The sequence below is a fragment of the Gemmatimonadota bacterium genome (assembly GCA_016720805.1).
Taxonomy (GTDB): domain Bacteria; phylum Gemmatimonadota; class Gemmatimonadetes; order Gemmatimonadales; family GWC2-71-9; genus Palsa-1233.
On sequence record JADKJZ010000011.1, the window covers coordinates 1 to 92,635 of the forward strand.

The window sequence follows — 92,635 nt, forward strand, 5'->3', positions numbered from 1 at the left end:
GAGCGTGGGGCTGCAGCAGCTGCGCCAGGAGATCCTCGGCCCCGAGGCGTTCGACGAGGCGTTCCGCGAGTACGTCCGCCGCTGGGCCTACAAGCACCCGACCGCCGCCGACTTCTATCGCACGATGGAAGACGCCTCGGGTCGCCGCCTCGACTGGTTCTGGCGTGGCTGGTTCATCGAGAACGCGCGCTACGACCAGGCGATCGAGTCGGTGGTCACCCGGCCGAACGGCACCACGCAGATCACCTTCGGCAACCGCGCCCGCGGCGTGCTGCCGATCCGCGCGCGCTTCACCTTCAGCGACAACTCCACGCAGGACCTGGTCTACCCGGCCGAGGTGTGGAGCCTGAACAGCATGCGCTACCTGCGCAGCTTCACCTTCACCGGCAAGACGATTTCGAAGGTCGAGATCGATCCGGAAGGACGCCTGGTGGATTTTGACCGCACCAACAACGTGTGGACGGCGGCGAAGCCGTAACAGCGAACGGCGATTTGCGGTGAGGGGTGAGGAGTGAGGGGGGAACGACCCCCTGACCCCTCACCCCTCACCTTTTCCCGTTCACCCTTCGTTCGGCGGCCCCTGCACCGGCGGTGGTCCGATCGGCCGACCCTGTGCCGCGCGCGGGGTCATCTGCCCCCCGGCCCGGCCCCGGCCGCCCATCTGGCCGGCCATCGGGGCTCCGCCGACCGGAGCGGCGCCGATCGCGCCGCCGCGGCGGCCACCGGCACCCGGACCGCGACCCTGCCCGCGGCCCTGACCCTTCCCAGCCTTCCGCGCATGCATCGCCTGGAACTGTTCCGGCGTCAGGACCGCGCGCAGCGCGTCCTGGTGCTTCCGCTTGGCCGTGATCCGCTGGTCGTCCATCGCCCGCCGCGCGGCGCGCTGGTTGTCTTCGATGGCCCGCAGCTTGGTGCGCTGCTCGGCGGTCAGATCGGGGAGTTGGGCACGCGCCATCCCGCCACGGGGGGCGGCCGGCGGAGCAGGGGTCTGTGCCGCCATCGGGGTGGCGATCATGATGGCCGCGAGGGCCAAGTAGGGACGCATCGTCATAGGGTGCTCCGTGTCAGGCGGCTCTGCCGCGTTGGTGCATGGAGGACGCCCGGAGACTGGTGGCGTTAACGGGATCGCCACGCTCGGTTTGCAGTATCTTTCAGCATGCTACTCCCCCTGCTTGCCGCCCTGATGGTCACCGCACGGCCCGACTCCACCCGCTTCGCGCTGGCGCTCCGGGCGACCGTCGACGCCCCGGCGGTCAGCAGTCTGCGGTGGGGCACCCTGGGCGACGTCCGTGAGGGGCTCCGCGGCGCCTATGATCGCCACGGCTGGCGGCCGCTCTGGAGCAGTGGCGGGAACCTGACACCTGCGGCCAAGGCGGTCCTGCGCGAGCTGCGCGAGTCGCGTGATCGCGGGCTCGACCCCGACGACTACGACGCCACCTGGCTCGAGGCCGAAGCCGGCAACCTCGGAGGCCGCAGCGACTCGCTGCGCGCCGTCTGGGATCTGGCCCTCTCCGCCGCCACCGCGCGCTACGCCCTGGCGCTCGACCGCGGCCGCGTCGACCCGCGCGCGCTGCACGCCACCCTGCTGCTGGCCCGCGATCCGTTCGACATCCCCGGGACACTGGTCTCGCTCGCCGCCTCGCCGAATCCGGTCCCGGCACTCCGTGCGCTCGAGCCGCCGTTCTATCACTACCGCCGCCTGGTCTCGGTGCTGCAGACCTATCGGCTGCTCGCCGCCGACTCGTCGCTCGCGGCACTGCCGGATATTCCTCGCGGCCTGCGGCCCGGTGCCGCCTACCCCGGTGCCCCGAAGCTCCGCCGCCTGCTCACGCTGCTCGGCGATCTCACCGACAGCAGCGCCGTGAACCGCGCAGTCGACGGCGACACCCTCTACGACGACGCGCTCGCCAAGGCGATCAAGCACTTCCAGCGGCGGCAGGGCTTCGGTCCCGATGGCATCATCGGGGACTCGACCCGCCTGCGTCTGACGCGGACCTTCGCCTCGCAGGTGCGCCAGATCGAGCTCACGCTGGAGCGGTGGCGCTGGTTGCCGCGCGTCTTCTCTGCGCCGCCGATCATCGTGAACATCCCCGGCTTCCGCCTCTACGCGCTCCGCGGTCCGACCGATGCCGAGTCGGAAATGCTGACGATGGATGTGGTGGTGGGGAACGCGGTGAAGCACGACACGCCGTTGCTCGCGGTCGACCTCGTCGCGGTGCAGTTCCAGCCGCCGTGGAACGTGCCGACGTCGATTCAGCGCGAGGAGATCCGCCCCAAGGCGATCGCCGACTCCGGCTACCTCGCGAAGGAACAGTACGAACTGCTCGTCGGCGGCAAGGTCGTGGTGCCGACCGACTCGCTCATCCGGAAGATCGGCTACGGCGTCGCGGTCCGGCAGAAGCCCGGCACGCTGAATTCGCTTGGGCGCGTCAAGTTCGTGATGCCGAACAGCTCCGACATCTACCTGCACGACACGCCGGCTCGTGCGCTCTTCGCGCGGGTGCGTCGCGACTTCTCGCACGGCTGCATCCGCGTGTCGCTGCCGGCAACCCTTGCCGCTTTCCTGCTGCGCGACCAACCGAAGTGGCCGAGCGCCACGGTCGACTCCGCGATGGCAGGCGACTCCACCAAGCAGGTTCGCCTGACGAGTCGCATCCCCGTCTTCCTGGTGTACCAGACGGTGGAGGTGCGCGAGTCAGGCGAAGCGTTCTTCTATCGTGACATCTATGGCCACGACCGCGCGCTCGATCGTGCGCTGCGGAAGGGCTATCCCTACGTGAAGGAACCGACCGGGCTCAGCCTGTCGACCGCCCCCCGTATCCCGCCGTCAGGTCCACCACGTCCGTGAAACCCATCCGCTCCAGCACCGACGCGCCGATCGCCGAGCGCGCGCCGGCCTGACAGTGGATGGCAAGCGGCGTCGTGCGGTCCAGCGCGTCGAGCGTCGTCGTCACCGTGCCGAGCGGATGCAGCTCGGCGCCGTCAAGATGGCCGGCGTTCCACTCATTCGGCTCGCGCAGGTCGATCACCAGGCGCCCGGCCGCCTGCATCGTCTCGGCGGCGTTGATGTCGCCCTTGGTGATCGTCGCGCGTGACCCCACCAGCGCATCGAGGTCGAAGGCGCCGACGACACGGTCGAGGCCGATCGACGCGAGCGCTCGCTGCGCGTCGGACGCGGTAGCCGTGTCGGGGGCGATCAACGCGATGTCCTGATCGTACCGCAACAGCCAGCCCGACCAGGTGGTGAACGACTTGCCGAGCGGGATGTTCAGCGTGCCGGCGGCATGCTGCGCGGCGTATGCGGCCGCCGGGCGGAGGTCGACCACGACGCCATCGGCGATCCGTTGCGCGAGCGCACTGGCAGCGAGTGCCGCAGGCGCGCCACGCACGCCGAGCAGCGGCGCGCCCTCGCGGTTGATCCGCTTCATGGTGCCGAAGTAGGTCGGCGGCGACGGCTGCCCCTCGAGCACCGAGGCGACGAACGCCGCTTCGTCGTGAATGCCGAACGCCCAATTGGTCCGCCGTTCGTAGCCCAGCGTGCTCGTGGGCATCGCGCCGAGCGCCTTGCCGCAGGCAGAGCCGGCGCCATGGCCCGGCCAGATCTGCAGGTGATCGGGGAGTGACGCGGTGCGCTGCAGCGACCGGAAGAGGTCGCGCCCACCGGCCTCCATCGTCCCCACCACATGCGCGGCGCGCTCGAGCAGGTCGGGGCGGCCGACGTCTCCGACGAAGAGGAAGTCGCCCGACACCATCGCCACCGGGTCCTCGCTGCGCGCGGTGTCGGTCACGATGAAGACCAGGTGCTCCGGCGTGTGGCCGGGCGTGTGCCAGACATCGAGGCGCACGCCGCCCATCACGATCCGGTCGTTGTCGTGCAGCAGCGTCGCCCCGGCTTCGGCGGCGTACCCGTACTGCCAATCCTTCCCCCCTTCGGCGGAGAGGAGGAGGTGGGCGCCGCTCTGCGACGCGAGCTCGCGGGCGCCCGAGACGAAGTCGGCGTGAATGTGCGTCTCCGTGACGCGGGTGATGCGCACCCCTTCCTGCGCCGCGGCTTCGAGGTATTGGGCCACATCGCGCGCGGGATCGATCACGATCGCCTCGCCGGTGCGCTGGCAGCCGATCAGGTACGACGCCTGGGCGAGACGGTCATCATAGAAACGACGGACGAGCATCGAACGACTCCTGGCAAGACGACGTCAATGGCGCAGTTCACTCACCATGAGGAACGTGGCGAGCAGCAGCAGAAGTATGGCGAAGGCACGGGTCAGGGTGCGAGCGGCGATGTGCGGGGCGAGCCGGGTTCCGGCCACCATGCCGACCAGGCCGGCGGCTGTCACCGCTGCGGTGAGCGGCAGGTCGAGGCTCACCTGGCCGATCCACCCCGCGCCGGCCGAGGCGGTGTTGAGGGCGATCACCGCCAGGGACGTCGCCGTCGCCGCGGCCATCGGCAGCCCCAGGACGCCGCTCAGCGCAGGAACGATGAGGAAGCCACCACCCACCCCCACCAGCCCCGTCAGGACCCCCACCGCCGCCGCTGCGGCCACGATGCGGGGCAGCGAGGCGCTGGCGGTGCTGGTGGTCGGCTGGGCGCCGCCTCCCATCCGGTTGGCGCGCCGCCACATCGCCGTCGCCGCAGCGAGCATCGTCGCCGCGAAGAGGATCATGCGGGGAGTGTCGGCGATCCCGGTGCCGAGCCGGGCCGCGAGGAACGAGGAGGTCATCGCGACCGCCGCGAAGCCCGCCACGGTCCGGAGCTGCAGCTGCCCGGCGCGCCAGCGGCTGAACGCCCCCACCGCCGCGGTGATCCCCACCACCGGGAGCGACATCGGGACCGCCACGCCGGGGGCGATCCCCAGCAGGTGGACCAGAACGGGTACGGCGAGGATCGATCCGCCGCCGCCGAGGAGTCCCAGCGCCAGGCCGACCGCGACGAATCCGAGCAAGCCGATGAACTGCAGGAGTAACCTCGGGGCGGGGTAGGTGGGTCCCTCAGAGGCGGGTACGCTACCCCGCGCCCCGGGGGGAGGCAAGACCGCCACCAGGTTGACGATCGGGCAGGACGGGTCGTCCTTTCAGGGATGGCCAATCCCCCCCCTGATGGCAGCCGGACGCTCCTCGAGGAGCTGCAGCAATCGCGGCCGTTTCGTTCGCCCGGACAGGAGGCGATTCTCGGCATTGCCCGGACGGCCTCCCTGATCAACCGCTTCACCACCGCGCTCCTCGCGCCGGAGGGGATCTCCGGCTCACAGTACAACGTGCTCCGCATCCTCCGCGGCGCCGGCGAGGCGGGGCTGCCGACGCTCGCGATCCGCGACCGGATGGTCGACCCCGCGGCCGCAATCACCCGGCTGGTCGAGAAGCTCTACGACGCCGGCCTGGTGGCTCGGGACCGCGGCGACGGCGATCGGCGCCAGGTCGTCTGCCGGATCAACGACGCCGGCCTCGCGCTGCTGGCCCGTCTGGACCCTGCGGTGGCCGAGGCGGAGGAAACCATCGCCGGGGCCTGCTCGGAGGCGGAATTGCGCCAGCTGAACGCCCTGCTGACGACGATCCGGAGGAGCCTCGGCTGATCGGCTTGGGGGGCTTTTTCTGGTCTGCCCAATATGTGTTATTGACAACATATCGCTAGTCAACTATAGTTCCGGTCGTCGCTCCTGACTGTCGATTCATTCGTTCCCGTGAGGGCTGCCATGTTCCGCTCGCTGATGCGCACCACCAACGACATCGTCCCGTTCATTGCCCGGATCACCCTGGCGCTCTTCATCCTGCCGCACGGCCTGCAGAAGTCGGCCGGTCTCTTCGGCGGCTACGGCATCGCCGGGACGGTGGGCTTCATGGAGTCGGTCGGCGTCCCGACGGCGCTCGCCTACGTCGCCATTGCGGTGGAATCAATTGGCGGGATCGCGTTGCTGTTCGGCGTCTTCGGTCGGCTGGCCGCCGCCGCCCTCGGCGTGCAGATGATCACGGCCGCCCTGATGATGCACCGTGCCTCGTTCTTCGTCGGGCAGCAGGGCGGCGGCTTCGAGCTGCATCTGCTGGCCGTCGGCCTCGCGCTGATCGTGCTGCTGAAGGGGAGCGGGCGGTGGAGCGTGGATGGCGCTACGGGGGGAGGAGGAAAAAAGAAGAAGGGAAAGAAGAAAGGGGGGGGGGGGGGGGGGGGGCGCGGCGGGCCCCGCCCCGCGGGGGCGGGGCGGCCCCCTTCGCCAGCGCCTCGTTCAACACCTTCGCCAATCTGACGCTCGCCCGCAGTACGCGATCCTCGAGGATCACGCGCACCTTGGCGAGGTAGCTCGGATCGACGTCCAGGGAGGTCGGCAGGAAGGGGTAGGCCACATCGCGCGCCACGTCGTGGGATTCCATGGCCCAGTCCACGATCGAGCCGCGGGTGAGGGTCGCGAGATCGCCGCGCTGGTCGAGGGTGCGGCCGATCTCGACGACAAACCGCTCCTCCGGGACCCCGGTCGCCACCAACAGGCCGGTGTCCCAGATCGAGTGCAGCGTCCACGGCTTGCCGGCCCAGGTCAGCTTCACGTCGTTGCCGCCGCGGTCGCCGCGATCGCCGACATGCAGCGGCTGATGCATGTCGCCCATCAGGTGCACCACCCACTTCAGTGCCTCGGCCCGTTCGCTGCGCGGCTTGGAGCGATCGCGCAGGATGGCGATCTCCTTCTCCAGCATGGCGATCACGCAGGCGCCGTCCGGGCAGACCGTCTTCGGCCGATAGACCGAGTCCCAGATCGGGATGTTGACGTAGTGCCATGGGCCGGTTTCGGGCCGCGAGGGGCGAATGCTGTCGGCCCAGGAGGCGACCGAGGCGAGCGTTTCACCCGGAATCAGGTCCCGCACGGCAAGGCGCGCGGCCGGCGTCAGCCGCGCCGCGGCCACCCGAGCGATGATCCGGTGCCCGAGCTGGCCCCAGAAGGCGTCGTCGTGGTCGGCGCGGGCCGGGGTGGCCGCACCCAACAGCAGCATGATGGCAAGGACGCAACGACGCATCGAACGCACTCCGGCGAGGGGTCAGGCGGCGCCTCGACGGCGACGCTGACAGATTCTAGTCGATTCGCGGGGTCGGCGTGTGCAGGGTCTCCCGACCGTGACGTCCACCCCTTCCCCTGATCCGGAGTCACCGCCCGTGCGTCTTTCGATGCTGCCGTTCCTCGTGCTGCTGGCCACCACGCCCCTGGCCGCGCAGGACAACATCACGCCGAACGGCTCCCGCATCACGACGCCCGGGGTCACACGCGCCTCGGCGACGGTGGACTCCGTCTTCGTCGAGAAGCGCAGTACCCAGGGGCGCGTCGATGTCGGCGACTTCACCGCCTACCTGCTCGCCCGCCTCGGCGTCCCGCCATTCTCCGATTCCCTCGCCTTCCTGGTCACCTCCGACAGCAGCCGCATCCGCATTCGCGGCCGCCTGATGGATTTCCCTCCCGAAGCGCGCGCCGAGCTCGGACCGATCTTCTCCTTCGTCGATTCGACGTCGTCGTTCATGGCGGAGCTCTCGATGCCGCAGCGTGACAACGGCGTGATGCGCTTCCGCCTCGAGCGGCTGCTGGTGCGCGACATCGCGCTGCCGGAATTCCTCTTCCTGCCGGCGCTCGCCGAGTACGCGCGCCGCTATCCGGTGCTCACCGCCGGCGGGCGTGAATTCCTGGTGGCGATGCCGGCGGAGGCGAGGGTGGGGATCGGGGCGAATGTGCTGGAGCTGGTGATGCCGAAGAAGAAGTCTTGAGTCGTTGGTCGTTAGGGGTGGATGGCGTCATCCCGAACGAAGTGAGGGACCTGCGTGCCGGCTGATACGCAGATCCCTCGCTCTGCTCGGGATGACACCCTAACGCCTAACGACTAACGACTAACGACTATCTTCCCCCCATGCACGACCCCTGGGCCGCCCTCCGGCTGCCGGACTTCCGCCGCTTCCTGACGGCCCATTTCACCACGACGCTCGGGATTCAGATCCAGGGCGTCGTTGTCGCGTGGCAGATGTACCTCGACACCCACGATCCGCTGGCGCTCGGATTGATCGGGCTGGCCGAGGCGCTCCCCAACATTGCGACGGCACTCTTTGCGGGGCACGTCGCCGACCGGATGGATCGGCGCAAGCTGGCGTTGCTCGCGACGAGCACGCTGTTGGCGTGTTCGCTGTCGCTGGCGATGCTGGCCGGGCTCAGCGGGGCGGCGGCGGAGCATCGAGTCCTCGGTGCGTACCTGGTGATCGCGGTGAGTGGTGTTGCGCGCGCCTTCCTGCAGCCGGCGCGGACGGCGCTCGCCGCGGCGATGGTGACGCGCGAGGTGCAGGCCAACGCCGTGACGTGGCGCAGCACCACGTGGCAGCTCGGTGCCGTGGTGGGTCCGGCGCTCGGCGGGATCCTCAATGTCTGGCTCGGTGCGCAGGGGAGCTATCTGGTCGACGCGTCGCTGATCGTGGTCGCGCTGGTGGCGCTGTTCGCGATCCGGTTCCGCGGGGCACCGCCCGTTGCCGAGGTGGCCGAACCGATCCGCGAGTCACTCGCCGCGGGAATCCGCTTCCTGCGCGGGCAGCAGGTGCTCCTCGGTGCGATGACGCTCGATCTCTTCTCGGTGCTCTTCGGTGGGGCGGTGGCGCTGCTGCCGATCTTCGCGGCCGACATCCTGCACGTCGGCGCCTGGGGGCTTGGCGTGTTGCGCGCGGCGCCGGCGGTCGGCGCGGTCGCGATGTCGCTGGTGCTGGCCTGGCGGCCACCGATGCCGCGCGCGGGGCGGGCGCTGCTCTTCGCCGTGGCGTGGTTCGGCCTCTTCACGATCGGCTTCGGACTGGCGCGCACCCTCTGGTTGTCGACCCTCTTCCTGGTGCTCACCGGCGCCGCCGACATGGTCTCGGTCGTGGTTCGGTCCACGCTGCTGCAGTTGCTCGTTCCCAATCACCTGATGGGACGGGTCACCAGCGTGAATCAGATCTTTGTCGGCTCGAGCAACGAGATCGGCTCCTTCGAGTCCGGCCTCGCGGCGCGGCTGATCGGCGCCGTCCCCGCCGTCCTGCTCGGCGGCGGCGTCACCTTGGCGGTCGTGGGCGGGACGTGGCGGTGGGCGCCGAAGCTGAGAGCGGTGGGGAGGCTGGACGAGGTGGGGAGGTGATGGATGATGGATGATGGATGGTGGAGGATCCATCATCTATCATCCATCATCTATCATCCATCATCCCTTGACTCGCTTCCAGTCCATCCACACCAAGATGCTATGCAGCGTGATCGTCACCGCCGAGACCGCGCACCAGGGGCAGAAGGTCTTGAGGACGATGAACTCGCCGTACTTGAGGCGCAGCGTGAAGAGGAAGGCGGGGTAGACCATCAGCGCCAGCAGCTTCGTGGTCCGGGGGTCGCGGATCCACTTCGGCTGCACCCCGATCATCGCCGTGATGAAGACCATGGTGTAGCCGACCGCCCCGATCAGGGCGACGTCAACCCCGAAGAGGTAGCCGTAGGGCGAGAATTGGGCGATCTCGCAGCCGTGATTGGCGGTGCAGGCCAGTTGGCCGGCGAGGCCGATCTTCCAGAGATGGAGGTACGTGGCGACCACCCCGGAGACGAGGGCGGTCAGGGCAATCCAGTGGCGCGGCGTCAGGCCGTCATCGTCGGGGGCGGACATGGCCGGAGTCTAGCGACGGGGCCGCCCGGACGGAACGGTGGGGATGGTATCTTTGCCCCCCTATGGCTGACCTGACCCCCGAGGCGTTGGCGGCATTGATCGCCCGCCGACGCACCTTCGCGATCATTTCGCACCCCGACGCCGGCAAGACGACGCTGACGGAGAAGCTCCTCCTGTACGGCGGTGCGATCCACCTCGCGGGGTCGGTCAAGGCGCGCCGCGCCGCACGTCATGCCACGTCGGACTGGATGGCGCTCGAACAGCAGCGCGGCATCTCGGTGACCTCGAGCGTGATGCAGTTCGAATACCTTGGCTATCAGGTCAACCTGCTCGACACCCCCGGTCACGCCGACTTCTCCGAGGACACTTACCGCACGCTGGTCGCGGCCGACTCGGCGGTGATGCTGCTCGACAATCGTCGCGGCGTCGAGGAACGGACCCGGCAGCTCTTTGAAGTCTGCAAGATGCGCCGGATGCCGATCTTCTCCTTCGTCAACAAGTGCGACCGCCCCGGAGGCGATCCGCTCCAGCTCATCGGCGACGTCGAGACGGACCTCGGGATCGACATCCATCCCGTGACCTGGCCGGTGAACACGGCGAGCGGCTTCGTCGGCGTGGCCGATCGCCGCCGGCGCGAGGTGCTGCTCTTCGATCGCGGCGGCGACCACGGCGCGGCGATGGTCGAGACGCGCCGCATTCCGCTCGGCGACGGCACGCTGGCCGACGCGATCGGCAGCGAGGCCGTGGCCACCCTGCAGAACGAACTCGACCTGCTCGAGGCCGCGGGCCATCCGTGGGACGAGGAGGCGATCCGCAACGGCACGCTCTCGCCGATGTTCTTCGGCTCGGCGCTCACCAACTTCGGCGTCGAACCGTTCCTGCACGACTTCCTGGCCGTGGCGCCGGGGCCGTTGCCGCGCCCGATCGACGGGGGCGGTGAGGTCCAGCCGACCGACCCGGAGTTCACCGGCTTCGTCTTCAAGATCCAGGCGAACATGGATCCGAAGCATCGCGATCGGATCGCCTTCGTGCGCGTCTGCTCCGGCCGCTTCGAGGCGGGGATGACCGTCACGCTCGCGCGCACCAAGAAGACGCTCCGGCTGGCGCAGCCGCAGCAGTTTCTCGCCCGCGAACGCACCGAGATCGAGGAGGCCTTCCCGGGCGACGTGATCGGCATCCTCGATCGCGGCAACCTGCGCGTCTCCGATTCGCTCTCGCTCAAGGGCGACATCGCCTTCAGCGGCATTCCGCGCTTCGCCCCGCAGCACTTCGCCCGCGTGGTGATCGCCGATCCGCTCCGCCGCAAGCATCTCGACACCGGGCTCCGGCAGCTCGGCGAGGAAGGAGCGGTCCAGGTGTTCTACCAGGAATCCATTGCCGGACCGGTGCCGATCGTCGGCGCCGTCGGCATGCTGCAGTTCGACGTGCTGATCTTCCGCCTGCTCAACGAATACGGCGCGCCGTGCCGGCTCGAGCCGCTCCCCTTCCGCCATGCCCGCTGGGTCCGCGGCCCCGAGGAGACGATCGAGCAGATGGTCGAGGGACGCGCCCGCATGCGGCTCTTCGATGCCAAGGGACAGTCGATCATCCTCTTCGAGGACGAATGGGCGCTGCGGCACACGATGAACAAGGGGGAGGGGTTGGAGTTCCTGGAGGCGGCGCCGTAGGAGTCATTAGTCATTGGTCGTTAGTCGTTAGACTCTCAATTACCGTCATCCCGAGCAGCGCGAGGGATCTGCGTGGCAGCCAGCACGCAGGTCCCTCACTTCGTTCGGGATGACAGTGTTCACACCCTAACGACCAACGACTAACGACTAACGACTAACGACTCAACTGCTACAACTCACCACCACCTCCCCCATCCCCTCCGCCGGCCCCACCGCGTATCGCTCCATCCCGGGATGCTCGTCGTACGGCGACCGGAGCAAGGTCATCACCCGTTGGAGCGGCGCCGTGTCGCGCGCCTCCGCGGCCTCGATCACTTCCTGCGCGATCCAGTTCCGCAACACGTACTTCGGATTGACGGCGGCCATCGCGGTGCGGCGATGGGCAGCGGGCACGGTCTCGTCGGCGACGCGGGCCAGCCACCGCTCCAGCCACGGATCGAGCAGCGCCGGCGCGGCGACTGCGTCGGCGAGTGCGACGAGCGTCTCAGGACGGCTCGCGTCGACCGCCGAGAGGAGGCGGAAGGTGCTGGTATAGTCCGCACCGGCGCGGTGCATGAGCGTGAAGAGATCGCTGGCGAGCTCGCCGTCGCCGTCGAGTCGGCGTGCCAGGCCGATCTTGGCGCGGACCAGCGTGTCCATCGTGGCCTCGAAGGTGGCCCGATACGATTCGAGCGCGGCGAGCGCCGGCTCCTGCGCCACCAGCGGAAAGAGCGCCTCGCCGAGGCGCGCGCAATTCCAGAGACCGATGCGCGGCTGCTGGTCGAAGGCGTACCGCCCGCTCGGGTCGGAGTGGTTGCAGATGAAGCCGGGGTCGTAGCGCTCCAGCCAGCCGTAGGGACCGTAGTCGAGCGTCAGGCCGAGGATCGACATGTTGTCGGTGTTCATCACGCCGTGCGCGAAGCCCACCGCGGTCCACTGCGCCATCAGCCGCGCCGTCCGGTCCACGATCTCGCGGTACCACGCGGCGTAGCGCTGCTGGACAGGCAAGGCGAGGCACTCGGGGAAATGGTGCTCGATCACATGGTCGGCGAGGAGCCGCACCTCGTCGGTCTGCTTCCGCGATGCGAAGAGCTGGAAGGAGCCGAAGCGCACGTGCGAAGGTGCCACGCGTACGAGGACGGCCGCGGTCTCCGCGCGTTCGCGGTACACCGGGGCATCGCTGCCGGCGATCGCGAGGGCGCGGGTGGTCGGCACGCCGAGGCCATGCATCGCCTCGCCCGCGAGGTACTCGCGGATCGTGGAGCGGAGCACCGCGCGGCCGTCACCCATCCGCGAGAAGCGCGTCATCCCGGCGCCCTTCAACTGCACGTCCCAGTGTTGATGGTTGCCGCTGGCGACCTCGCCGAGGAGGATGGCGCGGCCGTCGCCGAGTTGCGGCACCCAGACGCCGAACTGATGGCCGGCATAGATCGCCGCGACCGGGTCGGTGCCCGGCAGGGTCAGGTTGCCCGCGACCCAGGCGAGGAAGTCGGGATCGTCGGCGGCGGCGGGGTCCAGATCGAGCAGGGCGGCGACGTCGGGATTGAAGGCGACCAGCCAGGGGTCGGGGAGCGGCGTCGGCCCCACCCGCTCGCCGAAGGCGTCGGGGAGGGAGGCGAAGCGATTGTCCCAGGTCAGCGCGTGCAGGGGGCGAAGCATGGGTGAAAACTAGGCGCGTTGGGGAGTCGGCGTTCCACTCATGCAACGTTGCGACTTGAAACTACCGGACCGCTGACTACGTTCCTTCTCTATCGCTCCGGATCTCCCGGGGCCGCTCAGGCAGGAGGTTGTGCATGACACCGAAAGACTGGATCAAGATCGTGGCCGGGATGCTCGGGATCTTCCTCGTCGGGATGATCGTCGTCTCGGGCGTCAACGCCGGCAAGCGCAAGGTCGGCGAGATCGCGAACACCTCCTCGACGCTGACCATTCCGATGCTCGGCGCGCCGTTCCGGATCAACGACCTGAAGCTCGGATCGCTGCAGCGGTTGCAGGTCCAGCGCAGCGCGCCGGACCGGATCGAGGGCTTCGAGCTGACGATCACGCTGAATGACAGCGTCGACGTCGAGCGGTTCGCCAACTGCGAGCTGACGGTCACCGATGCCAAGCAGATCGACAACAAGATGCACTTCGCCTGCCTCACCGAGGCGGACAGCGGCTTTGCCGATCTGGTCCAGTTCGGCACCATCACCTTCAAGCCGTCGGGCCAGCGCCATCGCCTGATGCTCCCGAGCTCCGTCGCGGAGGACCTGCGGAACGGCACCGATGGTCAGGCGAACGACACGGTCTCCCGTCGGGACAGCGCCGGCAACGTCAACATCAAGATCAACGGCGAGCAGGTCGTTGATATCCAGGGCAGCGACTCCGGCGGGCGGATCCAGATTCGGGACCCGAAGACCGGCAAGCTGATCGTCGACATCCAGGGCGGCGAGAACGGCGGGACGGTCAAGATCGACGGCAAGACCACCGCCAAGGCGACGTCCACCGGGCACTGATTCTCCCACAGCCCGCCGATGGTGTTATGCTCCCGGCCGGAATCCCGGCCGGGAGCGCTTTGTGTGCCCGGCGCGGCCGTTTGCCTTCTTCGTGTGATAGGGTGTCATGACGCTGCTTTCCGCCTCCAGTCTCGCCGTCATCTTCGGCGCGGACACGCTCTTCCAGGACATCACCTTCACCGTGATGGAAGGGGACCGCTGGGGCATCATCGGCCGGAACGGGAGCGGCAAGACCACCCTGATGGACATCGTCACCGGCAAGCGCGCGCCGGACCGCGGCAGCATGGCGCGGATCAGCGGGCTCCGGGTCGCGGTGATGGACCAGTACCGCGACCTGGGCGGCGAGAAGACGGTGTGGGATGCCGCGGCACTTGGCTTCAAGGAGCTCTTCGCGCTGGAGCGCGATCTCGCCGTGCAGGCCGACGCCCTCGGCACCGCCGGCGACGCGCTGACGCAGGCCCAGCTCGACAAGTATTCCCACGACCTCGAGCGCTTCGAGCGCGAGGGAGGCTACGCCGCGGCCGCTCGCGTCGATGCCGTGCTCGCCGGCCTCGGCTTCGACCCCGAGGTGTCCCGCACGCGTGACGTCGCCTCGCTCTCGGGGGGTGAGCGCGGTCGCCTGGCGCTCGCGGGACAGCTCGCCGCCCCGGCCGACCTGCTGATCCTCGACGAACCGACCAACCACCTCGACATCGCCACGGCGCGCTGGCTCGAGGAGTACCTGAAGAGCATCGACGAGGCGGTCCTGCTGATCTCCCACGACCGTGCCTTCCTCGATGCGGTGGTCGATCACGTGCTGCATCTCGAGGCGAAGAGCGCGTCGGTGTACGAGTGCGGCTACTCGGAATTCATCGAGCAGCGTGCCGAGCGCCGCAGCGCGGCGATGCGCGCCTTCCGGAAGCAGGACTCGAAGATCGCCGCCGAGGAGGACTTCATCCGGCGCAACATCGCCGGCGGCAACTCGTCGCAGGCCAAGGGGCGGCGCAAGCGGCTGGAGCGGGTGCCGCGGCTGACGCCGCCGCCGGGCGAGGAAGGGGCGATGTCGGTCTCGTTCACCGCTGGTGATCGTGGCGGCGATCAGGTGCTGGCCGCGGAGAAGCTCGAGGTGGCCGTGGAAGGCCGCACGCTGCTGCGGCCGTGGTCGGGCATTCTCCGGCGTGGCGACCGCGTCGGACTGGTGGGTCCGAACGGCGCCGGGAAGTCGACGCTGCTCAAGACGCTGCTTGGTGAACGGCCGGCCGAGGGCGGCGCCGTGCGCATCATGCCGGCGACGCGCGTGGCGTACTATCGCCAGGACCTCGGTGACGTCGACCCGCAGAAGTCGCTCTACGACCTGATCGCCGATCGGCGGGCGATGTGGACGCGCGGCCAGATCCAGGGGCACCTGGGCCGCTTCGATTTCTCGGGCGACAGCGTGTTGCGTCGGGCCGGGTCGCTCTCGGGTGGCGAGCGGGCGCGCGTGGCCCTCGCGTTGATGATGCTGGCCGATGCCAACCTGCTGGTCTTCGACGAGCCGACCAACCACCTCGACGTCGAATCGATCGAGGCGCTCGAAGACGCCATTTCGGGCTATGACGGCTCGGTACTGCTGGTCTCCCACGACCGCGCGCTGCTGCAGCAGCTGGCGACGCGCATCTGGGCGTTCGAGGACGGGATGCTGTATGACTATCCCGGTCGCTTCGACGAGTGGGAGGCCGATGCCGGCTCGCGCCGCACGGCGCGGCTCGCCGCCGAGGCCGAGACGAAGCGTCGGGCGGCCGCCCGACACAGTGCCCCGCCGCCGAAGGATGCCTCGGCGGAGGAGGCCAAGCGGCGGCGCGCGCGGGAGCGGGCGGTCGAGGAGGCCGAGGCGCTGGTGGCGAAGCACGAGGGGGAGCTGGCTGCCCTCGAGGCCTCCCTGGGCGACCCGGCGCTGTACGGCGGCACCGACCGGGGGGGGATCAGCACCCTGACGGCGGCGAGGGACGCCGAGCGTCGGAAGCTGGACGAGGCGATGTCGGCGTGGGAAGCGGCGATTGCGGCACTCGATCGCCCCTGAAAGAGGCCACTCCATCGTTTGATCGGGGTTTCCCAATTCCGACTGTTTTACTTGGTGGCAGGCTGAATCCCGACCCGTTACACTGCAATCGTTCCTTGGAGTTATCCAGGTGCGAGGCAGGGATCAATCACGAGGTCGGGAGGCGCGGGTATGAGTGCAGCTGTGTCGGGTGCAGGATCGGGAGCGGTGCTGGACGAATTCACGTACGATGATGCCATCGTCCGCAAATTTCTCGTTGCCTGCTTCGTCTGGGGCCTGATCGGAATGATCGTGGGGCTGCTGATCGCCCTGCAGCTCGCCGATCCCGCTTTCAATCTCGGACTGCCGATCACGTCGTTCGGCCGGCTCCGCCCTCTCCACACCAACGCGGTGATCTTCGCCTTCGCCGGCAACGCGTTCTTCTGCGGCTGCTACTACTCGTCGCAACGATTGCTGAAGACGCGGATGTTCTCCGACGCCCTCAGCAATTTTCATTTCTGGGGCTGGCAGGCGATCATCGTCGCGGCCGCGATCACGCTGCCGCTCGGGATGACCCAGGCCAAGGAGTACGCCGAACTCGAATGGCCGATCGACATCGCGATCGCCGTGGTGTGGGTGGCCTTCGCGGTGAACTTCGTCGGGACGATGGTCAAGCGGCGCGAACGGCACCTCTACGTGGCGATCTGGTTCTACGTCGCCTCGATCGTGACCGTCGCGGTGCTGCACATCTTCAACAACCTCTCGGTTCCGGCTGGCGCCTTCAAGAGCTACTCGATCTACGCCGGCGTGCAGGACGCCTTCATGCAGTGGTGGTACGGCCACAACGCCGTCGCCTTCTTCCTGACGACGCCGTTCCTCGGGCTGATGTACTACTTCATGCCGAAGGCGGCGGGGGGGCCGGTGTTCTCGTACCGGCTGTCGATCCTGCACTTCTGGTCGCTGGTCTTCCTCTACATCTGGGCCGGGCCGCACCACCTCCACTACACGGCGTTGCCGGAGTGGGCGTCGACCCTCGGGATGATCTTCTCGGTGATGCTCTGGGCGCCGAGCTGGGGCGGCATGATCAACGGCCTGCTCACGCTGCGCGGCGGCTGGCACAAGGTCGTGGATGACCCGATCCTCAAGTTCTTCGTCGTCGGCATCACGGCGTACGGCATGTCGACGTTCGAGGGCCCGATGCTCTCGATCAAGAGCGTCAACGCCCTGGCCCACTACACCGACTGGATCATCGCCCACGTCCACACCGGCGCCCTCGGCTGGAACGGCTTCCTCACCTTCGGCATGGTCTACTGGCTGCTGCCGCGCCTCTTCCAGGCGCCGCTGCACTCGAAGAAGCTGGCGGGGCTCCACTTCTGGATCGCGACCTTCGGCATCATCCTGTACGTCGTGGCGATCTACAGCGCCGGCGTGACGCAGGGGCTGATGTGGCGTGCCTTCGACGAGACCGGTCGCCTGATGTATCCGGACTTCGTCGAGACGGTCGCCAAGCTGATGCCGATGTACTGGGTGCGCGTCGTGGGCGGGTCGCTCTACATCGTCGGCATGCTGCTCTTCGGCTGGAACATCCTGATGACGTGGCGCGCACGGCCGACGACCTACGAGGTTCCGGTGATCCGGGCCGCGCCGCTCGCGAAGGCGTACGTGCCGGAGCCGACGCACGTGCCGGCGGGTGAGGGCGTGATCGGCCGGATCCGCGCGATGCGCTACCACCGCCGGTGGGAGCGGATGCCGGTCTTCTTCACGGTGCTGGTCGTGCTGGCGGTCGTGGTCGCGTCGCTCTTCGAAATCCTGCCGACCTTCCTGATCAAGGCGAACGTGCCGACGATCGCGTCGGTGAAGCCGTACACGCCGCTCGAGCTCTACGGGCGCGACATGTACATTCGCGAAGGCTGCTTCAACTGCCATTCGCAGCAGATCCGCCCGCTCCGCTACGAGACGGAGCGGTATGGCGAATATTCCAAGCCGGGCGAGTCGGTGTACGAGCATCCGTTCCTCTGGGGCTCGCGCCGCATCGGGCCGGATCTGGCGCGCGAGGGCGGGAAGTATCCCAACCTCTGGCACGTGCGGCACTTCGCCAACCCGCGCGAGCTGGCGGCGAAGTCGATCATGCCGGCCTATGCCCACTTCGCGACCAACACGATCGACTGGGACGTGATTCCCAAGCGCGTCGATGCGATGGCGATGCTCGGCGTGCCGTACGGCGATGCGATCAACAACGCCGTGCCGATGGCGAAGGCGCAGGCCGCCGAGCTGGCCGCCGAGGTCGAGCGGTCGGGTGGACCGGCCGGACTGGCCGATCGCGAGGTGATCGCGATCGTCGCCTACATGCAGCGCCTCGGCCGTGACATCAAGTCGGCACCGGCTGTCGCCGCCGCGGGACGGGCGCCATGAGCCTCACCGACCTGATGAGCAACGCGGGGCTCTCGAGCTACGCCGAGGTGGCCCTGGTCCTCTTTCTGGCCTCCTTCCTCGGCATCGCCTGGTGGGTCTTCCGCCCCTCGGCGCGCCTCCGCTGGCAGGCGGCCGCCCGGCTTCCCCTCGACGACGCGCCGACGACGCCGTCCAGTCCTTCCGCAGGAGCGTCCCATGAGTGACCAGGATCGCCTGATCGAGCACAGCTACGACGGGATTCAGGAGTACGACAATCCGATGCCGGCCTGGTGGGTGACCACCTTCTGGCTGACGATCATCTACGCGGTGTTGTACTACTTCAATGTCTTCGGCATTGGTGAAGGGAAGGGGCGGCAGGCCGAGTATCAGGCGGCGATGGCGACGGCGGCCGCCGAGCATCCGGTGGTGGCGTCGACGGTGACGCCCGAACAGTTGCTGGCGATGGCCGCCGACCCGAAGAGCGTCGAGGAAGGGAAGGAAGTCTTCACCAAGAACTGTGTGGCCTGTCACGCGGCGGACGGCGGCGGCCTGATCGGGCCGAACCTCACGGACGACTCGTGGATTCATGGTGGCACGATCGACAAGATCCACACCACCATCGTTGACGGTGTCCTCGCGAAGGGGATGCCGGCCTGGGGCCAGATGCTCAAGCCCGAGGACGTGGAGCACGTGACCAGCTATGTCTGGTCCCTGCACGGCACCACGCCCGCCAAACCGAAAGTTGCAGAAGGAGTCGTGGAACCCCGATGACCGCCCCGGCCGCGAGTGGCCGTGTCTTGCCGACGTTGAACGAGGACGGATCGCGCAACTGGATCCGTCCGAAGCCTGCCGCTGGCGCGTGGTTCACGCGTCGGCGGATCGTGGCGTATGTCCTGATGGTCGTCTTCATCGGGATCCCGCACGTCCGCATCCACGGACTGCCGGCGATCCTGCTGGACGTGCCGCGTCGCCAGTTCACGATCCTCGGTACCACCTTCCTGCCGACCGACACGCTGCTGCTCATGCTGCTGCTCGGCTCGGTGGTGATCGCCATCTTCCTCTTCTCGGCGCTCTTCGGCCGCGTCTGGTGCGGCTGGGCCTGTCCGCAGACCGTCTACCTCGAGTTCCTCTACCGGCCCATCGAGCGCCTCTTCGAGGGCGGCCGGAGCGGCTCGCTCCAGCTCGACCGGAAGCGGTCCCACTTCCATCCGCGTCGCCTCGCCAAGTACGCGGTCTACCTGGCCCTCTCGCTCCTGCTGGCGCACACCTTCCTCGCCTACTTCGTTGGCGTCGAGGCGCTCGAGCGGTGGGTGCGACTCTCACCCGCGCAGCACCCGACGCCCTTCATCGTGATGGCGTTCACGACCGCGATGATCTTCACCGACTTCACCTGGTTCCGGGAGCAGACCTGCCTGATCGCCTGCCCCTACGGCCGCTGGCAGTCGGTGTTGCTGGACAAGCAGTCGGTGATCGTCGCCTACGATTATGTGCGTGGGGAACCGCGGGGCCACGCCAAGCCGCGTCCCGCCGACGCCGGCGACTGCATCGACTGCGGGGCCTGTGTCACCACCTGCCCGACCGGGATCGACATCCGCAACGGACTGCAGATGGAATGCGTCCACTGCACCCAGTGCATCGATGCCTGCGACGCCATCATGACGCAGGTCGGCAAGCCGAAGGGGCTGATCCGCTACAGTTCGCAGGATGCCCTCGCCGGCCAGCCGAAGCACATGCTGCGCACGCGCGTGGTGCTCTATCCGCTGGCGCTGACGCTCTTCTTCGGTGGCTTCCTCTACTCGCTGGGCACCCGTCCGGCGGCCGACATCACCGTGTTGCGCAGTCAGGCCGAACCGTTCCGCGTCGAGCCCGATGGTCGGGTGGCCAACCAGGTGCGTGTGCGGGTCGGCAACCGGAGCCGAACGGAACAGGTGTACACCATCACCGTGCTCGGCGCCGACGCCGGCGAAGTGATCGCCCCGGAAAGCCCGCTGACGGTCAAGGCCAACGACCTGCGGACCACGTCGCTCTTCATCCTGCTGCCCCGGAGTGCCTTCGTGAACGGCAAGCATGACGTGACGATCCGGATCACCGCGGGCGCGGGCTTCACCAGGGACACGCCGTTCAACCTCCTCGGCCCGGTCGCGGCCGCCGGCAGTACGCCATGAAGTCGCCCTTCTCGAAGGAACGGATCTGGCCGACGATGATCACCGCGGCGTTGCTCGGCAACGTTGTCCTGGGCGTGGTGCTGGTGCGTCTGGCCGGCGGCGATCGACACTTCGCGGTGGAATCGAACTACTACCAGAAGGCGATCGGCTGGGATTCCACGATGGCCCAGGATGGCCGCAACGCTGCGCTGGGCTGGGTGGTATCGCCCAGCCTCGGCGCGGTACGCGCGGGCGGCCGTGACACCCTCGTGGTCACCCTGCACACCGCCGCAGGCGAGCCGGTGATTGGCGCCGCCGTGACGCTGGAGGCGATGCCGATCGCGTATGCCGGCGAGGTCGCGCGCGCCACGCTCATGGCCACCGGCGAGCCGGGCGAGTATGCCACGGCTGGCCTGATCAACCGCGCCGGGCTCTGGGAGTTGCGTCTCGCCGCCGTGCGCGGCACCGATCGCTTCACCGAGAACCTGCGGCTCGATGCCTCGACCACCGCCGTGGCCACGGTGGTGACCGCGCGGCCCGGGGACGCGCCGAAGTGACCTTCGCCCTCGCGGTGCTGGTGGCATCGCTGCTCGGCAGCGTCCATTGTGCCGCGATGTGCGGGGCGTTCACCTGTCTCTATGCCCCGGCGGGCAGCACGTGGCGCGAGAGCCGCAACGCGCACGCAGCGTACAACGTCGGTCGGCTGGCGGCCTACCTCCTCCTCGGCACCGTCGCCGGACTGCTCGGCGCCGGCCTCGAACGGGCTGGCACGCTCGCCGGGGTGCAGCACGTCGCCGCAATCGCCACCGCGGTGCTGCTCGTGGTGTGGGGCGCCCATGCCCTGTTGATCGCCAGCGGGGCGTCGGTGAAGCCGGTGCGGCCGCCGGCGGCGTGGCAGCGAGCGATGGGAAGTGTCCTCCACCGACTGATGGACCGCCCGCCGGTGGTGCGAGCGGCGGCTACCGGGCTCTTCACCACGCTGCTGCCGTGTGGCTGGCTCTACGCGTTCGTGGTGACGGCCGCCGGCACCGGCACGCCGTGGCAGGGTGCCACCCTGATGGCGGTTTTCTGGCTCGGGACGCTGCCGATGATGCTTGCCGTCGGCGTGGGCCTGCAACAGCTCGCCGGGACGTGGCGTGCACGCCTGCCGATGGCGAGTGCCGCCACCATCCTGCTCCTCGGCATGCTCTCACTGGCCTCGCATCTCGATCTCGTCCCCGCAGCGCACTGGTTGCACCGGGTGATGCCCTCGGTGCCGGTGGCTGCTGCCGCGCCGACCGCGTCGGCCGCACCTCCTGTGCACCACCACTGACCGCTCCATGATCGCCACGCAACTCGGCACGCCCTGCACGCATTGCGGCCTGGCCGTCCCGCCCGCCTTGCTGGCGAGCGATGGCGCCGCGTCGTTCTGTTGCAGCGGGTGTGAGACCGCGTACGGCATCGTGCAGCAGAGCGGTCTGGGGCAGTACTACGCCTTCCGCGAGCGGCGCGAGACGGCGGTGCAGAGCAGTGGCCACTCGTTCGAGGAGTTCGACCACCCCGCGTTCGCCGAGCTGTATGTGCAGGCGACCGCAGACGGGCGCGCCATCACCGAGCTCTATCTGGAAGGCGTCCATTGCGCCTCCTGCGTCTGGCTGGTCGAGCGGGTACCGCTCCTCCTCCCGGGTGTCGTGCGCGCGGAGCTGGATGTGCGGCGGGCACTGGCACGGATCGAATGGGACCCGCAGCAGTTGCCACTCTCCCGGGTGGCGCGCACACTGGACCAGCTCGGCTACACGCCGCATCCGTTCCGTGGCGTCGCGCGGGACGCGATGCGCCGTCGTGAGGACCGCGCCATGCTGGCGCGCATCGGCGTCGCCGGGGCGATTGCCGGCAACGTGATGCTTCCCGCGCTGGCACTCTACTCCGGAGAATTCGCCGGGATGGAAGCGGCGTACGAGGGACTGTTCCGCTGGGTCTCCCTCGGGCTGACGATTCCGGCGATGCTCTTTCCAGGGCGCGTCTTCTTCACCGGTGCGGTTGCCGCGCTCCGCACACGTCGGCTCCACATGGACTTGCCGATCGCCCTGGCGCTCGGCGCGGGCTTTGTGCGCGGGGCGATCAACACGGTGGCGGATAGTGGCCCGATCTATTTCGACGGCGTCACCATCCTGATCTTTGCCCTGCTCACCGGTCGCTTCCTGCAGCAGCGCGGCCAGCGCGCCGCGGCCGATGCCGCCGAGCTGCTCTACTCGCTGTCGCCCGATTCGGCCCGCGTGGTGACCGAGGATGGCAGCGAGCGCACCATGCCTGCGGCGGCACTCCTCCCCGGGATGTCGGTGCGCGTCCGCGCCGGCGAGAGCTTCCCGGCGGACGGTACCATCATCGACGGCAGCACCTCCGTCAACGCTGCCCTCCTCACCGGCGAATCGCGGCCGGTCACGGCGGTGGCCGGTGATGTCGTGCACGCCGGCACGCTCAACGTGGCGGCGCCGGTGACGGTGCGGATCGAGGAAGCGGGGGCCACCTCGCGACTCGCGCGGTTGCTGCGGCAGGTGGAGGAGAGCAGCGCGCGCCGGGCTCCCGTCGTGGCGATGGCCGACCGGATGGCGGGGGTCTTCGTCGCCGCGGTGCTGGTGCTCGCCGTCGCGACGTTCGCGCTCTGGGTCGGCCGCGACGACGTCGCGGCGTGGGACAACGCCATCGCGCTCCTGATCGTCACCTGCCCCTGCGCACTGGCCCTCGCGACACCGCTCGCGGTGACGGTGGCCGTGGGCCGCGCGGCGCGGGCCGGGATCTACATCAAGGGCGGAGACGCGCTCGAGCAACTCTCCCGTCCCGGGCACCTGGTGCTCGACAAGACGGGGACCGTGACCGAGGGTCGCACGGCACTGGTGAGCTGGCATGGCGATCCGTCGGTGCAGGCGATGGTGCTTGCCCTGGAAGCGGGATCGTCGCACCCGATTGCCGACGGCTTCCGCCGTGCGTGGCCGGAGCTGCTCCCGCCGATCGCCGAGTCGGTCGCGCACGTCGTCGGTGGCGGCATCAGCGGCGTGGTGGAGGGCCGGAGCGTACTTGTTGGCTCGCCGCGCTTCGTGATGGCGGAGGCCGAGGGTGGCGACTTTCTGCTGGCCACCCTTCGCGGGCGCGCGCTGACCCCGGTGCTGGTCGCGGTCGACGGCGTGGTCGTCGCGGCGGCGGGGCTGGGCGATCGGGTGCGCGATGGTGCCGCCGAGGCGCTCGGCGCGCTGCGTCGCCGCGGCTGGCGCACCACCTTGCTCTCGGGGGATGACCCGGCCGTCGCGGCAGAGGTCGGTGCCGCCCTTGGCTTCGCCGCCGATGAGGCCATCGGCGGGGCGACCCCGGAAGAGAAATTGGCGCGGATCACCGCGTGGCGTGCGGAGGGTGGTCCGGTGGTGATGGTGGGTGACGGAGTGAACGATGCCGCCGCGATCGCCGCGGCGCATGTCGGCATCGGCGTGCATGGCGGCGCCGAGGCCTGTCTCGCGACGGCCGACGTCTATCTGACGTCGCCCGGGCTGGCACCGCTGGTGGGGTTGATGACCGGCGCCGAGCGGACGATGCACGTGATCCGCCGCAACATGGTCTGGGCGCTGATGTACAACGTGGCCGGCGTCGCGCTGGCGATGTCCGGCACCATCTCGCCGCTGATCGCGGCGCTCATGATGCCGGCGAGTTCGCTCACCGTGGTCCTCGGCAGCTGGCTCGGGCGCACCTTTGCGCCGATCTCCGGCGCGGCGCCGAGCGGGGCGGTCCCCACGGCGCCGCGCGTCGTCGAGGCGGCGGCATGAGTGTCCTCTTCCTGATTCTGCCGCTGGCGCTGGTGCTGGTGGGGGTCGCGGTGTGGGCCTACATCTGGTCGGCGCGGGGCGGGCAGTTCGACGACCTCGACACACCGGCGGTGCGCCTGCTGCACGACGACGGCGAGTCGCGGGTCAACGACGTCCGCGCAGTTTCTCGATCGTCCGCCGATCCTTCTTCGACGGCCGCCCCTCGCTGAACTCCAGCGACGGCGCAAGCCGGAGCTGATCGGCGAGCAGTGCGCGTGCGGCCGCGGACGCCTGGGTCTCCTGATAGAGCTCGGCAGCCTGCGCCGCGGTCCCGCGCCGCTCGCCAACGCCGGTCACCACCACCTCGAAACGATACGGCGCCACCCGGACCACGATGGTGTCGCCGGCACGCACCGTTCGCGCCGGCTTGGCGCCGTCGCCGTTGACGTCGACCTTGCCACCCAGCACCGCCTCGGTTGCGGCGGAGCGGGTCTTGTAGAAGCGGGCGGCCCAGAGCCACTTGTCGAGCCGGACTGCCGTTGCTGCGTCCTCGCGGGCCATCTCGTCTCCAGGGTGGGCGTCGTCGCGGTGGATTGAGCATATTACACCGCTTGACCACCCCACCCATCCCTCCCGACTCCGCCGCGGGTCGCACCGGCGAGTTCCCGGCCGCCCCGACCCCGCCCCGGGCGCTCGATCGCCTCAGGCTGCCGGGGCCGCGGGCGCTGGTGGGCGGCATCATCCTGGTGCGACTGGTGCTCGTCGGGCTGGTCTTCGGCAGCGCGCTCGGCCGCACGTCCGGCGGGATCCCGGTGTCGGCGCGGATCATCGTCGGGCTGGTGGGATTGGTGGCGATCGGCTGGTTCACGATGGTCAGTCGCGACCGCAGCACGACGATGCCGGCAACCACGCTCTTCGTGCAGGCGACCGTGGACATTCTCCTGGTCACCTCGCTCGTGTCGGGCGACGCGACGCCGCTGGCAGCGCTCTACGTCGCCCTGGTGGCGGTCTATGGCCTCCTCCTCCCGACCGGCCGGTCGCTGCTCACCACCCTCTTTGCCGGCGCCTGCTACGTCGCGGTCACGCTGCAGTCGCCCGAGGCGGCGCTGGCGTGGTCCCAGGTTGCCGTGATCGGGCTGGTCGGTGTGCTGATTGCGCTGCTCGGCAATCGCCTGACCTCGGCCTCGCGCGAGCAGCACGCGCTGGCGGTGGCGCTCGCCCAGGTCCGACTCGAGGCCGAGGAGATCCTGGCGACGATCCAATCCGGCGTGATCACCGTCGATGGCGAAGGGCGCCTCGGCTTCATCAACCCGCGCGGGGCGAAGATCCTCGGGGGTGGCCGCTTCATCCCCGGGCAGCCGGTGCTCGATGTGCTGCGCGCCTGTTCGCGGGAGCTGCACGAGGCGATCGTGCTCGGCCTCACCGAGGGGACGCGCATCATGCGGGGCGAGGCCTCGGTGCGCCGCGCCGACGGCACGCTCTTCCCCGTGGGGCTCTCGACCACCACCTTCCAGCGGCCCGGCACCGAGCGGCCGTTGGTCACCGCCATCTTCACCGACATCTCCGACCTCAAGCGGCTGCAGGAATTCCGGGTGCGCGCCGAGCGCCTGGAGGCGGTGGCGGCGTTGAGTGCCTCGCTGGCGCACGAGATTCGCAATCCGCTCGCGGCGATCCGCAGCGCGGTCGAGCAGCTGGCCCGCTCGGTCGGGCCGGACGAGGACGATCAGACGCTGGCGCGGCTCGTGATGCGCGAGAGCGAGCGGCTCAACCGGCTGCTCAGCGAGTTCCTCGACTTCTCCCGCGTGCGCGCGTCGCGCTTCGAACGGATCGAGTTGATGGGGTTGGTCGAGGCGGCCGCACGGATCACGCGGGAGCATCCCGAGGCGCGCGGCACGAGCATCACCGTGGTCGGGGAACCGGTCGAGCTCGACGGCGACGAAGACCTGCTGCATCGGGTGGCGAGCAACCTGATGTTGAACGCCGCGCAGGCCCTCGCGGGGCGCGGCCACATCACGGTGACGGTGCGACTGGCCCGCCCGGGCGAGGCGCCGGTGGGACGGGTGGAGCGCCCCGTGATGCTGCTGGTGCAGGACGATGGCCCAGGCATTCCGGAGTCGGTGCGTGAGCGGCTCTTCGAGCCGTTCGTGACCGGGCGGACCGGGGGCAGTGGCCTGGGCTTGGCAATTGTGCAGCGCGCCGTGGATGCGCATCGTGGCGTGATCCTGGTGGACACCATGGCGGGCTCGGGAACGACCTTCTCGATCTTCCTGCCCGCGACCTGGACCGGAGAGGAGACAACATGACCCAGCAGCAGCCGTCCGTGCTGGTTATCGATGACGAGTCGGGAATTCTCGACACGGTGCGCATCCTGCTCAAGAAGGAGGGCTACGAGGTCTCCGTCGCGCAGGGGGGCAAGGCGGGCCTCGAGGCGATCCGCACCGTCAGTCCGGACATCGTCGTCACCGACGTGCGGATGCCGCAGGTCACCGGGCTCGACATCCTGCAGGCCTGCAAGGACCAGGACCCGATGATGCCGGTGATCCTGATGACGGCGCAGGCCTCGCTGCAGAGCGCGATCCAGGCCGTCAACATCGGCGCGTTCTACTACCTGCAGAAGCCGTTCTCGAACGACGAGCTGCTGGCGATCCTCCGCCGTGCCTGCGAGTTCCGCCAGATCCGCGTCGAGAACAAGCAGCTCAAGGCAGAGATCCGGCGCACCAGCGGTGGCCCGCGGCCGCCGGTGACACGGCCGATCGGCAAGTCGCGCCGCTTCCAGGAAATTCTCCGCTTCGCCGACCTGGTCGCGCCGACCGACTCGACCCTGCTGATCACCGGCGAGAGCGGCACCGGCAAGGAGGTGCTTGCCCGCTACACGCACGACGCCTCGCTGCGCGCCGAGGGGCCGTTCATGTCGATCAACTGCGGTGCCCTCCCGGAGACGCTGCTCGAGAGCGAGCTCTTCGGGCACGTGAAGGGCTCCTTCACCGGTGCCGTGCGTGACAAGCAGGGGCTCTTCGCCGCTGCGCGCACCGGGACGTTCTTCATGGACGAAGTCGGCGAGATGCCGCCCTCGCTCCAGGTGAAGCTGCTCCGCGTGTTGCAGCAGCGCGAAGTGATTCCCGTCGGGGCCACGGAGGCGATTCCGGTCGACGTGCGCATCATCGCCGCGACGAATCGCGACCTCGAGGAAGAAGTGCGCCGCGGGCATTTCCGCTCCGATCTCTTCTATCGGCTCAACGTGCTCGCGGTGGAGTTGCCACCGCTGCGCGAGCGGCGCGACGACCTCATCCTGCTGATCGACCGCTTCCTGCAGGACCTCTCCGAGGAACACGAGTCGGAGCCGAAGGCGCTCGCCGCCGAGGCGATGGATGCCGTCATGGTGTACGAGTGGCCAGGCAACGTGCGCGAACTGCAGAACGCGCTCGAACATGCGGCGGTGCTCTGTCGGGGGCCGCTGATCGAGCCGCAGCACCTGCCGGAGCGGATCACCCGGCGGAAGAAGGAGCCGCTGGTCGCCGAACGGAATCAACCGAATCCTGAACTCGACCTGGTCGAGCGCGCCTACATCATGTTCGTCCTGCAGGCCGAAGGCGGCAACAAGACGCGGGCCGCGGAAGTGCTGGGGATCGACCCGAGCACGCTCTACCGGAAGTTGTCGCGCTACGAGGGGAACGGGGCCGCGTAGGTGTCACGGCTCGCCGACGTCGCTGCGCGCTGGAAGGCGCTGGACTGGCGGGCCGACCTCGGCCTCGCGCTGCTGGCCGGGATCGGCTATGCCGTGCTCGGCTGGTGGCTCTGGGAAGGGCGTCCCACCGGCCTCGATGAAGTGGTCATGGTGTGGCAGGCGCGGCTGTTGTCGCACGGGCACCTTGCCGCGCCGATCCCCGTGCACCCGGAGGCGGTGCTCACCCGGCTGACCGGCATCGGACCGATCGGGATCATCGGGCAATTCTCGTTGGGGAGCACGCTGCTGCTGGTCCCCTTCGTCGCGATCGGCCAGGTCGCCCTGGCCGGACCGGTCTATGGCGCCATCGGCGTCTTCTGCTGGGCCCGGCTGGTCCGGCGGCTCGAGCCGCATGCGCCCACCGCCATCGGCGCGGTGTTGTTGCTTGCGATCTCTCCCTTCTGGGCCATCCAGTCCACCTCGCAGCTCGCCCACGTGCCGCTGACCGCGATCATCTGCCTGATCGGGTTGATGCTGGCGCGGCTGTTCGCCCTGCCATCCCAAGGGCGCGCTGCCCTCTGGCTCGGCGTGCTCGTCGGTCTGGCCGCATGGGTGCGCCCGGTCGAAGCGCTGTCCGCGGCCGTCCCTGCGGCGCTGATCGTGCTCTGGGCGGTGGCGCGCGGCCGACTGCCGCGTCGGGTGATTGCCCAGGGACTGCTGGGAGTCGCCGGACCGATGGCGATTCTCCTGGCGACGAACACCATCACCACGGGCGCCCCGCTGCGCTTCAGCTACGACGTGGTGTCGGGCCCGAAGCATCGCCTTGGCTTTCACGAGAGCCCCGACGGCACGGACTACACGCCGGCACGTGGCGTGCTGAAGACGCGGAAGCAGATGCACAGCCTCGGCGAGTCGACCTGGGAATCGCGGTTCACGCCGTTCTGGCCGGCCGCGCTGGGCGTCGTGCTCGCCCTGCCGGCGCTGACGCTCCTCGATGGCTGGGCGCTCGCGACCGTCGCGAGCCTGATGCTGAGTTACTGGGCGTACTGGGGCAACGCGGAATGGCTGGGCCCCCGCTTCATCCTGCCGGTCCTGCCGTTCATGCTCCTGGCCGTGGCCCGGTTGCCCCGATTGGTGGCGCGTTGGCATTGGGCCCTCGGTGCCGCTGCGGCGGTCGGGATCGTCGGGGTCGTGAGTGAGGGACTGCTTCGCGCACCGATACGGTTCCGCGAATTCGAGGCGATGGAACGCGCCACCACGATCGACCTGACGCGCCTGCTGATCGGTACCCCCAATCCAGGACTGATCATCGCCCGTGGCGACCTTCGTCGCACCAACGAGGCGCGGGTGCGCGCCGTCTCCGGCAAGCTCGGTGCGGCCAACGCCATCGTGAAGGGGAGAGAGCACTGCGATGTCCTGTGGGGTGTGCGCTGGCTCGAGATCGGCGTACCCCAGGCACCGCCCGTCGCCGACGCATGGCGCGAGTGGTGTGCGGGGCCGGAATTTCAGCAACTGCAATGGGTGAGTTCAGAGGTGACGGGCGCTCTCCTGCTCTTCTCCACCCCCACCCGGCCGGTCCTGCGGAGCCTGGGGGCCCGTACCGCGTTGCTTGCCGACAGCGTCACGTTCCGGGAGCGGACGCGACTGCTGTTGTGGGAGCGAATCGGCAAGGAGCAGTGGCGGCCCCGCCTGGCGGCCTTTGACTACGACAGCGCGCGCACCAGTTGGGCTCGGGAGGACAGCGCGTTCGCGCTCGGCCGACGGCAGGTGGGCCGATGATCGCCCGCCTCGCGGCGCTGCTCCTGCTCCTGCTCGGGCTGTTGCCGATCGCGAACTGGATTCCCGGCGGGCATGCGGCACCGTGGTACCAGGATCGACTCGATGGCTGGGGGAGCGGCGGGGCGATCGTGCTCGGCATCGCAGTGATTGCCTGGATCGTGCTGCGCGGTCGGCCGCACCTCTGGCCAGCTGGCAAGTGGGGCAGCTTCTCCCGGCAGTGGCACCGTGCCGATTCGGCGGCCGACCTCGGCATCGCGCTGGCGGCGTTCGGCCTCTACGCGGCAGTGTCGCGGCTGGTGCTCTCTGCCTCGCCGCTGTTGATCGACGAGATCATCCAGGTCTACCAGGCGCGCACCTTCGCCGCGGGCGCACTCTGGCGCGTCGCGCCGGCGCATCCCGAATTCACCGGCGCGATGCACCTGATCGACTGGGGTGGCAAGGTCTACGGCCAGTTCCCGGCGGGCGGCCCTGCGATGCTCGCGCTCGGCACGTTGGCGCACGCGGAGTGGCTGGTCGGGCCGTGCTTCGCCGCGATCGGCCTCTTCGCCTTCGCGCGCGTGCTGCGCCGCATTGAAGGACGCGAAGGGACGGCCCTCGCGGCACTCCTCCTCTACGCCCTTGCCCCGTTCACGGTCTTTCTCAGCGCCTCGATGATGAACCACGTCACCACGGTGACCTGGCTGATGCTGGGGACGTGGGCGCTCACCGTCGCGACCGCCACCAATGTGGCGCGGATCGGTCCGGCGTTCGCCCTCGGGCTGGCGTTTGCCTGCGCCGCGACGATTCGCCCCCTCGATGGTGCCGTCTTCGCCCTGCCGGCCGGTGCATGGTTGCTGTGGCGGGCGCGGCACGGCCGCGAGCACGTCGTGGCGCTGCTGGCGAGTGGTGTCGGCATCGCACTGCCGTTGATCGCCCTCGGGTGGGTCAATGCATCGCAGACTGGCGACGCGCTCCGTTTCGGCTACATCGAGATGTGGGGCCGGTCGCACGAACTGGGATTCCATGAGGCGCCGTGGGGCTTCCCGCACACGCCGGCGCGCGGGCTCGAGTTGGTGAATCTCTACCTGCTCCGGTTGCAGAGTTACTTCCTCGAGACGCCGGTGCCGTCGCTGCTCTTCGCGACGGGTGCCCTGGCACTGGTGCGCCGCGTGCAGGCCTTCGATCGCTGGGCGCTCGTCGCCTGCGGCGGCGTCCTGCTGTCCTACTGGGCGTACTGGCATGACGGCTTCTATCTCGGCCCCCGCTTCATGCTGCCGCTGACTCCGTGGCTGGCGTTGTGGACCGCGCGTTTCCCCGCGGAACTCGCCGAGCGCACGCCGTCGCTGCCATTGCGCCGCGCGGTGCTGGTGGCGGGGCTCGCCGCGCTGGTGATCGGTGGCACGCAACTCGTGCCGCTGCGGGCCGTGCAGTATCGCAACGGGATGCTCTCGATGCGCCTCGATGTCGACGCCGCGGCACGCGCCCAGGGTGTCTCCGGCGCGCTGGTGCTCGTGCGCGAGAGCTGGGGGGCGCAGGTCATCGCCCGGATGTGGGGGCTGGGCGTCTCGCGCGTCGAGGCCGAACAGCTCTATCGCAGCGTCGACCTCTGTCGACTCGATGAGGCGGTGGCCTCGGTCGAGCAGCGCGGTGGCGGCGCTCAGGCGCTCGCGTCGGCCGTCGCGCGGGACCGCGCCGACTCGGCCCAATTGATTCCGCTGCGCGTCTCGGTCGACACCACGGGGCGGGTGATGCCGGGCTCGACGCTGACTCCGCGATGCACCCGACGGGTGCTCGAGGATCGGGCCGGTTACACCCTCTTCCCGCCGCTGCTGCTGGCGCGCGGGGACAACCGCTACATCCGGGACCTGCATGCCCGCGACACGCTGCTGCTGAACGCCGATCCATCGCGCCCCGTCTGGCTGGTTACCCGCGCGACGGACGTCGGCAGTCCGCTCCGGTTCGAACGGGTGAATCTCGATTCCGCGCGCGCTGAGTGGAAGGCACCATGACCGCCGACCGCATGGCGTTGGTGATTCCGGCATGGAACGAGGCGCGACGGTTGCAGGACGCCGCGTTTCTCGCCTTCGTCGAGTCGCAGGACGTGGTGGACCTGCACTTCGTGGACGATGGCAGTCAGGACGCGACGCCGGCGCGCCTCGCAGCCCTCGCGACCGCGGCACCCGGGCGGATCACCGTGCAGCGGCTGCAGCCCAATCGGGGGAAGGCGGAGGCGGTGCGCGCCGGATTGCTGGCGGCACTGGCCGAAGGCTACCCCTTTGTCGGCTATCTCGATGCCGATCTCGCCGCCCCACTCGAGACCGCGCTCCTGCTGCGCGACGAGCTTGTGCGCCGACCGACCGTGGCGATGGTCCTCGGCTCGCGCGTCAAGCTGCTCGGATGGCACATTCATCGGTCGGAGCGTCGCCACTACCTCGGCCGAATCTTCGCCACCTGCGCGTCGATCACCCTGGCACTGCCGGTCTATGACACGCAGTGTGGGGCGAAGGCGATGCGTGGCGGTCCCGCATTGGACGCCCTGTTGCAGGCGCCGTTCCTCTCGCGCTGGCTCTTCGATGTGGAGTTGATTGCCCGGCTGCGTGACGCGGTGGGCGAGTCGGCGCTGCGCGAGTTGCCGCTGCCGCGATGGGAGGATCCGGGCGGATCCAGCGTGGGACTCAAGGATTTCGTGCGGGCACCGCTGGAGTTGTGGCGGATCTGGCGCCGTTATCCGCCGCGCGGTGGCGTGGCCGGCGCCTGATCCGGCGGTGCCTCGGCGCGCTGCAGCGCCAGCACGCGGGTGAGCTCACCAAGATCGCGCTGGAGTCGACGGAGCGCCGCGGCAGTGGTGGCGAAGTGGAAGAGGCAGAAGACGATGAAGAAGTAGAACATCAGGTCGGCGCCGCGCCCGATGCCGAGCGCCGCCGCCGCACGGTTCGTCAACTCCGGGTTGAGGACCAGCCCGATGCCCAGCGCAGCGAGGCCGAGATACATCAGTCGATCGGCCGAGGCGCTGCGCATCCGCACGACGTAGACGATGAAGAGACCGATGAGACCGAGGAGGACGAGCTGCGAGGTGGTCATGACGGTCACCGTGCTCGGGTAAGGAAGAGATCCCAGAGAATCGTCACCGCATCGATCATCCGCTGGCCCTTGGCCACGGAATATTCGCTGTAGCGAATCGCGACGGAGACCTCGCGGACGCGGAGGCCGCGCCGGGCGAGTTGCGACAGGATCTCCGAGGCGTGAGCCATCCGATCCTGCGTCAGCGTCAAGCGGGCAAGGGCATCGAGCGTGAAGCCCCGGAGTCCGTTGTGCGTGTCGGTGATGGGGAGGCCGGTCGTCAGTCGGGCCAGTCGCGTGGCGAGCCGGAGGAGGTGCCGCCGCAGCGGTGGCACATCGGCGGTCGCGACCGGATCGAGGAAGCGCGAGCCGAGCGTCGCGTCGGCCTCACCGCGCTGGAGCGGGCCGAGCAGCGCGGCGACCGCCTCCGGGGCGTGCTGCCCGTCGGCATCGAAGGTGACCACGGCCCGGGTGGTGGCGTCCGCCAAGGCGAACGCAAAGCCGGTCCGCAGTGCCGCACCTTGCCCCAGGTTCACGGCATGACGCACCACCGTCGCCCCAGCCTCGCGCGCCACGGCGGCAGTGCCATCGGTCGAGCCGTCGTCCACGACCACGACCCGCCAGCCGTGATCGCGGAGCCCGTGCACCACGGCCCCGATGGCGGTGGCCTCCCGGTAGGCGGCGATCACCACCCAACAGCCGTCCCGGATGGCATCATCTTCGCGCTGTTGCGGCACGTGCACTCGCCTCCGGCGATTCAAGTCTCTCCCCCTCTCCTGCGAGTCTGATGCCACCGACCTCCCTGCTGCTCGCCATGATCGTTGGCCTGACGCTGGTGCTGGTCGGACGCCGTGCCAAGGCATCCCTGCCGGCCGCACCGGCGTGGCTGGCGGGGCCGCTCTTCCCCCTGCTGGCGGGGGTGGCCACCGCGGGGCTGACGGCGTGGATCTGGGGGGGATTCCGCCCCGAAGCCGCCTGGCATGACGAGGCGGCGTACCGGCTCCAGGCGGAGTTGCTGGCACGCTTCCACTTTGCCCGCGAGGGGGTCGTCGTGCCGGCGGCGTTCACGCAGGCCGCCGTGCTCGTCACCCCGGTCGTCACCCCGAAGATGCTGCCAGGGCATGCCCTGATGCTGGTGCCTGGCATCTGGCTGGGCCTCCCCGGGCTGATGCCGATCCTCCTGGCCGGCGCCACGGCGGCGATGCTCGTGGTCCTCGCCCGGCGGCTCGGTGGCCCGGGCCTCGCCCTGCTCACGGTGACGCTCTGGACCACGCAGGCGGGGCAGCAGCGATGGCGCGCCTCGTACATGTCGGAGTCGACCACCGCGCTCTGCTGGCTGGTGGGTTGGTGGTGCCTGCTCGAGTGGCGACAGTCGCGACAGACGCGGTGGCTGCTCGGCCTCGCCGCCGTCGCCGGACTCGGCGCGGTGACCCGGCCATTGACGATGCTGGTCTTCATTCTCCCTGTCGGCGTGGTCGTCCTCCGCGACACGCTGCGGTCGGGACGCTGGCGTCCACTGCTCGGCGCGATGGCGCTCGGCATGCTTTGCCTCGCGATCGCCCCGCTGCAGAATCAGGCGACCCTCGGCTCGTGGCGTCGCAGCCCGCTGGCACTCTACACCGCGCAGTACATGCCGTTTGATCGCCTCGGCTTCGGCCTCGATGCCACCCCGCCATCACTCGGGCTCACGCCGGACCTTGATCGGGCGATGGTCGAGCTGCGGACGCGACACCGCGAGCATCAACCGCAGCAGTTGCCGCAGATACTCTGGAAGCGATTGAGCATCCTTGCCACTTCGACGTTCTTCGGCTGGCGCATCGTGCTCGTCCCGTTCGCCATCGTCGGGCTGATGCTCCTGCCGGCCGTCGGCTGGTTCGCCTTCGGCACCGGTGTGTTGCTGGTGCTGGCCTACCTGAGCTATGCGCATGAAGCCAGTTGGACGGCCTACTACGTCGAGGCGATGCCAGCGATGGCGTTCGTGGTGGCGCTCGGGGTCGCCGAGGTGTTGCGGCGGATGACGCGCGCGCCGGCGGTGCATCCGGCCGTCGCGGCCGCGGGGGCGCTGGTGCTGCTCATCGCCGGGAGCGACGACGTCCGTTGGGCTCGGCAGTTCAGCGCCCATCGCCAGGCGCCCGTTCGCCGCTTTCAGCAGGCCGTGGCGAGTGCGGGGGCGACCGGCGGGCTCATCTTCGTGAGCTACCGCGACGGCGATGATCCGCACCTGAGCCTGGTGCGCAACGTGGCAGACCCCAAGACCGCCGAGGTGATCACCGTGCATGCGCTCGACGAGACGACCAACCGCACGGTGATGCGGAGCATGCCCACGCGCACGACCTGGCGCTACACCGTGGCGACCGGCGAGCTGCAGCGGTGGACCCCATGATCCCGGACGGCGTCGATTCTCTTGAACGGATCGTCCCGGCGCAGCTGGCCAGCGACGATGTCACGGGGCGCGCGACCTTGGCGCTGCACCTCGAGCGCTATGCCTGGGCAGTGCAGCAGGTGCCCCACGGCTTGACGCTCGATCTCGCGTGCGGAGTCGGCTATGGCAGCGTGATGTTGGCGACTCGCGATGCAGACTCGTTCGTCATCGCCGCCGACATCGCCGCGTCGGCGCTGGAAGAGGCGCGCCGCAGCTATCGGCACGCGCGCGTAGCGCATGTGCGGGGCGACGGGGCCGGCTGGTGCCGCCCCGGCCGGTTTGCGGCCATCGTCTCGCTGGAAACCGTCGAGCATGTCGACGATCCGCACGGTCTGCTGCGTGACTTCGCCAGACTGCTCCGCGAGGATGGCGTGCTGGTCACCTCGGTGCCAGTGACGCCATCCGTCGATGCCAATCCGCATCACCGCACCGATTTCACCGAGGCCTCGTTGCTCGCCCTCGGACGTGCGGTCGGTCTCGAACCGGTGGCGATGCTCCGTCAGGTCCAGCCGTATTCGCCGATCGCGGTGGTGTCGCGCACGGAGCGCCGCACGCGCGACCTGCGACCCAGCCTGCTGCAGTACTATCTCCACCATCCGACGGCGGCGTGGCGCCGCCTGTGGGCCACCCTGCGCCACGGCTTCACCAACCACTACCTCACGGTGGCGTGGACGAAGCGGGGCCCGCACTCGCCCTGATCCAGCCGGACAGCAGGCGCGAGCGGAAATCGCTGCTGGCACGCTGCGCAAACGGCGCCGTCCGCCGGTCCCACGCGACGACCTCCGCGCGGTCACCGAGTCGCAGTGCCGCGATCACGGCGCCGTCGTGCAGTTCATCGCCGCCGATCCACTCCAGCGTGTGAACGTTCGGCGCAATCAGGCGTCCCGCGGCGCGCAGCGCCCCGACGTCATCCCAACCCTGCACGGCCCGACGGAACGCCAGCACCGCGAGCACTTCCGACGGCGCCTCATGGCGCACCGCGAATCCCATCGCCTCGGCGGCGAGGGTCGTGTCGACCCATCCGGCGGTGCCGCCCTCGCGCGTCTGCACGACGCGCTGAAACTGCGCCAGCCATGGCCGCCAGTCCGCCGGTGGCATGTCGTGCGCCAGCACCGCCTCCCAACCGAGCGCGTCATAGCGGAGATCGTGCAGGAACCCCGGCGCATCGGCAGGAGGTGGGGCGTTCCGTCGTTGCCAGGTGCGGCGCCACTGGGCCGACTCGCGCCGCATCCCCAGCATGGTGAGCACCTCCGCCTCGCGCGGGGCGATGGCGGTGCGCGTCAGCGCATGGGTGGCGTTGAGCCAGTCATCGCCGAGCGCCATCATCCCGACCGCCGCGCGTCGCTCGAAGCGGCGACGCTCGGCCTGCAAGTCGAGCGTGGGGTAGTAGTCGGAGTTCGGCTGCCCGACGAGCGCCACCGCCGGGGCAAGCAGTCGCCGGTCGGCGAGCAGGGTGGCATCGAGCACGCCCGGGTCAAGCGGGACGTAGTGACAGAGGTCGCGTCCCAAGGCCGGCAGTGCGAGCACCGAGGTCCAGTCTGGTGCCGGGAGCGGCCCCTCTGCCGAGGCGACCAGCACGAGGTCACCGGCGCCGACCTGATGCACGCGGTAGTCGGGAAAGACCTCGTGCACGGCGGCGAGGACGGAGAGGACCAGGTCGTCGTCGAGCTCGTACGTCTGCAGCCATTGGGCGAAGACGCCGTTCGGTGCCAGCTGACCGCGAATGCGGCGGTAGAACTCCACGGTGAACAATCCCGAGACGCCGCTCACCCACGGGTTCGACGGCTCCGAGACGATCAGGTCCCATTTCCGGTTGGACGACGCGAAGTAGGCCTTGGCGTCTTCCAGGACGATGGTGGAGCGCGCGGCGTCGAACGTCCGGCGATTGGCCGGGCGGAAGAACTGCGCGGCCTCGAGCATCTTCGGTTCGATCTCGACCGTCACGACCTCCGTGAGGGCTGGTGCCGCCAGCAGTATGTGCGAGGTCACCCCGGAGCCGAGGCCGATCACGGCGGCGCGGCCACCCTGCGGGTGGTAGGCCAGCGGGATCATCCCGAGCAGGAGTTGGGTGACCTGGTCGCCCTCGATCCGGCGACGCACCGTGGAGTCGGTGCACGCCTCACGCGCAAAGGCGGAGAGCGACGCATCGGCCTTCCCGTTCGTGGCGAGCACGCGGAAGCCGTCGGGACTCTCGCTGAGCGACACGGTCGCCGTGCGTCCATCGGCGTAGAACGGCAAGGTCACCGAGCGCGCCACCGCGAGCGACGACCCGCGGAAGACTCCGGAGACCAGCACCGTGCGGTCGAGCGGCGTCACCACGCCAACCACCACCACGGCTACCAGGGCGAGCGCACCGCCACGCAGCGCGCGCGTCCCCGCGGGGGAGGCGCGCAGCAGTGCCATGCCGACCCCGATGTCCAGCATCCCGGCCACGACGGCGAGGCCCTTGAGCCCCAGCAACGGCAGCAGGAGCAGGCTCGCCGCGATCACCCCGACGATCGAGCCGAGGGTGTTGACCGCGTACACCCGACCGATCGCCGCCTCACCCTCGCCACGCGCGATCAACGCGCGCGTCAGCAACGGTAGTGTCATGCCGGCGCAGAATGTGGCCGGCAGCATGATCACGAGGCAGAGCAGATAGCGGACGAACGAGAAGGCGACGTACCCGGCGGCACTCCGGCTCACGGTGGTCAGCAGCAGCGCCATCGCGGGGAAGGAGGCGGCGTAGAGCGGTAGCGTCGCCACGGCGAGCACGCCCATCACGATCTGGATGGTGCCGAGCTGCACGAAGGGATCGGCGCTGCCATCGCTGCGTCGCCGGATCCAGAAGGCGCCGAGCGCGAGGCCGAGGATGAAGGCGGAGAGCATCAACTCGAACGAGTGCGTGGCGCTGCCGAGGACGAGCGACAGCATCCGGATCCAGTCGATCTCGTAGCAGAAGGAGGCGAATGCGGTCAGCCCCGCCGCCCAGAGCAACAACCGTCGTTGCGATGCCGATGCACCCGCAGCGATCGGCGCGGGCGCCTCGGCGCCGTCGGCCGCATCGACGGCACGCCGCGCCAGGATGAAGGCGACCAGTGCCACCACGAGGTTCGCGGTCGCGGCCGCCGCGAGCACGCCCGGGAGCCCGGTCCGCTCGACCAGCACGAAGCCCGCGATCAGCACGCCGATGGCGGCACCGAGCGAGTTCGTGAAGTAGAGCCACCCGAGGACGCGACCGGGGGCGGCCGGTGCCAGCCGCAGCACCGCGGCGCTCATCAAGGGGAAGGTCGTGCCGAGCAGGATCGATTGCGGCAGGATCAGCAGCGCCGCGATGCTCCAGGTGGCCGCGGTGCGCATCGGTCCGCTGGCGAGCGCCGGGAGCAGTTCCTGGTACGCGGCCCCGGTGACGGCATTGAACAGATCATGAAAGCCGAGGCCAATCAGTCCCGCGATCGCTTCCATCGCGGCGTATGCCATCAAGGGTCGTGCGATCGTCCGCGCCCGGCGTGAAATCAGTGCGGCGCCGAGAGACATCCCGCCGAGGAAGATCGCCAGCACCAGGACCTGCGCGTACGCCGCGTGCCCCACGAAAAGTCCGAGGTAGCGACTCCACACCGATTCATAACAGAGCCCGGCGGCTCCGCTCAGCAGGAAGAGGCCGTACAGGAGCGGGACGGTACGCGTCGGCCGGTCGGCTGTCATCGCGGCGCGAGCGGGGGCAGCGGCGGCTGCAGTTGCCAGACGCCGGGCTCGGAGGACTCGTTGGTCATCAACCCACCGGCGTTCGGCGGCGCGAAACGGGTGTGCCGGCGCGGCTGTTCACGTCGCACCTCCTCGAGCCAGCGACGCCAGGTGAGGAAGACGCGCACCGCGTAACCACTGCGCACGCCCTGCAGCGCCTCGGCATAGGCCAGGTCGTACTGCCCCTCCCAGGTGAGGCAGCTCAGGTACTCCGATCGACCCGGCGCGAATTCCTTCAAGCGCAGCGCGTGCTGGAAATGCGGAATCGCGAGGTCACAGTGGTTGCTGCCCTGGTAGCCCTCGGCCAGCCCGAAGAGCACGGCGGCGCTCGGGTAGATCGCCATGGCGCGCTCGGTGAAGCGCAGTCCCATCGGCCGCACTTCGCGGCGCTGCATCATCGAGCCGAGTGCCACCCAGGCGCGATAGCTGTCGGGCGCGTCGATCACGGTCTGCGTCCAGAGCCCCAGTTGTGTGCGCCAGACGTGATAGCGCGACCAGCTCCTCGACGCCCCGAGCACCACCGCGACCGCGAGCAGCCCGTAGACCAGACGCGTCACCGCCGGGCGGACCGAGGCGGCGTTGTCCCGCATCACGCCGGCAATCAACCCGGCCACCACCAGCATCGCACCGATGCTCGCGAGGAAGAGCGTGCGCTCGGCCAGCACGATCCCGCTCGGGACCAGGACGTTGTGCACCGGTGCGATGCCGATCGCGATCCACGCCAGCCCGAAGGGCACCACCGGCGCGCTCTTCCGGAGACGAAAGGCCAGCACCAGGACGAGCAGGAGGATCAGGGCGCCGAGGGACTGCGCGCTGCCCCAGCTGGTCGTGCCGACGATTTCGCCCGGCGAATAGTCGGCCTGGAGCGACGCGGGCCACAGCAGCAGGCGGAGGTACTCCGGCACCACGCCGAGCATGGTGAGCGCGCGGCCACCGAGTCCGAGTCCTTCGAGGCCCTCGGCGGTGAAGGTGCCACGCACCTCGCCCTTGAGGACCACGTCCCGGATCCAGACCACCACCATCACGGTGGCGACCTGCAGCAACACCGTTGGCCGGAACTGGGCGAGGCGCTCACGCCACGGCTGCCCGGAGAGGAGGCAGAGCTCGGTCGCGGCAAGCAGGGCGGGGAGGACCACCCCACTCTCCTTATAGAGAGTGCCGACGAAAATGACGGCGGCGAGGATGATCCGGTCGCGCCAGGTGGCATCGCGCGTTCGCCGGAAGCGGAGATACCAGACCACCACGAGGGCGTAGCCGCCCCCGATCAGCAACTCGGCCTGATTGATCGCCACCGCCACCGCCTCGACATGGACGGGGTGGACGGCGAAGGCGAGCCCGACCAGCGCGGCCCACCAGAGCGGGAGCAGCTCGAGCGCGAGGATGAAGACCGCCAGGGAGGCGGCCGCCACCAGCATCAGCGAGATGATCCGGAAGGAGAGGATCGATCCACCCCCGAGCGCCCAGTCGACGGCGAGGGTGAGCGTGGTCATCGGGCGGTGGTGCCCCGCGGCGCCTGCGGTCGGCCAGAACGGAGTGGTCAGAATCTCGCGGATATTGCCAAGATCGTGGATCCGTGCGTCTTCCCGGACCAGCGGCACATCGTCCTGGGTCCATTCGTTCTTCAGCACGGGCGACGCCGTGCCCGCGGCAACCACGACGATCAGCGCCCCGATCCACAATTGCAGGCGGTGCAGGGTCAAGCAGGGCTCCGGGCGGAAGTCGATGGGGCGAATGCGGCGACCAGGTCTCTGCACGGGAGTTGCAAGTTATCCGCCACCGATGCGACGGCCACGCGTCGGGGCGACGATTCCTGCACCCGCGGGGCAGGTCGGGGGCGAGGGGGATGCAAAGTGCGGGGGATTCGAGGAGAGGGTCACCAGGGGTGGTCACCCCCGGCACGGTGTAAAGCATTGTTGGTACGAGAGTTATGCTGAATGCCGTGAAATTGGCATTGCTTGTGCTCATTTGCAGGGCAGCGCCGGAATGGGCGCTTGGGAAACGCCCAAACATTGAGTCCCAATTCACGCCCAAGGAGAACCACACCATGCTGTCCACCAACAAGAAGGGCTTCACCCTGATCGAGCTGCTCATCGTGGTCGTGATCATCGGCATTCTTGCCGCCATCGCGATCCCGAAGTTCGCGGCGACCAAGGACAAGGCGAAGTTGGCGTCGGTCAAGACCGACCTCCGCAACATCATGACGGCCGAAGAGGCGTACTTCTCTGACGCGTCGGCTGGCTACACGTCGACCCTGGCGACCACCATCTTCGCCCCGTCGGCCGGCAACACCTTCACGGTCACCGGTTCGGCGAGCAGCTACACCGCGACCGTCACCAACGCGTCGATCACGGTCAACCCGAAGTCCTGCACCGTCACGGTTGGCGGCTCTGCGGCGACCGACGGCCAGATCAGCTGCTAAGGATCGGACACACTTCACCTCTACCACGGTGATCTCGTGACACTTCGGCTCCGCACACGCGGTGGCCAGCCAGCCGAGGGGCAGTTGCTTCTCGGCTGGCGTCGTCAGCGCGACGGCTTCACGCTCATCGAGTTGCTGATCGTGGTGGTGATCATCGGCCTCCTGGCCGCGATTGCCATCCCGAAGTTCGCGGCGACGAAGGAGCGGGCGTACGTGGCGAAGATGCGCTCCGACTTGCGCAACCTCGCGACGTCGCAGGAAGCCTATTTCGCGGACTTCCGCGCCTACTACGGTGGGTCCGTGCCATCGAGTCAGTTGGTCTACAATCCATCACCCGGCGTCTCCGTGTCGCTGGTGGTGGGGACGACCGGTTGGGGAGCCACCTCGACCGTCGTCGGGACCGCCAAGACCTGCGCCCTGTATTTCGGCGATGGTGGGCCGCTTGGCCCTGCGACCGTCGAAGGGCTGGTCGCCTGCGATTCATAGGCTGATCGACCGCTCCGTCAGAACGCGCTCCCGAGGTTGGGGGCGCGTTTTATTTCTCCCCTGATGTCGCCCACGCCGCGCGATCCTCCGGTTGTCTCTCACCGGAATCCGTCATGCGCCGTGGTGCCTCCCTGCTCGAACTGTTGGTCGCGCTCCTCCTCCTTGAGATCGTTGGCCTCGGCGCCCTCAGTGCGGCGCTCACGGCCGATCGCATCGGTCGTCGCCTCGGCCTGGCGACACAGACGGACGCCGAGCGATGGACCCGGCTCCGCGCCCGCGAAGTCGACCCCGCCTGCGACGATTCGTTGCCGCCGCGGCTCGGCTCGGTGGATTGGCCTGCGGCGACCGATCGGCCGGCGGCCACGGTCCTCATCCGGTGCGGCCAGTGACGCGCCGGGGCGTGACGCTGATCGAGCTGCTGCTGGTGCTCTGCCTGCTTGGGATCGTCGGGGTGACGGTGACCGCGATGGTGCTCGGGGCCAGTCGGGTCGCGGCGCGGGCCACGGCCCATCTGGCCGCCGAGCGAACCGCGGTCGTGTCTGCGAGTTTCCTTCGCCATACACTCGCCGATGGGGTCTGGCGCGACGTGACCGTCGCGGTGGATTCGATCGGCCTCGGGCGGCCGGTGGGGGAGGCCGCACTTTGCGCCGCGAGCGGGGCGCAGCTTTGGCTGCGGCGAAGCAGCTGGTCGGGGGATCGGGCGCCCGATCCAACTCGCGACCAGCTCCGTAGCTGGCCCGACAGTGGGACCGCGGCAGTCGACGAAGCCATCATGGGCGTGACCGGTGACCTCTGCCCCGACGGCGCCCCAGCGTGGCGGCTCCTGCGGGGTACGGGCGCCGCGGTGGGGTGGTGGGTGCGAGTCGTCGAGCCGACCACCGTGCGCCGATATCGGGTGGGGAGTAGCGAGTGGCTTGGGCTCAGCGATGGCGGCGCCCCGGTCCAGCCGTTCGCCGGCCCATTGGTCGCGGGTGCGTCGCGCTTTGCGCGGATCGGCGGCGCGCTGCAGGTCGATCTCGTCACGGTGGCCGGGTCGAGCGGCCTCAGTCTCCCCTTGGGGTCGAGGCCATGAGCGGAGGGGAGAGGCGTCGCGGCGCGGCGCTGTTGCTCGCGCTCATGGTGGTGATCCTGCTCGGCGGGCTGGCCGCGCTGACGCTGAGCGCCGCGTTGAGTCGGGTCCGCCTGGTCGCGGCCGCGCGCGACGCGGTGGAGGGACACGCGGTCGCTCGCCACGCGCTGGCGGAGGCGCGCGTCAACGGGGATGCCGCACTGCGCGGGCTCGCCGACGGCGACTCGATGGTGCTGGCCGCGGCCACCCCGCTCCCGGCGTGGCAGGTGCGCGTCGCCGCATACCGTCTCGGCGGCATGCTGCAGCTGCGCGCGATGGCCTTTCGGAACCGGCTCGACGGCACTCCGGCGGCGGCCCACCGCGCCACTCTCCTCCTTCGGTGGATCGGTGCCGATACTCTGCGAGTGATCAGTCCGTAGCACGTCGGATCGGGGTGTGGCACAGGGAGTGCTACCGATATCCGGGGTCAGGCGGGGTTTCGGCCCCACTTCGGGCAGGTCTGTCAGGGCGTAAGTGGTATGTGGGCAACGGGTTGCTCTACCGGACCTCACTTGACTTCTCGGGGTCCCTGGCAGTACCGTACACCAACCCTCCACCGCACAATCCGGGCTCCTATGGCGCTCTTCCCGCGCGCACGATCCACGGTCGGTCTCGACATTGGCAGCGGCTATATCAAAGCCGTCGTGATCAATCACGGTTCGGGGCAACCCGTCCTTGAGAAGGTTGCGATGGCCCGCGTGCCGGATGACGCGATCGTCGAAGGTGAAGTGATGGACCCCTCGCTGGTCGCCGACACGGTGCGCAGTCTGCTCGACCGCGCCCAGATCAAGACCCGTGAAGTGGCGGTGGCGGTGGGCGGCCGCGACGTCATCATCAAGAAGATCCTCATGGATCGGATGCGTGATGCGGAAGCCCGCGAAGTCATGCCGTGGGAAGCCGACCAGCACGTCCCCTTCGACAAGGAAAACGTCGAGCTCGACTTCCAGATCCTCGATCCCGACGCCGACGGCCTGCAGATGCAGGTGTTGCTGGTGGCGGCGAAGCGGGAGCTGGTCGAGTCGAAGCTGGTGCTCCTCGCCGAGATCGGCCTGGAAGCCAGCGTGATCGATGTCGAAGCCTTCGCCCTGCACAACGCCTTCGAGCGCAGCTACCCCGAAGCGATGCGCGGCGTGGTGGCGCTGGCGAATGTCGGCCACGAGACCACGACCATCAATCTGCTCGAGGACGGCGTGCCGGTCCTCACCCGCGACTTGCCGGTGGGCGTTCGTCGCCTCCGCGAGGATCTGCAGCGTGAGCGCGGCCTCGCCGCCGACGCCGCCGATCGCGTGGTGCGTGGTGCCGATCTCGATCCCGCGTTGGCGCCGCACGTCGCCAACCGCGGCGAGGAGCTGGCGCTCGGCATCGAGCGCGCGGCGGCCTTCCTGCAGACGTCCTCGCGGCCGGTCGCCGCGCTGTCGCGACTCTATCTCACCGGCGGCGGTTCGCGCGTTCCCGGCCTCGCCGGGGTTCTCGCCGATCGCCTGCGCATTCCCGTGACCCAGGCGCACCCGCTCGAGCGGCTCTCCGCGGCGCCCGGCGCCTTCGGCGATCTGAATGTCGACGAGGTCGCACCCTTGCTGATGCTCCCCGTCGGGCTCGCCCTGCGGACCGCGGACTGAGGAGGCCGGCACCATGATCACTATCAATCTCAAGCCCGGAGTCCGGCGCCAGGTCCAGAAGGGACCGGCGTTCGGTGGGTTGCAGGAACGCCTGAAGGGACTGAGCACCGGCATCAAGGAGCCGTGGCTCGCCTTCGCCGTCGGCAGCTGGGTGGTGGTGCTGCTCGGCCTCGGTGGCTTCTTCCTCGCGACGGGCAGCAAGCTCAGCGCACTGGAGCCGAAGCTCGAGGCTGCGCGCACCGAACAGAGCCGCTATCAGGGCTTCCTCACCGAGAAGCGCCACGCGGAACGCCAGCGGGACTCGGTGCTCGCCCAGATCGGCACCATCGCCGCCGTCGATCGCGACCGCTACCTCTGGCCGCACATTCTCGACGAAGTCGCCAACGCCGTGCCCGATTACACCTGGCTGGTCGAGGTGTCGCAGGTCGGCACCGGGACGCCGGGGACCACGGCCGACAGCAGTGGCGTGGTGGCACCGCCGCCGGTGGTGCGGATCGTCGGGATGACGAACGACCTCCAGCACTACACCGCCTTCTTGCGGCAACTCGAAGCCTCGCCGTGGCTCGCCGACGTGATGCCGATCGATGCGAAGACCGTGGTGATCCAGAACCGCGCGCTGACCCGCTTCACGTTGCAGGCGTCGTATTCGCGGGCCGACAGCACGCACATCCGCACGGTGCCGATCCTCGAATCGGTGGTGAGGTAATCGATGGCCGACACACCGAAGACCACCCCCATCCTGCTGGGCCTGATCGCCCTCGTGGTCGGCTATGCCGGCTGGAGTGGCGACGGACTCAATCTTCTCGGGATCGAGGGATTGCGGGCCCGGAGCGCACATGCAGCGGCGCTGCAGGACACGCTGACGGGGCTTGAGGCGCAGATCGACACCGCCAAGCGCGACCTCGCCAAGGAGTCCGTCGAGGACGTGAAGAAGCGGGCAGCCGCCTTCAGTTCCTCGCTGCAGATTCTCCGCGCCCTGGTGCCGGAGCAGCGCGAAGTGGCGAACCTGCTCGACGACATCCAGATCCGCGCCAAGGTGCGCGGCGTCAACGTCGCCGACTTCACCGTGCTGCCGACCTCGGAAGGCCCGGCGCCGTTCGACACCTATGCCTATCAGATGGCCGTGATCGGCCGCTACCACCAGGTCGGCTCCTTCCTCACCGACGTCGCCTCGCTGCGGCGGATCATGGTGTCGAGCGACGTGAAGCTGGCGGCCGCGGACATGGCCCGGGCCAAGGCACTCGGCGACACCACGGCGATGATCGAGGCACGCTTCACCATCCGGACCTATGTGAAGGCCAAGGTCGACAGCACCGCCACGGAGGCGCCCGATGCGCAATAAGCCCCTCCTGCTCCTGCTGATGCTGGTGGCCGCGTGTGGCGGTGGCAAGAACCCCACCGAGATCGCCGACTCGACCAATGCCGCCCAGCAGGCCGCCGCCGCCGAGGAGGCCTCGGGCGCGACCGCCAAGCAGGCCGCAGCGGCGAAGCCGGTCGTGAAGGCCGAGCCGATCGTCCTCGACACGGCGGGTCTCGCCGGCGATCACCCGCTGCTCCGCGAGTCGTTCGGCTACGACGTCGCGTCGCGCGATCCGTTCCGCACCGTGATCAGCACCGAAGCGCGCGGCCCGGAACTCCCGGACCTCCGTCTCGTCGGCATCATGTACGACGAACGGTCGCCGGCCAACAGCGTCGCGACGTTCCGCGACATCGGCAGTTCCCTGCGGTACAACGTCCGCCCTGGCGACCGCATCGGCCGCCTCCTCGTCGCCTCCGTCCAGGCCAAGGACGTGGTACTTCGGATGAACGATTTCGGCACCGTCCGAGAACAGACCTACTCGCTCCGCAAGACGGAGGACGCTCCATGATGACCCGCTCCCTTTCCTGGCTGCTGCTGCCGGCCCTCGTGGCCGCCGCTCCGGCGTCGCTCCGTCCCCTTCCCGATGCGGCCGTCACGGCGCTGGCGCTCTCGAGCGGTGGAGGGACGGCCCGTCTCGCGATCACCGTCTCCGGCACCGTCACGGTGAAGGAGTCGACCCTGCCGGACCCGGCCCGCCTGGTGCTCGACATCCAGGGTGCCAAGGTCAGCGACCTCGGTCGCTACGACGGCCTCAAGCGCGGCCGCGTCGTCGATGTCCGGGTGAATCAGTACGCCACGGACATTGTCCGCATCGTGCTCGAACTCGATCGCTTGCCGAGCTACTCGGTGAACCGCGAGACGCCGGGCGTGGTGACGGTTACCTTCGCCGACGAGCCGTTTGCGACGTGGAATGCCGGCCTGGGCGGCGCCAAGAGCGCGACCGTCGTGTCCGAGGCGCTTGCCGATGCGGCCGCCCCGGTGGCGGCGACGCGGGCCCCGACGCGCGAGCGTCCCGCTGCCGCCTCGTATTCGCAGAGCGGCGACCGTTACGCCAGTGGCCTGACGATCTCGCCGCAGGCCGGGCAGCAGGGTCAGGACATGCGCCCGATCTCGGTCACCTATGACAAGACGCCGATCGGCGACGTGCTGAACCAGTTCGCCGTCTTCTCGGGCCGTTCGATCGTGCCGGGGAAGGGCGTCGTCGGCGACGTCACGATGTCGATCATCAATCAGCCCTGGCCGTACGCCTTCGAGGCGGTGCTGGCCCAGCAGGGCCTCTCGGCGATGGAGATGCGCGGCGGGATCATCCGCGTCGACGCGCCGGCCGAGCTCGCCAAGCTGGACGCCGTCGAGGTCCTCGACACCCGCCAGAAGCGGCTCAACTATGCCCGCGCCGGCGACGTCGTCAATTCACTCAAGGCGATGATGCTGAAGGACCGCGGCTCGGTCGTCGCCGACTCCGCCAGCAACTCGCTGATCATCACCGACACGCGCACGCGGATGCCGGGGATCCTCGAATTCGTCGACCAGCTCGACATCCGGACGCCGCTCGTGGCGATCCAGGCCAAGCTGATCTACGTCGATCGCACCGACCTGCAGCAGCTCGGCCTGAAGTACGACATCGGCACCGCCGATCAGTTCTTCAACAAGCTGGTGTCCCGTCCCGATCCGCTCACCGGGCAGCCGTACAACCCGAACGTGAACGTCGTGAACCTCGGCGGCAGCGCGGTCTCCGCGATCTCGAACGCCGACGCACTCATCTCGGGGTCCGCGCTCGACCTGGTCTTCTCGACCGCAATCGGCGGCTTCTCGGTCACGTCGTTCCTCTCCGCCCTCGAGCGGGTTGAACTGACGGACGTCGAGGCCTCGCCGTTGGTCCACACGCTCGACAACAACGAAGCGACGATCTGGTCCGGTGAAGAAACGCCGGTCCGCGTCATCGACGCCTCGTCGTTCGGCCAGGTCAACCAGGCGCCGCGCGCCAACGTGACCTTCAAGGAGACCGGCATCAAGCTGATCGTCCGGCCGCACGTCACCGCCAACCGGCAGATCTCGATGGAGATCAAGGCGGAGCGGTCGTCGATCCAGCCGCTCGCCGCGGCCGACCTCGGCTTCACGATTCCGAAGCAGTACGCCGAGACCCGCACGCTGGTGAACGATGGCGAGACTGCGATGCTTGGCGGCCTGACCATCACCACCGTGACGCGCAACCGGAACGGGATTCCGCTCCTCTCCGGGCTGCCCTTCATCGGCAACCTCTTCTCCTTCACGGAGAACCGCGAGAACCGCAAGGACCTGATCATCCTGGTCATGCCGCGGATCGTGGACGACGCGCAGAACATCGTCCCCTGAGCCCACGCGGCTCGCGGGACCAGGGCGCCCGGCTTCGGCCGGGCGCCTTGTCGTTTGCCCCCCTCGCCTCGGCACCACCCCCGGGTGTTAGCTTCCCTCCACTATGCCACTGACCTTCCGCACCGCCGGTGAATCGCACGGCAAGGCCCTCCTCGCGCTCGTCGAGGGCGTCCCCGCCGGATTGCCGATCACCGCCGACGCCGTCGACACGGACCTCGGCCGCCGCATGCAGGGCCACGGCCGCGGCGCCCGGATGAAGATCGAGCAGGACCGCATCGAGTGGATCTCCGGCGTGCGCGCCGGCGAGACAATCGGGTCGCCAATCGCGATGCTGATCCACAATCGCGACTGGGCCAACTGGGAAGAGGTGATGTCGGCCGAGGGGACGCCGGGCGAGTTGCGCCGTCGCCGGGTGACCCGCCCGCGCCCGGGCCACGCCGATCTCGTCGGCGTGCTCAAGTATGATCGCGTCGATGCGCGCGACATCCTCGAGCGCGCGTCCGCCCGCGAGACCGCGGCACGCGTCGCCGCCGGCGCCGTCGCGCGCCGGCTGCTCGCCGAATTCGGCATCGACATCGGCTCGCACCTCGTCTCGCTCGGCGGCATTCGCGCCACGGTGCCTGCGGTGTTGCCCACGCCGCTCAACGACGCCTCCGATGCCTCGCCGGTGCGCACGCTCGACCCGGTGGCCGGCACGGCGATGATCGCACGGATCGACCAGGCCAAGCAGGACGGCGACACGCTCGGCGGCGAGATCGAGGTGGTGGCGCAGGGTCTTCCTGTGGGCCTCGGCTCGCATGTCAGCTGGGATCGCAAGCTCGATGGGCGGCTCGCGGGCATCCTGATGTCGATCCCCGCGGTGAAGGGCGTCGAGATCGGGCTGGGGTTCGAGGCGGCGCGGCGGCCGGGATCGGCGGTCCACGATCCGATCGTGGCCACGATCCCGACACCCAACGACGCGCACGGATCGTCGATTTTGGTAGGGGCGACGCATGCGTCCCACAGCAAGGGGGGGGGGGGGGGGGGGGGGGGGGCGCCGGGCGGGCCGGATTCAGGCCCGACCCCCGCGCCGGGTTCCGCCGCGTCGGCAACAACGCCGGCGGGCTCGAGGGCGGGATGACGACCGGCGAGCCGCTGGTGGTGCGGGTTGCGATGAAGCCGATCTCGACGCTGATGTCGCCGCTCAAGACGGTGAACCTGGCGACCGGTGGTGAGGCGAACGCGGTGAGCGAGCGCTCCGACGTGACCGCGGTCCCCGCGATGGGTGTGATCGCGGAGGCGCTGGTGGCGATCGTGCTGGCCGACGCGATGATCGAAAAGTTCGGCGGCGATTCGCTCGCGGAGATGCAGCGCAACCACGCCAGCTATCTCGCCTCGGCGGGGGCGCGTTGGGCCGCATTGCGCGATGCGCCAGCGCCCGAGGAAGAGCGCTGAGCACGACGCGCTCGCTGATCCTGGTGGGCCTTCCGGGGGCGGGGAAGAGCACCGTGGGCCCGCTGGTGGCGGCCGCGCTCGAAGCGCGCTGGTGCGACCTCGACGACCTGATCGTGGCCGAGGCGGGACGCACCATTCCAGCGATCTGGGCCGAGGAAGGTGAGGCCGGCTTCCGCGCGCGGGAGCGGGCGGCGATGGCGGCGGCCCTGGCCGACGGGCCGCAGGTGATCGCTGCCGGTGGGGGGTGGATTGCCCAGCCCGGCAACCTCCTCGAAGCCGAGCCGTTCGCACTCGTACTATATATGTCGCTGGATCCGGCCGATGCTGCGCGAAGGGTGGCCGCCCAGGGGGGTCGACCGTTGCTGGAGGGACGCGATCCGGACGCGGCGTTGCGGGAGCTGCTGGTCGAGCGGGAACGCTGGTACCGACTGGCCGGCGTCGAGGTTGCCGTGGGGCGTGCGGCCCCCGCCGCCGCCGCCGAATCGATCGTGGTCGCGGCGAGGCAATACGGCGGCTGGTAAGGCGTTGAAAAGCAACGATTTGCGTTGGTGGTACTTGCCGGAAGGCAACTGGCAGGGGTATTTACGGACAAACGTTGGTCGTTAGTCGTTAGTCGTTAGTCATTAGAAACTCCACTACGGAGTGCCGCGACTGCGACGGTTCGACAACCTCTAACGACCAACGACTAACGACTCAGGACTATCATGGCCACTCGCACCACCAAACGCGCCGCCCCCAAGTCCTCCTCCGGAGGGCTGGGCAGTCGTGCGTTGGTGATTGTCGAATCGCCGACCAAGGCGAAGACGATTCGCGGCTTCCTCCCGGCCGGCTTCACGGTGGCGGCCTCGATGGGCCACGTGCGGGACCTGCCGCGGAAGGCCGCCGAGATTCCGCCGAAGTACAAGGACCAGAAGTGGGCCAAGTACGGCGTCAATGTCGACGAGGGATTCGAGCCGCTCTACATCGTGACCCCAGACAAGAAGGGAACGATCCGCGAGCTCAAGGAGCTGCTCCGCGACGCCGACGTCCTCTACCTGGCGACCGACGAAGACCGCGAGGGGGAGAGCATCTCGTGGCACCTGCTCGAGGTGCTGCAGCCGAAGGTCCCGGTGCATCGGATGGTGTTCCACGAGATCACCAAGGAGGCGATCCTCGATGCGCTCGCCCATCCGCGTGACCTCGACGAGAACCTGATCCATGCGCAGGAGACACGGCGCATCCTCGATCGGCTGGTGGGCTACACCGTCTCGCCGATTCTCTGGAACAAGGTCGGCGGCAACGGCCTCTCGGCGGGTCGCGTGCAGTCGGTGGCACTGCGGCTGATCGTCGATCGCGAGCGCGAACGGCTCGCCTTCAAGACCGGTTCGTACTGGGACCTCACGGCCACGCTGGCCCACAAGAGCGCCGAGTTCGAAGCGGGGCTGGTCTCGCTGAAAGGCAAGCGCCTCGCGACGGGCAAGGACTTCGACGAGCAGACCGGCCGCATTGCCGCGGGAAAGGACGTGCTCCTCCTCGACGAGCAGCAGGCCGGCGCGCTCGTGGCCCGGCTCAAGGATGCGCCGTGGCGCGTCGAGTCGGTCGAGGAGACGCCGCGCACGCTGCGCCCCTATGCGCCGTTCACGACGTCGACGCTGCAGCAGGAAGCCAACCGCAAGCTGCGCTTCGGCGCGCGGCGGACGATGCAGGTGGCGCAGAAGCTGTACGAGAACGGCTACATCACCTACATGCGAACCGACTCGACGGCACTGTCGGAGCAGGCGATCCAGGCCGCGCGCGCCAACGTGACGCGCCTCTACGGCGACGAGTACCTCCCGCCCGCCCCCCGCGTCTATGCCAACAAGGTGGCCAACGCACAGGAAGCGCACGAGGCGATCCGCCCCGCCGGCTCCTCCTTCCGCACGCCGGAAGAGACGCGCTTGGGCGGCGAGGAACTCGCGCTCTACTCGCTCATCTGGAAGCGCACCGTCGCCTCGCAGATGAAGGACGCCAAGAAGACCAGCACCACCGCCGAGATCGTCGTCGGCGAGGCACGGTTCAAGGCGAGCGGGATCCGCACCGACTTCCCCGGCTTCCTCCGCGCGTATGTCGAAGGCTCCGACGATCCGGATGCGGCGCTCGAGGATCGCGACAATCCGCTGCCGCCGCTCAAGGTCGGCGACGCGCCGACCTGCACCGAGCTCGAGCCGGTCGGCCACGAGACCAAGCCGCCGGCCCGCTACACCGAAGCGTCGCTGGTGAAGGCGCTCGAGGAGAATGGCATCGGCCGTCCATCGACCTACGCCTCGATCCTCGGCACCATTCAGGAGCGCGGCTACGTCGTGGCCCAGGGGCAGGCACTGGTGCCGACCTTCACCGGCTTTGCGGTGAGCGACTTCCTCGTCCGCCACTTCTCGGAGCTGGTCGACCTGGCCTTTACCCGCAAGATGGAAGGGCGGCTCGACGACATCGCCGGTGGCGACGAATCGTGGCGCGAATACCTCGGCCAGTTCTACTCGGGGCCGAAGGGTCTCGCGGCGCAGGTCGAGGAGAAGGCCAAGCTGCCGTCGAACGAGGGCCGCACCATTGCACTGGAGGGCGTGGAGGGCGTGGTCCGCATCGGCCGCTTCGGCGCCTATATCGAGCGCGAGCTCGACGGACAGATGGTCAAGGCCAACCTTCCCGCCGACGCCACGCCCGCCGACCTCGACCCGGAACGGATCGAGCAGTTGCTGCGGCAGCGCGCTGAAGGACCCGCGTCGCTCGGTTCGCATCCCGACAACGGCGAGTCGATCTATCTGCTCGACGGGCAATACGGGCCGTATGTGCAGCTCGGCCAGCAGGTCGAAGGGAGCAAGGAGAAGCCGAAGCGCGCGTCGCTGCCGAAGGGCGTGACGCCCCCGCAGGTGACGCTGGAGATGGCGGTCGGCTTGCTCGCGCTGCCGCGCCTGCTCGGCAACCACCCGGTCAGTGGCCGCCCGGTGAAGGCCGGGCTCGGCCGCTTCGGTCCCTATATCCTGCACGACCTCGGCAAGGGCGAGGCAGAGTTCCGCTCGCTCAAGGCCGGCGACGATGTGCTCACCGTGCAGCTCGACCGCGCCGTGGCGCTGCTCGCCGAGCCGAAGCTGGGCCGTGGTGGCCGGGCAGCGGCGACGCCGATTCGCGAGATCGGCGCGCACCCGACCGACGGCAAGCCGGTGCAGCTCTTCGAAGGGAAGTACGGTCCTTACGTCAAGCACGGCGACTTGAACGCCTCGGTGCCGAAGGGCGTCGACCCGATGACGTTCGCGCTCGACGCGGCGGTGGAGCTGATCGCCGAGAAGGGGAAGGCACCGAAGAGCCTCAAGGCGAAGGGCCGCACCGGCGCCAAGAAAGCGGCACCCCGCAAGAAGGCTGCGAAGAAGTCCGCGAAGAAGAGCGCGAAGAAAAGCGCCAAGAAGTCGGCATGAAGGCGACCATCATCGGTGGCGGGCTCGCGGGCTGCGAAGCGGCCCTCGCGCTGGCGGCGCGTGACGTGGACGTCACCCTGGTCGAGATGCGGCCGGTGGTGAAGACCGCCGCGCACCAGACCGACCGGCTCGGCGAGCTGGTCTGCAGCAACTCCTTCAAGTCGATCGAGCTGCAGAACGCGCACGGCCTGCTCAAGCAGGAGCTGCGCGACCTGGGCTCGCAGCTGTTGCCATGCGCCGACGAGGCGCGCGTCCCCGGTGGCGCCGCACTCGCGGTCGACCGCGAGGTCTTCTCGCAGCTGGTCGACGCGCGCGTCAAGGCCGCGAGTCGGATCACCGTGGTCCGCGAGGAAGCAACGGCGCTCCCCGAGGTCGGCATCGTGGCGACTGGTCCGCTGACGAGTGATGCCTTGGCGACGGCGATCAGCACGCGCCTCGGCACCGGCGCGCTGGCGTTCTTCGACGCGATCGCGCCGATCGTCTCGCACGACTCCCTCGACCACAGCCAGCTCTACGCGCTCAGTCGCTGGGGGAAGGGCGACGGCGATGACTACCTCAACGCGCCGATGGACAAGGCGATGTACGAGGCGTTCATCGACGCACTGGTGGCGGGCGACCAGTTCCAGGGCCACGCCTTCGACGAGGTGCCGTACTTCGAGGGGTGCCTGCCGGTCGAGGAGATGGCGAAGCGCGGCCGCGAGACGCTGCGCTTCGGGCCGATGAAGCCGATTGGCCTGCATGACCCGCGCACCAATCGCGAGCCGTATGCGGTGGTGCAGTTCCGGCGCGAGGACAAGGCGGGGCAGATGTGGAACCTCGTCGGCTTCCAGACGCGGCTCCGGATTCCTGAGCAGCAGAAGGTCTTCCGCAGCATTCCGGGGATGGCCGAGGCGGAGTTCCTCCGCTACGGCTCGATCCACCGGAACAGCTACCTGAATGCGCCGGCCGCGCTTGGGCCTGCGCTGCAGGTGAAGGATGGCGCGGCGCTCTTCTTCGCGGGGCAGCTGACCGGCGTCGAGGGATACACCGAGTCGCTGGCCACCGGGATCCTGTGCGGGATCAATCTGGCGCGCGTGCTGCATGGCGAGGCGCCGAGCGTGCCGCCGCCGAGCACGATGCTGGGTGGATTGTTGCGCTACCTGCAAGAGGCGGAGCCGGCGCACTTCCAGCCGATGAACGCCAACTTCGGGCTGCTCGATCCGATCGAGGGGCGCGCGACGAAGGTGGAGCGGAAGGCGCGGGCGGTGGAGCGGGCGCGGCAGGATTTTGCGGCATGGCGGTCCACCCTGTGAGAGTGCCCCTGGTGCGCGAGTTCCTCGAGCACCTGGAGAAGGCGCGTGACCAGTCGCCCAACACCCTTGTCGCATATGGCCGCGACCTCGACGCCTTCACCGAATTCCTGGCACGTCGTGCGGCGGGCGCCGCGTGGAGTTTCGAGAAGGTCGATCGCCTTGCGCTCCGCGGCTTCCTCGGCGAACTCGAACGGCGCGGCCTGGCCCGCCGCTCCGCGGCCCGCACGCTCTCGGCCATCCGCTCCTTCTACAAGTGGCTCCACGTCCATCACGACGTCGACATCCCCGCCATCCGCGCAGCGAAGTTGCCGCGCCTCGAGAAGCGGCTGCCCGGGTACCTGCTGCAGGAGCAGATCACCCGGCTCTTCGCGTACGCCGAGGAGCAGGCGGCGTCGGGCGAGCTCGATGACGTGCGCGACCTCGCGATGCTCGAGCTCTTCTATTCGTCGGGGCTGCGGCTCTCGGAGTTGCGTGGGTTGGACCTGGATCGGCTCGACTTGCTCAGCGATCAGGTCAAGGTCGTCGGCAAGGGGCGGAAGGAGCGGATCGTCCCGCTGGGCGCGCGCGCGTCACGGGCGCTGCGGCAATACCTGAACGTGCGGGAGACGGTGATCCGCCTCCCGGGTGCCGACAAACCGGCGGTGTTCGTGGGGCGGCGCGGCAAGCGGCTCTCGCCGGTCACGATCCAACGGCGGATGCATCGCTTCTACGACGCGATCGGCGCCGACGGCATGGTGACCCACTCGATGCGGCACACCTTTGCCACACACCTGCTCGATGGCGGCGCCGACCTGCGCGCCGTGCAGGAGCTGCTTGGCCATGCCTCGCTCAGCACGACGCAGATCTACACGCATACGTCGGTGGAGCGGCTGAAGCAGGTGTATCGGGATGCGCATCCGAGAGGGAAAAGAAAGGATGATGGATGATGGATGATGGATGAGCTACCACCACGGGGGATATCCATCGACCGCCGTGGATGGTCCATCATCCATCATCCATCATCCATCATCCTTCTACCTAAACCGCCACCCCTCCACCCGATTCACCCCCGTCCCACTCGCCAGCGAATCCGTCACGATCCGCCCCGCTCCACGCAGTCGCTCCGGCGCGCTCGGTCCGGTCGGGAAGCTGCTCGGACGCAGCAGCAGCCAACCGGCCGGTGTCGTGGCATCGGGCCACTGCTTGATCTCGGGGACGGAGAGCGCCTCGCCATTGATTCGCGCGTAGTAGCGGAGCGGGAGTGCGGTGAAGCCGTCGAAGACGTAGACGGGCTGCCTTGGGCCGCGCGTCAGCAGCGTCTCCGTGAGCGTGCGCCAAGGGAGCCGCCAGGTCGCCGGGGTGAGGGCACCCCATGCCGAGAGTATGCCAGCGGGACCACTGATCCGATCAGGTAGCGTGGGTCCCAGAGGCCGACCCCGAAGACCCAGCCGCCGGCGAGGAGCGCGAGCGGCGGGGCAATCACGAGCAGCGCGAGGTCGCGTTGGCCAGGCGTGCGCAGCGCGTTGGCCAGCAGCAGCCAGCCGAACAGCGCGGCGATCGCCATCGCGATGAGAGGCGTGCGGTCGGCGAGCAGGGTGCCGGGGAAGAAGAGCGCATCGTGCAGCGTCGGGTGGTGGCTCCAGGCCAACTGGATGCCGACGGAGCTGCGAGACTTGGCGGCGAGGGCGACGGCCCACGGGATCGCGGCGAGCACGGTCGCCCCGGCCACGACGAGGCTGTCGCGCCAGCGACCCCGACGGGCGAGGATCAGCACCACCGCGAGGACACTGGGCCAGGCGAAGTAGTGCGTCCAGGTCGCGGCGATGGCGGCGGCGAGGAGGATGGCACGATCGGCCGGTCGATGCCCCTCGGGGGTCGTCAGGCGACGCGCGGCCCCGATGGCGAGCGCCAGCAGTGTCGCCAACAGAATGGTACCTCGCAGCTCGGCGCCGGCTTCGAAGACGATCGGGGAGACCGCCACCGCGAGCGCGGTGAGGGCGCGGCCCCTCGGCGAGAGTGAGGCCGCGGCCCACCAGCTGGCAAGGATCGCGGCGACGTAGAGACCAAGAGGGAGCAGCCGGAGGGCGGCGGGGGTCGGCTCGACCACTTTGAGCCATCCCCAGAGGGTCAGATAGAAGAGCGGGGGGTGGACCCGGTCGGCCACGGCCGACGCCCAGAGCTGGGGGAGGTCGCCCAAAGCCGTGAATACCGAGTAAAGTTCGTCATACCAGAGGTCGTATCGGAGCAGGGTCGTCGCGCGGAGCGCGATGGCGCCGACGATCAGCACCACCACGAGGACGGGCCACAGACGATGCTGACGACTTTTCACGGTACCACAATCCTAGCCGTCAGGAAGGATGGCCGCTTGGCCCTGGGCGGCGACGGACAGGTCTCGATCGGCGACACGATCATGAAGGGGCACGCCGTGAAGGTCCGCGCGCTCAAGGGCGGGCGGATCCTCGCCGGCTTCGCGGGCTCGGTGGCCGACGCCCTGACGCTCTTCGAGCGCTTCGAGGAGAAGTTCGATCGCTACCCCGGCAACCTGACCCGCGCGGCGACGGAGCTGGCCAAGGATTGGCGCAGCGATCGCTACCTGCGCCGGCTCGAGGCGTTGTTGGTCGTCGCCGACCTCGACCACGTCTTCCTGCTCAGCGGCACCGGCGAACTGATCGAGCCCGACGACGGCATCCTCGCCGTCGGCTCCGGCGGCACTTATGCGCTCGCCGCCGCCCGCGCCCTCCTCCCCGACGAGCGCCTCTCGGCGCGCCAGATCGTGGAGCGAAGCCTGGGGATTGCGGCGGAGATTTGCGTGTACACGAATACCAGTCTGACGATTCTGGAGTTGCCGCAGTAGAAGCGATGATCGATGGTCGATGATCGATAGGTCGCGGGAGCAGGGCAGGTGATGAATTGTATGAAAGCACTCGATCATCGATCATCGATGATCGATCATCGTCCCAAAGGATTGGATTCATGACTGCACCGGACACCCCCACCGATCTCCCCCCGCCGCTGCCCTGGCTGGAGGAACTGCCGCCGCGCCAGATCGTGGCGGAGCTCGACCGTTACATCGTCGGGCAGGGGGCGGCGAAGAAGGCGATTGCGATCGCGATCCGGAACCGCTGGCGACGGGGGCAGGCGCCCGAGGGAATCCGCGACGAGATCACGCCGAGCAACATCATCCTGATCGGCCCGACGGGCGTTGGCAAGACGGAGATCGCGCGGCGGCTGGCGCGGTTGGCCGGCGCACCGTTCGTGAAGGTCGAGGCGACGAAGTTCACCGAGGTGGGTTACGTCGGTCGCGATGTCGAGGCGATGATCCGCGACCTGGTCGACGCGGCCATTTCATTGGTGCGCGCCGAGCGCGAGGACGAGGTCTTTCCGCAGGCGGAACAGCGGGCGATCGAACGCGTGCTCGACCTGCTCTTGCCGGCGAGCGATGGCGACGCCGATGATGCGGTGCTCGCGAAGCGGCAGGCGGCGTCGCGCGAGAAGCTCAAGGCGATGCTGCTCGACGGGAAGCTTGATGACCGGGAAGTCGAGGTCGAGGTGATGCCGGCGAACTATCCCAACCCCGACGCGATGCGTGCGCCGGACGGGATGGATGCGCCGGAGTCGTCGTTTGCCGACTGGCTGATGGACATGTTGCCGAAGAAGCCGAAGCGGCGGCTGGTGAAGGTCCCCGATGCGCGGCGGATCCTCGAGGACGAGGAGCTGCGGGCGATGGTCGACATGGACGACACCGTCTCCGAGGCACTCGACCGCGTCGAGAACCACGGCATCGTCTTCATCGACGAGATCGACAAGATCGCCGGCGAGAAGGGCACCAGCGGGCCGGACGTGTCGCGGCAAGGCGTCCAGCGCGACCTCCTCCCGATTGTCGAGGGGAGCACGGTGCAGACGCGGTATGGTCACGTGCGGACCGATCACATTCTCTTCGTGGCGGCGGGTGCCTTCCACGTGACGAAGCCGAGCGACTTGATCCCCGAGTTGCAGGGGCGCTTCCCGATCCGCGTCGAGCTGGAGCCGTTGACCGAGAAGGACTTCGTCCGGATCCTCACCGAGCCGGAAAATTCGCTCACGCGGCAGTACGCCGCGCTGGTGGCGGCCGAGGGATGCGTGCTGGAGTTCTCGGACGAGGCGGTGAGCGAGCTGGCGCGGATTGCGTGGCTGGCGAACGACCGGATGGAGAACATCGGCGCGCGGCGGCTGCACACGGTGATGTCGACGCTGCTCGAGGACATCCTCTTTGATTTGCCCGACGGCGGCAAGACGACCAAGCTGCGGCTCGATGGGGCGGCGGTGCGGGAGCGGCTGGCGAGCGTGGTGCAGGATGATGATTTGAGGAAGTACATCCTGTAGGACAGTAATCCCAAGCCGTGGTTGCTGTCATCCCGAGCGCAGCGAGGGACCTTCGTGGTCGTGGACGCACAGGATCCCAGCCCATTCGCAATCACGCAGGTCCCTCAGTCGCTTCGCTCCTTCGGGATGACGGAGGTCTATGTCATCCCGAGCGCAGCGAGGGACCCGCGTGCTTTCGGCGCACAGAATCCCAGCCCATTCGCAATCACGCAGGTCCCTCAGTCGCTTCGCTCCTTCGGGATGACGGAGGTCTATGTCATCCCGAGCGCAGCGAGGGACCTGCGTGATCGTGAATGCGCTGAGCCCCAAACCCGATGCGCAAAATTCGGCTCAGTTCCTCGTTCAATCGCACCTGAGCCAGCCGAATGGCGTGTTTTCGTCAAGCATGCCGCGGCCCGCGTATGTCTATATCCTCGCCAACTGGAAGCGCGCCACCTACATCGGTGTCACCACCAATCTCCCGCGACGAATTGAATGGCACCTGTCGGGCGCCTCGGGAGGGTTCGCGTCAAAGTACCGCCTGCGCCGGCTGGTCCACGTGGAGGTGCTCCCCACCCCGATTGAGGGGATCCGCCGCGAAAAGGAGCTCAAGGCGTGGCGGCGCGAGAGGAAGCTCGCCCTAATCGAGGCGACGAACCCAGGGTGGCGGGACCTGGTGGCCGAGTGGGGTTGGCGCGGCCCCCTGGACAGCGCCTCCGGTTAGTCTTGGCCCATTCGCCGTCACGCAGGTCCCTCAGTCGCTTCGCTCCTTCGGGATGACGGATTCCACCGCCACCCGCTTCCCCCACCCCCACCCCCGGGGGTAGACTCCACTCTGCCATTCTGGCCGATTTCTCCAGATCGAGTGGACCATGTCGCCTCGTCACTTCCTCTCCTTTGCCGACATCACCCGCGCCGAGCTCCGGACCCTGCTCGACACCGCGCGGGCGATGAAGCGCGGGGAATACCACGAGAAGCCGCTCGCCGACAAGCACATCGGCCTGATCTTCGCCAAGAGCTCGACCCGCACCCGCGTCTCCTTCGAGGTCGGGACCCGCCAGCTTGGCGGACACGCGATCTTCCTTTCGGCCCGCGACATCCAGCTCGGCCGCGGCGAGCCGCTCAAGGACATGGCCCGCGTCCTCTCCCGCTTCGTCGACGGGATGATGATCCGGACCTTCGCCCACGCCGACGTCGAGGAGCTGGCCGCCTGGTCGGCCGTCCCCGTCATCAACGGCCTGACCGACCTGCTCCACCCCTGCCAGCTCCTCGCCGACCTCCTGACCATCGACGAGGCGATTGGCTCGCTCGACGGCAAGGTCGTGGCCTGGGTGGGCGACGGCTGCAACATGGCCAACTCCTGGATCGAGGCCGCCGGCCTCCTCGGCTTCGAGCTCCGGATCGCCTGCCCCGAGGGCTACGAGCCCGACAAGGCGATTTATGACGCCAACCGGACCCGCACCAAGATCATGATCACCGAGGACCCCGACGAGGCAGTCGCGGGCGCCCACGTGATCAACACCGATGTCTGGGTCTCGATGGGGCAGGAGGCCGAGATCGCCGTGCGCAAGCAGGCCTTCAAGGGCTACATCGTCGACGAGGCGCTGCTTACCCGAGCCGATCCGTCGGCGATCGTCCTCCACTGTCTTCCCGCGCATCGCGGCGAGGAGATCAGCGAGGGTGTGCTCGAAGGGCCCCAGTCACGCGTCTGGGATCAGGCCGAGAATCGACTCCACGCCCAGAAGGCCCTACTTGCGATGCTCTTCACATGACTGATCTCCTCACGCAGTACCGCGCCCTCACCGGGGGCGCGGCCTCGTGGACTGCACCGGGCCTTGGCCAGTTCGAACTGACCGGCTCCGACGCCCACGCCCTCGTCAACCGACTCACCACCGCCGACATCACCCAGCTCCCGCCGGGTCGCTTCGTGCACGCGCTGCTCCTGCGCGACGATGCCACGATCCTCGGTCGCGTGACGATCTATCGCTTCCCCGATCAGCTGATGCTGCTGGTCGATGCCGCGCAGAAGGAGGCGGCGTGGGAGTATCTCGTCGCCCGCAAGCGCGGCACCGTCCGCATGCGTGACATCTCGGACGATGTCTGCGTGATCACCGTGCGCGGCCCCGCCGCCGCGGTGCGCCTCGCGCGGCTGCTCGATCCGACGCCGACCGAGGGCGGTGACGTCGTCGGCGCGCGCCTCGCGGGCGTCGATCTCTTCGCGGCACGCGCCACGCTCGACGGCCCGGAAGGTTTCGACTTCTTCTGTCGCCAGCGTGATCGCGCCTCGCTCGAGTCCGCCCTGAAGAGCGCGGCGGTCGAACCCGTTGGCGAGGAAGCGTGGCAACTCTTTCGTGCCGAATGGGGGACCGCGCGGGTCGGGTTCGAAATCGACGCCGAGGACACGCCCGTCGAGGCGGGGTTGGAATCGCAGGTCGCCGAAGGGAAGGGCGCGCCGTTCCCGGGCGAGACCGCACTCGCCGCGCGGCGTCGCACCGGCGCCATCAAGCGGCTCGCGGGATTCAGCGTGGCCGGTGACGAGCTGCCTCCCGTCGGCGCGTCCGTGCGCGTCGGCGGTCATCTGGTGGACCGGGTGCGGTCGGTGGTGCGCTCACCGCGCGTCGGCATCATCGGGATGACCGCTCTGCCCACCTCGACCGAAGCCGCGGGCACGCCGTTGGTGATCGAGTCCGACGGCCGCAGCTGGACCGCTGACGTGGTGCGGCGTCCGTTCGTGTCGCGCAGCACGCCGCCGCTGGAACCCGAGGGGTGACCATGCGGGTGGCTGTGTTGACGATCTCCGATGCCGCGTCGCGCGGTGAGCGCGAGGACCGCTCCGGCGCGGCGATCGTCGAGTGGATCGGCGAGCATCAGGGCTCGCTCGCCGCGCGGGCACTGGTCCCCGACGAGGCCGACCGGATCTCGACGCAGCTGCTGACCTGGTCGGACGGCGGCGCGGTGGATGTGATCCTCACCACTGGCGGCACTGGCCTCGCCCCCCGCGACGTGACGCCCGAGGCGACGCGCGCCGTGCTGGATCGCGAGGCGCCGGGGATCGCCGATGCGCTGCGGCGCGCGGGGCAATCTGAAGTGCCGACGTCGATCCTCTCGCGCGGCGTGGCGGGTGCGCGCGGCGCGACGCTGATCGTCAACCTCCCCGGATCGCCGGGTGGCGTACGCGATGGTCTCGCGGCGCTGCTGCCGATTCTTCCGCATGCCGTGCGCCAGTTGCACGGCGACACCGAGCACTGACCATGGCTGCCCAGGTTGTCATCACCCTCGCCGATCTCGAGCTGGCCGTCCCGCTCGATCGCGCCCTGGAGAACGCCGGCGTCGCGAGCGCCGTCGTCGTCACCGCCGACGAGGCGCGGGCGGCCATTCGTCGCGAGCATCCCGACCTGCTGGTGATCACCGGCGCGTTGCACGAGCCGAGCATCGCGGCGCTCGCGAGCTATGCGCGCGACCACGAGACCGCCGTGCTCGTGCTCCACGAGCCCGGCGATCGCGAGCGGGGCGAACGCCTCGGCGCCACCGAAATCGTCACCAAGCCGCTGGCAAGTGACGACCTCGTGGCCACCGTCCGCCGCATGGTCGAGCGGCATGCCCTGCAGCGACGGACCGGGATCTTCGGTGACTCGCCGCCGGTGCACGAAGTGCTGGTCAAGATCGAGCAGATGGCGCCGGTGTCGAGCACCGTGCTCATCCAGGGCGAATCGGGCACCGGCAAGGAACTCGTCGCGAAGGCGATCCACGATCTCTCGCCGCGCCGCGGCCGGCCCTTCATCGCGATCAACTGCGCCGCGCTGCCGGAGACGCTGCTCGAGAGCGAACTCTTCGGCCACGAGAAGGGCGCCTTCACCGGCGCGGCGGAACGGCGCCTCGGCCGCTTCGAGCTGGCCGACACGGGGACGATCTTCCTCGACGAGATCGGCGAGATTCCGCCGAGCGTGCAGGTCAAGCTGCTGCGCGTGCTGGAGACGCGATCCTTCTTCCGGCTCGGCGGCGTGTCGCCGATCAAGGTCGACGTGCGCGTCGTCGCCGCGACGAACAGGGCGCTGAAGGACCAGGTCGCCAACGGCGCCTTCCGCGACGACCTCTACTACCGCCTCAACGTCCTCTCGATCTATCTGCCGCCGCTGCGGGAGCGGAGCGGTGACATTCCGTTGCTCGTGAAGCGCTTCGTGAAGGAGTTCACGGCGCAGCATGATCGCCCGTTTCCGGGGATCAGCAGCGAGGCGATGCTGCGGCTGGTGAACGCGCCGTGGCCCGGCAACGTGCGCCAGCTCCGCAACCTGGTCGAGTCGATGGTGGTGCTCGCGCCGGGGAACGAGATCCGCGCCAGCGACATTCCCGCCGACATCAACGACGGCGCCGTCGGGGTCCTCCCGATGCGGATGCCGGTGGTCGGCACCCGCGAGACCGGCGGGCTGGCGGTGGGTGGCGCCGAGTTCGAGTTCATCCTTCGCTCGTTGATGGAATTGCGGATGCAGGTCGAGGAGTTGCGTCGCCGTCTGGAGGATCGCCACACTCCCGTGCACGTCATCGAGGTCTCGGAGCCACATGGTGTCACAATTCCAGTCATCGGGGCGCCGACCGCCTCGGGGATCGAGGCCATTGGAGCGATTGGGCCGATCGATCCAGAGGTCGAGGAGCCGGAGCCCGAGGCGCAGGTCCTCTACCGGCCGGGGATGACGATGTCGGAGGTCGAAAAGGCGACGATTCTGGCGGTTCTTGAGGAATTCCGGGGCAATCGGCGGAAGGCGGCCCAGGTTCTGGGGATCGGTGAGCGGACGCTGTACCGCAAGCTGAAGGAGTTCGATATCGTCTAAGTCGTGACATTTCAAACCTTTGGACCACCTCACCTCTTGACACTTCTCAGGGATCTTGCCAATTTGCAGGGAGCGCTGGACCACCCTCCTCCCTTGAGCGCCATTGCACCTCGCCATTGACCCTTCGCGTTGCGTCGCTTGTCTGGCCTGCGTTCGCGCCTGCCCGACCGATGCGATTGCCCTCCCGCCCGAGGCGCGCGTGGTCGAAATCGTCGAGGAAAACTGCATCAGTTGCGGCGAGTGCATCCCCTCCTGTCCCCATCAGGCGATCTCAGCCTCAGGAGCGGTGGATCGGGCGCTGGCGATTGCCGAGGGCGGGAACGGGGCACTGATCCTCGCTCCTGAGGCGGTGGTCCATTTTCATCCAGCATCTCCCGAACAACTCGTCAACGCGTGCTACGAGGCGGGCTTCCGGTTGGTCTCCCGGGGGGTCATCGGCGACGAGCTGGTGGCGCAGCAATACCTCAAGTTGTGGGAGGATCCCGACTGGGGGACCCTCATCCGGAGCACCGACCCGGTCGCGGTCGCGGCCATTACGGCCCACTATCCCGAGCTGGTCCCCTATCTGGCCCCCGTGACCTACCCGTGCGTGGCCGAGGCGCGATTCCTGCGTCGTTTGCATGGGGATTCCCTCCCGGTGGTGTACGCCGGGGTGAGTGCCCCAGGGGGCACGGTCCCCGAGCTCGACGCCCTGCTCTCCTTTGCGGACCTCGAGCAGCTCTTTGCCTTGCGGGAAGTCCGGCCGGAAACGCTGCCCCGGACCCACTCCCGGGTGCCGCCCGAGACGCGCCGGCACATGTCGGTGGCGGGTGGGTTGCCGCTGGAGATGGTGGTGAGCGGCTCGTCGCGTGGGCGGCGGCTGCTGGCGGTCCGGGGGTTGGAGAATGTGCCGGCGCTGTCGCGGGCGGTGGGGCACGACCGGATCGACCTCGGCTTCGTGGACTTCCTCTCCCATGCCGGGGCGCTGGGTCATCCGGCGGCGGGGCCGAAGGACGAGCTGTTCCGGCGGCGGATGTTGGTCCAGCAGTACGAGCTGCCGCGGAGTCGGCAGCCGGTGGTGCCGGACCAGCCGGACGTGCAGGTGGGGGCGGCATTCGCCTTCGGGCATCGGCGGGAGCAGGCCGAGCCGGCGGCGGTGCTGACGATTCTCGAGGCGATCGGGACGGGACCGAACGGGAAGGCCTGGGATTGTCGGGCCTGCGGCTATCCCTCCTGTCATCGCTTCGCCCAGGCGGCGGCATTGGGCCGCGCCTCGCTGCGGCAGTGCGTGCCGTGGCTGTCGAAGCGGGCCGAGGATGCGTCGCGCGATGCGAGCACGGACGCCCTGACGGGACTGGCGAGCTATCGCTCGCTGCAGCAGCGGTTGTCGCACGAGATGGAGCGGAGCAAGCGGAGTGGCGATTCCTTCGCGGTGCTCTTCATCGATCTCGATCGACTCAAGGAGTTGAACGATCGGTACGGCCATGAACGTGGCAACACGGTGCTGCGTAGTGTGGCTGACGAGATCCGGAAGACGATCCGGGCGACCGACCTGGCGGCGCGGTACGGCGGCGACGAGTTCGTGGTGCTGCTGACGCGAACGGACCGGGCGGGTGCGCTGCGAGTCGCCGATGCGTTGCGGGACCGGATCGAGCAGTCGGGTCGGCGGTTGGGCTTCCTCGCCGGGCAGATCACCGCCAGCGTGGGTGTCGCCGAATACGATCCGTCGCAACCGAACGAAGGACCGCTGTTGGAGCAGGCTGATCGCGCGCTGTACCTGGCCAAGTCGGCCGGCCGGAATACCGTCGCCTAGGACTGGCACGACCGTTACCCACGAGGCATGCCCGTGACCGCTTCACCCTCGCAGTTCTTCGACGCTTCGGCCTCCCGTCCCGGTGGCTCGCCGATCGATCCGGCGACCGACCCCTGGGGCGTGCGGCGGGCCGAGAATCTCCTGACGTCGCTCGAGGGCGTCCTCTCGGCGCGCGTCGTGACGACGCCGCTGGGCGAGGTCAGCGAGATCCACATTCTGGCGCAGGCCGGGCAGGCGCCGAAGCAGGTGGTGCGCAACGTCGAGTCGGCGTTGCTGGCACATCTCGGGCTTCGGGTCGACCACCGGAAGATCTCGGTGGCGCAGACGGCCGATGTCCGCCCGATCGACGCGTCGCAGCCGGCGGCTGCGCCGATGGCGGCGCAGGACGGGCTGGTCAAGCGGATGGTGCTCTTCGACGACCTGGTGATGGCGTCGGCGGCGGGGAAGCGGAAGGTGGCGGCGACGGTGACGCTCTCCTGCGATGGCCGGCTGGAGTCGGCCACCGAGGAAGGGCCGGACACCGCGCGGAACAAGGTGGAGACGGCGGCGCGTGCCGCGGTGGCGGTGCTGGAGCGGCTGGCGGACAAGTATTCGCTGGCGCTCGAGGGGGCGCAGATCCAGGACGCCTTCGGCCGGACCTATGTGATGGTGGGCGTGCACACGGTGGGCGGACGCGAGGCGAAGCTGCTCGTGGGGACCGCCGAAGTGATCGAGAGTGCCGAGCACGCGGCGGTGTATGCAGTCCTTGATGCGACGAACCGGTGGTTCGCGCAGCGTCGGGGGCGGTAGGGGTTCGAGCCACTCGAAGCGAGTGACCAGTGATCTGTAACCAGTAACCGGTGCACCAGGACGCACCAGAAGGAGGTGCGAGGGAGTTCCACCGTCTGGCTAAGAGCGAAGCCGAGCGGCTAACAAAGCGAAGCGTCTGGTGGACCATAGCGGGGTCTGCCACCTCCAGTAGTAACTGATTGACCGGAGAGGAGGTGACGCATATGCTGGAGTGGTTGGCTGCGGCCGTCGACTTCATCGCGAGTATTTTCCTCGCGGAAACCGTTAGCTGGACGTAAGCCAGATCTGGTGGAACTTCTTCCTCGTCTTATGTCGCTCAACAGGGCTGTGCGCGCTTATGTCGCCGCAATGGCGATCGCAGCGGGAGTGGTGCTGGCAATTGCCAGTCGCCTCCCGGCTGTAAGCGTTGATGCATGGACCTTGTTCAGCCTCTTCTTCGTCGGCTGCATCCTCGAGGTATCCCGAACACACAACAAGTCGGGAGGAATGTCCGGCTCTTTGGTGTTCGTATTCCACCTGGCCGGTGGCCTCGTGGTGGGTGGATTCTGGGGTGCAGCAACGGCTGGTGTGGTCAAAGCGATCGCCGAGCTCTATGACCGGACCGCTGGCGTTAAGGCTGTATTCAATGTTGCTGAGCGGGTTGTTTCGGTTGGCCTGACCTTCATCGTGTACCGCACGCTTGGCGGCGAGCATCCGCCATCATTTATCGAAGCAGGAACCGGGGCATCCGTTCCGTTCGAGCATGTTCTGTTTCAGGTCAGCGTGTTTTTGGTCTCGGCTGTCGTCTACTTCGTGGCGAATTCTGCTGCCGTCAACACTGCCGTTGCCCTCGCGAGCGGCCGTTCGGTCTTCTCCACCTGGCGTGCGAACACTGTATGGGTGCTCGGGTACGATATCGCTGCCAGTTCCTTGGCACTCGGTGTCGCCTGGCTCTTCGTGCGATCGATCCATGGGAACGGCTTGCAAAAGTTCGTGTTCCTCGGAATCGTACTCCCGTTCCTCCTGATCCGTCACGTTTACAAGAAGCTGAACACTGTCCAAGACCTGTACAATGAACTGGATTCAGCATACGAGCAGCTTGAGCTGAACGTTCGCGAACAACTCGCGATGATGGTGAAGGCAATCGAAGCTCGAGATCCGTATACGTCTGGCCACTCACGGCGCGTCTGCGGTCTCTCGCGCGCAATCGCGGTTGATCTCGGGCTCGACGCCGAGCACGTCGAATTGATTGAGAACGCCGCACTGCTTCACGATGTCGGAAAGATTCACGCCGAGTTTGCCCCGCTGCTCCAAAAAGAGGGGAAGCTGACGGATGAAGAATGGGAGATAATGAAGACACACTCGGCCAGGAGTGCCGAGTTGGTCTCGCTGTTCTCTCGCTTCCAGGGCTACGTCGTTTCTTGTGTCCGTCATCACCACGAGCGTTGGGATGGTCGCGGCTATCCGGATGGTATTGCGGGCATGGACATCCCACTCGGCGCGCGGATCATCACGATCGCTGACACAATCGATGCGATGACGACGAATCGTCCCTACCGTGGGGCGCTCTCGCTCGAAGCCGTAGTGTCCGAACTCAACAAGTGCCGCGGTGGTCAATTCGACACAGATTTGGTCAACCTCACCGTTAACTCGGTTACCGTTCGTCGATTGATTAGCGACCCGTCCTCGGTGCCTGAATACCTGCCTTCCCCGAAGATCCGCAATCGCTCGGGCGCGCCGCTTCGGCGGGCTTCGCTCCCTGAGGGCACGACAGGAGGGAGGTAGAAGGGCTCGTAGCACGAGGTATCACCTCAGGGTGCCCAGTCTCCGCATGACCGTAGTCACTGTCTTGGGCAAGCGTTCCAACTGCGCCTCCACCTCAGTCCAAGTCCCGGCAGCATCCTCGCCCGCCCGATCCTCCAGCATCGCAATCGCTGCCAACACTTCCGCGCGGTCCTTCGCATGGTAGTTCCCAATCGCCTTTGCCTGCTCCCTCAGTGCTGCGAGGGTGGCCCGCTCGGTTCCATCGCGCCTCGCGAGTAGACTCTGCCACCTTGCATGGAGCCCAGCAAAATCGTTTAGTAGCAGTCGCCCGTTCTTTCCACTCGCACCATTGGTCGCAGCGGCAAACGCACCTCGCGAATTACCGGCGAGTGCCAGAATATCAGCCTTAACCAGATGCCACGCTTGTGTTGCCCAAGCCGGCCTCCGCTTGGCGAACCGATGGTCGAGCTCGCGGACAGCAACACATGCCTCGGTGAAGCGATCGTCGAGTGCCAGCGCGAGTGCCTTCTCATAGGCAGCACTGATGGCGATGATGCCCCAATCATCTGCGCGCAGGCACCCCAAGGCAATGTTCGCCCAGTCCAGTTGCAGCGTCACATTGCCGAGCCTACCGTGCGCGATCGCCAATCCAGCGGCAGCGGCCGAGAGGTGGACCCGGTTGTCGATCTGCCGCGCCATTCTTGCTGCCCGCTCAAGCATTGGCACCGCAGATGAGTAATCACCATGCTCCACTCGAAGCATGCCGCCCCCAACGAACACCCTAACCGCGATAGAGCTAGCGGTTTCGGTGTTGTCAACCAATTGGATCGCCTCGTCGATAAGCTCTCGGGCGAGCACGTCGTTGCGCACTTGATCCTCGCACCAGGCCCGTGCGAGAAGGAGCTGGATGCGCTGGTACTCATCGAGTGTTGAAACGCGTACCTCTGAAAGGCATCGACCGAATTCTGAAATGGCAGAAGCGTCTCTGGTCGCAGTCAGGATAAATGGCATCGCGCACAGCGCTTTCAGTTGGACGTCAACATCTGTAGTCGTGGATGCGATGTTACAAAGTGCTTCACCGGCTTCCGTTAGCTCGGCGTCCTCAAGGTGTCCCGACCACCGCCGAGCAACAATCCGCAACACCTCCCGACAGCACTCCTCCGACTCCGAGAACGCCTCGCGCGCCTCGTCGAGCAGCCGCAGCGAATCGGCCCACCGGCCGAGCTCCTGCTGCGCCTCGGCGAGGAGCAGGATCGCCGTGCGGCGCGGCTGACCGGTGAGAGCCGGCAGGCCGGTGGAGAGCGCCAGGTCGGCCTCGTGGGGTGCCCCGCGACGGATCGATTCCTTGCCCCCAGCCAGCAGGAAGGGGATCGCCTCGTGCAGTCGGTCGGCGCGGACCAGGTGCCAGGCGATCTCCAGCCCCGGGATCGCCTCGTCGCCGCCGTCGGCCAGCAACAGCCGCTCGGCCACAAGCCCGTGCAGCATCCGCCGGAGCGGTGCCGCCGTCCCCACGTAGCACTGCCCCCGGATGAACTCGTTGGCGAACTCCAGGTGACTGCCGGCGTCGCGCAGGATCCGGTGCGAGGTGAGCGAGGTCATCGCCCGCATCGTGCGCGCCACCGGGAGGTCGACCATCGTGTACATGGTGAGATCGTTGAGCCGCTGGCCGAGGATCGCCGCGAGCTCGACCACCGACCGCTCCTCGCCGTTGAGCGCAGCGAGCGTCCCCTCGACCAGCCGCTGAAAGGTCTCCTTCGGCGGTCGCTCCGCCCGCGGCGTCATGGCACTCACCGACAACGCCAGGCAGCCGTCGCCCCGCCGACGCCAATCGCCGACGAGCAGCTCCAGCACCATCGGGTTGCCCCGGCCACCTGCCAACACCGCCCGCCGGATGGCCGGACCGGGATCGCCCGCCTCGGTCAGCAGCAGCTCCAGCAACTCGGCCGACTCCGCCTCGGACAGCGGCCCCAACGCCAACGGCAACAGCGACAGCGACGCCGCGTTGTCAAAGAAGCGCCGCGTACTCGGCGTCTCCGCCTCGGGGGCACTCGACGCTGTCAGCATCACCATCAACGGCAATGCCTCCAGACGCCGCAGCATCAGGTGCAATACGGTGAGCGACGTGGCATCGGCGAGGTGGATGTCGTCGATCACGAGCACCACCGGATGATCCTCGGCCACGGCCCCCACCAGCGCCATCACCGCCTCGGTGTAGAGGATGCGCGCGCTCTCGCCGCTGGTCTCGATCGGCGCGGGCAAGGAGGGATATCGCTGCCGCACCTTGGCGGTGAGTCGCCCCAACTCCGCCAACTGCTCCGGTGGTGTGGCACTCGCGCCGGGGAGATCGAGCAGGTGGTTGACGAGTGACCCGGTGACACCGAAGGGCAACTCGCGCTCAAGCTCGTAACACTGGACCCGCGCGACGCTCGCCCCTTCGAGCGCCATCGACGTCGTCAGGCGCTCCACCAGCGTGGTCTTGCCGATGCCGCTCTCGCCGCGGACCAGCAGGTGCTGCACCTCGCCACGCTGCACCCGCTCCCAGCGATCGTAGCAGGTCCGGAACTCGGCGCCGCGGCCGATGAAGGAGCGCTCCTTCCACTGCTCGGTCGGCACCGGCGCGAGCAGCGCGATCGTGGGCCGCTGCCATCCGCCACGCCGGAGCCGCTCCGCCATCCGTTCCAGCTGGGCGGAGGGATGCGCGCCGAGCTCGTCGGCGAGCCGCGCGCGCCACCGATCAAAGGAACGGAGTGCGCCGATCCGGTCGCCCGCCATGGCGCGTGCCTCGAGCACGGCCCGCGCCGCCTCTTCCGAGAGTTCGTCGATGCGCTGCAGCCGATGGCCGAGTGCCTCCATGCGCCGCGAGTCACCGCGGCGGCGACTCTGTTCGATCCGCGACGCCATCGCAGTGTGAATCGAGGGAAGCAGGCGTGCGTGCTGGCCGTCCTTCCATTGCTGGTAGTCGACGGCGTCGGGGATGTCGAACTCCTCGAGGAAGGGACCGAGCGGCCCTTCGTCGAGTTCGTCGGGGTCGGCCAGGTCGAGCCCCTGCAGGTCGGTCACGATCCGCCCCGGCATCAGCCGCACCGTGTCCCGATCGGTGTCGAGGAGCTCCGCGCCGAGCCGGCCGCGGATCATGGAGAGCGCGGTGGCCAGGGAGTGCCGGGCCTCGTCGACGTCGGCGCCCGACCAGAGCAGGGTGGCGAGCCGGTCGCGGCGGTGGGGGATGCCGGGCTCGACCGCGAGGTAGAGCAGCAGGGCGAAGTGCTTCCGGGTCCGGAATCGGATCGGGTCGCCGTCCGGGCCATACAGGACCGGGGGGCCGAGGCAGCTGAGTCGGAACGGGGCCATCCGGCAGGGCACTCCGCGTGAGGGGACGCTCCGATGATAGTCCCACCGAATCAACCAATCGTCAAATCGAGCGAGGCGGGAAGCGGTGCCCGCATGCAGTGGGAGGGTCCCCCTTCATTTGAACCCACGCGGGAGGTTGAGGGCTTTGGCCCCCTCGCTGGCGGTCTGAATGAAGGTCCGGATCCTCTTGAGAATCCTCGGTCAAGACGGATGGCGACTTGTCAGAATCCGGGGCAGCCATCGACCATTCAGACATCCGACAAAGCCCGGGCTGGTGACCGTGGCGGGTCACGACAATGATGATATCGCCCCCGGAACTCTCAACAGCATTCTCAAACAGGCAGGACTGAAATGCACGACTCCTGATCGTAGTCGAGAAACGCCGACTGGCTATTCGGCCTATGCGCCCGACGTCCCGGGTTGCATTGCCACTGGCGCAACGCGCGAGGCGGTCGAAGCGGCGATGCGTGAGGCGATCGCCTTCCATATCGAGGGGCTGCACGAGGAGGGGCTCGAGACCCCGGTGCCGCACTCTTACGCCGTCATGGTCGAAGTCGCGGTCTGAGCGCCTTCGCGCACACGCTCACCGACTCGCCGTTCTCGCCCCAGGCCGTGCCGCCGGCTTCGGGGCCGGCCGCGGTGTCGGCGCCGGTGGCGGCGGTGGCGCATCCCACTTCGCCGACAGTGCCATCGTCCACAAATCGCTCTCGGCGCGCTCCAACGTAAAGAAGAGCCGACGCCCATCGGTCGCGAACTCGACGCGGTTCGAGATGCGATCGGGGTCGTCGAGCCGCAGCAGCAAGCGATCGCCGCTCCCGTCGCGTTGCACCTCACGGAACGACGACACCCCGACACTGTCGACGGCACGCTAGATCACGGAGCGGCCATCTCGGTGCCACTGAATGGTGGCCGGAAAGGGACGCTCCGCCGCCCCGGTTCCGCGCACCAGCGTGCGACTGGTGCCCCCGGCGGCTGGCATCACCAGGAGCGCGTTGCTGTCCTGCGGTGCCAGATACGCGATCTCCCGACCATCGGGTGACCACCTCCCGGACTGCCCTCCCGTGCGGGTCAGTTGCGTGGGCGGCCCCCATTGCCGGTCGCTGCCGCGCGTCGTCAGGAAGAGTTCATACCGATCGCCCACCCAGCGTGACACGAGCAGCGAAGCACCGTCCGGTGACCACGCCGGGTCGCGCGTGTCCACGCTGTCGAGCGTGACCGGATGACTCACGCCACCGGTTGCGGGCATGATGGAGATCTGGCGGACGCCGCGCCGGAAGACATGGTACGCCAGCTCGAGCCCATCAGGTGACCAGGTCGGCAGGAAGTCGTCGAAGGTCGTGCCGCCGAGCTTGCTTGCCTCGCCCCCCGACGCCGCCACCTGCCAGAGGTCCTGTGTGCCATCGCGATCCGAGTCGAACGCGAGGCGCTGGCCATCCGGCGAGAGGGCGATCCCCTCGATCAGCTGCGTCCCGCTCGTGACCGGCGTGGCGGCGCGCACCGAGATCGGGCCGCCGTCGATCGCGGCAGTCCAGATGTTGCTGCTCTGCCGGAAGAGGGAATAGGCGAGCGTCGCCCCGTCGCGACTCAGCGCCATGCTGTGCGCCCCGAGTCCGGTGGTGAGCCTCGCTGCGGGGGCCACCAACTGCCCCTTCGTGCTCATCTCCGCCATCCAGACATCGCGGCTGCCGTCCGCATCGGAGAGGAAGAGCAGGTGGCGCGCATCGGGCGCCCACACGGGCGAGACGGCCAGGTGATCGCGCGCGGTGATCGCGACCGGTGCACCGCTGTTCACGCGCACCGGCAGCACATAGATGGTGCTCGGCGCGCGATTGCCGAGGTTGGCGCCGAGGGTCGCGGGGGCGCGCGAGCCAAGCGTGAAGGCGGCGTTGCCGCTCACCACGGCGATCCATCGGGAATCGGGCGAGAACGCGATCGTGTGCGGATCGTCGAGCGTCGTGACCAATCGCTCGCGACCGATCGGTACGGTGCGAATCATCAGTCGATTCTCGCGGATGTAGGCGAGCGAACGCTTGTTCGGCGACCACGCCGGCGAGTGGGGTGCGCCGCGCACCGAATCGAAGGCGATCAGCACGCGCGTCGCGCCGCCGAGTGCGGGAACCCCGTAGATCGCGTCGCGACCGCCGATCGCGAGCGTCTGCCCGTCGGGGGACCAGCGTGGCGTGCGCAATGGACCGGGGAGGTCGGTGGCGACTTCGATCGGCCGACCGCCCGCCATCTGGCGGACATAGATCCGCGTGTTGCCGGCCTGCCCCGCCGCGTAGGCGATCATCGTGCCGTCGGGGGAGAGATCGGGATCGAGCTCGAGCGTGGCGTCGGCCGTGATGTGCGTCGTGCGTCCAGTGACCACATGTGGGCCTGATCCGAAGAGACGGTCGCGGAGCAACCACACAGTGGTGCCGAGCAGTGCGATGCCAATCACAACGGCAGGCCACCGACGTCGACGCGGCAACGGCAGCGCCGTCGTCGCCGGTGTCGCGTGATGCACCTCGACCGCGGCCTCGATGTGAGGTGGCAGGGCCACGGCCGTCGGCGGGGCGAGCTCCGGGGCCGCGATGGTCGGCGTGCGGTCGGTCCGCAGCCGCTCCGCGAAATCGGCCACCGACTGGTCAGGCGGTGCATCCAACTCCTGCTCCAGCAGCATCGCGTGCACCCGCGCGTGCTGCACGGCGCCCTGTCGGTCACCACTCGCCGCCAGCGACTTCATCAGGCCGATCGTCACGCGCGCCGAGAGCGGCTCGGCGGCCGCGAGCCGACGCCACCACGCCACCGCCGCGGCGTGGTCGTCGCGCGCGTCGGCGGCGGTGGCCAATCCTTCGAGCATCGCCGCGTGGCGGTGGTGCAAGGCGCTCCGCTCGGCGTCGACCCAGCGATTGAATTCATCCGCATCGTCGAGGACCACGCCATCGAGGAAGGGGCCGGTGTAGAGCGACGCGGCGTCCTCGGCACGGTTCTCCTGCAGCGCCTGCTCCAGCAGGATGGTGTCGGCGGTGATCCGCTCGGGATCTAGGAGCAGGGTCTGCTGTCCGGTGATCACGTCGTCGTCGCCGAGGTCGCGGCGGAGGGCGTAGAGCGCCTGGTTCAGCGTGCGGCGGGCGTGCTCCTCGTCGTGATCGGGCCAGAGGAGGGCGATGATCTTCTCGCGGGCCACGCCGCGCTCCCCGCCACGGGCCAGGAGGGCGAGGATCGCCAGGCGGCGTCGCTGGGCGGCGGCCCCCGTCATGACGGTGGAGTCGCGGGCCACCGAGAGGCCGCCGAGGGTACGGATGATGAGCATCAGAGGGTGGGATGGGGGAGAGGCACGCTAGAGGGTACCGGCCCGACGGAGAGTGCGCAAGTCGTGGCGGGGCAACGAGTTCCAGTCAGGTGATTCTCAGGTGACTGGGCGGTGGCGCCGGCTCCTAGCTTGGCCCTCGTCTGACCGGACCAATCCGGCGACCCCGAGGGCAGTCCCCTCGTGCACGATACCAGTTCTTCCGGAGCTTCCAATGACCTCGACCTTCCGCCGTCACGTCTTGTTGCCGACCGTCCTGTTGGGTGCGCTGCTCACCACCGCCTGTGGCGACGACAGCGTGGCCGGCCCGAGCGCCAACGACGCCGTCCTCTCGATCCACAACGGGTCGAACAACTCGGTGATGTTCATCCGGACGCGCCCCTGCGGCGCCACCGCGTGGGGGAGCGACATCCTCGGCAGCGGCATCCTGTACAAGGGGGAGACCATCAACCGCACCTTCGCGCCGGGGTGCATGGACATCCGGCTCACGCCGTCCGAGATCGGCGCTGACTACCTCTACATCACCAACGTGGTGCTCGAGGGTGGGAAGACCAAGTCGCTCAACGTGACGGCCTTTCCTGCGGAGTAACAGGTCACTCGAGGCAGTCCACCGCACCGGTCGCGCGTCCGCGGCCGGTGTGGTCGCTGCTCGGCACTACTCTGCCACGTACCGCCACGGCTGTCCCGGCCCCGCACGCCGCCACACCGTGAAGAACGGGAAGCCCTTCGCCTTGCTGCCATCGGCGGCGGGGGCGTTGGGGTAGATCATCCCGATCGTCACACCCAGGTCGCCGCTCGATGCGGCGATCACCCGATCAGGGCCCCACGATACCGGTGACGTCTTCGAGGTGTCACCGTCGCCGAGCTTGGTGCCGATCGCCTCGGCGCCGAAGGTAAACGCACTATCGGCCTGCGAGCCGAGGTTCATCGCATCGGCGCTGCCATGCTTGATGAAGGCGGGGCCGAGTCCCATCGTCTGCGCCTCGCGCGAGAAGGTCCGCTCGGCCTCGGCCAGCGACTCCTCGATGGCGCGCTGCGCGGCGGCGTCGGTGCGTGGCGCGATGTAGGCGGGGGGGATCGCGGCCATCCGCATCGTGGTGGGCATCACCGGCACGGGGGCCCGCAACCGCTTGTACACCGCGACCTGCCAGCCACGCGTCCCCTTGACCCAATAGGCGAGGTAGCGGAATGGCAGCGAAGTGCCGTCGGCATTGGCCTGCGTCATCGCACCGTAAGTGAAGCCCTGGGTGCCGTCGGCGGAAAGCCCGCCACGCATCGGGATCCAGCTGCACTTGGCGGTGGCGAAGCCGGGACTCGCCGCATAGAGGGCGAGGACGCTGTCGCGCCCCTGAAGTACGCCACGCGGACCGGCCGGAATGGTCACGTCGGGGGCGAACATCTCGGCCAGGACGGCGCCACAGCCGCGGACCTTGGCCGTCTCGGAGAAGCTGCGGTCGGCGCTGACCAGTGCCTTCACGAGCGCTTCGGGGGCGGGTTGCTGGGCGGGGAGGGACGCCGGGAGGATGAAGAGGAGGAGCGCGGCGGCGGTGGCGCGGATCGGCATCGGGGTCTCGAAGGTGTCAGGGCAAGGGCGTCCCTACGGTCGGCTGGCTGCCGTGTTTCCGGACGATACCGGTTCGGTCTTGCGTGGCGCCACGCGCTTCCCGTTCTCGTACATTCGGAGGTACTCTCCGTGACCTGCTCCGGAGCCCCCATGCCCCGCCGTCCTTCGATCCTTGCCGGCCTGACGCTCGCCACCCTGGCCACCATTCCTCGCACCGCGAGCGCGCAACGAGAGGGCGCGGACTTCGACGCCCTCGCCGTTCGCGTCACCGCCGGCGAGGCCAGCGCGCGCAAGGAGCTGATGCCGATTGCGCGGCGGATGCTGGTCGACTGGAACGGAACGCCGCGCCGCCCCGAGCCAGTGCGCGGGATGGTGACGGTATTCCTCGCGATGGCGCAACCGCTCACGCCGCTCGACCAACCCCCGCGCGAGAACGAGGTCGACTGGCGCGGCCCGGCGGTGCGCGCGTTGCGCTGGCTGGTGGCGGCCGACAGTGGCGACATTCCGAGCCTCGAGCGCTTGATGCGAATCGCGCCGTATCCCTACATCTGGCAGCCGCCGGAGAAGGAGCTGGCGCACCTGCGCGCGGCCGCCGCCCGACACGCCACGCTGCCGACGCGCCTCGGCCTTGCGTGGTTCGGCCTGGAGTTGGAGGTCGGCACGACGGCGGGTGCAGCGCGCGCACTCGCGCGGATCCCCGCGGACTCGATCTCGAGCGCGGTGCGTCAGCACCTCCTCACCCGGCTCGCCTACGCCGAGGGTGACTCGACGCGCGCACGCGACGCATATCGCACCGGGGCGCAGGCGATCGCCTCGGCGGGTGACGCTGCGTGGTTCTTCGGCGATCTCGATTGGTTCGCCAGCAGCGCGGAACGCACGCAGTGGCAAGCGTTGCCACTGCGGCCCGGGAGTCATGCGACGTGGCTCGCGGGTTTCTGGGATCGCCAGGATCTCGAGGACGGTCGCCTGCCGGGGTCGCGACTCGCCGCGCAGTTCGAACGGTGGCGGTTCGCGCTGCGCGAGTTTCGCTGGGATCTCGACGGCAGCGTCGCCGAAGGCCAGCCGGTGCCCCGGGCAGCGGCGATCGAGCTTGGATTGGGCGATTCGCCGTTTCCGAAGAGCGAGGGCACCGCGCAGATCATGTACGACAATCGCTACGCGCCCATCGATCGCGTGCTCGACGATCGTGGCCGACTCGTGATGCGTCATGGGCTGCCCACCGAGCGGATTCTCACGCCGGGGATCACCAGCATGGCGCAGGAGACGCTGGTCTGGTCGCGTGGCGATGGTCAGGTGGTCGTCTCCTTCTCTCGGCCGGCGATGAGCGGGACGGTCACGCGGCTCGGCATGCTCGCCCGCAACTATCCTGTCGGCGACTTGCTGACCATCTGTCGGCGTGATGCCCGGCTCTGCGTGTTGGCCGGGATTTCGTCGGATGGCGGACGCAACATGGCCGAGCGGATTCGCCAGGAATTCACTGCGGCCCGCGAAGTCGCCGAGCGGACGGAAGGAAACCCCGAGCTCTACCGGAAGGGGATGGCGGGGATCTTCCAGGCCTACGGCATTGCGGGGGGCGGTGTCCTGGTCGTGATGGCGTTGCCGGCCGATGCGTTGCGCAGTGGGAAGGGGAGCGCGGGGGAGCTGCTGGCGGAGTGGCGCGCGGTCATCGGTGACGCCACGACGGGGCGGATCGTCGCGACCCTCGACACGGTGCGGCGGTGGCGGGTGGATCCGTCGACCGTGAAGGGACGGTTCCTCACCGCGTACGCCGTCGTGCCTACGCCGCCTGGCGAATACACGGTGACGATGGTGGCTGGCGACGCTGCGCATCAGGTTGGTGCAGGCGGGCGCGTCGCGCCGGTGTCTGTCACTCCCCGGGACGGCCGGATCCTCCGGCTCTCCGATCCGATTCTCGGGCGCGCAGGGAGCGGGGTCACCTGGCAGCATGCGGGCGATGCCGTGTCGTTGAATCCGACGAATGCCTGGACGCGCGACGACGAGGCCCCACTCTATTACGAGCTCGATGGTCTGGTCGTCGGGCGGAGCTACGCGATCGAGGTCGAGATCTGGGAGGGGGGAGAGAAGGCGAAGGCGCCAGAGACGCGCGTCGGCTTCTCGCTCGTCGCGACGGCCGCGACCCACCGCGGGGAACAACTGGTTTCGTTCAAGCAGCTGAAGCCGGGCGACTATCGCCTGGTGCTGCGCGTGCGCGATGTGGTGGGCGGGACGGCCGTCGAGCGGAGTCGGAGTGTGGCGGTGCGGTGACGGCTAGGCGCGATCCTCGGGAACGAGCGCTGGCTCCACCTCGATTTCGTAGCACGACGGGCAGATGCCGTGACTGAACTGCGTGTCGGTGTGGGTCTGGATGTAGCCCTCCACGCTGTGCCAGTAGTTCTCGTCGTCGCGCACCTTCTTGCAGTACGAACAGACCGGCAGGATCGCCTGCAGCGTGCGCACCTCGGCGAGCGCGGCCTGGAGCTCGACGACCAATCGATCCCGCTCTTCCTCGGCCGCCTTCCGCCGGGTGATGTCGCGCGCCACGGAGTAGATCGTCTGCTTGTCGACATCCGCGATCGCATTCCAGACCAGCCACTTGTACGAGCCGTCGGCGCAGCGATAGCGGTTCTCGAAATGCACCGCGTGGCCGCCGGCGCGCACCTCGCGATTCTGCGCCAGGGTGCGCTCGCGGTCGTCGGGATGCACGAACTCGATCATCGGCCGTGACTGCAGCTCGGCGATCGAATATCCGAGGGTGCGTTCCCAGGCCGGATTGAGGTGCTGGAAGAAGCCGTCGAAGCGGGCAAAGCAGAGCATGTCGATCGACAGCTCGAAGAAGCGGTGTTCGGCGAGCTGGTCGGGGGTGGTGGGAATGTGCACGGGCGTGGTCATGGTAGAAAGGTAGTCCCCGACCGCGGAATTCCGATGACTGGAAATTGGTGACCGGGAGTTGGACGGTGAGACCGCGGGGTGGCCGGGGCACTCTCCATCGAGCCGGGCGCGTCGGCGACCGTTGGCGAGCATCTATCCGCAGGTTACACTCCGGTCCATGGCCGCCCAACGCCCCTATCATCATGGCAACCTGCGCGACGCGGTGCTCGCGGCAGCGCGTACCATGGTCTCGACGGAAGGCACGACAGGCTTGAGTCTGCGCGCGCTGGCGCGCCAGGTCGGTGTGTCCCACCCCGCCATCTACTCGCACTTTGCCGATCGCCAGGCGTTGCTGGCGGAGTTGAGCACCGAGGCCTTGCTGGCGCTTGGTCGGTCACAGCGGCATGCGCTCGCGAAGTCGACGACGTCCCTCGACGGGGTCGTGCGCCTTGGCGCAGCCTACTTCCGCTTCGGGGTGGCCGATCCGGGGCGTCTCCGACTCGCCTTCGCACCCGAGTTTGCGCAATCGGCCGGCTTTCCGGCACTTCGCGCCGCGGCCGATTCGGCCGAGGCGCCGGTGCTCGAGGCGGTCACGCGCGCGGCCAACGACGGGCTGCTGCCCCATGATGAAATTCGCCAGCGAGCACTGGCGCAGTGGGCGCTGGTGCATGGCTTCACGATCCTCGCCATCGACGGTCGGCTGACCGAGGGCCGGCTGTCGGTATCCGGCGCGGGGTTCGCATCGCTCCAGCGCGCCCTCGCCGTCTCCGTGCGCTTGCTGTACGGGACCCAGCCGTCGTAAGAAGCGCAGCGGCTGCGGCTAGGTCCGGCGGAGGCGACGGCTCAGCTTCCAGCCACCGAAGGCGAGGGTTGCCAGCAACAGCACGCCCGCCGCAACGACGAGCTTGGCGAGCAAGGCCAGGGTCCAGGTGCCGTGCAGGGAGATGGACTGACTCGCGAAGCCGGTGGTATCCACTGCGCCTGAGGCGAAGAAGCCGCCCACCAGTCGTGCGTACGCGTCCCCCTGAAACTCCCACAGGTCATTGTGCCCGGCATTGCGGAAGATCACTTGATGCCCGCGCGAGAGCTGAGGCAACAGCTCCCGCCTGGCGTACACCGCAGGCGTCGACACGTCGAGCGTGCCACCGATCAACAGTGTCTCGACGTCCGAAGCGGGTGTCGTCGCCGCATGGTCCGCCGGACGCACGATCGGCCAGCCACCGGAGGCCGTGACCGCGGTCCAGAAGACGGAGGACATGGGTGCCCCCATGATCGACCCCGGCGGATCGAATGCCTCGGGGCGTCCCCGCACGCTGTCAAAGTCCACGCTGCCCTTGGCGAACATGTCACCGAAGACCAGGTCGAACTGGGTGAGCTGATAGCCGGCGACCAGTGAGAGGGCGGCCAACCCGCTGGCGTCGCCCTGATCGGCGTCCACGAATGCGTCGAGCACCAACGGCGCACTCTCCTGGCTGAAGAGCAACTGGAACGCCGCCAGCAGCACCACGCCGCGGTGGATCGGAAACGGGCCCCATCGCGTCGGCATGTCGTGCACCACGCGCGACACGGCGGCGGGAAGATCCGGCGTGTTGGCGCGACATGCGGGGTCCTGGGTGCAGAGCCGGCCGTACTCCAGCAGCACCGTGTCCAGTTGCGCCGCTTCCCAGATGAACCGACCCGGGGGGTTGACGCCGACCATCACGGAGCGCGCCACGTGCTCGCGGTGCCGGTGCGCGTAGATCTGCGCGAGACGGGTGCCATAGCTCTCGCTGTACAGGAGGAGTCGGTCGATGCCAAGCGCCTCCCGCGCGGCATCCATGTCATCCACCACTTCATGCATCGTGTAGCCGACCAGATCCACGCCGTCGCGGCGCAGCCGGCTCGCGCATCGGTCCGTGGCAGCGCGCCGGTCGGCGATCGCCCGCGCGCTCAGCAGGTCGCCGATCGAGGTGGCGAGCGACTGCTCGAACTCGGGGCATGCCAGTCGCTCGCTGCCGTCGACGCCTCGAAATCCCACCAGGACGAAGTCATGGGTGTCGCGGCTCCACTCGGGTGGGCGCGTCCGCTGATTGGTGCCGCCCGGACCGCCGTTGAGGAAGAAGATCGGCAGGCCGGGGGTCGCCCCGCGTGCGCGAATGCGGATCACCGGAATGGCGATCAGCCGCGAGCCCGCGACGTCGCGCCGTTCGGGCACCGTCAGTGTGCCGCATTCGGCCGGGATCGAGTCGCGGTGCATGCATGGCTGCATCGTGAGGCCGCCGGGCGTCGTACCGATGACTGTTGTGGCACGAGGCGGCTCGGTGCGGCAGCCGGCGAGGGCCAGGCCGACGATGGCGACGACCAGGGCACGACCGCGGGCCGTCGGACGTGGCGCGCGCCCCTCCGGGGCGGGTGGAGTGCGGGCAAGCGACATGGCTGGTCTCGGTGTCCGGTGACAAGGTGAGCCGCCACGGCGCAGGCGTTGCGCACGGGCGTGCCAATATGACCAGTGGTAAGATACCCCGGCGCCATGGTCAGGCAAGTCGGACGCCTCACTGCGCACCCCTCATCCCCGCCCCCGTGCCTCCACCGCGCTCGTCTCGACTCGGCCATCGGGATGCACGAGCGTCATCTCGCCGAAATTGTGCACCGCCACGCAGACATGATTCGGCAACACCCGCACCTGATCACCAACCCTGGGCCGCCATTCGGTCTGCGAGAGGTCGAGCACGCCATGCTCCTCCGAGAGCCGTACCACCGGGACTTCCGGTCGGTCCAGCACGCAGGCAAAGCCGTCTGCCTCGCCGCCGCGCATTGGCTCGCGGCCCAGCGCCTTCACGCCGGCATCGACGACTGCCTGCCCAGGGACCGCCGTGCTCACCACAGTGGCCAGAATGGTTGCTGCGCACTCATCCAACCCGCAGACGCCACCCACCGCGGAGGTGCGGTCGAAATAGACCGCCGTACCCGCCCGCAGCTCGGTCAGCCCCGCGATCTCGTGCGACCGCCAGAGCAGCGGCGTCGAGCCTGCCGAGATGGTGTGCACCACCAACCCCGACGCCTCGGCACCGGCCCGCAATGCAGCCACCATCACTGAGAGCCGCACCAACTCGGCATCCACCTCCGGTCCCGCACTCCGGAGCTGGCCCGGATAGAATCCAAAGCCGGCAAAGGTGAGGCCCGGAAGCGCAGCGACGGCGCGCGCCAATTCCACCGCCGGCTCAACGCCCACCACGCCGGTGCGCCGCATCCCGGCGTCTACTTCAACCAGCACGCGCGCGAGGCCCGCCACCGTGGCAAGTGCCTCGGACAACCCACCCGCTGCAAGCTGTCGCGCGGCCACCTGAGCCGACTTGTGGGTCTTCACATGCGGCCGCCACGTCAGGCCGTGGTCCGCCGCATACGCCGCCACGCGGGCACAGTTGCGATCCACCTGCGCGAGGTCGATCACCAGGGCGGGCGTGGCCAGGCTGGAAAGGTCTGTCACGGGGGAGGCAACTCCTTGCGATTGTTGGCACGGTCACGGTCGAGCAGGCGTCGTTCCGGGTCGAGTACCAGCTGGACCACGCCCGGCAATCTGGGCAGTGTAACGGTGCCCACGCCATCACGCGCCGCGACCGTGCCCCGCCACTGGACGCTTCCCGCCGCATCGAGCCCCGCCATGGTGATCAGCGCCGAGGCGCCGGCGGCCTCCATCGGGAGGGTCGCATCGCCCTGCCGTGTCGCGCCTACCGTCACCAGATACCCCTGGGGCGCCGGGGTGATCGCCTCGAGTGCCACGTCCCACACCGCGCGCCCGCCGAACCACTCCACGATGGCCGCGGAATCGGCCGGCGCGCGCGCATGCGCAAGCAGGGCGCTCCGCAGTACCGGCGCCGTGGCCACCCCACCCGAGCCGCGATGCTTCGCGATCACCGCCCGCAACGCGGCATCAACGCCCGAGTCCCCCAATGCCGCACGCAGCGCGTGCATCATGAGACTTCCCTTCCCGTAGTAGAGCCAGGGCTCGTCGGTCAGCCGCTCGAGCGCTGGCTCTTGGGCACCGGCATCGGCACGCCCGACGAGGTAACGATCCTCGTCATAGGCGAGGATGGCATCCACACCGGCCGCGCCGTGGACCGATCGCACCACCACCTGCTCGGCATCCTTCGCCAGCGATTCCACCAGCAGGAGGCTCCCTTCGGCCTGCGGTGGCTCGACGCTGTGCCCCCACCATTGATGCGCGACCTCATGCGCCACGCGCCGCAGCAGCAGGTCAACCCCACCTGGACGCTCGTCGAGCAGGAAGCCGCGATGCTCCGGAAAGAGCACCATGCCGCGGAGCGCAAAGGCCCCGAAGCCCGACCAGCGCGGCAACTCCACGATGCGGAGCAGCGAATCGGGCATCGGGCCGAGTCGCGCCGAGAGTGTGGCAATGGAGGTGAGCGCCGCGTGGGCGATCTGATCGACGTTGACGGCGTGCTCGGCCAGGTGCCAGACCTCGACCGTCGTGCCCTGCGCCTGGGCCACATGCTTGGCGTAGCGGGCGGAGATGACGGCAGTGATCGGGGTGACCGGTTGCGGCGTCGTGTAGCGGAACCAGCGCCGGCCTGCGCTGTCCCACGCGGCGGCAAGGTCGCCGACGGCCAGCGCGACCTGATCCGGGTCGGTGCCGATGGTCACATCCATCATGAGCCAGCTCGGATCGCTCGCGAGATCATGCGTCTGATCGGCCGTGGGCCACGGGGTCGGTGTGATGGTGAGCCCCACCTGTGCTCGCTCCCTCGGATCCACGATCTCCTGCTGGGGGCGGTACCCCACGGCCGGGACGAGCTGCGGATGCAGCAGCACGGTGCCATTCCGCGTGACATCGCGCGGCGGCACGGACGCGTAGACGCCGCCGCGATCGAGTGTATGTGCGAAGTCGAGCTGCAATGAGTCACCCGGGCGCATCGCGGTTTGCGGCACGACCAACGCCACCTGATGCACCGAGTCCACGCTGACGGTGTGATTGCCCGAGAGGGTAAAGGACGCGTCGCGAATATCGCGCGGGAGGTTGAGCAGGATGGTGTCGATGGGCGCCGTGCTCTGGTTCGCCAGGGTGAGCGTGCCTCGGGTTTCGGCGCGTGCTTTGCCCGGGGTGAGGACCACGCGGAGCGTCAGTGCGGTGGCAGCGGGTTGCGCGCGCCCATGAAAATGCCGATAGCGTCGTTCATAGCCGGCGCGCGAGGCGAGCACGGCCGCGCGATCCGCGAAGCGCGTGGTGCGTGCCAGGGCGTTCGCGAGTTGCACCCCGCTGACCGTGGCGCACAGCAGCGCGACCGCACCGAACGCGAATCCCGGTCGACCGAGCGCGGCGGTGGCGCCGCGGAGTCGACGACGGAAGCTCAGATCGTGGCCATGATGACGCAGGGCCCACGCGGCCACGAGGAGCAGCATCGCGATGCTTGTCCACCACGCGGCAAAGGCCAGAAAGGATCGCGGCGAGACGCCGAAGCCATCGAAGTCCGAGTAGCCCGCGAGCGGGAAGGCGGCGAAGCGGAGCATCGGGTGGCGCACCCCCGGCAACTCGCCCGAGCCAGCCAGGGCCAGGACGATCCCGGCCATCATTGCGACCCAGCGATTGGGAATGATCACCTGCAGCGTGAAGACGCCGACCCCGAAGAGCAGGAGTGGCAGGCCGGCATGCCACGCGGTGCCAAGCAGGACCAACGGGCGCCACTCGACGTGGCCGAACGCGACCTGAATCCCGAGGCCGACACCGAGGCCGGTCACGAGGAGCACCCCCGGGAGAACCAGGAGGGCGGTGAGCTGGCTGCCGAGGCGCGCGAGTGCGGGGGCGGGGGTCGCATCGGTGAGGGCGTGCATCCCGCTCACGCGATCGCGCCAGACGATGTCCCCGGCGAAGTAGAGCAGGACGATCATGCCGAGCATGCCGACCGGCTGGAGCAAGCGATCGACGACGACCGCGGTGGTCGGCAGGAGGTCGTGCGCCGTACTCGCCGGAGGTGACCTCGGAGACGATCTCGATCCCCGCGGCCATCATCCAGAAGAGCACCAGGACCACGAAGGCCCAACTGCGGAGCGCCGTGCGCAGTTCATGCCTGGTCAGCCGACGCCAGGTCGCCCAGGCCCCGAGGGCGCTGATCGCGTGCGTGGCGTGGCTCGGCAACGTCGGTGCGGTCTCGTGCCGTGCGAGCCGGATCACACGTCGAGCGGCCCGAGTGCGCGGCGCCATCTGCCGTGCCGCCACGATCAACATCCCGGCCGCAATGGTGAGCCAGAGCACGCGGTTCACCAGGAGTCGACCACTCAGGCTCATCAACCGGGTGTTGCGCTCCTCCGGGGTCCAGTAGCGGGTCTGTTCAAAGAACGCCGAGAGTCCGAACGGATCGAGCACTGCCGCGCGCGCCAAGGCCTCGGCGGAGGGCGGTGCAGTGCCCGCCAGCAGCGGCGAATCGACGAGCAGCGCGGTGACCCAGAAGAGCGCCCAGATTCCGATCCCCGCGACGGCGGTGACGGTGGAGCTGCCCGAGAGTGCGGCGGCCGTGAAGAGGATCGCGCCGATGAGGATCAGGTTCGGCAACACGATGATGAGCAGCGCCCAGAGTGCGCCACCGAATGCCATCGGACCGACGTGCCGGATCGACTGCCACGAACGATGGTGCGACCACCAGCACGGTCGCGGCGACGATCATGGTGGCGAATCCCGCGAGGATCACTGCAGTGCATCGGCCGGCAAACCAGGCACTGCGTGTCAGCGGGGTGGCGAAGAGGAGCTCTTGCATCTTGCTCTCGGAATCGCCAAGGGCAGCGTGTGCCACGAAGAAGGTGAGCACGAAGATCGCGACGAGCGTCAGCATACCGAGCGACTGCGCCTGGAAGGTAGGGCGCGGTGAGCTGGCACCGTGCGCGGGCCGAAGCCCGTCACAATCAGCGTCAGCGCGCTTCCGCCGAGCAGGAGCAGTGAGGCGGCGAAGGCCGGGTGTCGTACCAGTCGGCGGAGCTCGAAGCTGACGGTGGGGGCGATCAGCTCCATGGGGCGACCCCCCGATCGAGCGCCGCGAAGTAGGCATCGGCGAGTTCGGGCTCGGCGGCGGCGAAGGCCGGCGTCGGCGGTGCATCGGCGAGCACGCGCACATGGCGTCGGCCGGCCTGCCACTGCGAGGAGAGGACGGTGGATGTGCTCGCCAGCTCGCGCACTTCGCTGCGCGTGGCGGGTGCGCTCCAGACGCGCTCCGCCAGCTCGGCGACGAGTGCCCCGGGTGTGCCTTCGCGCACGATGCGCCCAGCATGCAGCACCGCGAGGCGTGGACAGGATTGGCGCACATCTTCGACGATGTGGGTGGAGAGGAGCACCACCACTTCCTCGCCGATCTCGCCGAGGAGGGCGTGGAAACGGTCGCGCTCCTCGGGGTCGAGGCCGGCGGTTGGTTCATCCACGACGACGAGTGCCGGCGAGCCAAGCAGCGCCTGCGCGATGCCGAAGCGTTGGCGCATGCCACCCGAGAACCCGCTCACGGCGCGGCGCCGATGCTCCCAGAGGTTGGTGCGCACCAGTTGCGTCTCGACTTCCTCCTTGCGTGCGGCAGCGTGCCCGATCCCCTTGAGCACGGCGAGGTGATCGAGCAGCGCCAGTGCCGAGACGCCGGGATGCACTCCGAAGTCCTGGGGCAGGTACCCGAGCCGACGCCGGTGACCGACCTGATCGGCGAAGATGTCGCGGCCATCGAAGCGGACGCTGCCGCGATCGGGGAGCTGCAGGGTCGCGAGGGTGCGCATCAGGGTCGACTTCCCGGCGCCATTCGGACCAAGGAGGCCGAAGAGTCCACGGGGGATCGAGATGGTGACGCCCTGCAGGGCGGCGACCCCGTTGGCGTAGGTGCGAGTCAGGTCATGGATTTCGAGCATGATCACGTCTCCGTTATTGTTTCAGATTGCACAATGTCACATTGTGCAACCGACGCCGCAATCGAATGAATCGCCATTGTGCATTAAGTTGGTGTTAATGCTCACCTCAGCCGACCTCGATTTCTTCGCCGCCGTCGCGACTTCCCCCTCGCTTGCCGCGGCGGCTCGCTCCCTCGGCGTCTCGCCGCCCGCCGTGACCCAGCGGCTTCAGGAACTTGAGCGGCGGGTCGGCGTGCGGCTGGTTCACCGGACCGGCCGAACCCTGGCGCTGACGGAGGAGGGCCTCCTCCTGGCCGATGGGGGTGGGTCGATCGTCGCCGCGCTCGGCAGCTTGACCGATCAGATCCAGGCGCGTCGTGGTGCGGTCACCGGGCGGCTCCGCCTTGTGGCCCCGCTCGGTTTCGGGCGGGTCCACATCGCCCCGCTGGTGGCAGCCTTTCAGGAGACGCACCCGCGCGGTGAAGGTCGAGCTGTATCTGTCCGATCGGCACGGGACCATCGCCGAGGGGAACTGGGACGTCGCCGTGCATATCGGCGAGCTGCGCGATTCATCACTGGTGGCCCAGCGAATCGCGCCCAACGACCGGATTTGCTGTGCCGCCCCGTCGCTGATCGCCCTGCGCGGGATGCCGACGTCGCCCGCGGAGCTGGCGAACTGGCCGTGCATCGCTATTCGTGAGAACGACGAGGACACCACCCTCTGGCGCTTTGTGGCAGCGGAGCGTCTGGAGACCGTGCGGGTCGAGCCGGTGCTGGCCACGAACGATGGTGAGGTCGCGCGCGACTGGGCGGTGGCCGGGCTCGGCGTCGTGGTCCGCTCGGAGTGGTCGATCGCGGACGACCTGGCGGCGGGTCGGTTGGTTCGGCTCCTCCCCGAGGCGCCGCCGCCGGGTGCCGACGTGATGGCGCTGGTGGCGAGCCGGGCCGGGCGATCGGCCCGCGTGACCGCCTTCATTGCGGCGCTGCGGCAGGCCTTCACCCGGGTGCCGTGGCGGGAGGGCGCACCAGCACCCCCCACTTGACAAACTCACTGTGTATACTGAGTATATCACTATGCACAGTGGCTTGGTACTCGCCAAGGCCGATCCCCGGCCGATCTACCTGCAGATCATCGAGCAGGTCCGCCAGCGCATCGCGCTCGGCGACTGGCCGGCCGGCTTCCCCCTGCCATCGATCCGCGAACTGTCCGCCGAGCTCCGTGTGTCGGTCATCACCGTGAAGCGGGCCTACTTGGAGCTCGGGCGCGACGGCGTGATCGTGACGCGCCAGGATCGGTCGGTCGTGGCCGAGTGCCCGGACCTGTCGGACCGCCTCTTCGAGGCACAGCTCCAGCCGCTGCTCGACGCGCTCGCCCACCTGGCCGTCCGCAACCACCTCCCCATCGAGGCGCTGCGCGCTCGTCTCGCTGAGGCGATTCGCCGCGCCGAGGATTGCCCATGACCGATCATGCCATCCGGCTTCGGGGGGTGTGCAAGCACTATCCCCCGTTTTCTCTCGGCGACGTCGCGCTCGATGTGCCGACGGGCAGTATCACGGGGTTCATCCGAAAGCAATGGCGCCGGGAAGTCGACGACCATCCGCATCATCATGGGGCTGGTCACCGCCGACTCCGGCGAGATCGAGGTGCTCGGCCACCGCATCCCGGAGGCGACCTCCCGGGCGAAGCAGGACATCGGCTATGTCTCCGAGGACATGCGCCTCTTCCCGCGCGCGACGCTGCAGTGGCACATGGACTTTGTGGCCCGGGTCTTCGGCGCGTTATGGGACGCTGCCTACGCCGCGACCCTCGTGCGCCGCTTCGATCTGCGTCCCGAGCAGCGCATCAAGGGGATGTCGCATGGCCAGCGGATCAAGGCCGGACTGCTGCTCGCGTTGGTACGCCGCCCCAAACTGCTGGTCCTCGATGAACCGACCACCGGGCTCGATCCGGTCGCGCGGCAGGAGTGATCGGCGCGTTGACCGACGTGGTCCGCGATGCCGGGCGCTCGGTGCTCTTCTCGAGCCAGAACACGCTGGATGCGGAAAGATCGCCGACCGCGTGAGCTTCCTCGATCGGGGGCGGATCATCGATGCCGACGACACCGCGACGTATCTCGATCGGTGGCGGCGGCTGCGCCTGGAGCTCGCAGTGCCGGGAGTGGTGCCCGTGTTGCCGCACATCGTCCGAACCACCGTGCATGGCCATGTCGCGACGCTCGTGACGGATCTACGACGAGGGATGCCCAAAGCCTGCGCCGCCGGGCGGTGCGTCGTGCCAGGTGAGCGCCTCACCCCCGAAGAAATCTTCGTGACCACGGTGATGGCACGACGAGGTCGGGGTATGGGACTACCACGATGATCGGCCATCTGCGCAAGGACTGGCATTTCCAGCGTGGCCCGAGGTGCCGTCCTTCGCCCTCGGCCTGGTCATCGGCATGCTGTTCTCGTCGAGCCAGGGCGTCTTCTATCGGGGCGCGGTGCTGCTGCCACGGTCGATCAGCATCGGGATCTTCCTGACGTTCCTGACCGTAGTGCAGGAGCGCACGCAGGGGATGCTGCCGTTCGCGATGTCGTTGCCGATCGGCGTGCGCGAGTACACGGCGGCGGCCAAACTCGCCGCCAACCTGCTCCTCTTCATGCCACCTTGGCTCGGCGCTCACTGGCGCGGGCACACCACGTGATCCTCCTACGTGAGGCGGTGCCCGACGGCTTGCTGCCATACACGCTGGCGCTGCTGCTGTACGTGCTGACCGGACATCCATCACGCTGGCCGCGGCGACTCCATCACCGGATCTGACACGTGGACCACCGCCGTCATGGCGACGATCAATCTTGGGTTGCAGGCCTACGTCTGCTGGTCGCCTGCGGCTGGCGGATGTGGCGGCCACCATCTCCGGCCCGACCGTCGCGTGGTGCCGAGTCTGCGCACGATCGCCGCCGTCGAACTTGGGGTCGTGGAACTGGTCCTCGTTGCCACCTGGCAGTGGCAATCGCGCCGCAAAGACCCTCCTCTGATGACCAATGGCCGCCGCGCGCTGGCACGGTCTCGATGCCGTGCGCGGATTCGCCCTCATTACGTGGGCGTGGTCTCACGCCTCGATGGCCTTCCTCCCCGGCCCGCAGCTCTGGCTGGTGGCGGACGCCACACGCAGCACGACGTTGTCGGTGGCCTTCTTCACGATCCACATGGCGCGGATGACGCTCTTCTTCGTGCTGGCCGGCTTCTTCGGCCGCGTGTGCGTGAGCGGCTCGGACCGCAGGCTTCCTGCGTCAGCGCGCGCCGCATCGGGGTGCCGCTGGTGCTGGCCTGGCCGCTCGTGCTCCGGTGTCATCGATGCCGTGCTCAAAGGTGTCGATGCGGAGTCCATCCGCCACTGGGGACTCACGGTCGCGACCTTTCCCTCGCCCACCTCTGGTTCCTGTAGTCCTGCTGCCCTGGTTGTACACGGGCGCGCTCCTCGTGCGGCAAGGTCGTGCTGCTTGACCGGGCGGCGCGCGTGCGCACCATGGCCGATGGCGCGATGCGCCTCCTGATCGGCCGTGGGCGCCCTGGTGCTGGCCATCCCGGTGTGGTGGCTCTACGACACGCCGTACTGGATGATGTGGTTCGGCATTCCGACACCGGACACCCGGTCTGCTGCCGAATCGCGCCGCGCTGCTGAGCTACGGGCTCGCCTTCGGCCTCGGCTGGGTGATGCATCGCCAGGCCGAGCTGTTGCTGCAGCGCATTGAGCGGTGGTGGGCACTCTCCCTGGTGATGGCCATCGCCGCCACGGCGGCGTGCCTGGCCGTTGGCGGGGTGACGCCGCGTCTGATGCCGGCGGCATTCGGGCGCCGAAGCTGCACTTCGCCGCGCTCTATGCCGTGGAAGTCTGGAGCTGGACATGCGGGTTGATCGGGCTCGGTTTGCGCTTCCGGGGCGTCGCCCACGCGCCCGCTACCTCGCCGATGCATCGTACTGGATCTACCTCGCCCACCTCCCGCTGCTGCTCGGCTGCAGCTCCTGATGCTGCGGACTGGCCGCTGCCTGGCCGGTGAAGTTCGCGTTGCTCCTCGGCGTGACCATGCTGCTCCTGCTCCTCCTATCACTGGCTGGGGCGTTCGACGCTATCGGCGCGCTCCTGAACGGTCGACGCTATCCGCGTGCCTGGCCGACGACCCCCACCACGAGAACTCCGCTGATGCGTGCACTTGCCCTTCTGGCCCTGTCGCCTGCCGCCCTGGGTGCGCGAGGGCCTATGTTCCACCCGCTGCCATGCCCCCCTCACGACGTTGCTTGCTCGCTACGCGACGGCGAGCGGTTCGCTGGAGAAGGTCCAGAACCGCCGAGTGGCGATGAAGGTGACCGGGATCCTGCCCGAGGCGATTCCGGTCGTGAGCGAGGCGATGCGTCCGAACCTGCTCCGCAAGGATGTGACCAAGGCGCGGTGCAGATCACCCGCGACCGATGGGATGAAGCCGTGGCGGGTCGATCCGTTTGCCGCGCGACGGCAAGGCGACGGACGATGCCGGCCGCGGAGCTGGCCGGACTTTCTCGAGGAAACCGACTTCGACGGACCGTTGATCGGTGTGGCGGCGACGAACGTCGTGCTGGAATACGCTTGGACCGGTGGTCCAGGTGCGTGGCACCGCCACCCCGGTGCATGCCGTGAACGTCGTTGGCCGAATGGCTGACGGCCACGGTGAACCTCGACGCGCGGAGCTATCTGGAATGTTGCAGGCAGCGACGCCCGGAGGGGCGCGACGCGTCGATGAGCATCTAACAAAGCGATTACCGCGTGGTGCAGGGGGTCCAAGTGCCGTACCTGATGGAGATCGCCCGGTGGAAGGGTCGCCCGCACCGGTGCGTCTGCAGATCTGACAAGGTGGAGTTCAACGTGACCATCGATCAGACGGCGTTCCGTCGGTCAGCCAGCGTTTTCATTGCACCGTGCCATCTTTCGCCGAGCATCACCATGCACGACGCTGAACACGTTCACCCGCTGGCCCATGCCGCCAGCCGAGGCCGCTGCTTTTTTCGTTGTCAATGCTCTGGGTCAGCGTCACCCTCTGTTACCTCTACGGCGATTACTTCGGGCTGTACGTGCCCGGGAAGATCCAGCAGCTTCGACGGCCGAATGGGCCCACTATGCGGTGACTCAGCAGGTACTTCTCGGTACCGACGATGATGGCGATCCCGTCGCTGATGGTCCCGTCCTGGCTGGTGCTGGTGCCGCGGGTGAGTCGGTGGCTGAACATCGTCGCGGGTGGTGTTCACCGCGATCATGCTGCTCACGATGCCAGATGCGTGGCGCTTCTATCAATTCCCCTCGGCGTCATCAAAGTGGCGCTCACCGTGAGCATCGTCTGGATGGTATTACGGACGTGGCTGAGCGTGCGGCGTGAGCGGCACGTCCACGCGCACTGCCTAGCTGATCTACCCTCGTAGAGACCGGGTTGTTCACTCGGCTTCGTCTTCGCGCGGCTCCTCGTCGACGTGACCCGGCATATGCACGGTGCAAAAACCTGGTGGCGAACGAATACCTCTGGCGGCTGGGGATCGTCTCCGGATACTCCTGCTACGTCGCCTTCCTGCTGCTGCCGCTGGAACTCTACCGCGTGCTGCATCAGGTGAATCCGCGTGCCGCGGTCGTGATGGTGGCACTGGCGGCAGTCAGCGCACCGATTGCATTCCTGAACCAGGTGCACCTGCTCGACGTGCTCACGCTGATCGGCAACGCCTCGCTCACGCCGGAAGCGATGGCGGCCGGAGTGTCGGCGCATCTCTCGACCTACCAGAATGGTCAGCTGATGGCGCAGATCTTCTGGGAGCTGTGGCCCTACTGTTCGGCTACCTGGTTCATCGTTCAGTTTCTCCCGAAGTGCTCGGCGTGCTGCTGATGGTGGGCGGCGTGGGCTACGTCACTTCCACTTCGTGGCGACGATGCTGCTGCCGGGTTATACGGAGATGGCGATTGTTCGCTGGATCCGGATGCCGGCAGGGTTGGGGGAGATGGGCATCGCCGTGTGGATGACGGTGCGGGGCGTGGGGCGGACGCAGGCGGGGTGAACGCGTGC

The 92,635-nt window shown here is 68.6% G+C and carries 82 protein-coding genes and 2 pseudogenes; 63 read left to right on the forward strand and 21 right to left on the reverse strand.

Features of this window, described 5'->3' with window-relative positions; all coding sequences use genetic code 11:
• Window positions 1–478 (forward strand): M1 family peptidase (locus IPP98_09285; protein ID MBL0179301.1); only part of this gene is annotated, 478 nt, incomplete at its 5' end.
• Between the two features lie 81 nt (window positions 479–559).
• Here IPP98_09285 and IPP98_09290 read toward each other — a convergent pair.
• Window positions 560–1,051, reverse strand: coding sequence for a hypothetical protein (locus IPP98_09290; GenBank protein ID MBL0179302.1), 492 nt, complete (start codon window positions 1,049–1,051; stop codon window positions 560–562).
• Between the two features lie 105 nt (window positions 1,052–1,156).
• On the opposite strand from IPP98_09290, the gene IPP98_09295 reads away from it, so the two are divergent.
• Window positions 1,157–2,848 (forward strand): L,D-transpeptidase family protein, encoded by a 1,692-nt coding sequence (locus IPP98_09295; GenBank protein MBL0179303.1) that lies wholly within the window; start codon window positions 1,157–1,159, stop codon window positions 2,846–2,848.
• On the opposite strand, the gene IPP98_09300 is transcribed toward IPP98_09295, so the two are convergent.
• Window positions 2,796–4,172, reverse strand: a complete 1,377-nt coding sequence (locus tag IPP98_09300; GenBank protein ID MBL0179304.1) for an MBL fold metallo-hydrolase — start codon at window positions 4,170–4,172, stop codon at window positions 2,796–2,798. The two genes, IPP98_09295 and IPP98_09300, sit on opposite strands and share 53 nt — an antisense overlap.
• 24 nt (window positions 4,173–4,196) lie before the next feature.
• The gene (locus IPP98_09305) at window positions 4,197–4,943 is read right to left on the reverse strand and encodes a sulfite exporter TauE/SafE family protein (GenBank protein ID MBL0179305.1); all 747 of its coding nucleotides are present in this window, start codon (window positions 4,941–4,943) and stop codon (window positions 4,197–4,199) included.
• 135 nt (window positions 4,944–5,078) lie between these two features.
• Between IPP98_09305 and IPP98_09310 the strand changes: the two genes are divergently transcribed.
• From IPP98_09310 to IPP98_09325, 4 genes are all read left to right on the forward strand, one after another.
• The gene (locus IPP98_09310) at window positions 5,079–5,570 is read left to right on the forward strand and encodes a MarR family transcriptional regulator (protein ID MBL0179306.1); all 492 of its coding nucleotides are present in this window, start codon (window positions 5,079–5,081) and stop codon (window positions 5,568–5,570) included.
• 120 nt (window positions 5,571–5,690) lie between these two features.
• The gene (locus IPP98_09315) at window positions 5,691–6,236 is read left to right on the forward strand and encodes a DoxX family protein (GenBank protein ID MBL0179307.1); all 546 of its coding nucleotides are present in this window, start codon (window positions 5,691–5,693) and stop codon (window positions 6,234–6,236) included.
• An 896-nt stretch (window positions 6,237–7,132) separates the two neighbouring features.
• On the forward strand, window positions 7,133–7,732 hold the full coding sequence (locus IPP98_09320; GenBank protein MBL0179308.1) for a hypothetical protein: 600 nt from the start codon (window positions 7,133–7,135) through the stop codon (window positions 7,730–7,732).
• Between the two features lie 140 nt (window positions 7,733–7,872).
• Entirely contained in the window at window positions 7,873–9,114 is a 1,242-nt protein-coding gene (locus IPP98_09325; GenBank protein ID MBL0179309.1) for an MFS transporter, read from the forward strand.
• A 60-nt stretch (window positions 9,115–9,174) separates the two neighbouring features.
• Here IPP98_09325 and IPP98_09330 read toward each other — a convergent pair whose 3' ends face one another.
• Window positions 9,175–9,624 (reverse strand): vitamin K epoxide reductase family protein, encoded by a 450-nt coding sequence (locus tag IPP98_09330; GenBank protein MBL0179310.1) that lies wholly within the window; start codon window positions 9,622–9,624, stop codon window positions 9,175–9,177.
• A gap of 62 nt (window positions 9,625–9,686) precedes the next feature.
• On the opposite strand from IPP98_09330, the gene IPP98_09335 reads away from it, so the two are divergent.
• Window positions 9,687–11,291, forward strand: a complete 1,605-nt coding sequence (locus IPP98_09335) for a peptide chain release factor 3 (GenBank protein MBL0179311.1) — start codon at window positions 9,687–9,689, stop codon at window positions 11,289–11,291.
• A 162-nt stretch (window positions 11,292–11,453) separates the two neighbouring features.
• On the opposite strand, the gene IPP98_09340 is transcribed toward IPP98_09335, so the two are convergent.
• Window positions 11,454–12,929 (reverse strand): YdiU family protein, encoded by a 1,476-nt coding sequence (locus IPP98_09340; GenBank protein MBL0179312.1) that lies wholly within the window; start codon window positions 12,927–12,929, stop codon window positions 11,454–11,456.
• A gap of 134 nt (window positions 12,930–13,063) precedes the next feature.
• Here IPP98_09340 and IPP98_09345 point away from each other — a divergent pair, with 134 nt between their 5' ends.
• From IPP98_09345 to ccoS, 10 genes are all read left to right on the forward strand, one after another.
• A complete protein-coding gene (locus tag IPP98_09345) occupies window positions 13,064–13,765 on the forward strand; it encodes a hypothetical protein (protein ID MBL0179313.1) in 702 nt (233 codons plus the stop codon).
• A 106-nt stretch (window positions 13,766–13,871) separates the two neighbouring features.
• Window positions 13,872–15,803: an ABC-F family ATP-binding cassette domain-containing protein gene (locus tag IPP98_09350; protein ID MBL0179314.1), complete on the forward strand. Its 1,932-nt coding sequence runs from the start codon at window positions 13,872–13,874 to the stop codon at window positions 15,801–15,803.
• A 150-nt stretch (window positions 15,804–15,953) separates the two neighbouring features.
• Entirely contained in the window at window positions 15,954–18,173 is a 2,220-nt protein-coding gene (ccoN, locus tag IPP98_09355; GenBank protein MBL0179315.1) for a cytochrome-c oxidase, cbb3-type subunit I, read from the forward strand.
• Window positions 18,170–18,376, forward strand: a complete 207-nt coding sequence (locus tag IPP98_09360) for a cbb3-type cytochrome c oxidase subunit 3 (protein ID MBL0179316.1) — start codon at window positions 18,170–18,172, stop codon at window positions 18,374–18,376. The genes ccoN and IPP98_09360 overlap by 4 nt, the downstream gene beginning before the upstream one ends.
• Window positions 18,369–18,923, forward strand: coding sequence for a c-type cytochrome (locus IPP98_09365; GenBank protein MBL0179317.1), 555 nt, complete (start codon window positions 18,369–18,371; stop codon window positions 18,921–18,923). The genes IPP98_09360 and IPP98_09365 overlap by 8 nt, the downstream gene beginning before the upstream one ends.
• Window positions 18,920–20,317, forward strand: coding sequence for a cytochrome c oxidase accessory protein CcoG (gene ccoG, locus IPP98_09370; GenBank protein ID MBL0179318.1), 1,398 nt, complete (start codon window positions 18,920–18,922; stop codon window positions 20,315–20,317). The genes IPP98_09365 and ccoG overlap by 4 nt, the downstream gene beginning before the upstream one ends.
• Complete coding sequence (locus tag IPP98_09375; GenBank protein ID MBL0179319.1) at window positions 20,314–20,853, forward strand: FixH family protein; 540 nt, start codon at window positions 20,314–20,316, stop codon at window positions 20,851–20,853. The genes ccoG and IPP98_09375 overlap by 4 nt, the downstream gene beginning before the upstream one ends.
• The gene (locus IPP98_09380) at window positions 20,850–21,608 is read left to right on the forward strand and encodes a sulfite exporter TauE/SafE family protein (GenBank protein MBL0179320.1); all 759 of its coding nucleotides are present in this window, start codon (window positions 20,850–20,852) and stop codon (window positions 21,606–21,608) included. The genes IPP98_09375 and IPP98_09380 overlap by 4 nt, the downstream gene beginning before the upstream one ends.
• Window positions 21,609–21,615: 7 nt before the next feature.
• A complete protein-coding gene (locus tag IPP98_09385; protein MBL0179321.1) occupies window positions 21,616–24,087 on the forward strand; it encodes a heavy metal translocating P-type ATPase in 2,472 nt (823 codons plus the stop codon).
• Window positions 24,084–24,296 (forward strand): cbb3-type cytochrome oxidase assembly protein CcoS, encoded by a 213-nt coding sequence (gene ccoS, locus IPP98_09390; protein ID MBL0179322.1) that lies wholly within the window; start codon window positions 24,084–24,086, stop codon window positions 24,294–24,296. The genes IPP98_09385 and ccoS overlap by 4 nt, the downstream gene beginning before the upstream one ends.
• On the opposite strand, the gene IPP98_09395 is transcribed toward ccoS, so the two are convergent.
• Window positions 24,232–24,627: an RNA-binding S4 domain-containing protein gene (locus IPP98_09395; GenBank protein MBL0179323.1), complete on the reverse strand. Its 396-nt coding sequence runs from the start codon at window positions 24,625–24,627 to the stop codon at window positions 24,232–24,234. The genes ccoS and IPP98_09395 overlap by 65 nt on opposite strands.
• Before the next feature lie 50 nt (window positions 24,628–24,677).
• Here IPP98_09395 and IPP98_09400 point away from each other — a divergent pair, with 50 nt between their 5' ends.
• The 5 genes from IPP98_09400 to IPP98_09420 are packed head-to-tail and all read left to right on the forward strand — an operon-like array spanning window position 24,678 to window position 32,246.
• Entirely contained in the window at window positions 24,678–26,369 is a 1,692-nt protein-coding gene (locus IPP98_09400) for a PAS domain S-box protein (GenBank protein MBL0179324.1), read from the forward strand.
• Complete coding sequence (locus tag IPP98_09405; GenBank protein ID MBL0179325.1) at window positions 26,366–27,751, forward strand: sigma-54-dependent Fis family transcriptional regulator; 1,386 nt, start codon at window positions 26,366–26,368, stop codon at window positions 27,749–27,751. The genes IPP98_09400 and IPP98_09405 overlap by 4 nt, the downstream gene beginning before the upstream one ends.
• A complete protein-coding gene (locus IPP98_09410) occupies window positions 27,752–29,509 on the forward strand; it encodes a hypothetical protein (GenBank protein MBL0179326.1) in 1,758 nt (585 codons plus the stop codon). It abuts the gene before it with no gap.
• A complete protein-coding gene (locus IPP98_09415; protein MBL0179327.1) occupies window positions 29,506–31,497 on the forward strand; it encodes a hypothetical protein in 1,992 nt (663 codons plus the stop codon). Before IPP98_09410 ends, IPP98_09415 begins: the two co-directional genes overlap by 4 nt.
• An 11-nt stretch (window positions 31,498–31,508) precedes the next feature.
• Window positions 31,509–32,246 (forward strand): glycosyltransferase, encoded by a 738-nt coding sequence (locus IPP98_09420; GenBank protein MBL0179328.1) that lies wholly within the window; start codon window positions 31,509–31,511, stop codon window positions 32,244–32,246.
• Here the strand turns inward: IPP98_09420 and IPP98_09425 are convergent.
• Together IPP98_09425 and IPP98_09430 are read right to left on the reverse strand one after the other, a co-directional pair.
• Window positions 32,213–32,569, reverse strand: coding sequence for a DUF2304 domain-containing protein (locus IPP98_09425; GenBank protein ID MBL0179329.1), 357 nt, complete (start codon window positions 32,567–32,569; stop codon window positions 32,213–32,215). The genes IPP98_09420 and IPP98_09425 overlap by 34 nt on opposite strands.
• A gap of 5 nt (window positions 32,570–32,574) precedes the next feature.
• Complete coding sequence (locus IPP98_09430) at window positions 32,575–33,411, reverse strand: glycosyltransferase family 2 protein (protein ID MBL0179330.1); 837 nt, start codon at window positions 33,409–33,411, stop codon at window positions 32,575–32,577.
• On the opposite strand from IPP98_09430, the gene IPP98_09435 reads away from it, so the two are divergent.
• Together IPP98_09435 and IPP98_09440 are read left to right on the forward strand one after the other, a co-directional pair.
• Window positions 33,363–34,931 (forward strand): glycosyltransferase family 39 protein, encoded by a 1,569-nt coding sequence (locus IPP98_09435; protein MBL0179331.1) that lies wholly within the window; start codon window positions 33,363–33,365, stop codon window positions 34,929–34,931. The two genes, IPP98_09430 and IPP98_09435, sit on opposite strands and share 49 nt — an antisense overlap.
• Window positions 34,928–35,668 carry a class I SAM-dependent methyltransferase gene (locus tag IPP98_09440; GenBank protein ID MBL0179332.1) on the forward strand — a complete coding sequence of 247 codons (741 nt, stop codon included), beginning with the start codon at window positions 34,928–34,930 and terminating at the stop codon, window positions 35,666–35,668. The genes IPP98_09435 and IPP98_09440 overlap by 4 nt, the downstream gene beginning before the upstream one ends.
• Here IPP98_09440 and IPP98_09445 read toward each other — a convergent pair.
• Window positions 35,628–38,654, reverse strand: coding sequence for a fused MFS/spermidine synthase (locus tag IPP98_09445; protein MBL0179333.1), 3,027 nt, complete (start codon window positions 38,652–38,654; stop codon window positions 35,628–35,630). The two genes, IPP98_09440 and IPP98_09445, sit on opposite strands and share 41 nt — an antisense overlap.
• Complete coding sequence (locus tag IPP98_09450; GenBank protein ID MBL0179334.1) at window positions 38,651–40,393, reverse strand: hypothetical protein; 1,743 nt, start codon at window positions 40,391–40,393, stop codon at window positions 38,651–38,653. Before IPP98_09450 ends, IPP98_09445 begins: the two co-directional genes overlap by 4 nt.
• A gap of 344 nt (window positions 40,394–40,737) precedes the next feature.
• Here IPP98_09450 and IPP98_09455 point away from each other — a divergent pair, with 344 nt between their 5' ends.
• The 16 genes from IPP98_09455 (at window position 40,738) to IPP98_09530 (ending at window position 55,114) form a co-directional block, all read left to right on the forward strand.
• Entirely contained in the window at window positions 40,738–41,112 is a 375-nt protein-coding gene (locus IPP98_09455; protein ID MBL0179335.1) for a prepilin-type N-terminal cleavage/methylation domain-containing protein, read from the forward strand.
• A gap of 84 nt (window positions 41,113–41,196) precedes the next feature.
• Window positions 41,197–41,598, forward strand: a complete 402-nt coding sequence (locus IPP98_09460) for a prepilin-type N-terminal cleavage/methylation domain-containing protein (protein ID MBL0179336.1) — start codon at window positions 41,197–41,199, stop codon at window positions 41,596–41,598.
• Between the two features lie 113 nt (window positions 41,599–41,711).
• A complete protein-coding gene (locus IPP98_09465; GenBank protein MBL0179337.1) occupies window positions 41,712–41,987 on the forward strand; it encodes a hypothetical protein in 276 nt (91 codons plus the stop codon).
• A complete protein-coding gene (locus tag IPP98_09470) occupies window positions 41,984–42,670 on the forward strand; it encodes a prepilin-type N-terminal cleavage/methylation domain-containing protein (GenBank protein MBL0179338.1) in 687 nt (228 codons plus the stop codon). The genes IPP98_09465 and IPP98_09470 overlap by 4 nt, the downstream gene beginning before the upstream one ends.
• Window positions 42,667–43,086 (forward strand): hypothetical protein, encoded by a 420-nt coding sequence (locus IPP98_09475; GenBank protein ID MBL0179339.1) that lies wholly within the window; start codon window positions 42,667–42,669, stop codon window positions 43,084–43,086. Before IPP98_09470 ends, IPP98_09475 begins: the two co-directional genes overlap by 4 nt.
• Before the next feature lie 195 nt (window positions 43,087–43,281).
• Window positions 43,282–44,325, forward strand: coding sequence for a type IV pilus assembly protein PilM (gene pilM / locus IPP98_09480; GenBank protein MBL0179340.1), 1,044 nt, complete (start codon window positions 43,282–43,284; stop codon window positions 44,323–44,325).
• A 13-nt stretch (window positions 44,326–44,338) separates the two neighbouring features.
• Window positions 44,339–45,031 (forward strand): PilN domain-containing protein, encoded by a 693-nt coding sequence (locus tag IPP98_09485; GenBank protein ID MBL0179341.1) that lies wholly within the window; start codon window positions 44,339–44,341, stop codon window positions 45,029–45,031.
• 3 nt (window positions 45,032–45,034) lie between these two features.
• Window positions 45,035–45,667 carry a type 4a pilus biogenesis protein PilO gene (gene pilO / locus IPP98_09490; GenBank protein MBL0179342.1) on the forward strand — a complete coding sequence of 211 codons (633 nt, stop codon included), beginning with the start codon at window positions 45,035–45,037 and terminating at the stop codon, window positions 45,665–45,667.
• Window positions 45,657–46,193: a hypothetical protein gene (locus tag IPP98_09495; GenBank protein ID MBL0179343.1), complete on the forward strand. Its 537-nt coding sequence runs from the start codon at window positions 45,657–45,659 to the stop codon at window positions 46,191–46,193. The genes pilO and IPP98_09495 overlap by 11 nt, the downstream gene beginning before the upstream one ends.
• Window positions 46,190–48,037, forward strand: coding sequence for an AMIN domain-containing protein (locus IPP98_09500; protein ID MBL0179344.1), 1,848 nt, complete (start codon window positions 46,190–46,192; stop codon window positions 48,035–48,037). Before IPP98_09495 ends, IPP98_09500 begins: the two co-directional genes overlap by 4 nt.
• Before the next feature lie 109 nt (window positions 48,038–48,146).
• On the forward strand, window positions 48,147–49,157 hold the full coding sequence (gene aroC / locus IPP98_09505) for a chorismate synthase (protein MBL0179345.1): 1,011 nt from the start codon (window positions 48,147–48,149) through the stop codon (window positions 49,155–49,157).
• Window positions 49,154–49,471 carry a chorismate synthase gene (locus IPP98_09510; GenBank protein MBL0179346.1) on the forward strand — a complete coding sequence of 106 codons (318 nt, stop codon included), beginning with the start codon at window positions 49,154–49,156 and terminating at the stop codon, window positions 49,469–49,471. The genes aroC and IPP98_09510 overlap by 4 nt, the downstream gene beginning before the upstream one ends.
• Before the next feature lie 23 nt (window positions 49,472–49,494).
• Window positions 49,495–49,992, forward strand: coding sequence for a shikimate kinase (locus IPP98_09515; protein MBL0179347.1), 498 nt, complete (start codon window positions 49,495–49,497; stop codon window positions 49,990–49,992).
• Window positions 49,993–50,175: 183 nt separating this feature from the next.
• Window positions 50,176–52,896 carry a type I DNA topoisomerase gene (topA, locus tag IPP98_09520; GenBank protein ID MBL0179348.1) on the forward strand — a complete coding sequence of 907 codons (2,721 nt, stop codon included), beginning with the start codon at window positions 50,176–50,178 and terminating at the stop codon, window positions 52,894–52,896.
• On the forward strand, window positions 52,893–54,188 hold the full coding sequence (gene trmFO / locus IPP98_09525) for a methylenetetrahydrofolate--tRNA-(uracil(54)-C(5))-methyltransferase (FADH(2)-oxidizing) TrmFO (GenBank protein MBL0179349.1): 1,296 nt from the start codon (window positions 52,893–52,895) through the stop codon (window positions 54,186–54,188). Before topA ends, trmFO begins: the two co-directional genes overlap by 4 nt.
• Before the next feature lie 11 nt (window positions 54,189–54,199).
• Window positions 54,200–55,114 carry a tyrosine recombinase XerC gene (locus IPP98_09530; GenBank protein ID MBL0179350.1) on the forward strand — a complete coding sequence of 305 codons (915 nt, stop codon included), beginning with the start codon at window positions 54,200–54,202 and terminating at the stop codon, window positions 55,112–55,114.
• Window positions 55,115–55,476: 362 nt separating this feature from the next.
• On the opposite strand, the gene IPP98_09535 is transcribed toward IPP98_09530, so the two are convergent.
• On the reverse strand, window positions 55,477–56,496 hold the full coding sequence (locus IPP98_09535) for a hypothetical protein (GenBank protein ID MBL0179351.1): 1,020 nt from the start codon (window positions 56,494–56,496) through the stop codon (window positions 55,477–55,479).
• Here IPP98_09535 and hslV point away from each other — a divergent pair.
• The 10 genes from hslV (at window position 56,479) to IPP98_09585 (ending at window position 67,679) form a co-directional block, all read left to right on the forward strand.
• Window positions 56,479–57,021, forward strand: coding sequence for an ATP-dependent protease subunit HslV (gene hslV / locus IPP98_09540; GenBank protein MBL0179352.1), 543 nt, complete (start codon window positions 56,479–56,481; stop codon window positions 57,019–57,021). The genes IPP98_09535 and hslV overlap by 18 nt on opposite strands.
• A gap of 119 nt (window positions 57,022–57,140) precedes the next feature.
• On the forward strand, window positions 57,141–58,529 hold the full coding sequence (hslU, locus tag IPP98_09545; protein MBL0179353.1) for an ATP-dependent protease ATPase subunit HslU: 1,389 nt from the start codon (window positions 57,141–57,143) through the stop codon (window positions 58,527–58,529).
• A gap of 385 nt (window positions 58,530–58,914) precedes the next feature.
• The gene (locus IPP98_09550) at window positions 58,915–59,232 is read left to right on the forward strand and encodes a GIY-YIG nuclease family protein (protein ID MBL0179354.1); all 318 of its coding nucleotides are present in this window, start codon (window positions 58,915–58,917) and stop codon (window positions 59,230–59,232) included.
• 148 nt (window positions 59,233–59,380) lie between these two features.
• Window positions 59,381–60,280, forward strand: coding sequence for an ornithine carbamoyltransferase (argF, locus tag IPP98_09555; protein MBL0179355.1), 900 nt, complete (start codon window positions 59,381–59,383; stop codon window positions 60,278–60,280).
• On the forward strand, window positions 60,277–61,278 hold the full coding sequence (locus IPP98_09560; protein MBL0179356.1) for an aminomethyl transferase family protein: 1,002 nt from the start codon (window positions 60,277–60,279) through the stop codon (window positions 61,276–61,278). The genes argF and IPP98_09560 overlap by 4 nt, the downstream gene beginning before the upstream one ends.
• Window positions 61,279–61,280: 2 nt before the next feature.
• Entirely contained in the window at window positions 61,281–61,757 is a 477-nt protein-coding gene (locus IPP98_09565) for a MogA/MoaB family molybdenum cofactor biosynthesis protein (protein ID MBL0179357.1), read from the forward strand.
• Window positions 61,758–61,759: 2 nt separating this feature from the next.
• Window positions 61,760–63,334, forward strand: coding sequence for a sigma-54-dependent Fis family transcriptional regulator (locus IPP98_09570; GenBank protein ID MBL0179358.1), 1,575 nt, complete (start codon window positions 61,760–61,762; stop codon window positions 63,332–63,334).
• Between the two features lie 103 nt (window positions 63,335–63,437).
• Window positions 63,438–65,126, forward strand: coding sequence for a diguanylate cyclase (locus IPP98_09575; GenBank protein ID MBL0179359.1), 1,689 nt, complete (start codon window positions 63,438–63,440; stop codon window positions 65,124–65,126).
• A gap of 33 nt (window positions 65,127–65,159) precedes the next feature.
• Complete coding sequence (locus IPP98_09580; protein ID MBL0179360.1) at window positions 65,160–65,915, forward strand: hypothetical protein; 756 nt, start codon at window positions 65,160–65,162, stop codon at window positions 65,913–65,915.
• 348 nt (window positions 65,916–66,263) lie between these two features.
• On the forward strand, window positions 66,264–67,679 hold the full coding sequence (locus IPP98_09585) for an HD-GYP domain-containing protein (protein ID MBL0179361.1): 1,416 nt from the start codon (window positions 66,264–66,266) through the stop codon (window positions 67,677–67,679).
• 21 nt (window positions 67,680–67,700) lie between these two features.
• On the opposite strand, the gene IPP98_09590 is transcribed toward IPP98_09585, so the two are convergent.
• Window positions 67,701–71,006, reverse strand: a complete 3,306-nt coding sequence (locus tag IPP98_09590) for an AAA family ATPase (protein ID MBL0179362.1) — start codon at window positions 71,004–71,006, stop codon at window positions 67,701–67,703.
• Between the two features lie 169 nt (window positions 71,007–71,175).
• Between IPP98_09590 and IPP98_09595 the strand changes: the two genes are divergently transcribed.
• The gene (locus tag IPP98_09595; protein MBL0179363.1) at window positions 71,176–71,571 is read left to right on the forward strand and encodes a type II toxin-antitoxin system HicA family toxin; all 396 of its coding nucleotides are present in this window, start codon (window positions 71,176–71,178) and stop codon (window positions 71,569–71,571) included.
• 18 nt (window positions 71,572–71,589) lie between these two features.
• Here IPP98_09595 and IPP98_09600 read toward each other — a convergent pair whose 3' ends face one another.
• Complete coding sequence (locus IPP98_09600; GenBank protein ID MBL0179364.1) at window positions 71,590–71,853, reverse strand: hypothetical protein; 264 nt, start codon at window positions 71,851–71,853, stop codon at window positions 71,590–71,592.
• 21 nt (window positions 71,854–71,874) lie between these two features.
• Window positions 71,875–74,301: a PD40 domain-containing protein gene (locus IPP98_09605; GenBank protein ID MBL0179365.1), complete on the reverse strand. Its 2,427-nt coding sequence runs from the start codon at window positions 74,299–74,301 to the stop codon at window positions 71,875–71,877.
• 211 nt (window positions 74,302–74,512) lie between these two features.
• Between IPP98_09605 and IPP98_09610 the strand changes: the two genes are divergently transcribed.
• Window positions 74,513–74,887: a hypothetical protein gene (locus tag IPP98_09610; GenBank protein ID MBL0179366.1), complete on the forward strand. Its 375-nt coding sequence runs from the start codon at window positions 74,513–74,515 to the stop codon at window positions 74,885–74,887.
• A gap of 66 nt (window positions 74,888–74,953) precedes the next feature.
• On the opposite strand, the gene IPP98_09615 is transcribed toward IPP98_09610, so the two are convergent.
• Window positions 74,954–75,862, reverse strand: coding sequence for a nuclear transport factor 2 family protein (locus IPP98_09615; protein MBL0179367.1), 909 nt, complete (start codon window positions 75,860–75,862; stop codon window positions 74,954–74,956).
• A gap of 150 nt (window positions 75,863–76,012) precedes the next feature.
• Between IPP98_09615 and IPP98_09620 the strand changes: the two genes are divergently transcribed.
• Entirely contained in the window at window positions 76,013–78,127 is a 2,115-nt protein-coding gene (locus IPP98_09620) for a hypothetical protein (GenBank protein MBL0179368.1), read from the forward strand.
• Window positions 78,128–78,130: 3 nt separating this feature from the next.
• Here IPP98_09620 and IPP98_09625 read toward each other — a convergent pair whose 3' ends face one another.
• Window positions 78,131–78,751 (reverse strand): PAS domain S-box protein, encoded by a 621-nt coding sequence (locus tag IPP98_09625; GenBank protein ID MBL0179369.1) that lies wholly within the window; start codon window positions 78,749–78,751, stop codon window positions 78,131–78,133.
• Between the two features lie 157 nt (window positions 78,752–78,908).
• Here IPP98_09625 and IPP98_09630 point away from each other — a divergent pair, with 157 nt between their 5' ends.
• On the forward strand, window positions 78,909–79,532 hold the full coding sequence (locus IPP98_09630; protein ID MBL0179370.1) for a TetR/AcrR family transcriptional regulator: 624 nt from the start codon (window positions 78,909–78,911) through the stop codon (window positions 79,530–79,532).
• 18 nt (window positions 79,533–79,550) lie between these two features.
• On the opposite strand, the gene IPP98_09635 is transcribed toward IPP98_09630, so the two are convergent.
• The 3 genes from IPP98_09635 to IPP98_09645 form a co-directional block, all read right to left on the reverse strand.
• Window positions 79,551–81,143 carry an alpha/beta fold hydrolase gene (locus IPP98_09635; protein ID MBL0179371.1) on the reverse strand — a complete coding sequence of 531 codons (1,593 nt, stop codon included), beginning with the start codon at window positions 81,141–81,143 and terminating at the stop codon, window positions 79,551–79,553.
• 132 nt (window positions 81,144–81,275) lie between these two features.
• Window positions 81,276–82,196, reverse strand: coding sequence for an alanine racemase (locus IPP98_09640; protein MBL0179372.1), 921 nt, complete (start codon window positions 82,194–82,196; stop codon window positions 81,276–81,278).
• Window positions 82,193–84,640: a hypothetical protein gene (locus tag IPP98_09645; protein MBL0179373.1), complete on the reverse strand. Its 2,448-nt coding sequence runs from the start codon at window positions 84,638–84,640 to the stop codon at window positions 82,193–82,195. Before IPP98_09645 ends, IPP98_09640 begins: the two co-directional genes overlap by 4 nt.
• Before the next feature lie 56 nt (window positions 84,641–84,696).
• On the opposite strand from IPP98_09645, the gene IPP98_09650 reads away from it, so the two are divergent.
• A complete protein-coding gene (locus IPP98_09650) occupies window positions 84,697–85,044 on the forward strand; it encodes a hypothetical protein (GenBank protein MBL0179374.1) in 348 nt (115 codons plus the stop codon).
• A 673-nt stretch (window positions 85,045–85,717) separates the two neighbouring features.
• On the opposite strand, the gene IPP98_09655 is transcribed toward IPP98_09650, so the two are convergent.
• Window positions 85,718–86,599 carry an ABC transporter ATP-binding protein gene (locus IPP98_09655; protein MBL0179375.1) on the reverse strand — a complete coding sequence of 294 codons (882 nt, stop codon included), beginning with the start codon at window positions 86,597–86,599 and terminating at the stop codon, window positions 85,718–85,720.
• Between the two features lie 97 nt (window positions 86,600–86,696).
• Here IPP98_09655 and IPP98_09660 point away from each other — a divergent pair.
• The 7 genes and pseudogenes from IPP98_09660 (at window position 86,697) to IPP98_09690 (ending at window position 91,252) form a co-directional block, all read left to right on the forward strand.
• Window positions 86,697–87,621: pseudogene (locus IPP98_09660) on the forward strand (LysR family transcriptional regulator).
• Between the two features lie 73 nt (window positions 87,622–87,694).
• The gene (locus IPP98_09665) at window positions 87,695–88,039 is read left to right on the forward strand and encodes a GntR family transcriptional regulator (protein MBL0179376.1); all 345 of its coding nucleotides are present in this window, start codon (window positions 87,695–87,697) and stop codon (window positions 88,037–88,039) included.
• A pseudogene (locus IPP98_09670) lies at window positions 88,036–88,937 on the forward strand (ABC transporter ATP-binding protein). Before IPP98_09665 ends, IPP98_09670 begins: the two are co-directional and overlap by 4 nt.
• A gap of 43 nt (window positions 88,938–88,980) precedes the next feature.
• Window positions 88,981–89,259 carry a hypothetical protein gene (locus tag IPP98_09675; GenBank protein MBL0179377.1) on the forward strand — a complete coding sequence of 93 codons (279 nt, stop codon included), beginning with the start codon at window positions 88,981–88,983 and terminating at the stop codon, window positions 89,257–89,259.
• A gap of 340 nt (window positions 89,260–89,599) precedes the next feature.
• Window positions 89,600–90,112 carry an acyltransferase family protein gene (locus IPP98_09680; protein ID MBL0179378.1) on the forward strand — a complete coding sequence of 171 codons (513 nt, stop codon included), beginning with the start codon at window positions 89,600–89,602 and terminating at the stop codon, window positions 90,110–90,112.
• 160 nt (window positions 90,113–90,272) lie between these two features.
• Window positions 90,273–90,473, forward strand: coding sequence for a hypothetical protein (locus IPP98_09685; GenBank protein MBL0179379.1), 201 nt, complete (start codon window positions 90,273–90,275; stop codon window positions 90,471–90,473).
• A gap of 377 nt (window positions 90,474–90,850) precedes the next feature.
• Window positions 90,851–91,252, forward strand: coding sequence for a hypothetical protein (locus IPP98_09690; GenBank protein MBL0179380.1), 402 nt, complete (start codon window positions 90,851–90,853; stop codon window positions 91,250–91,252).
• A 393-nt stretch (window positions 91,253–91,645) separates the two neighbouring features.
• On the opposite strand, the gene IPP98_09695 is transcribed toward IPP98_09690, so the two are convergent.
• Window positions 91,646–91,816 (reverse strand): hypothetical protein, encoded by a 171-nt coding sequence (locus tag IPP98_09695; GenBank protein MBL0179381.1) that lies wholly within the window; start codon window positions 91,814–91,816, stop codon window positions 91,646–91,648.
• Between the two features lie 198 nt (window positions 91,817–92,014).
• Between IPP98_09695 and IPP98_09700 the strand changes: the two genes are divergently transcribed.
• Window positions 92,015–92,458 carry a DUF4386 family protein gene (locus tag IPP98_09700; protein MBL0179382.1) on the forward strand — a complete coding sequence of 148 codons (444 nt, stop codon included), beginning with the start codon at window positions 92,015–92,017 and terminating at the stop codon, window positions 92,456–92,458.
• Window positions 92,459–92,635 lie beyond the last annotated feature (177 nt).

Excerpts from the sequence above, each read along its gene's own strand:
- IPP98_09300 (MBL0179304.1), bottom strand. The coding sequence starts at position 4,172 with ATGCTCGTCCGTCGTTTCTATGATGACCGTCTCGCCCAGGCGTCGTAC.
- IPP98_09290 (MBL0179302.1), bottom strand. The coding sequence starts at position 1,051 with ATGACGATGCGTCCCTACTTGGCCCTCGCGGCCATCATGATCGCCACC.
- IPP98_09445 (MBL0179333.1), bottom strand. The coding sequence starts at position 38,654 with ATGACAGCCGACCGGCCGACGCGTACCGTCCCGCTCCTGTACGGCCTC.
- ccoG (MBL0179318.1), top strand. The coding sequence starts at position 18,920 with ATGACCGCCCCGGCCGCGAGTGGCCGTGTCTTGCCGACGTTGAACGAG.
- IPP98_09430 (MBL0179330.1), bottom strand. The coding sequence starts at position 33,411 with ATGCCTTGGCACGGCGTCCGACCAGCACCAGCGTCAGGCCAACGATCA.
- IPP98_09615 (MBL0179367.1), bottom strand. The coding sequence starts at position 75,862 with ATGCCGATCCGCGCCACCGCCGCCGCGCTCCTCCTCTTCATCCTCCCG.
- IPP98_09560 (MBL0179356.1), top strand. The coding sequence starts at position 60,277 with ATGACTGATCTCCTCACGCAGTACCGCGCCCTCACCGGGGGCGCGGCC.
- IPP98_09330 (MBL0179310.1), bottom strand. The coding sequence starts at position 9,624 with ATGTCCGCCCCCGACGATGACGGCCTGACGCCGCGCCACTGGATTGCC.
- IPP98_09395 (MBL0179323.1), bottom strand. The coding sequence starts at position 24,627 with ATGGCCCGCGAGGACGCAGCAACGGCAGTCCGGCTCGACAAGTGGCTC.
- IPP98_09635 (MBL0179371.1), bottom strand. The coding sequence starts at position 81,143 with ATGTCGCTTGCCCGCACTCCACCCGCCCCGGAGGGGCGCGCGCCACGT.
- IPP98_09310 (MBL0179306.1), top strand. The coding sequence starts at position 5,079 with ATGGCCAATCCCCCCCCTGATGGCAGCCGGACGCTCCTCGAGGAGCTG.
- IPP98_09335 (MBL0179311.1), top strand. The coding sequence starts at position 9,687 with ATGGCTGACCTGACCCCCGAGGCGTTGGCGGCATTGATCGCCCGCCGA.
- IPP98_09680 (MBL0179378.1), top strand. The coding sequence starts at position 89,600 with ATGGCCGCCGCGCGCTGGCACGGTCTCGATGCCGTGCGCGGATTCGCC.
- IPP98_09610 (MBL0179366.1), top strand. The coding sequence starts at position 74,513 with ATGACCTCGACCTTCCGCCGTCACGTCTTGTTGCCGACCGTCCTGTTG.
- IPP98_09440 (MBL0179332.1), top strand. The coding sequence starts at position 34,928 with ATGATCCCGGACGGCGTCGATTCTCTTGAACGGATCGTCCCGGCGCAG.
- pilM (MBL0179340.1), top strand. The coding sequence starts at position 43,282 with ATGGCGCTCTTCCCGCGCGCACGATCCACGGTCGGTCTCGACATTGGC.
- IPP98_09385 (MBL0179321.1), top strand. The coding sequence starts at position 21,616 with ATGATCGCCACGCAACTCGGCACGCCCTGCACGCATTGCGGCCTGGCC.
- IPP98_09590 (MBL0179362.1), bottom strand. The coding sequence starts at position 71,006 with ATGGCCCCGTTCCGACTCAGCTGCCTCGGCCCCCCGGTCCTGTATGGC.
- argF (MBL0179355.1), top strand. The coding sequence starts at position 59,381 with ATGTCGCCTCGTCACTTCCTCTCCTTTGCCGACATCACCCGCGCCGAG.
- IPP98_09375 (MBL0179319.1), top strand. The coding sequence starts at position 20,314 with ATGAAGTCGCCCTTCTCGAAGGAACGGATCTGGCCGACGATGATCACC.
- hslV (MBL0179352.1), top strand. The coding sequence starts at position 56,479 with ATGCTGACGACTTTTCACGGTACCACAATCCTAGCCGTCAGGAAGGAT.
- IPP98_09620 (MBL0179368.1), top strand. The coding sequence starts at position 76,013 with ATGCCCCGCCGTCCTTCGATCCTTGCCGGCCTGACGCTCGCCACCCTG.
- IPP98_09500 (MBL0179344.1), top strand. The coding sequence starts at position 46,190 with ATGATGACCCGCTCCCTTTCCTGGCTGCTGCTGCCGGCCCTCGTGGCC.
- IPP98_09315 (MBL0179307.1), top strand. The coding sequence starts at position 5,691 with ATGTTCCGCTCGCTGATGCGCACCACCAACGACATCGTCCCGTTCATT.
- IPP98_09420 (MBL0179328.1), top strand. The coding sequence starts at position 31,509 with ATGGCGTTGGTGATTCCGGCATGGAACGAGGCGCGACGGTTGCAGGAC.
- IPP98_09585 (MBL0179361.1), top strand. The coding sequence starts at position 66,264 with ATGGCGATCGCAGCGGGAGTGGTGCTGGCAATTGCCAGTCGCCTCCCG.
- IPP98_09495 (MBL0179343.1), top strand. The coding sequence starts at position 45,657 with ATGCGCAATAAGCCCCTCCTGCTCCTGCTGATGCTGGTGGCCGCGTGT.
- IPP98_09365 (MBL0179317.1), top strand. The coding sequence starts at position 18,369 with ATGAGTGACCAGGATCGCCTGATCGAGCACAGCTACGACGGGATTCAG.
- IPP98_09695 (MBL0179381.1), bottom strand. The coding sequence starts at position 91,816 with ATGTTCAGCCACCGACTCACCCGCGGCACCAGCACCAGCCAGGACGGG.
- IPP98_09350 (MBL0179314.1), top strand. The coding sequence starts at position 13,872 with ATGACGCTGCTTTCCGCCTCCAGTCTCGCCGTCATCTTCGGCGCGGAC.
- IPP98_09570 (MBL0179358.1), top strand. The coding sequence starts at position 61,760 with ATGGCTGCCCAGGTTGTCATCACCCTCGCCGATCTCGAGCTGGCCGTC.
- IPP98_09345 (MBL0179313.1), top strand. The coding sequence starts at position 13,064 with ATGACACCGAAAGACTGGATCAAGATCGTGGCCGGGATGCTCGGGATC.
- IPP98_09465 (MBL0179337.1), top strand. The coding sequence starts at position 41,712 with ATGCGCCGTGGTGCCTCCCTGCTCGAACTGTTGGTCGCGCTCCTCCTC.
- pilO (MBL0179342.1), top strand. The coding sequence starts at position 45,035 with ATGGCCGACACACCGAAGACCACCCCCATCCTGCTGGGCCTGATCGCC.
- IPP98_09475 (MBL0179339.1), top strand. The coding sequence starts at position 42,667 with ATGAGCGGAGGGGAGAGGCGTCGCGGCGCGGCGCTGTTGCTCGCGCTC.
- IPP98_09360 (MBL0179316.1), top strand. The coding sequence starts at position 18,170 with ATGAGCCTCACCGACCTGATGAGCAACGCGGGGCTCTCGAGCTACGCC.
- ccoS (MBL0179322.1), top strand. The coding sequence starts at position 24,084 with ATGAGTGTCCTCTTCCTGATTCTGCCGCTGGCGCTGGTGCTGGTGGGG.
- trmFO (MBL0179349.1), top strand. The coding sequence starts at position 52,893 with ATGAAGGCGACCATCATCGGTGGCGGGCTCGCGGGCTGCGAAGCGGCC.
- IPP98_09625 (MBL0179369.1), bottom strand. The coding sequence starts at position 78,751 with ATGACCACGCCCGTGCACATTCCCACCACCCCCGACCAGCTCGCCGAA.
- IPP98_09295 (MBL0179303.1), top strand. The coding sequence starts at position 1,157 with ATGCTACTCCCCCTGCTTGCCGCCCTGATGGTCACCGCACGGCCCGAC.
- IPP98_09425 (MBL0179329.1), bottom strand. The coding sequence starts at position 32,569 with ATGACCACCTCGCAGCTCGTCCTCCTCGGTCTCATCGGTCTCTTCATC.
- hslU (MBL0179353.1), top strand. The coding sequence starts at position 57,141 with ATGACTGCACCGGACACCCCCACCGATCTCCCCCCGCCGCTGCCCTGG.
- IPP98_09550 (MBL0179354.1), top strand. The coding sequence starts at position 58,915 with ATGCCGCGGCCCGCGTATGTCTATATCCTCGCCAACTGGAAGCGCGCC.
- IPP98_09485 (MBL0179341.1), top strand. The coding sequence starts at position 44,339 with ATGATCACTATCAATCTCAAGCCCGGAGTCCGGCGCCAGGTCCAGAAG.
- IPP98_09565 (MBL0179357.1), top strand. The coding sequence starts at position 61,281 with ATGCGGGTGGCTGTGTTGACGATCTCCGATGCCGCGTCGCGCGGTGAG.
- ccoN (MBL0179315.1), top strand. The coding sequence starts at position 15,954 with ATGAGTGCAGCTGTGTCGGGTGCAGGATCGGGAGCGGTGCTGGACGAA.
- IPP98_09685 (MBL0179379.1), top strand. The coding sequence starts at position 90,273 with ATGCATCGCCAGGCCGAGCTGTTGCTGCAGCGCATTGAGCGGTGGTGG.
- IPP98_09655 (MBL0179375.1), bottom strand. The coding sequence starts at position 86,599 with ATGCTCGAAATCCATGACCTGACTCGCACCTACGCCAACGGGGTCGCC.
- topA (MBL0179348.1), top strand. The coding sequence starts at position 50,176 with ATGGCCACTCGCACCACCAAACGCGCCGCCCCCAAGTCCTCCTCCGGA.
- IPP98_09605 (MBL0179365.1), bottom strand. The coding sequence starts at position 74,301 with ATGCTCATCATCCGTACCCTCGGCGGCCTCTCGGTGGCCCGCGACTCC.
- IPP98_09340 (MBL0179312.1), bottom strand. The coding sequence starts at position 12,929 with ATGCTTCGCCCCCTGCACGCGCTGACCTGGGACAATCGCTTCGCCTCC.
- IPP98_09415 (MBL0179327.1), top strand. The coding sequence starts at position 29,506 with ATGATCGCCCGCCTCGCGGCGCTGCTCCTGCTCCTGCTCGGGCTGTTG.
- IPP98_09435 (MBL0179331.1), top strand. The coding sequence starts at position 33,363 with ATGATCGTTGGCCTGACGCTGGTGCTGGTCGGACGCCGTGCCAAGGCA.
- IPP98_09405 (MBL0179325.1), top strand. The coding sequence starts at position 26,366 with ATGACCCAGCAGCAGCCGTCCGTGCTGGTTATCGATGACGAGTCGGGA.
- IPP98_09510 (MBL0179346.1), top strand. The coding sequence starts at position 49,154 with ATGACGACCGGCGAGCCGCTGGTGGTGCGGGTTGCGATGAAGCCGATC.
- IPP98_09325 (MBL0179309.1), top strand. The coding sequence starts at position 7,873 with ATGCACGACCCCTGGGCCGCCCTCCGGCTGCCGGACTTCCGCCGCTTC.
- IPP98_09595 (MBL0179363.1), top strand. The coding sequence starts at position 71,176 with ATGAAGGTCCGGATCCTCTTGAGAATCCTCGGTCAAGACGGATGGCGA.
- IPP98_09455 (MBL0179335.1), top strand. The coding sequence starts at position 40,738 with ATGCTGTCCACCAACAAGAAGGGCTTCACCCTGATCGAGCTGCTCATC.
- IPP98_09630 (MBL0179370.1), top strand. The coding sequence starts at position 78,909 with ATGGCCGCCCAACGCCCCTATCATCATGGCAACCTGCGCGACGCGGTG.